General features: G+C 69.3%; 103 protein-coding genes and 2 pseudogenes (2 of these 105 running past the window's edge). 53 read left to right on the top strand and 52 right to left on the bottom strand.

Features of this window, described 5'->3' with window-relative positions; genetic code table 11:
* The 3 genes in view from G5T42_RS06275 to G5T42_RS06265 are tightly spaced (at most 32 nt apart) and all read right to left on the bottom strand, a layout consistent with a single transcriptional unit that may run on beyond the window.
* Positions 1 to 615, bottom strand: partial view of an alcohol dehydrogenase catalytic domain-containing protein gene (locus G5T42_RS06275; RefSeq protein WP_165126897.1) — the 5' portion only. It extends 453 nt beyond the left edge of the window; 615 of the gene's 1068 nt are visible here — the first part of the coding sequence; it begins with the start codon at positions 613 to 615; its stop codon lies off the left edge, out of view.
* Between the two features lie 32 nt (positions 616 to 647).
* Positions 648 to 1613: a transketolase C-terminal domain-containing protein gene (locus G5T42_RS06270; RefSeq protein WP_165126895.1), complete on the bottom strand. Its 966-nt coding sequence runs from the start codon at positions 1611 to 1613 to the stop codon at positions 648 to 650.
* Complete coding sequence (locus G5T42_RS06265; protein ID WP_165126893.1) at positions 1613 to 2518, bottom strand: transketolase; 906 nt, start codon at positions 2516 to 2518, stop codon at positions 1613 to 1615. Before G5T42_RS06265 ends, G5T42_RS06270 begins: the two co-directional genes overlap by 1 nt.
* 241 nt (positions 2519 to 2759) lie before the next feature.
* Here G5T42_RS06265 and G5T42_RS06260 point away from each other — a divergent pair, with 241 nt between their 5' ends.
* The 6 genes from G5T42_RS06260 (at position 2760) to G5T42_RS06235 (ending at position 9156) form a co-directional block, all read left to right on the top strand.
* The gene (locus G5T42_RS06260) at positions 2760 to 4310 is read left to right on the top strand and encodes an aldehyde dehydrogenase family protein (protein WP_165126891.1); all 1551 of its coding nucleotides are present in this window, start codon (positions 2760 to 2762) and stop codon (positions 4308 to 4310) included.
* 82 nt (positions 4311 to 4392) lie between these two features.
* Entirely contained in the window at positions 4393 to 4923 is a 531-nt protein-coding gene (locus G5T42_RS06255) for a MarR family winged helix-turn-helix transcriptional regulator (protein WP_165126889.1), read from the top strand.
* Between the two features lie 323 nt (positions 4924 to 5246).
* Entirely contained in the window at positions 5247 to 6053 is an 807-nt protein-coding gene (locus G5T42_RS06250) for a methylenetetrahydrofolate reductase (protein WP_241246055.1), read from the top strand.
* A 14-nt stretch (positions 6054 to 6067) separates the two neighbouring features.
* Complete coding sequence (gene purU / locus G5T42_RS06245) at positions 6068 to 6952, top strand: formyltetrahydrofolate deformylase (protein WP_165126885.1); 885 nt, start codon at positions 6068 to 6070, stop codon at positions 6950 to 6952.
* A gap of 57 nt (positions 6953 to 7009) precedes the next feature.
* On the top strand, positions 7010 to 8419 hold the full coding sequence (locus G5T42_RS06240) for an aminomethyl transferase family protein (RefSeq protein WP_165126883.1): 1410 nt from the start codon (positions 7010 to 7012) through the stop codon (positions 8417 to 8419).
* A 155-nt stretch (positions 8420 to 8574) separates the two neighbouring features.
* Positions 8575 to 9156 (top strand): PadR family transcriptional regulator, encoded by a 582-nt coding sequence (locus G5T42_RS06235; protein WP_165126881.1) that lies wholly within the window; start codon positions 8575 to 8577, stop codon positions 9154 to 9156.
* Here the strand turns inward: G5T42_RS06235 and G5T42_RS06230 are convergent.
* Positions 9153 to 10073 carry a serine hydrolase gene (locus G5T42_RS06230; RefSeq protein ID WP_241245983.1) on the bottom strand — a complete coding sequence of 307 codons (921 nt, stop codon included), beginning with the start codon at positions 10071 to 10073 and terminating at the stop codon, positions 9153 to 9155. The two genes, G5T42_RS06235 and G5T42_RS06230, sit on opposite strands and share 4 nt — an antisense overlap.
* Before the next feature lie 152 nt (positions 10074 to 10225).
* Complete coding sequence (locus G5T42_RS06225) at positions 10226 to 12190, bottom strand: M13-type metalloendopeptidase (RefSeq protein WP_165126877.1); 1965 nt, start codon at positions 12188 to 12190, stop codon at positions 10226 to 10228.
* Positions 12191 to 12233: 43 nt separating this feature from the next.
* On the opposite strand from G5T42_RS06225, the gene G5T42_RS06220 reads away from it, so the two are divergent.
* The gene (locus G5T42_RS06220; RefSeq protein WP_165126875.1) at positions 12234 to 13553 is read left to right on the top strand and encodes an MATE family efflux transporter; all 1320 of its coding nucleotides are present in this window, start codon (positions 12234 to 12236) and stop codon (positions 13551 to 13553) included.
* 27 nt (positions 13554 to 13580) lie between these two features.
* Here G5T42_RS06220 and G5T42_RS06215 read toward each other — a convergent pair whose 3' ends face one another.
* Positions 13581 to 14216, bottom strand: a complete 636-nt coding sequence (locus G5T42_RS06215) for an RNA methyltransferase (protein WP_165126873.1) — start codon at positions 14214 to 14216, stop codon at positions 13581 to 13583.
* Positions 14217 to 14356: 140 nt separating this feature from the next.
* Here G5T42_RS06215 and G5T42_RS06210 point away from each other — a divergent pair, with 140 nt between their 5' ends.
* Together G5T42_RS06210 and G5T42_RS06205 are read left to right on the top strand one after the other, a co-directional pair.
* Positions 14357 to 15667 carry an Nramp family divalent metal transporter gene (locus tag G5T42_RS06210; RefSeq protein WP_165130109.1) on the top strand — a complete coding sequence of 437 codons (1311 nt, stop codon included), beginning with the start codon at positions 14357 to 14359 and terminating at the stop codon, positions 15665 to 15667.
* A gap of 49 nt (positions 15668 to 15716) precedes the next feature.
* Positions 15717 to 16352: a metal-dependent transcriptional regulator gene (locus G5T42_RS06205; protein ID WP_165126871.1), complete on the top strand. Its 636-nt coding sequence runs from the start codon at positions 15717 to 15719 to the stop codon at positions 16350 to 16352.
* Between the two features lie 48 nt (positions 16353 to 16400).
* On the opposite strand, the gene G5T42_RS06200 is transcribed toward G5T42_RS06205, so the two are convergent.
* Entirely contained in the window at positions 16401 to 17345 is a 945-nt protein-coding gene (locus G5T42_RS06200) for an SDR family NAD(P)-dependent oxidoreductase (protein WP_165126869.1), read from the bottom strand.
* Between the two features lie 43 nt (positions 17346 to 17388).
* On the opposite strand from G5T42_RS06200, the gene G5T42_RS06195 reads away from it, so the two are divergent.
* From G5T42_RS06195 to G5T42_RS17875, 3 genes are all read left to right on the top strand, one after another.
* Positions 17389 to 18198, top strand: coding sequence for an HAD-IIA family hydrolase (locus tag G5T42_RS06195; protein ID WP_165126867.1), 810 nt, complete (start codon positions 17389 to 17391; stop codon positions 18196 to 18198).
* A 151-nt stretch (positions 18199 to 18349) separates the two neighbouring features.
* Positions 18350 to 18925 (top strand): YdeI/OmpD-associated family protein, encoded by a 576-nt coding sequence (locus G5T42_RS06190; RefSeq protein WP_165126865.1) that lies wholly within the window; start codon positions 18350 to 18352, stop codon positions 18923 to 18925.
* Entirely contained in the window at positions 18925 to 19047 is a 123-nt protein-coding gene (locus G5T42_RS17875) for a hypothetical protein (RefSeq protein ID WP_277601774.1), read from the top strand. The genes G5T42_RS06190 and G5T42_RS17875 overlap by 1 nt, the downstream gene beginning before the upstream one ends.
* Positions 19048 to 19126: 79 nt before the next feature.
* Here the strand turns inward: G5T42_RS17875 and pyrE are convergent, their stop codons facing one another.
* A complete protein-coding gene (gene pyrE, locus G5T42_RS06185; RefSeq protein WP_165126863.1) occupies positions 19127 to 19705 on the bottom strand; it encodes an orotate phosphoribosyltransferase in 579 nt (192 codons plus the stop codon).
* 141 nt (positions 19706 to 19846) lie between these two features.
* Between pyrE and G5T42_RS06180 the strand changes: the two genes are divergently transcribed.
* Both G5T42_RS06180 and pntB read left to right on the top strand, forming a co-directional pair.
* On the top strand, positions 19847 to 21403 hold the full coding sequence (locus G5T42_RS06180; RefSeq protein ID WP_165126861.1) for a Re/Si-specific NAD(P)(+) transhydrogenase subunit alpha: 1557 nt from the start codon (positions 19847 to 19849) through the stop codon (positions 21401 to 21403).
* Positions 21400 to 22842: a Re/Si-specific NAD(P)(+) transhydrogenase subunit beta gene (gene pntB / locus G5T42_RS06175; protein WP_241245982.1), complete on the top strand. Its 1443-nt coding sequence runs from the start codon at positions 21400 to 21402 to the stop codon at positions 22840 to 22842. The genes G5T42_RS06180 and pntB overlap by 4 nt, the downstream gene beginning before the upstream one ends.
* A 73-nt stretch (positions 22843 to 22915) precedes the next feature.
* On the opposite strand, the gene G5T42_RS06170 is transcribed toward pntB, so the two are convergent.
* The 8 genes and pseudogenes from G5T42_RS06170 to G5T42_RS06140 all read right to left on the bottom strand — a co-directional run bounded on the left by G5T42_RS06170 (position 22916) and on the right by G5T42_RS06140 (position 30834).
* On the bottom strand, positions 22916 to 24184 hold the full coding sequence (locus G5T42_RS06170; RefSeq protein ID WP_165126859.1) for an ABC transporter permease: 1269 nt from the start codon (positions 24182 to 24184) through the stop codon (positions 22916 to 22918).
* Positions 24181 to 24969 (bottom strand): ATP-binding cassette domain-containing protein, encoded by a 789-nt coding sequence (locus tag G5T42_RS06165; protein WP_165126857.1) that lies wholly within the window; start codon positions 24967 to 24969, stop codon positions 24181 to 24183. Before G5T42_RS06165 ends, G5T42_RS06170 begins: the two co-directional genes overlap by 4 nt.
* Before the next feature lie 74 nt (positions 24970 to 25043).
* Positions 25044 to 25985 (bottom strand): substrate-binding domain-containing protein, encoded by a 942-nt coding sequence (locus G5T42_RS06160; protein ID WP_241245981.1) that lies wholly within the window; start codon positions 25983 to 25985, stop codon positions 25044 to 25046.
* Between the two features lie 421 nt (positions 25986 to 26406).
* A complete protein-coding gene (locus G5T42_RS06155) occupies positions 26407 to 27603 on the bottom strand; it encodes a sugar ABC transporter permease (protein WP_241246054.1) in 1197 nt (398 codons plus the stop codon).
* A 59-nt stretch (positions 27604 to 27662) separates the two neighbouring features.
* On the bottom strand, positions 27663 to 28547 hold the full coding sequence (locus tag G5T42_RS06150; protein ID WP_165126852.1) for an ATP-binding cassette domain-containing protein: 885 nt from the start codon (positions 28545 to 28547) through the stop codon (positions 27663 to 27665).
* Positions 28548 to 28551: 4 nt separating this feature from the next.
* A complete protein-coding gene (locus G5T42_RS17615; protein WP_241245980.1) occupies positions 28552 to 28719 on the bottom strand; it encodes a hypothetical protein in 168 nt (55 codons plus the stop codon).
* 64 nt (positions 28720 to 28783) lie between these two features.
* A pseudogene (locus G5T42_RS06145) lies at positions 28784 to 29632 on the bottom strand (substrate-binding domain-containing protein); the annotation flags it as partial.
* Between the two features lie 14 nt (positions 29633 to 29646).
* Positions 29647 to 30834: an ROK family transcriptional regulator gene (locus tag G5T42_RS06140; protein WP_241245979.1), complete on the bottom strand. Its 1188-nt coding sequence runs from the start codon at positions 30832 to 30834 to the stop codon at positions 29647 to 29649.
* A 143-nt stretch (positions 30835 to 30977) separates the two neighbouring features.
* Here G5T42_RS06140 and G5T42_RS06135 point away from each other — a divergent pair, with 143 nt between their 5' ends.
* Positions 30978 to 31820, top strand: coding sequence for an exodeoxyribonuclease III (locus tag G5T42_RS06135; protein WP_165126847.1), 843 nt, complete (start codon positions 30978 to 30980; stop codon positions 31818 to 31820).
* Positions 31821 to 32084: 264 nt separating this feature from the next.
* Here the strand turns inward: G5T42_RS06135 and G5T42_RS06130 are convergent, their stop codons facing one another.
* Positions 32085 to 33251 (bottom strand): IS30 family transposase, encoded by a 1167-nt coding sequence (locus tag G5T42_RS06130; protein ID WP_241245978.1) that lies wholly within the window; start codon positions 33249 to 33251, stop codon positions 32085 to 32087.
* 175 nt (positions 33252 to 33426) lie between these two features.
* Between G5T42_RS06130 and G5T42_RS06125 the strand changes: the two genes are divergently transcribed.
* The 3 genes from G5T42_RS06125 (at position 33427) to G5T42_RS06115 (ending at position 35884) form a co-directional block, all read left to right on the top strand.
* Entirely contained in the window at positions 33427 to 34209 is a 783-nt protein-coding gene (locus G5T42_RS06125; RefSeq protein ID WP_165126844.1) for a class I SAM-dependent methyltransferase, read from the top strand.
* Positions 34210 to 34432: 223 nt separating this feature from the next.
* On the top strand, positions 34433 to 35089 hold the full coding sequence (locus G5T42_RS06120; RefSeq protein WP_165126841.1) for a hypothetical protein: 657 nt from the start codon (positions 34433 to 34435) through the stop codon (positions 35087 to 35089).
* Between the two features lie 183 nt (positions 35090 to 35272).
* Positions 35273 to 35884 (top strand): class I SAM-dependent methyltransferase, encoded by a 612-nt coding sequence (locus tag G5T42_RS06115; protein WP_165126838.1) that lies wholly within the window; start codon positions 35273 to 35275, stop codon positions 35882 to 35884.
* 70 nt (positions 35885 to 35954) lie between these two features.
* On the opposite strand, the gene G5T42_RS06110 is transcribed toward G5T42_RS06115, so the two are convergent.
* Entirely contained in the window at positions 35955 to 36623 is a 669-nt protein-coding gene (locus tag G5T42_RS06110; RefSeq protein WP_165126835.1) for a DUF4166 domain-containing protein, read from the bottom strand.
* Positions 36620 to 37249: an SRPBCC family protein gene (locus tag G5T42_RS06105; RefSeq protein WP_165126832.1), complete on the bottom strand. Its 630-nt coding sequence runs from the start codon at positions 37247 to 37249 to the stop codon at positions 36620 to 36622. The genes G5T42_RS06110 and G5T42_RS06105 overlap by 4 nt, the downstream gene beginning before the upstream one ends.
* Before the next feature lie 244 nt (positions 37250 to 37493).
* On the opposite strand from G5T42_RS06105, the gene G5T42_RS06100 reads away from it, so the two are divergent.
* Positions 37494 to 38078 carry a hypothetical protein gene (locus G5T42_RS06100; protein WP_165126829.1) on the top strand — a complete coding sequence of 195 codons (585 nt, stop codon included), beginning with the start codon at positions 37494 to 37496 and terminating at the stop codon, positions 38076 to 38078.
* Positions 38079 to 38179: 101 nt separating this feature from the next.
* Here the strand turns inward: G5T42_RS06100 and G5T42_RS06095 are convergent, their stop codons facing one another.
* Positions 38180 to 39370: a PIN domain-containing protein gene (locus G5T42_RS06095; RefSeq protein WP_165126827.1), complete on the bottom strand. Its 1191-nt coding sequence runs from the start codon at positions 39368 to 39370 to the stop codon at positions 38180 to 38182.
* 140 nt (positions 39371 to 39510) lie between these two features.
* On the opposite strand from G5T42_RS06095, the gene G5T42_RS06090 reads away from it, so the two are divergent.
* Positions 39511 to 40353 (top strand): hypothetical protein, encoded by an 843-nt coding sequence (locus G5T42_RS06090; RefSeq protein WP_165126824.1) that lies wholly within the window; start codon positions 39511 to 39513, stop codon positions 40351 to 40353.
* Here the strand turns inward: G5T42_RS06090 and G5T42_RS06085 are convergent.
* Together G5T42_RS06085 and G5T42_RS06080 are read right to left on the bottom strand one after the other, a co-directional pair.
* Positions 40331 to 40483 carry a hypothetical protein gene (locus tag G5T42_RS06085; protein ID WP_165126821.1) on the bottom strand — a complete coding sequence of 51 codons (153 nt, stop codon included), beginning with the start codon at positions 40481 to 40483 and terminating at the stop codon, positions 40331 to 40333. The two genes, G5T42_RS06090 and G5T42_RS06085, sit on opposite strands and share 23 nt — an antisense overlap.
* A 1474-nt stretch (positions 40484 to 41957) precedes the next feature.
* Positions 41958 to 45911: a helix-turn-helix domain-containing protein gene (locus G5T42_RS06080; RefSeq protein WP_165126818.1), complete on the bottom strand. Its 3954-nt coding sequence runs from the start codon at positions 45909 to 45911 to the stop codon at positions 41958 to 41960.
* A gap of 218 nt (positions 45912 to 46129) precedes the next feature.
* On the opposite strand from G5T42_RS06080, the gene G5T42_RS06075 reads away from it, so the two are divergent.
* On the top strand, positions 46130 to 48871 hold the full coding sequence (locus tag G5T42_RS06075) for a hypothetical protein (RefSeq protein ID WP_165126816.1): 2742 nt from the start codon (positions 46130 to 46132) through the stop codon (positions 48869 to 48871).
* A 293-nt stretch (positions 48872 to 49164) separates the two neighbouring features.
* Here G5T42_RS06075 and G5T42_RS06070 read toward each other — a convergent pair whose 3' ends face one another.
* From G5T42_RS06070 to G5T42_RS06060, 3 genes are read right to left on the bottom strand one after another with little or no spacing between them, the layout of a single operon-like run.
* Positions 49165 to 49803, bottom strand: a complete 639-nt coding sequence (locus G5T42_RS06070) for a dihydrofolate reductase family protein (RefSeq protein WP_165126814.1) — start codon at positions 49801 to 49803, stop codon at positions 49165 to 49167.
* Between the two features lie 21 nt (positions 49804 to 49824).
* Positions 49825 to 50529: a helix-turn-helix domain-containing protein gene (locus tag G5T42_RS06065; RefSeq protein WP_165126812.1), complete on the bottom strand. Its 705-nt coding sequence runs from the start codon at positions 50527 to 50529 to the stop codon at positions 49825 to 49827.
* Positions 50530 to 50531: 2 nt separating this feature from the next.
* Positions 50532 to 50972 carry a glyoxalase gene (locus tag G5T42_RS06060; RefSeq protein WP_165126810.1) on the bottom strand — a complete coding sequence of 147 codons (441 nt, stop codon included), beginning with the start codon at positions 50970 to 50972 and terminating at the stop codon, positions 50532 to 50534.
* 185 nt (positions 50973 to 51157) lie between these two features.
* On the opposite strand from G5T42_RS06060, the gene G5T42_RS06055 reads away from it, so the two are divergent.
* The 4 genes from G5T42_RS06055 to G5T42_RS06040 all read left to right on the top strand — a co-directional run bounded on the left by G5T42_RS06055 (position 51158) and on the right by G5T42_RS06040 (position 55325).
* On the top strand, positions 51158 to 52426 hold the full coding sequence (locus tag G5T42_RS06055) for a sensor histidine kinase (protein WP_165126808.1): 1269 nt from the start codon (positions 51158 to 51160) through the stop codon (positions 52424 to 52426).
* Entirely contained in the window at positions 52423 to 53121 is a 699-nt protein-coding gene (locus G5T42_RS06050) for a response regulator transcription factor (protein WP_277601773.1), read from the top strand. Before G5T42_RS06055 ends, G5T42_RS06050 begins: the two co-directional genes overlap by 4 nt.
* A gap of 216 nt (positions 53122 to 53337) precedes the next feature.
* A complete protein-coding gene (locus tag G5T42_RS06045; protein WP_165126806.1) occupies positions 53338 to 54222 on the top strand; it encodes an ATP-binding cassette domain-containing protein in 885 nt (294 codons plus the stop codon).
* Positions 54219 to 55325, top strand: a complete 1107-nt coding sequence (locus G5T42_RS06040) for an ABC transporter permease (protein ID WP_165126804.1) — start codon at positions 54219 to 54221, stop codon at positions 55323 to 55325. Before G5T42_RS06045 ends, G5T42_RS06040 begins: the two co-directional genes overlap by 4 nt.
* Positions 55326 to 55329: 4 nt before the next feature.
* On the opposite strand, the gene G5T42_RS06035 is transcribed toward G5T42_RS06040, so the two are convergent.
* Complete coding sequence (locus tag G5T42_RS06035) at positions 55330 to 57198, bottom strand: glycoside hydrolase family 15 protein (RefSeq protein ID WP_277601772.1); 1869 nt, start codon at positions 57196 to 57198, stop codon at positions 55330 to 55332.
* Between the two features lie 40 nt (positions 57199 to 57238).
* Here G5T42_RS06035 and G5T42_RS06030 point away from each other — a divergent pair, with 40 nt between their 5' ends.
* Positions 57239 to 58702 (top strand): glucose-6-phosphate dehydrogenase, encoded by a 1464-nt coding sequence (locus G5T42_RS06030; RefSeq protein WP_165126800.1) that lies wholly within the window; start codon positions 57239 to 57241, stop codon positions 58700 to 58702.
* A gap of 41 nt (positions 58703 to 58743) precedes the next feature.
* Here the strand turns inward: G5T42_RS06030 and G5T42_RS06025 are convergent, their stop codons facing one another.
* Positions 58744 to 59313 (bottom strand): winged helix-turn-helix domain-containing protein, encoded by a 570-nt coding sequence (locus tag G5T42_RS06025; RefSeq protein WP_241245977.1) that lies wholly within the window; start codon positions 59311 to 59313, stop codon positions 58744 to 58746.
* Positions 59314 to 59364: 51 nt separating this feature from the next.
* The gene (locus G5T42_RS06020) at positions 59365 to 59775 is read right to left on the bottom strand and encodes a VOC family protein (RefSeq protein ID WP_165126798.1); all 411 of its coding nucleotides are present in this window, start codon (positions 59773 to 59775) and stop codon (positions 59365 to 59367) included.
* Positions 59776 to 59900: 125 nt separating this feature from the next.
* On the opposite strand from G5T42_RS06020, the gene G5T42_RS06015 reads away from it, so the two are divergent.
* The 4 genes from G5T42_RS06015 to G5T42_RS06000 all read left to right on the top strand — a co-directional run bounded on the left by G5T42_RS06015 (position 59901) and on the right by G5T42_RS06000 (position 64593).
* Positions 59901 to 61352 (top strand): MFS transporter, encoded by a 1452-nt coding sequence (locus tag G5T42_RS06015; protein WP_165126796.1) that lies wholly within the window; start codon positions 59901 to 59903, stop codon positions 61350 to 61352.
* A gap of 106 nt (positions 61353 to 61458) precedes the next feature.
* The gene (locus G5T42_RS06010) at positions 61459 to 62568 is read left to right on the top strand and encodes a type III polyketide synthase (RefSeq protein ID WP_165126794.1); all 1110 of its coding nucleotides are present in this window, start codon (positions 61459 to 61461) and stop codon (positions 62566 to 62568) included.
* A complete protein-coding gene (locus G5T42_RS06005; protein ID WP_165126792.1) occupies positions 62565 to 63464 on the top strand; it encodes a methyltransferase domain-containing protein in 900 nt (299 codons plus the stop codon). The genes G5T42_RS06010 and G5T42_RS06005 overlap by 4 nt, the downstream gene beginning before the upstream one ends.
* The gene (locus tag G5T42_RS06000) at positions 63457 to 64593 is read left to right on the top strand and encodes an NAD(P)/FAD-dependent oxidoreductase (protein ID WP_165126790.1); all 1137 of its coding nucleotides are present in this window, start codon (positions 63457 to 63459) and stop codon (positions 64591 to 64593) included. The genes G5T42_RS06005 and G5T42_RS06000 overlap by 8 nt, the downstream gene beginning before the upstream one ends.
* 148 nt (positions 64594 to 64741) lie before the next feature.
* On the opposite strand, the gene G5T42_RS17610 is transcribed toward G5T42_RS06000, so the two are convergent.
* The 3 genes and pseudogenes from G5T42_RS17610 to G5T42_RS05990 form a co-directional block, all read right to left on the bottom strand.
* Positions 64742 to 65080 (bottom strand): hypothetical protein, encoded by a 339-nt coding sequence (locus G5T42_RS17610; RefSeq protein WP_241246095.1) that lies wholly within the window; start codon positions 65078 to 65080, stop codon positions 64742 to 64744.
* Positions 65081 to 65201: 121 nt separating this feature from the next.
* Positions 65202 to 65474, bottom strand: a pseudogene (locus tag G5T42_RS17605) (UbiA family prenyltransferase); the annotation flags it as partial.
* A 107-nt stretch (positions 65475 to 65581) separates the two neighbouring features.
* On the bottom strand, positions 65582 to 66046 hold the full coding sequence (locus G5T42_RS05990; protein ID WP_165126788.1) for a hypothetical protein: 465 nt from the start codon (positions 66044 to 66046) through the stop codon (positions 65582 to 65584).
* A gap of 125 nt (positions 66047 to 66171) precedes the next feature.
* Between G5T42_RS05990 and G5T42_RS05985 the strand changes: the two genes are divergently transcribed.
* Positions 66172 to 66753: a nitroreductase family protein gene (locus tag G5T42_RS05985; protein ID WP_165126786.1), complete on the top strand. Its 582-nt coding sequence runs from the start codon at positions 66172 to 66174 to the stop codon at positions 66751 to 66753.
* A 77-nt stretch (positions 66754 to 66830) separates the two neighbouring features.
* On the opposite strand, the gene G5T42_RS05980 is transcribed toward G5T42_RS05985, so the two are convergent.
* From G5T42_RS05980 to G5T42_RS05960, 5 genes are all read right to left on the bottom strand, one after another.
* Entirely contained in the window at positions 66831 to 69038 is a 2208-nt protein-coding gene (locus G5T42_RS05980) for an AAA family ATPase (protein WP_165126783.1), read from the bottom strand.
* A gap of 133 nt (positions 69039 to 69171) precedes the next feature.
* The gene (locus G5T42_RS05975; protein WP_165130103.1) at positions 69172 to 70170 is read right to left on the bottom strand and encodes a helix-turn-helix domain-containing protein; all 999 of its coding nucleotides are present in this window, start codon (positions 70168 to 70170) and stop codon (positions 69172 to 69174) included.
* 256 nt (positions 70171 to 70426) lie between these two features.
* On the bottom strand, positions 70427 to 71626 hold the full coding sequence (locus G5T42_RS05970) for a glycosyltransferase (RefSeq protein ID WP_165126780.1): 1200 nt from the start codon (positions 71624 to 71626) through the stop codon (positions 70427 to 70429).
* A gap of 7 nt (positions 71627 to 71633) precedes the next feature.
* Positions 71634 to 72854: a glycosyltransferase gene (locus G5T42_RS05965; protein WP_165126777.1), complete on the bottom strand. Its 1221-nt coding sequence runs from the start codon at positions 72852 to 72854 to the stop codon at positions 71634 to 71636.
* A gap of 111 nt (positions 72855 to 72965) precedes the next feature.
* Positions 72966 to 74147 (bottom strand): AI-2E family transporter, encoded by a 1182-nt coding sequence (locus G5T42_RS05960; protein ID WP_241245976.1) that lies wholly within the window; start codon positions 74145 to 74147, stop codon positions 72966 to 72968.
* A gap of 152 nt (positions 74148 to 74299) precedes the next feature.
* Between G5T42_RS05960 and cls the strand changes: the two genes are divergently transcribed.
* Both cls and G5T42_RS05950 read left to right on the top strand, forming a co-directional pair.
* Entirely contained in the window at positions 74300 to 75763 is a 1464-nt protein-coding gene (gene cls, locus G5T42_RS05955; RefSeq protein ID WP_165126774.1) for a cardiolipin synthase, read from the top strand.
* A 40-nt stretch (positions 75764 to 75803) separates the two neighbouring features.
* Positions 75804 to 76403 (top strand): hypothetical protein, encoded by a 600-nt coding sequence (locus tag G5T42_RS05950; RefSeq protein WP_165126771.1) that lies wholly within the window; start codon positions 75804 to 75806, stop codon positions 76401 to 76403.
* Between the two features lie 129 nt (positions 76404 to 76532).
* Here G5T42_RS05950 and G5T42_RS05945 read toward each other — a convergent pair whose 3' ends face one another.
* The 4 genes from G5T42_RS05945 to G5T42_RS05930 form a co-directional block, all read right to left on the bottom strand.
* The gene (locus tag G5T42_RS05945) at positions 76533 to 77639 is read right to left on the bottom strand and encodes an AI-2E family transporter (protein WP_241245975.1); all 1107 of its coding nucleotides are present in this window, start codon (positions 77637 to 77639) and stop codon (positions 76533 to 76535) included.
* A 74-nt stretch (positions 77640 to 77713) separates the two neighbouring features.
* Positions 77714 to 78991: an ion channel protein gene (locus tag G5T42_RS05940; RefSeq protein ID WP_165126768.1), complete on the bottom strand. Its 1278-nt coding sequence runs from the start codon at positions 78989 to 78991 to the stop codon at positions 77714 to 77716.
* Between the two features lie 50 nt (positions 78992 to 79041).
* Positions 79042 to 80046, bottom strand: coding sequence for a hypothetical protein (locus tag G5T42_RS05935; protein WP_165126765.1), 1005 nt, complete (start codon positions 80044 to 80046; stop codon positions 79042 to 79044).
* Between the two features lie 17 nt (positions 80047 to 80063).
* Complete coding sequence (locus G5T42_RS05930; RefSeq protein WP_165126762.1) at positions 80064 to 80801, bottom strand: potassium channel family protein; 738 nt, start codon at positions 80799 to 80801, stop codon at positions 80064 to 80066.
* 318 nt (positions 80802 to 81119) lie between these two features.
* Between G5T42_RS05930 and G5T42_RS05925 the strand changes: the two genes are divergently transcribed.
* Positions 81120 to 82331, top strand: coding sequence for a DUF2252 domain-containing protein (locus tag G5T42_RS05925; RefSeq protein ID WP_241245974.1), 1212 nt, complete (start codon positions 81120 to 81122; stop codon positions 82329 to 82331).
* A 16-nt stretch (positions 82332 to 82347) separates the two neighbouring features.
* On the opposite strand, the gene G5T42_RS05920 is transcribed toward G5T42_RS05925, so the two are convergent.
* The 6 genes from G5T42_RS05920 to G5T42_RS05895 form a co-directional block, all read right to left on the bottom strand.
* Positions 82348 to 82767, bottom strand: a complete 420-nt coding sequence (locus tag G5T42_RS05920) for a hypothetical protein (protein ID WP_165126759.1) — start codon at positions 82765 to 82767, stop codon at positions 82348 to 82350.
* Positions 82768 to 82799: 32 nt separating this feature from the next.
* Positions 82800 to 83297, bottom strand: coding sequence for a MerR family transcriptional regulator (locus G5T42_RS05915; protein WP_165126756.1), 498 nt, complete (start codon positions 83295 to 83297; stop codon positions 82800 to 82802).
* A 58-nt stretch (positions 83298 to 83355) separates the two neighbouring features.
* Positions 83356 to 84363, bottom strand: coding sequence for a DnaJ C-terminal domain-containing protein (locus tag G5T42_RS05910; protein ID WP_165126753.1), 1008 nt, complete (start codon positions 84361 to 84363; stop codon positions 83356 to 83358).
* Positions 84364 to 84371: 8 nt separating this feature from the next.
* Positions 84372 to 85007, bottom strand: a complete 636-nt coding sequence (locus tag G5T42_RS05905) for a nucleotide exchange factor GrpE (RefSeq protein ID WP_165126750.1) — start codon at positions 85005 to 85007, stop codon at positions 84372 to 84374.
* A gap of 2 nt (positions 85008 to 85009) precedes the next feature.
* On the bottom strand, positions 85010 to 86878 hold the full coding sequence (gene dnaK, locus G5T42_RS05900; protein WP_165126747.1) for a molecular chaperone DnaK: 1869 nt from the start codon (positions 86876 to 86878) through the stop codon (positions 85010 to 85012).
* Positions 86879 to 87056: 178 nt separating this feature from the next.
* The gene (locus G5T42_RS05895; protein WP_165126744.1) at positions 87057 to 88745 is read right to left on the bottom strand and encodes a LamG domain-containing protein; all 1689 of its coding nucleotides are present in this window, start codon (positions 88743 to 88745) and stop codon (positions 87057 to 87059) included.
* A gap of 147 nt (positions 88746 to 88892) precedes the next feature.
* Between G5T42_RS05895 and G5T42_RS05890 the strand changes: the two genes are divergently transcribed.
* The 3 genes from G5T42_RS05890 (at position 88893) to G5T42_RS05880 (ending at position 90951) form a co-directional block, all read left to right on the top strand.
* Entirely contained in the window at positions 88893 to 89450 is a 558-nt protein-coding gene (locus G5T42_RS05890) for a GNAT family protein (protein ID WP_165126741.1), read from the top strand.
* A 91-nt stretch (positions 89451 to 89541) separates the two neighbouring features.
* On the top strand, positions 89542 to 90360 hold the full coding sequence (locus G5T42_RS05885; RefSeq protein WP_165126738.1) for an LLM class flavin-dependent oxidoreductase: 819 nt from the start codon (positions 89542 to 89544) through the stop codon (positions 90358 to 90360).
* 75 nt (positions 90361 to 90435) lie between these two features.
* Positions 90436 to 90951, top strand: coding sequence for an HPP family protein (locus tag G5T42_RS05880; RefSeq protein ID WP_165126735.1), 516 nt, complete (start codon positions 90436 to 90438; stop codon positions 90949 to 90951).
* Between the two features lie 83 nt (positions 90952 to 91034).
* Here the strand turns inward: G5T42_RS05880 and G5T42_RS05875 are convergent, their stop codons facing one another.
* Positions 91035 to 94190 (bottom strand): M14 family metallopeptidase, encoded by a 3156-nt coding sequence (locus tag G5T42_RS05875; protein ID WP_165126732.1) that lies wholly within the window; start codon positions 94188 to 94190, stop codon positions 91035 to 91037.
* Positions 94191 to 94455: 265 nt separating this feature from the next.
* On the opposite strand from G5T42_RS05875, the gene G5T42_RS05870 reads away from it, so the two are divergent.
* The gene (locus G5T42_RS05870) at positions 94456 to 95895 is read left to right on the top strand and encodes an MFS transporter (RefSeq protein WP_165126729.1); all 1440 of its coding nucleotides are present in this window, start codon (positions 94456 to 94458) and stop codon (positions 95893 to 95895) included.
* 6 nt (positions 95896 to 95901) lie between these two features.
* Here the strand turns inward: G5T42_RS05870 and G5T42_RS05865 are convergent, their stop codons facing one another.
* Positions 95902 to 96474: a MarR family winged helix-turn-helix transcriptional regulator gene (locus G5T42_RS05865; protein WP_241245973.1), complete on the bottom strand. Its 573-nt coding sequence runs from the start codon at positions 96472 to 96474 to the stop codon at positions 95902 to 95904.
* Between the two features lie 117 nt (positions 96475 to 96591).
* On the opposite strand from G5T42_RS05865, the gene G5T42_RS17450 reads away from it, so the two are divergent.
* The 14 genes from G5T42_RS17450 to G5T42_RS05795 all read left to right on the top strand — a co-directional run bounded on the left by G5T42_RS17450 (position 96592) and on the right by G5T42_RS05795 (position 110790).
* A complete protein-coding gene (locus G5T42_RS17450; protein WP_206535717.1) occupies positions 96592 to 97653 on the top strand; it encodes a hypothetical protein in 1062 nt (353 codons plus the stop codon).
* A gap of 146 nt (positions 97654 to 97799) precedes the next feature.
* Positions 97800 to 98495: a CbiX/SirB N-terminal domain-containing protein gene (locus G5T42_RS05855; RefSeq protein WP_165126726.1), complete on the top strand. Its 696-nt coding sequence runs from the start codon at positions 97800 to 97802 to the stop codon at positions 98493 to 98495.
* A gap of 216 nt (positions 98496 to 98711) precedes the next feature.
* Positions 98712 to 100451, top strand: a complete 1740-nt coding sequence (locus G5T42_RS05850; protein WP_206535716.1) for a nitrite/sulfite reductase — start codon at positions 98712 to 98714, stop codon at positions 100449 to 100451.
* Entirely contained in the window at positions 100448 to 101191 is a 744-nt protein-coding gene (locus G5T42_RS05845) for a phosphoadenylyl-sulfate reductase (protein ID WP_165126723.1), read from the top strand. Before G5T42_RS05850 ends, G5T42_RS05845 begins: the two co-directional genes overlap by 4 nt.
* Positions 101188 to 102102, top strand: a complete 915-nt coding sequence (gene cysD / locus G5T42_RS05840) for a sulfate adenylyltransferase subunit CysD (RefSeq protein ID WP_241245972.1) — start codon at positions 101188 to 101190, stop codon at positions 102100 to 102102. The genes G5T42_RS05845 and cysD overlap by 4 nt, the downstream gene beginning before the upstream one ends.
* Positions 102102 to 103415 carry a GTP-binding protein gene (locus tag G5T42_RS05835; protein WP_165126717.1) on the top strand — a complete coding sequence of 438 codons (1314 nt, stop codon included), beginning with the start codon at positions 102102 to 102104 and terminating at the stop codon, positions 103413 to 103415. Before cysD ends, G5T42_RS05835 begins: the two co-directional genes overlap by 1 nt.
* A 57-nt stretch (positions 103416 to 103472) precedes the next feature.
* Positions 103473 to 104558 carry an ABC transporter substrate-binding protein gene (locus G5T42_RS05830; protein WP_165126713.1) on the top strand — a complete coding sequence of 362 codons (1086 nt, stop codon included), beginning with the start codon at positions 103473 to 103475 and terminating at the stop codon, positions 104556 to 104558.
* 134 nt (positions 104559 to 104692) lie between these two features.
* Complete coding sequence (locus G5T42_RS05825) at positions 104693 to 105418, top strand: ABC transporter ATP-binding protein (protein WP_241246051.1); 726 nt, start codon at positions 104693 to 104695, stop codon at positions 105416 to 105418.
* Entirely contained in the window at positions 105408 to 106334 is a 927-nt protein-coding gene (locus G5T42_RS05820; RefSeq protein ID WP_165126710.1) for an ABC transporter permease, read from the top strand. Before G5T42_RS05825 ends, G5T42_RS05820 begins: the two co-directional genes overlap by 11 nt.
* Positions 106331 to 107137, top strand: coding sequence for a uroporphyrinogen-III C-methyltransferase (gene cobA, locus G5T42_RS05815; RefSeq protein WP_165126707.1), 807 nt, complete (start codon positions 106331 to 106333; stop codon positions 107135 to 107137). The genes G5T42_RS05820 and cobA overlap by 4 nt, the downstream gene beginning before the upstream one ends.
* 81 nt (positions 107138 to 107218) lie before the next feature.
* Positions 107219 to 108595, top strand: a complete 1377-nt coding sequence (locus G5T42_RS05810) for an FAD-dependent oxidoreductase (RefSeq protein WP_165126704.1) — start codon at positions 107219 to 107221, stop codon at positions 108593 to 108595.
* A complete protein-coding gene (gene fdxA, locus G5T42_RS05805; protein WP_165126701.1) occupies positions 108592 to 108918 on the top strand; it encodes a ferredoxin in 327 nt (108 codons plus the stop codon). The genes G5T42_RS05810 and fdxA overlap by 4 nt, the downstream gene beginning before the upstream one ends.
* Positions 108915 to 109871 (top strand): NAD(P)/FAD-dependent oxidoreductase, encoded by a 957-nt coding sequence (locus G5T42_RS05800; RefSeq protein ID WP_165126698.1) that lies wholly within the window; start codon positions 108915 to 108917, stop codon positions 109869 to 109871. The genes fdxA and G5T42_RS05800 overlap by 4 nt, the downstream gene beginning before the upstream one ends.
* A gap of 376 nt (positions 109872 to 110247) precedes the next feature.
* A complete protein-coding gene (locus G5T42_RS05795) occupies positions 110248 to 110790 on the top strand; it encodes a MarR family transcriptional regulator (protein WP_165126695.1) in 543 nt (180 codons plus the stop codon).
* A gap of 106 nt (positions 110791 to 110896) precedes the next feature.
* Here G5T42_RS05795 and G5T42_RS05790 read toward each other — a convergent pair whose 3' ends face one another.
* The 4 genes from G5T42_RS05790 to G5T42_RS05775 all read right to left on the bottom strand — a co-directional run bounded on the left by G5T42_RS05790 (position 110897) and on the right by G5T42_RS05775 (position 114981).
* Positions 110897 to 111697: an ABC transporter permease gene (locus G5T42_RS05790; RefSeq protein WP_165126692.1), complete on the bottom strand. Its 801-nt coding sequence runs from the start codon at positions 111695 to 111697 to the stop codon at positions 110897 to 110899.
* Positions 111698 to 111706: 9 nt separating this feature from the next.
* A complete protein-coding gene (locus G5T42_RS05785) occupies positions 111707 to 112630 on the bottom strand; it encodes an ABC transporter permease (protein WP_165126689.1) in 924 nt (307 codons plus the stop codon).
* 67 nt (positions 112631 to 112697) lie between these two features.
* Entirely contained in the window at positions 112698 to 113879 is a 1182-nt protein-coding gene (locus G5T42_RS05780) for an ABC transporter substrate-binding protein (RefSeq protein ID WP_165126686.1), read from the bottom strand.
* A gap of 64 nt (positions 113880 to 113943) precedes the next feature.
* The gene (locus G5T42_RS05775; protein WP_165126683.1) at positions 113944 to 114981 is read right to left on the bottom strand and encodes an ABC transporter ATP-binding protein; all 1038 of its coding nucleotides are present in this window, start codon (positions 114979 to 114981) and stop codon (positions 113944 to 113946) included.
* A 135-nt stretch (positions 114982 to 115116) separates the two neighbouring features.
* Here G5T42_RS05775 and G5T42_RS05770 point away from each other — a divergent pair, with 135 nt between their 5' ends.
* On the top strand, positions 115117 to 115343 hold the start of the coding sequence (locus tag G5T42_RS05770; protein WP_165126680.1) for a GntR family transcriptional regulator. It continues 565 nt past the right edge of the window; only the first 227 of its 792 coding nucleotides appear in the window; the start codon lies at positions 115117 to 115119; the stop codon falls past the right edge of the window.

Raw genomic sequence — 115343 nt, 5'->3', positions numbered from 1 at the left:
CTCGGCGATCGGCTCGATGAGGGTGAGGGAGGTTGCCCCGTGCATCTTGAGCACCTGCAGGGCGAGCTGGCCGATCGGGCCGCCACCGCAGATCGCGACCCGGTCGCCGACCTTGATGCCCGTCTTGTCGGTGATGCGGACGGCGACCGACGTCGGCTCGAGGATGCACCCCTCGAGGAGGGAGACGTCGTCGGGCAGCTTGTAGACCTGTGACTCGTGCCACGTGACGGTCTCGGCCATGCCGGGTCGGTTGTAGTCCTGGATGTGCTCGCAGAACTGCTGCTTGCCCTCCTGGCACGGGCGGCACGTGCCGCAGAACCGCAGGAAGTTCCCCGCGACCCGGTCGCCCACCTGCAGTCCGTTCTTATGGGCACGCTCGCCCAGCGCCTCGATCACCCCTGAGAGCTCGTGCCCGAGCCCGATCGGCACCTCGGTGCCGAAGAACCCCTCGGCGAGGTGGGGGTCGGATCCGCAGATCGCGGAGTATGCGACGCGGATGCGGACGTCCTCGGGGCCGAGCGGCTGCTCGGGGAAGTCCACGACGGCGATCCGCCCGCGCGTGCTCTCGTCCGGGTCGCGCAGACTGCCGATCTTCGTGACGGCTACCGTTCTCATTCGTCTCTCCGTTGAGCGATGGGTTCGTGGGGCTAGACCTGCGTGGCGATGGCGTGCCGGAGCGCCGCGACGGTCGCCGCCAGCCCGTAGCCGTGCTTGTCGCGCAGCTCTTCGTCGTCGCCGAATCCCGCATAGACCTGCGGGATGCCGAGCCGCTCGAAGGACGTCAGACGGATACCGCGATCGGCCACGACGTCCGCGATCCGCGTCGCCAGTCCCCCGTAGGCGAGATGGTCCTCGAGCACGACGAAGCGCCCGCCCGTCTCCGCCGCCGACCGGACGATGATCTCCTCGTCGATGGGCTTAAGGGTGAACATGTCCACGACGCGGACGGAGCGGCCGTCCTTCGCGAGCTCGTCCGCCGCGTCGATCGCCTGGGCCACCGTCGTGCCGTGCGTGAAGATCGTGACGTCGGTGCCTTCGCGGGCGACGATGCCCTTGCCGATCTGCACGTCGTGCTGGCCGGGCTCGTAGAGCACCTTGTCCTTCTTGCCCACGGCGAGTCGGATGTAGATCGGCCCCTGCATCGTCATGGACTGCCGGATGACCTCCCCCACCATCAGCGGGTCGCCGATAGAGGTGACGGTCATGTTCGTCAGCGCGCACATGAGAGCGAGGTCTTCGACGGCGTAGTGCGTCGATCCGCCGTTCCCGACCAGTCCGCCGTGCGTGCCGATGATCTTGACGGGGAGGTTGGGGTAGCAGACGTCGGTGCGCACCTGCTCGAGCGCCCGCATGCTCAGGAACGGAAGCATCCCCGACACCACCGGGATGTTGCCGTCATAGGCGAGACCCGCCGCGATCCCGACCGAGACCTGCTCCGCCAGCCCGACGTCGAGGAAGCGCTCCGGGAACTTGTCGCGGAACTCGACGAGGGTCGCGCCGATGTCCGGCGTGATGACCCACAGGTTGTCGTATTCGTCGCCGAGTTCGGCCAGCGTCGTTCCGATGACGGAACGCGCCGACAGCATCTCTCCGAACGTGAACGTGACAGGCATCAGTCGTTCTCCTTCTCCGTGCCCGCACCGGGACGGGATGCCTCGGCCCGGGATGCGTCGAGCGCGGCCATCGCGCGCTCCAGGTCGGCGGCCCCCAGCGATCCGGCGTGCCAGGCGAGGTTGTGCTCCATGAAGTCGACGCCTTTGCCCTTGACCGTGTCGCAGATGACGACGGTCGGCAGATTGCTGTCCGTCGCGGGGAGCCCGTCGATCGCGGCGACCAGCTGACCCATGTCGTGCCCGTCGACCTCTACGACGTTCCACCCGAACGCACGCCATTTGTCGGGATACGGCTCGAACACCACCCGCTCCTCCGCGAAGCTCGTCATCAGCTGCCGGTTGCGGTCGATGAAGGCGACCAGGTTGCCCAGCTCGTTGCTGCGCGCGGCCATCGCCGCCTCCCACACCGAGCCCTCGCCGGTCTCTCCGTCACCCAGCAGAGTGACCACGCGGTGGTCGTCGCCGCGATGACGAGCGCTCAGCGCCATGCCCACCGCGAGCGGCAGCCCGTGGCCGAGCGAGCCGGTCGAGCACTCGACGCCCGGCAGCTGCACCTTGCACGGGTGCATCCCGTACGCGCTGTCGAGCTGTCCGTACGTGTCGACGATGCCCTCGTACGAGAAGAACCCCCGGATCGCCATCGCGATGTACATGCACACCGCGGCGTGCCCCTTCGAGAGCACGAACCGGTCCCGCTCGGGATTTGCGAGGTCGGTCGGATCCACCCGCAGGCCGTACTCGAACAGCGCGGTCAGGATGTCTGCGCACGAGAGGTCTCCGCCGATGTGCACGGCGCCTTCGTAGGTGCCGCACAGGTGCAGCAGCTTCGAGCGCAGCTCGTAGGCGAGCTCTTCGAGCTCTTCGACGCTGTGCCGCTCGCCGATGTCGAGGGTCTGCGTACTCATCTCATGCCTCCTCATTGAATGACACGGATGCCGGCTCCGACGCTTCACAGCGCGTCCCGCCGGCTTTCGTTTCCCGTCGTCTCCGCTGCTCTGCGGATCGATGCGAGCGACCGTAGCACGATCTTCTTTACAGGTAAACAGGAATGTACCTAAACTTGTTTATCTCGGCGGATAGGGATCAGTGCAAAGTGACCCGACTGCATCCGAGTCCGCAATGACGACACACAGAGAGGTGGTCGAGATGACTGATGTGGAGAACGCGGTGGTGAGCACGAATGCCGCGGATGGCCGGTCGGACACGGTGGTGGGTTCGCCGGTGGGTTCGGGGGTGCGGACGGGGTTGTTCATCGGTGGGGAGGAGCGGTTCACGCCGGAGGTGCTGCGGATCGCGGACCCGGGTAAGCCGGGCGTGGTGGTCGGTGAGGCGGCGTCGGCGTCGCCGGGTGATGTGTCGGACGCGGTGGCGGCGGCACGCTCGGCGTTCCCGGCGTGGGCGGCGTTGTCGGCGCAGGAGCGGGCCGGGATGATGGCGGACGCGATCGCGGGGATCGCGGAGGAGCGGGACGCGGATGCGGCGATCTTGTCGCAGGAGAACGGGAAGATCCGGTTCGAGTCCTGGGTGGATGCGCTGGTGTTCGAGATCCGGTGGGACCTGGCGCTGATGCTCGCCGACCAGGTCGACACCGGGCACACCCTGCCGGTGGTGCCCGGCGCGATCCCGGTGTCCACCGAGGTGTCGTATCAGCCGCTCGGGGTGGTCACGGTGATCGTGCCGTTCAACTGGCCGATCGCGATCCTCGGCGCGGCCCTCCCGCATGCGCTGCTGGCGGGGAACACCGCGATCGTCAAGCCGCCGCCGTCGGCGCCGCTGGCGACCACCCGGGTGGTGCAGCGGGTCGCCGCCAAGCTCCCGCCGGGGGTGCTGAACGTCGTGACCGGCCGGGACGAGAACATGGCCGCGCTGATCACCGATGTCGACAAGGTGTGCTTCACCGGGTCGGTGAACGGGGGCAAGCGGATCATGCAGATGGCGTCGCAGACCCTGACCCGGGTGACCCTGGAGCTCGGCGGGAACGACGCCGCGGTGATCCTGGACGACGCGATCCTGGACGACACCCACCTGGACCGGCTCTACGCGGCGATCTACGACACCACCGGGCAGATCTGCATGAACGCCAAACGCGTCTTCGTGCACCGCTCCCGCCTCGACGAGGTCGTCGAAGGGCTCGCCGCCCGGCTCGAGAAGGCGGTGATCGGGTACGGGCTGGACGAGGCGACCACGATGGGGCCGCTGCACCAAGCCGCGCAGAAAGCGTTCGTCGAGGACATCATCCAGGAAGCGAAGGATGCCGGCGCGGACGTCCGCGAATACGGCACCCTCCCCCAAGGCGACCTCGCCGGCGGGAACTTCCTGCGCCCCGCGATCATCGTCGACCCCGACCCGGGCCTGCGGGTCGTCACCCAGGAACAGTTCGGACCGGTCATCCCGATCCTCCCCTTCGATTCGGAAGACGACGCCGTCCGGCTCGCGAACGACACCTGGGGCGGCCTGTGCGGCTCGGTCTGGACCGCGTCGCCGGAATCCGCCACCCGGGTCGGGTCGCAGCTGGTCTGCGGCTACGTCTGGGTCAACGACCACGGCGCCACCCGCCTCGACCTGCGCGCCCCCTTCGGCGGCATGAAACAATCCGGCATCGGCCGCGAACAAGGCATCGAAGGCATCCGCGCCTTCCAAGACACCCGCGCCATCGCCACCATCGACCCCACCGCCCTCGCCCAGATGGCCCACTAGGGGCCGACCCAGCGGGATCCGGCCGTCATCGGCGGTCGGATCCCGCTCTGTCTGTCACACTCGTTGACACGGAAGGAGCGCTATGGCCAGCGGTGATGCACCGGTCAGCGTGCGCGGGGCCTTGGACGATCTCGTCACGGAGCCTCTGTCGCACATCATCGACCCCGAGAACTTCACCCCCCGCCTCTTGGCACTCCTCTCCAACGCCCTCGTGTGGCGAGAATCGCACGAGCTGCGTCGGCGCTTCGGGCTCGGCACGAACGACTGGCGCGTCATCTCGGCGCTCGCGATCCGCCCGGGCTCATCCGCGACCGAGGTCTCGGAGTTCATCGGCGTCAACAAGGCGGTCGTCTCCAAGAGCGTGTACACCCTCGTGGCGCGCACGCTCATCGTGCTCGTCGACGGGCCCCGCGGGTCGCGCCCGATGTATCTGACCGAGGCCGGCGCCCAGATGCACGAGGAGATGCTGCCCATCTCGGTGAGCGGGCAGGACATCATCCTCGAGGGCATCGAGCCCGCCGACGTGAACCGTCTCAACGCACTCCTGCGGCAGATGATCGAGCGGGTCCGCGACGCCCAGGGCGACGGCACCGCCGCCGACCTCGGCGACTAACCGCCCCCACCCACTGCGGCGCGTCGCACCCAGCGGGTGCCGTCACGACGGCCCCGGCATCCCGTTGCCGGTAACCGCACGCGACCGTAGCCGCGGCATCCGTCCAATGGAAGCCCCCTGCGCGACGCGCGCGCGGGCGCGCAGGATGGCGGGGAACCCTATCCGAATCACTATTGCCAGTACCTATGTCGATAGGTATTGTTTTACTCACCCCGCGGTGCAGAGACGCCCGCAAGAGGAAAGGACCTCGATCAGTGGCACGTACGACTCCCGCCCCGAACCGGCAGGCGGCACGCGAACTGGTCCGCGACTTCTCGCTCGAGATGACCGGCAAAGACGTCCCCGGCCTCGAAGAGGCCAAGCACGCGATCCCGCTCGGCACAAAGATCAACGTCACGTTCCTCGGCAACGAGGACCTCGAGATGCGGGTCGCCGCGGCGAAGGCCGTCAAAGACCTCGGGTTCGTCCCCGTCCCCCACATCTCCGCACGCCGCCTGTCGAGCCAGGACCAGCTCGAGGAGTTCCTCGGCCGGCTGCAGGAGGTCGGCGCGACGGAGCACGTCTTCTCGGTCGGCGGCGACCCGACCACCCCCGAGGGCCCGTACGAGGACTCGCTGTCGGTGATCCGGTCAGGACTTCTCTCGAAGTACGGCGTGCGCGAGGTGAGCATCGCGGGCTACCCCGAGGGCCACCCCGACATCAAGAGCGACGTGCTCTGGCGCCACCTCGAGGACAAGTCCGCCGCTCTGAAGGAGCAGGGGCTGGATGCCGTCATCCTGACGCAGTTCGCCTTCGACACCGATCCCGTCGTCGAGTGGATCAAGAGCGTCCGCGAGCGCGGCATCGGCAGCGAGATCCGGATCGGCACGCCTGGGCCGGCCGGCATCAAGCGACTACTCGGCTTCGCGCGCCGCTTCGGCGTCGGCGCCAACGCCATGATCGTGAAGAAGTACGGCTTCTCTCTCACGAACCTCCTGGGCACGGCCGGCCCCGACCAGTTCGTCACCGACCTGTCCAGCCTCCTGGCGCAGGAGCCCTCCGCGGGAAGTGTCAAACTGCACTTCTACACGTTCGGCGGGCTGCTCGCGACCTCGGAATGGGCGCGCGAATTCAGCGCCGCCCAGTCCTAGGAGGCGACCACCCGATGACCCTGCACAACGACACCTATCTCGATCAGGCGTGCCTCATCGTGCACGGGCCCGACCAGCCCGGGCTCGTCGCGGCCGTCACGGCGCTCGTGACGCGCAACAAGGGCAACATCGTCTCGCTCGACCAGTACTCCGACAATCCGCAGGGCGGCAACTTCTTCCAGCGGGTCGTCTTCCACCGCCCCGACCTGCAGGTGACCCTTCCCGAGATCGAGGCCGACATCGAGAAGACCCTCGAGCCGTACGGGATGGAGTGGCGGCTGACCGATCAGTCGATCCCGAAGCGCATGGCGATCCTCGCCTCGACGAGCGACCACTGCCTGCTCGAGCTGCTGTGGCGTCACCGCCGGGGCGAGCTGCCCGTGACGATCCCGATGGTCATCTCGAACCACACCAACACGGCCGAGGACGTGCGGTCGTTCGGCATCCCGTTCTTCCACGTCCCCTCGCAGGGACCCGACAAGTCCGCCGCGGAGGCGCGGATCCTCGAACTGCTCAAGGGCAACGTCGACTTCGTCGTCCTCGCCCGCTACATGCAGATCATCTCGGAGGAGTTCCTCGACGAGGTGGGCGTGCCGGTCATCAACATCCACCACTCGTTCCTGCCGGCCTTCATCGGCGCGGCCCCGTATCGCAAGGCGCACGAGCGCGGCGTCAAGCTGATCGGCGCGACGAGCCACTACGTCACGAAGGATCTCGACGAGGGCCCGATCATCGAGCAGGACGTCGCACGCGTCAACCACGCCATGTCGGCCGCCGACCTCCAGGCCCGGGGCGCCTACGTCGAGCGTGCCGTGCTCTCCCGCGCCGTGCAGTGGCACGCCCAGGACCGTGTCATCCGGCACGGCAACCACACGATCGTCTTCACCGACAGACCCTGACCGAATACCCCGGATCCCTCACCCCGAGGCATCCCGAACGAACAGAGAGGTTCACCCGTGGCCCGCAATCTGCAAGAGCTGCTCGACGAGAAGGGAAGCGCGGTCGAGCTGCTGCGCAACTCCCAGATCGGCTCGTACATCTACCCCGTCGTGCCCGCCGACTTCCAGAACTGGATCAAGGAGCAGAAGGCGTGGCGCGACACGGCCGTGCTGTACGACCAGTCGCACCACATGGACAACGTGTTCCTCAAGGGCTCCGACGCCATCAACCTCATCCGTGACACGGCCATCAACTCGGTCGAGGTCTTCCCGGTGAACCGCGCAAAGCAGTACGTCCCGACGACCGCGTCGGGCCACGTCATCGGCGACGGCATCCTCTTCCACGAGGCCGAGGACGAGTTCGTCTACGTGGGACGCGCTCCGGCATCCAATTGGCTCATGTACCACGGCGAGACCGGCGGCTATAAGAACCTCGACGTGCAGGTCGACCGCCGCTCGCCCTCGCGCCCCTACGGCGACGCGGTGAGCCGCAGGTACTACCGCTTCCAGATCCAGGGCCCGAACGCGTGGCAGGTCATCGAGAAGCTCAACAACGGACCGCTCGAGCAGCTGAAGTTCTTCGCCATGTCGACGATGCAGATCGAGGGCGCTCAGGTCCGGACGCTGCGTCACGGCATGGCCGGCGCCCCGGGGCTCGAGATCTGGGGTCCCTACGCCGACCACCACCGCGTTCGCGACGCGATCGTCGAGGCCGGCGCCGAGTTCGGCCTCGTCCCCGTCGGGTCGCGCGCGTACCCCTCGAACACGCTCGAGTCGGGCTGGATCCCGTCGCCGCTTCCCGCGATCTACACGGGCGCCGAGGAGCGCGGCTACCGCGAGTGGCTCCCGGCCGACAGCTACGAGGCCACCGGAACGCTCGCCGGCTCGTTCGTCAGCGACAACATCGAGGACTACTACCTCACCCCGTGGGAGCTCGGCTACGGCTCGTTCGTCAAGTTCGACCACGACTTCATCGGCCGCGACGCCCTCGAGAAGATCGACAAGGAGACGCAGCGCAAGAAGGTCACCCTCGCGTGGAACGCCGAGGACGTCACCAAGATCTTCGCGTCGCTCTTCGACACCGAGAACGAGAGCTACAAGTTCTTCGACCTGCCGCTCGCGAACTATGGCTCCGCGAACTACGACTCCGTGACGGATGCCGATGGCAGCGTCGTCGGCTACTCGATGTTCACGGGGTACAGCGCCAACGAGAAGCGCGCGCTGTCGCTCGCGACGGTCAACCCCGGCGTGCCCGAGGGCGCCGAGGTCACGGTCGTGTGGGGCGAGCCGAACGGCGGCAGCAAGAAGGCCTCGGTCGAACCGCACCGTCAGCTCCAGGTGCGCGCCGTCGTGAGCCCCGTGCCGTACTCGACCGTCGCCCGCCAGACCTACCAGGGCGGCTGGCGCACGCAGTACCAGAACGCCTGACCGCACCCCGGTCGTGAAGCGGAGGTCGCCAAGCGACCGCAGACGAAACGCCCCGGACCCACGCTCGAGCGTCGGTCGGGGGCGTTTCCTCTCGCTTCGCCCGCTCGACGACCGGAGGCTCGGGTACCGCTAGCCTCGAACGCGAGAGGAGTCCCATGAGTCTGCGCTACGCCCTGCTCGCCATCCTGCGGGTCGGCCCCCTGTCGGGCTACGACCTGCAGAAGCAGTTCCACCAGTCCGTGGGACACGTGTGGCACGCCCCCGACTCCCAGATCTATCCGGAGCTGCGCAAGATGGAGGCCGACGGCCTCGTCGAGGCCGAGGAGCAGACCCGGGGAGAGCGGGGCACCCGACGGCTCTATCACGTGACGGATGCCGGCAACGAGGCGTTCCTCGCCTGGATGGCCTCGCCCCTCGACTACCAGCGGGTCCGCGACCCCGCACATCTGCGTGCCGCCTACCTAGAGGCGGCCTCGCCCGAGGACGCCCGCCGGTTCCTCGAGGCGCACATCGCCGAGTGGGAGGGCGAGCTCGAGCAGTGGGAGGGCGAGCTCACCCACATCGAGGCGCTTTCCAACCCCATGCTCGTCCGGCGCCTGCAGGTGACCCCCGTCGAGGAGCGCGAGCGCACGATCGCCTACAAGCGCTTCGCGTACGAAGGCCTCGTCGATCGCGCACGCGGCGAGATCGAGTGGGCCCGGCGCGGACTGTCGCTCGTCGACCGGCTGTACCCCTAGAAGACGTACTCCATCAGGTCGACGCCCAGCGTGCGGAAGGCGTCATGGACGCGCAGCCGGTGCATGATCGACAGGTCGTCGAAGCACACGATCAGCGCGTACGACACCCCGGCCCGAGGGCCGGCGATGACCCCCGCCTCGACACGGATGCCGGCATCCCGGCCCGTCTTGTTGATGAAGAGCAGGCCGTGCTCGTCGTTCTCGTGGGCGAACGGGTCGAGCCCGGTGGCCGAGGCCACGAGCGAGAGGTCGTGGTTCAGGCTCAGCCATTCGGCGACCTGAGCGCTCACGCCGGGCGACACCGCCTGCGCGTTCACGAGCGCGGCGAACACCTCGGCCAGCTCGCGCGCCGAGCCGAGCGCGACGTGCGGCGCGTCATCCGGTCCTCGTTCGTCGCGGAAGCGGTCGAGCAGCGCCGCCCGTGAGAGCCCGAGGTCTTCGATGCGCGCGCGCACGGCCTCGAGCCCGACGCGTGCGATCAGGGCGTTGGCGGCGGTCGCGTCGCCCGTCGCCGCCGTCAGGACCGCGAGGTCGGCCAGCGGGAAGGCCGGCGCCTTCAGGTGCTGCCAGACGCCGCCGACGGCGACCGGCCCGACCGACGAACGATCGACGATCTCGAGAGGGTCCAGGGTGCCGGCCTCGAAGGCCGACGCCACCTCGATGAGCAGCGGCACGACGCCGAGCCCTGCGACGGGAAGGGTGACGAAGTCGTCGCCCGAGAGCACCGACGTGCCACGGTCGAGGTCGTTGACCCGTACGGAGATGCGCGCGCCGAAGGCGGCGAGCTCGTCGAGCGACTTCAGAGTCGATGTGAACGACCGGCGTCCGATGGCTGCCCTCTTCGGCAGTCTCCGATTGCTTCTTCTCGACCCCCGCAGCGAGTCAATGGCCCTTTCGGGCTCTGGGGGCGTGCCCACGAGGGCGTTTCCTTTCGGGGTGTTCGGGAAAACGGAAAGGGGGCGCCGCAAGGCGCTCGTGCTGTACATGGCCGTGCTGTTCTGTTGTGTTCGCTGGAAGTGCTTGCGTGCGCCGCTGACCGACCGGGTACCCGGTCAGCGGCGTGCTGGTGTCACCAGATCGTGACGCGTTCGTCCTCCGGCAGCCAGAGGGCGTCCGCGTCGGTCACACCGAAAGCATCGTAGAACGCGTCGATGTTCCGGACGATCTGATTGCACCGGAATTCGTTGGGCGAGTGCGGATCGATCGTGAGAAGGCGGATGGTCTCGGCATCCCGGCCCTTCTGCTGCCAGATCTGCGCCCAGCTCAGAAGCAGGCGCTGGATGCCGGTGAACCCGTCGATCTCGGGCGCTTCCGCGCCGCCGCGCGAGAGCTCGTACGCCTTGATCGCGATGCCGAGCCCGCCGAGGTCGCCGATGTTCTCGCCGATCGTGAGGGCGCCGTTCACCTTGTGCTCGTCCGAGAGCCCCTGCGGGACGAGCGCGCTGTACTGATCGATGAGGTTCTTCGTGCGCTCCTCGAACGCCGAGCGATCCTCGTCGGTCCACCAGTCGCGGAGCGATCCGTCGCCGTCGAAGCGGCTGCCCTGGTCGTCGAAGCCGTGCCCGATCTCGTGGCCGATGACGGCTCCGATGCCGCCGTAGTTGGCCGCGGCATCCCGGTCCACCTCGAAGAAGGGGTACTGCAGGATCGCGGCGGGGAACACGATCTCGTTCATGAGCGGGTTGTAGTACGCGTTGACCGTCTGCGGCGTCATGTACCACTCGTCGCGGTCGATCGGCTTGCCGACCTTGTCGAGCTGGCGGTCGTGCTCGAGCACGTGCGACCGCCCGACGTTGCCGACGAGGTCGGCAGGGTCGATCTCGAGTCCCGAGTAGTCCTTCCACTTGACCGGATATCCGATCTTCGGAGTGAAGGCGTCGAGCTTGGCGAGCGCGCGCTCGCGCGTCTCGGGGCTCATCCACTCGAGGTTCGAGATGCTCTGCCGGTACGCCTCGATGAGGTTCGCGACGAGCTCGTCCATCGCCTCCTTGGCGGCCGGCGGGAAGTGCCGCTCGACGTAGACCTTGCCGATCGCCTCGCCCATGGCGGCCTCGGCGAGACCGACACCCCGCTTCCAGCGGTCGCGGATGACCGGGACGCCCGTGAGCTGCGTGCCGTAGAACGAGAAGTTCTCGTCGACGAACTCGTCGGAGAGGAACGCGGCCCCGGCGTGCACGACCGAGAAGCGCAGCCACGCCTTCCAGTCCTCGAGGCGCTCCTCGGTCAGGAGCGACCCGAGACCCTCCAGGAAGCTCGGCTGGTAGACGACGACCTCCGCGAAGGCATCGGGATGCCCCGGCGCGACGCCGTCGAGCCAGGGCTGCAGGTCGACGCCGACGAGGTCCTGCACCTCGGCCCACGTCTTCAGGTTGTACGTCGCGACCGCGTCGCGGCTGCGGACGTTGTCCCAGTGGTGCTCGGCGAGCTCGGTCTCGAGCGTCGTGATGCGGTCGGCGGTCGCCGACGGCTCGTCGATGCCGGCGAGCTGGAGCATCCGCTCGACGTGCTCGCGGAACGCGATGCGCGTCTCGGCGAAGTTGTCGAGGCGGTAGTACGACTCGTCGGGCAGCGAGAGCCCGCCCTGCACGAGGAACGGCAGGTAGCGCGTGGGGTTGCCCGGGTCAGGCTCGACGTAGAGCGTCATCATGCCGCCCACGCCGTCGCGCTCGAACTCGCCGACCGTCCGCAGCAGCTCGGGGATCGACGAGACGGCGTCGACGCGCGCCAGCCGGTCGGCGAGCGGCTGCGCCCCGAGCTCGGCGATCTTCCCCGTGTCCATGAAGCTCGTGTACAGGTCGCCGATCTTGCGGGCTTCGGTGCCCTCGTCGGCCTGCTGCGACTCCTCGACGATCGCCCGGACGTCCTTCTCGGCCTGCTCGGCGATGAGGTGGAACGAGCCCCAGCGGGCCTTGTCCTCGGGAATCTCGGTGCGGTCGAGCCACGCGCCGTTGACGTGGCGGAAGAGGTCGTCCTGGGGGCGGATCTCAGGGCTCAGCTCAGTGAGCACGAGACCGGATCGGGGGCTCTCGGTCATTGGACCAGGATATGCGGTCGGCTTCGGGTTCTAGGCTCGTGGGATGGCCGCCGACACGCTGAATCGCGACATCCTGCGGCTCGCCGTGCCGGCTCTCGGGGCGCTCGTCGCCGAACCGCTCTTCCTGATCGTCGACGCGGCCCTGGTCGGCCACCTCGGCGTCGTGCCGCTCGCGGGCCTCGGGATCGCCTCGGCGGTGCTGCAGACGATCGTCGGGCTCATGGTCTTCCTCGCCTATTCGACGACCCCCGCCGTCGCGCGGCGCTTCGGCGCGGGCGACCCGACGAAGGCGGTGTCGGTCGGCATCGACGGCATGTGGCTCGCGCTCGGCCTGGGCGCGGGCCTCGCGCTGGCCGGCTTCGTCGCCACGCCGTTCCTGGTCGGGCTCTTCGGTGCGGCGCCCGAGGTCGCCGCGCAGGCCGAGGCCTACCTCGGCATCTCGATGTGGGGGCTTCCCGCCATGCTCGTCGTGTTCGCGGCGACGGGACTCCTCCGCGGCATGCAGGACACCGTGACGCCCCTGTGGATCGCAGGCCTCGGCTTCGCCGCCAACGCCCTGCTCAATTGGGCGTTCATCTACGGCCTCGGCTGGGGCATCTCGGGCTCGGCCGCCGGCACCGTCGTCGCGCAGTGGGGCATGGTCGCCGCCTATGTCGTGGTCGTCGGGCGTCTCGCGCGACGGCACGAGGCATCCGTCCGCCCCCAGCGCGAGGGCGTGCGGGGCTCGGCGCGGCTGGGAGGCTGGCTGTTCCTCCGCACGGTGTCGCTGCGGGTGGCGCTCCTCGCGACGGTCGTCGTCGCGACGGGCCTCGGCACCGCCGAGCTCGCCGGGTGGCAGGTCGCCTTCACGATCTTCTCGACCGCGGCCTTCGCGCTCGACGCGCTCGCGATCGCCGCGCAGGCGCTCATCGGCAAGGGGCTCGGAGCCGAAGACCCGGGGCTCGTGCACCGCGTGCTGGGGCGCACCGTGGCGTGGGGAGCCTGGTTCGGAGTGCTCGTGGGCGCTGTGATCGGCGTGCTGTCGGGTGTCATCGGCCTGCTCTTCACCGGCGACGCGGCCATCGCGGCGCTCATCCAGCCCGCCCTCATCGTGCTCGCCGTCGCGCAGCCCGTCTGCGGCATCGTGTTCGTGCTCGACGGAGTGCTCATCGGCGCGGGCGACGGCCGGTACCTCGCGATCGCGGGGCTCCTCAACCTCGTGCCCTTCGTGCCGGTCCTCGCCGTGCTCGCGTGGCTGCATCCCTCCGGCGCGGCCGGTCTCGCGTGGCTCTCGGTCGCGTTCTTCGGCGTCTACATGCTCGCTCGGCTCGCGACCCTCGGCTGGCGCGTGCGCGGCGCCGCGTGGATGACGGCCGGCGCCTGACCCGCGAGCACGCCCGACGCCCGGGGCTCAGGCCCAGCGGCGGCACCACTCGTACATCACGACGGCCGCAGCGGCGCTGGCGTTGATCGAACGCGTCGAGCCGTACTGCGTGATCTCGATGGTGCCGGATGCCTCGGCCAGCGCCTCGGGCGAGAGCCCGGGCCCTTCCTGACCGAACAGCAGCACGCAGCGCTCGGGCATCTCGGCGCGGTCGAGCGGCTGCGAGTCGCCCACGTTGTCGATCGCGAGGATCGGGAGGGACGCGGCATCCGCCCACTCGGCGAAAGCCGCGACATCCTCGTGATGTCGCACATGCTGGTAGCGGTCGGTCACCATCGCCCCCCGGCGGTTCCAGCGGCGCTTGCCGATGATGTGCACCTCGGCGGCGAGGAACGCGTTGGCGCTGCGCACGATCGAGCCGATGTTCATGTCGTGCTGCCAGTTCTCGATCGCGACATGGAACGGATGCCGCTTGCCGTCGAGATCCGCGACGATGGCGTCCATCGACCAGTACCGGTACTCGTCGACCACATTGCGAGTGTCGCCGTGAGCCAGCAGCTCGGGGTCGTACCGGGGGTCGTCCGGCCAGGCATCCGGTCCCCCAGGCCACGGCCCCACCCCGTACGGCAGCTGCGGCTCTGCGGACTCGGGCGCGTCGGTCACGCGCTCAGGCTAGCCGCCCCGACCATCCATCCCCCGGTCGTCGAGCGAGCGAAGCGAGACGAAACGTGCCGAACCCCGCGCAACCACGACACCCCATCCCCCAGGATCTGCGGTAAGTTTTCGGCATGCCGAAAACTGCGATGGAGCAGCAGCCCGTCAGCGCATCCGCGCGACGCGGCGGACTGCCCCGCGTCGCCTGGCTGATAGGACCCGCCCTCGTCGCGGGGGTCGCCTACCTCGACCCGGGCAACGTCGCGAGCAACATGACGGCCGGGGCCGTCTACGGCTACCTGCTCGTGTGGGTCGTCGTGCTGGGCAACGTCATGGCGTGGCTCATCCAGTACCTCTCGGCGAAGCTCGGCATCGTGACGGGCAAGAGCCTCCCCGAGACGCTCGGCGCCCGCATCGGCAACAAGTGGGGCCGCCGCGCCTACTGGCTCCAGGCCGAGCTCGTCGCGATGGCGACCGACATCGCCGAGGTCATCGGCGGCGCGGTCGCCCTCAACCTGCTCTTCGACATCCCGCTCCTCTGGGGCGGAGTCATCACGGGGACCGTCTCGATCGTCCTCCTCCTCGTGCAGTCGCGGCGCGGTCCGAAGACGTTCGAGTTCGTCGTGATCGGCCTCCTCGTCGTCATCGCGGTCGGCTTCACCTTCGGCGTGCTCGTCGCGCCCCCCGACCCGGCCGGCGTCGTCGCCGGGCTCGTGCCGCGGTTCGAGGACTCCGGATCGGTGCTGCTCGCGGCATCCATCCTCGGCGCGACGATCATGCCCCACGCGATCTACGCGCACAGCGCGCTCGCGCGCGACCGCTTCGCCCCTGCGGCTGCACCGCTCGGAGCGGCCGACCGCACCGACCCGTCCCTCCGGCCCGACCTCGCCGAGCTGCGCGGGATCCCGACCAGCCGACTGCTGCGCGCGACGCGGTGGGACGTCTCGATCGCGATGATCATCGCGGGCACGGTGAACCTCTGCATCCTGCTGCTGGCGGCCGCGAACCTCGCGGGCGTCCCCGGCACCGACTCGCTGGAAGGCGCGTACGCGGCCCTCTACGCGGGGCTCGGCCCGGCCGTCGCGACCCTGTTCGCCGTGGGCCTGCTCGCAAGCGGCCTCGCCTCGACCTCGGTGGGGGCGTATGCGGGAGCCGAGATCATGCACGGACTGCTGCACATCCGTGTGCCGCTGCTGGCACGGCGGCTCGTGACCCTCGTGCCGGCGCTCATCATCCTCGCCGTCGGGTTCGACCCCACGCTCGCCCTCGTGCTCAGCCAGGTGGTGCTCTCGTTCGGCATTCCGTTCGCGCTGATCCCGCTCGTCGCGCTGACGGCGAAGCGCGACGTGCTCGGCCGGTTCCGCAGCCATCCGGCGACGACGGCGGCGGGGATCGCGGCATCCGTCTTCCTCATCGCGCTCAACGCGACGCTCCTCTGGCTCGTCTTCACCGGCGCCTGAGCCCTGCCGCCCACCGGCGGCGACCCGACGGCCCGGGTAGCCTTTCCCCGTGCCGTCCCCCGCCGTCGACGATTACCTCAAGACGATCTACCACCACACCGAGTGGCAGGCCGACCGCATCACGCCGTCGCAGCTGGCGGCCGAGCTCGGCCTCGCTCCCTCGAGCGTCACCGAGATGGTGCAGAAGCTCGCGGCTCAGGGACTCGTGACCCACCGCCCGTACGGACCCATCGCCCTGAGCGCGGCGGGCGAGCGCCGCGCCGCCGCCATCATCCGCCGGCACCGGCTCATCGAGACCTGGCTCGTGCGCGAGTTCGGCTACGGGTGGGACGAGGTGCACGACGAGGCAGAGGTGCTCGAGCACTCCATCAGCGACCGCCTGCTCGAGGGCATCGACGAGCGGCTCGGGCGTCCGACCCATGATCCCCACGGCGACGCGATCCCGGATGCCTCGGGCCACGTGCACCGCGAGCCGTTCATCCTCCTCGGCGCGGCGGCGGCCGGGCACTCCGGCCGCATCCTGCGCGTGAGCGATCGCGACCCCGAGCTCCTGCGCTCGATCGAGACCGCAGGTGTCGCCGTCGGCGCCCAGGCGACGGTGCGGGATGCCGCGACCCTCCGCATCGATGGTGCCGACGTCGCGCTGCCCGCCGGAGCCGCATCGGCGGTGTGGCTCAGCGCCTGACGGACGGGTCCGGGGCGCACGCTCCTCCGGCGGCTGCCGAGGCATCCGTCACATCCGCGCTGCCTTGGCGAACGGCCAGCGCACGCGCGTCGAGTCCTCCGCGAGCTGCCAGATGCGCTCTGCGATGTCGGAGCTCCGCACGATGCGCGAGGGCTTCGCGACGACGGGCGCACCGCGGGTGCCCCGGCGCGGTCCGACGAAGGAGCCGCCCTCGATCTCGCGGTCGACGAGGGCCCGCACGAGGGGCCAGGCGCCGTGCTCCTTCGACTGCGCGAAGCCGGCCTGCAGGTTGTCGACGAACCTCGTCATGCGCGACGGCTCGTTGACGCCCCGGATCCCCGCCGTCCGACCGCTCGTGGAGTACCCGGGATGCGCCACGAGGCTCGCGACGTCGACGTCCGCCGCCCGCAGGCGCCGATCGGCCTCGAAGCCGAGGACGCTCGTCGCCACCTTGGACTGCACATACGCCCGCCACGGGGTGTAGGTGTCGACGAGCTGCGGGTCGACGGGATCGAACGGGCTGATCGTCGTGGACATGCTGCCGAGCCACACCATGCGACCGGATGCCGCGGCCAGCGTCGTGAGCAGCTCGCCGGCGAGCGCGTAATGGCCGAGGGCGTTGGTCGCCAGCACGAGCTCGTTGCCGTCCTGCGTCTGCTCCCGCTCCTTGGGCGGGTGCACGATGCCGGCGTTGAGGAGCAGGCCGTCGAGACCCCCGCGCCAGCGGACGGTCGCGGCCGCCGCGCGCACCGAGCCGAGGTTGCTCGTGTCGATGAGGAGGCTCTCGACCGAGGCATCCGGCACCCGGCGCAGAAGCGCCTTCCGCGCGGCCGAGAGGCGGTTCGGGTGCCGACCCGTCATGAAGACGTGGGCCCCCGCCGCCGTGAGCTGCTCGGTCGAGAAATAGCCGAGGCCCGCGTTGGAACCGGTCACGAGGTACGTGCGTCCATGCAGGTCGGGAAGGTGCTGGGGATCCCAGTCGGGTCGGGCCACGGCTTCGAGATTACGACGCGGGGCCGCCGGATAGGCTGGGCCCATGCGGACACGCGCCGACATCGAGTGCTGGCTCACCGACATGGACGGCGTCCTCGTCCACGAGAACCGTCCGATCCCGGGGGCGAGCGAGCTCCTCGCCCAGTGGCGCGACAGCGGGACGCCCTTCCTGGTGCTGACGAACAACCCGATCTTCACGCCCCGCGACTTGAGTGCCCGGCTGCGCCGCTCGGGGCTCGACGTGCCCGAAGAGAGCATCTGGACCTCGGCGCTCGCGACGGCGGACTTCCTGCGGTCGCAGCTGCCGGGCGGCACCGCCTTCGTGATCGGTGAGGCGGGTCTCACGACGGCGCTCCATGAGGCCGGGTACATCATCACCGAGTCCCAGCCCGACTACGTCGTCGTGGGCGAGACGCGGCAGTACTCGTTCGAGGCCATCACGAAGGCGATCCGCTTCATCAACGCGGGCGCCCGCTTCATCGTGACGAATCCGGATGCCACGGGCCCGACTCCGACGGGCGTCGTGCCCGCGACGGGGTCGTTCGCGGCGCTCATCACGAAGGCGACGGGCAAGGAGCCCTACGTCGTCGGCAAGCCGAACCCGATGATGTTCCGCTCGGCGCTCAACCGCATCGGCGCGCACTCCGAGACGACCGGCATGATCGGCGACCGCATGGACACCGACGTCGTCGCCGGCATCGAGGCGGGCCTGCACACGATCCTCGTGCTGACCGGCATCAGCAACCCGGCCGAGATCGAGCGCTACCCCTTCCGGCCCGACGAGGTGCTCGACTCGGTGGCCGACCTCGTGCTGCCCGACCCCGTCGAGACCGAGCTGCCCGAGCTGCTCTAGCCGCGGCATCCTGTCCCCCGTGACCGGCGCTTCTCCCGGTTTGGGGCGGAATCCGTCGCGTCGGCGTGGCGTGTCGCGGCGTGTCACGACCGGAATCCGCCCCAAAACCCGGGGACGACGGGATGTCGCGGGCTCGCGGTAGGGTCGCGGCATGGGTGCGCTCGACGACGGCGAGAGGGTCGTGGCGACGGATGCCTCGGCCTGGCGCGCGTGGCTCGAAGCCAACCACGCGACGTCGAGAGGCGTCTGGCTCGTGCGGCCGCGTCCGGGCTCCGGTCTCGTGCTGATCGAGTACGAGGACGCCATCATGCAGGCGCTGTGCTTCGGCTGGATCGACGGGCCCGTGCGCACGTTCGACGAGCAGACGAGCGGTCTGTGGTTCGCGCCGCGGCGGGCATCGAGCGGCTGGGCCGCGACGAACAAGGCGCGGCTCGAGATCCTCGAGCGCGAGGGACTCATGGCGCCCCCCGGCATCAGAGCGGTCGAGGTCGCGAAGGCGAACGGGTCGTGGACGATCCTCGACAACGCCGAGGCGATGCGCGAGCCCGACGACCTCGCTGCAGCGCTCGACGCCGACCCCGTCGCGCGCGAGAAGTGGGACGCCTTCCCGCCGTCGAGCCGCAAGTTCGGCATCGCCGGAGTGGATGCCGCGCGCCGGGCCGACACGCGCGCTGCGCGCATCGCGAAGATCGTGGCGGACGCCGCCGAGGGGAAGAGGCCGAACTGATGGATGTCGAGCAGGCGCTGCTCTACGGGGTGACGATCATCGCCCTCGCCGGCACCCTGATCGTCTTCGTCGTGCAGCTGGTCCGCATGAACCGCCGCGACAAGGACGGCGACGGGGACTGACGACCCCGCACGTCCGGGCCGTTTCGTCTGCGGGCGCTGCGCGCCCTCCGCTCAACGACCGGAGACCCCCGACCCCCGGCTACTGCGGGTCGAGCCCGAGGTCGTCGAGGTCGATCGCGGCGAGCCACTGGAGACCCTCGGCCTCGACGGCGGCCTGGGCGCCGGTCTTGCGGTCGACGATCACGGCCACCGCGACCGGATCGGCGCCCTCGCGGCGCAGCGCCTCGACCGCCTTGAGCGCCGACTGGCCCGTGGTCGAGGTGTCTTCGACGACGACGACGCGCTTGCCCGCGACATCCGCCCCCTCCACCTGCCGGCCGCGACCGTGATCCTTCGGCTCTTTGCGCACGACGAAGGCGTCGAGGGGGGTCGTCGTCCGCGCGGACTCGTGCATGACGGCGTTCGCGATGGGGTCGGCACCGAGCGTGAGACCTCCCACGGCGACGATGCCCTCGACATCGCGGATGAGGTCGAGCATGATCCGCCCGATCGCCGGTGCGGCGCGGTGGTCGAGCGTGAGCTTGCGCATGTCGACGTAGTACGTCGCCTTCTTGCCGCTCGAAAGGGTGAAGTCGCCGTGGAACACCGCCTCGGCCTTGATGAGGGCGATGAGGTTCTGGCGGTCGAGCTCGAGGTCGGCTGTCGAGGCGGCGGTCATACGCCGAGCGTATCGAAACAGCTTCGTGAGCGTTCGGACGGTCCAGGATGCCGTGACGCCTCCTAGAGTCGGAGGAAGTGCGCCCTCGCAGCCCGGCTTCCGCCGCTGCGGCGGCTTTCGGATGCGAGCACAGGAGCCTGGATGACCCGGATCGGCATCGTCGCTGAACAGCCCGGCGAGAATCGCGTCGCCGCCACCCCCATCACGGTGGGCAAGCTGCGCGGGCTCGGCTACGAGGTCGTCGTCGAGAGCGGTGCGGGCGAGGCATCCGCGTTCCCCGACTCCGCCTTCGAAGAGGCCGGCGCCGCGATCGTCGACCGTGCGACGGCATGGTCGGCGCCGATCGTGCTGAAGGTGGACCCGCCCCTGCCCGACGAGGTCGCGCTGCTCGCCGACGGGGCGACGCTCATCGGGCTTCTGAGCCCGGCGCTCCGCCCCGAGGTGCGCGAGTCGCTCGAGACCCGCGGCATCACGGCGCTCGCCCTCGATGCCGTGCCCCGCATCTCCCGTGCGCAGTCGATGGACGTCCTCAGCTCGATGGCGAACATCTCGGGCTACCGCGCCGTGGTCGAGGCCGCCCACGAGTTCGGCCGGTTCTTCACGGGACAGGTCACGGCTGCCGGCAAGGTGCCGCCGGCGAAGGTGCTCGTCGCCGGCGCGGGCGTCGCGGGGCTCGCGGCGATCGGCGCCGCGTCGAGTCTCGGCGCGATCGTGCGGGCGACCGACCCGCGCCCGGAGGTCGCCGACCAGGTGCGCTCGATCGGCGGACAGTACCTCCCGGTCGAGGTCGACGAGCAGATGCGGTCGAACGACGGATACGCGAAGGCCACGAGCGAGGCGTACGACCGGGCGGCCGCCGACCTCTACTCGGCACAGGCGCGCGACGTCGACATCATCATCACGACGGCGCTGATACCCGGTCGCCCCGCGCCGCGCCTTCTCACGGGAGCGGATGTCGCGGCCATGCGCCCCGGAAGCGTCATCGTCGACATGGCCGCCGCCCAGGGCGGCAACGTCGAGGGCTCCGTCGCCGGCGAGCGCGTCGTGACCGACAACGGCGTCGTGATCCTCGGGTACACCGATCTGGCCGGGCGCCTGCCGACGCAGGCCTCTCAGCTCTACGGCACGAACCTCCTGAACCTCGTCAAGCTCCTGACGCCCGGCAAGGACGGCCGGCTCGTCCTCGACTTCGACGACGTCGTGCAGCGCTCGATCACCGTCGTCCGCGACGGGGAGTCCACGTGGCCGCCGCCGCCCGTGGCGGTGTCCGCGGCCCCCCAGCCGCACGCGACGGCCGCGGCATCCGTCGTCGCCACCCCCGCGCCGACGCCCCGGAGAGCGATGTCGGCGGCTGCGCGAACGGGGCTCATCGCGCTCGGCATCGGCGCGCTCTTCCTCGTCGCCGCCGTCGCACCCGACCCACTCCCCCAGCACTTCACGGTCCTCATGCTGTCGGTCGTCGTGGGGTTCTACGTGATCGGGCACGTGCACCACGCGCTGCACACGCCCCTCATGAGCGTCACCAACGCCATCTCGGGCATCATCGTCGTCGGCGCGATGCTGCAGCTGGCTTCACCCTTCCTCCTCGTCCAGGTGCTCGCGGCGATCGCGGTGCTCCTGGCGAGCATCAACATCTTCGGCGGCTTCTCGGTCACGCGGCGAATGCTCGCGATGTTCCAGAAGGGCGGCAGCCGGTGATCGCGCTCGCCGGCACGGCCGCCTATGCGCCGGCTCCGTCGGTCGCGGAATCGGTCGCGAGCGCTGCGTACATCGTCGCGGCTCTTCTGTTCATCCTCGCCCTGGCGGGACTCAGCAAGCACGACACCGCGCGCCGCGGGGTCGTCTACGGGATCGCGGGCATGACGATCGCGCTCCTCGCGACGGCATGGATCACCGTGCAGGACCTGTGGGGACAGCCGCAGGCGTCCACGGGGCTGCTCCTCCTCGTCGTCGCGGTGCTCGCCGGCGGCGGGATCGGCCTGTGGCGAGCGCGCCGCGTCGAGATGACCGGGATGCCGGAGCTCATCGCCCTGTTCCACAGCTTCGTCGGTCTCGCCGCCGTGCTCGTCGGCTGGAACGGCGCCGCCTCGACCGCCGAAGTCCCGCCCGACCTGGTCGGCGTCCACAACGCCGAGGTCTTCATCGGCGTCTTCATCGGCGCGGTGACCTTCACGGGGTCGATCGTCGCGTTCCTCAAGCTGTCGGGGCGGATGTCGTCGAAGCCCCTCATGCTCCCCGGCAAGAACATGCTCAACGTCGGGGCGCTCGTCCTCTTCGTCGCGCTCACGGTCTGGTACGTCATCACGCCCGAGCTGTGGCTCCTCGTCGCCGTGACGCTGCTCGCCCTCGCGCTCGGGTGGCATCTCGTCGCATCGATCGGCGGGGGCGACATGCCCGTCGTCGTGTCGATGCTCAACAGCTACTCGGGCTGGGCGGCGGCCGCCGCGGGATTCCTGCTCGACAACGACCTGCTCATCGTGACGGGTGCCCTCGTCGGCTCGTCGGGTGCCTACCTCAGCTACATCATGTGCAAGGCGATGAACCGGTCGTTCCTGTCAGTCATCGCGGGCGGCTTCGGCATCGAGGCCACGCGCTCGTCGGACGAGGAGGACGGCGAGTACCGAGAGATCGATGCGGAGTCGGTGGCCGAGCTCCTCGGCTCCGCCTCGAGCGTCGTCATCACGCCGGGGTACGGCATGGCCGTCGCCCAGGCGCAGTACCCCGTCGCAGAGCTCGCGTCGCGACTGCGCGAGCGCGGCGTCGACGTGCGGTTCGGCATCCATCCCGTCGCCGGCCGCCTGCCCGGACACATGAACGTGCTCCTGGCTGAGGCCAAGGTGCCGTACGACATCGTGCTCGAGATGGACGAGATCAACGACGACTTCGCCGATACGTCGGTCGTGCTCGTCATCGGTGCGAACGACACCGTCAATCCGGCCGCCGCCGAGGATCCGGCCTCTCCCATCGCCGGCATGCCGGTGCTGCGGGTGTGGAACGCCGAGAACGTCGTCGTCTTCAAGCGCTCGATGGCGTCGGGATACGCGGGCGTGCAGAACCCGCTGTTCTTCCGCGACAACGCCCAGATGCTCTTCGGCGACGCGAAGGACCGTGTCGAAGACATCCTCCGCGCGCTCTGACGCGGAGATCGCCCGGCGCAAAGAAGGGGAGCCCGGCCGTCCGGCCGGGCTCCCGTGCTGACGGTCGGGCCCGTCAGGTGCGCACGCCGTTGCCGCGCAGGCGCGACAGGGCGTCGACGGTCGCGGCGAGGATCAGCACCGCGCCGGTGACCATGAGGTTGATGCCGGCGCCGAGATTCAGCAGACCCAGGCCGTTGGTGATGACCGCGATGACGAGCGCGCCGATCGCGGCGTGCATGAGGCGTCCCTTCCCGCCGAAGAGGCTGACGCCGCCGACGACGGCCGCCGCGACACCGCTCAGCACGATGTCGCGTCCCACTGTCGCGTCGACCGAACCGACGCGCGAGACGCTGAACAGCGCCGACACGACGGCGAGGCTCGAGCAGATCACGAACGCCCACCACTTGATCCAGCGGACCTTCACGCCCGAACGACGCGCGGCCTCGGCGTTGCCGCCGATCGCGTAGACGTAGCGGCCGAACTTGGTGCGGTCGAGCAGGAACGTGCCGAGCCACAGGATGACGAGCACGATCGGCACGATGATCGGCACCCCCTCGACCGCGATGATCGACTGGCCACGGTTCTGGTTGAGGATGTAGACCACGATGCCGCCGATGATGGCGATGGCCGCGAGCTTCACCCAGACGAGCGTGATCGTGCGGTTGGGAACCCCGGCGCGGCGGCGGCGCGCGCGATCCCAGAACGACATGGCCGCCGAGACGAGGAGGATGATGACGAGCATCGTCCACCCGGCCCACGGCGGAAGGTTGCCGTTCTGCAGAGCGATGAGCTCCGGCACCTCCAGCCGGAAGAGCCCGCCCGACCCGATGATGAGCAGTGCGAGGCCCTGGTAGCCGAGGAACAGGCCCAGCGTCACGACGAAGGATGGAATCCCCACCCTCGCGACGAAGAAGCCGATCAGGGCGCCCGTCGCGATGCCGAAGACGAAGCCGATGATCAGCGCGATGGGCCACGGAATGCCGAACTGCGCGTTGAGCACGACGAACAGCGCCATCGCGACACCGCCCGTGACACCCGCGGACAGGTCGATCTCGCCGAGCAGGAGGACGAAGACGAGCGCCATCGCCAGCATGACGAGCGTCGCCGCCTGATTGAGGAGGTTCGCGAAGTTCCGCTCGGTGAGGAAGAACGGGCTCAGCGAAGCGAAGAGGAGCGTCAGGACGACGAGTCCGCCGATCGCGGGGAGGGCGCCCATGTCGCCCGACCGGACGCGCTGCCACCAGGCGCGCAGCTGGTCGCCCAGCCCACCCTCGACCCCGCTTCCGATGAGGTCGCCGGCGACCGGGTCGGGACCGGCCTCGGTCGTGGTGCTCGCGGTCATGCCGCACCCCCGTTGGTGTCGATGTTCGTCGTGCCGATGAGCTCGACGCCCATCGTCTTCGTGCCGGTGATGTAGCCGACCACGTCGTCGCGGTTGGTGTCCTTCGTGTCGATCTGCGCGACCATCTGCCCGAGGTAGAGCACGGCGATGTCGTCGGCGACGGCGAAGACGTCGGCCAGGTTGTGGCTGATGAGGACCACGGCGACGTTCTGCTCGGCCAGGCGCTCCACGAGGTGGAGGACCTGCTCGGTCTGGGCGACGCCGAGCGCGGCCGTCGGCTCGTCGAGGATCACGACGCGAGCCTTCTTGAGCACCGCGCGGGCGATCGCGACGGTCTGCCGCTGGCCGCCTGACAGGCTCGACACCTTCTGGCGCACGGACTTGACCGTGCGGACGGACAGCGACCGCAGGGTGTCGGACGCCTCCTTCTCCATGCGTCCCTCGTCGAAGGTGCCGACGGACAGCTCCTCGCGGCCGAGGAACATGTTCTGGACGATGTCGAGGTTGTCGCACAGCGCGAGGTCCTGGTAGACGACCTCGATGCCGAGGGCCGCCGCCTCGCGCGGCGTGTGCAGCGGGCGGTGCTCGCCGTCGACGAGGACCTCTCCCTCGTCGTAGGGCTGCACACCGGCGAGGCCCTTGATGAGCGTCGACTTTCCCGCTCCGTTGTCACCGACGAGGGCGGTGACCTTCCCCGGGTAGACCTTGAGGTCCACGCCCTTGAGCACACTCACGGGGCCGAATGACTTCTTCACGCCCCGAAGTTCGATGATGGGTTCTGACATGCTCGCTTCCTTGCGGTGTGATCAGACGGATAAGGGGCGCCACGACGCTGTCGTGGCGCCCCTCGGTGCCGAAGTTACTCCGTCACGCCGTACTCGTCGCACTTGGCCTTGACATCGGCCGTGCAGACCTCGCTGTACTTCGCGTCGCCCGCTGCGATGACGTCCTTGACCTTGTCGGGCCCGACGAGGATCGGGGTGACCTGGATGTAGGGCGTGCCATCGTCGAGCTTGGCCTGCGCGTCGACCTTCTCGCCCTTCAGGAGCGCGACTGCCGTCTCGACGGCCGCGGTCGCCTCGTCCTTGACGGGCTTGTAGACCGTGGCGGTCTGCCAGCCGAGCAGGATGTTCTGCAGGCCCGCGACGTTCGCGTCCTGACCCGACACGGCCACGCCGGTCAGGTTGTTGTCCTGCAGCACCTTGATGACACCGGCGGCGTTGGTGTCGTTCGCGACCCACACGCCGTCGACCTTGCCGCCCAGGCCGGTGAGGGCCTGCTCGAAGTTGGTCTGCGACTTGGCCTGGTCCCAGACCCCCGGGGGCTCGGCCGCGGGCTTGATGCCGGCCTCTTCCATGACCTTGACGGCGCCGTCGTGGAACATCTTGGCGTTGCCGTCGGTCGGGTCGCCGCCCATGTAGACGACGGTCGCGGTCGCCGGGTCCTTGCCGGCGGCCTTGAGCCCGTCGAGGACCGTCTGACCCTCGAGCTCGCCGACCTTGGTGTTGTCGAACGACACGTAGTAGTCGGCGCCAGTGAACGGACGGTCGTAGGCGATGACGGGGATGCCCTCGCCCTTGGCCTTGGCGGCGACGCCCTCGGCGGCACCCTGGTAGTCGACGAGCAGCATCACGCCGCAGCCCTTCGTGAGCTGCTGGTCGGCGATCGTCGCGTACTTGTTGACGTCACCCTGGGCGTTCTGGATGTCGGCCTCGAAGCCGGCGTCCTTCAGGCCCTCTTCGAGGTACTTGTGGTCGAAGTTCTCCCAGCGGGGCGACGAGGCCGCGTCGGGGAGGATCACGCAGGCGCGGCCACCGGCGGCGTCGCCGCCACCGCTTGCGTCACCGGTCGGGGTCCCTCCGCCGGAGCTGGAACACCCCGCCAGAAGGGCCACAGCCGCACCACCGAGTGCAACCGTGGCGAGAAGTGATGACTTCCTCATCATTCGCCTTTCGTCGTTGAATTTGCGAGCGCGCCATCGCGGGCTTTCGCGCTTGATGCGATCATCCGCGAGTGCGGTTCTTGTCGTCAAGTTGTGAACGTAACGCTTTGGCAACGGCGATTCAAGAATGCGTCGCTGACAGTTTCCCCAGCGTCCGGAATAGGCTTTCCGGGCGTTATGCTCCGCGAATGGGCTTACACCGCAACAGATTGCACAGAGGGTGGATGCCTGTTCCCTCAACGCCTTCGCCAAGTGAAGGCACCGAATCGAATCGACGAAGTCACGCCCGGCCGGTGGCTGCCCGGGTCCGGCGCGAGATCGAGTCGACGATCACGGCCAGGACGAGGACGACTCCCGTCACCATGAACCGGACGGACGAGTCGAGGTTCAGCAGCGTGAGCCCCGACGAGATCGACTGGATCACGATGATGCCGAGGAGCGCCGAGAACGCAGTCCCGCGGCCGCCGAAGAGGCTCGCGCCGCCGATGACGGCGGCGGCGATCGCATTGAGGTTGACGTCGCCGCCGCCCGAGCTCTGGTTCGCGGCGCCGAGCCGCGAAGCGGCGAGGATGCCGCCGACCGCGGCCAGGGCCGAGCAGAGCGCGAACACGCTCAGGTAGATGCGGTCCACACGGATGCCGGCGCGCCGCGCGGCCTCGACCGAGCCGCCGACGGCGTACACCGACCGCCCCCACCGGGTGCGGGTGAGCACGAGGTTGATGACGACAACGAGACCGACGAAGAACAAGAACATGAGGCCCACGCCGCGCCACAGGTTGAGGTACCAGGCCGAGACCAGGAGGAAGACGAGGAGCGCGACGGAGCGCACGGCGATCTCGGCGTAGCTCTGGCTGACGAGGTTGGCCGCCGCCCGGCGCCGGGCACGCGAGACGAGCGACCATGCGTATGCCGCGACGGCCACCACCGCGAGGGCGTACGAGGCCCACGGGGGCAGGAACATCTGCTGCGCGAACTGCACGAGCCACGAGTCGGTCGGCAGATTGATCGACCCGGCGGACCCGAGCACCCACAGCTGCAGCCCGAGGAAGCCGAGGAGCCCCGCGAGCGTGATGACGAAGCTCGGCAGGCCGAACTTCGTGAACAGATAGCCGTACAGCAGGCCCGCCAGCACCCCCGCCACGATCGCGGCGCCGACCGCGAGCAGCGGATTCCACTGCAGTTCGACGAACGTCACCGCGAGGATCGCGGCGGCGAGCCCCGACACCGATCCGACACTCAGGTCGATCTCGCCGATCAGCAGCACGAGCACGATGCCGAGGGCGATCGTCCCCGTCGCGGCGCACTGCATCGTCAGGTTCACGAGGTTGCGGCTCGAGAGGAAGACGGGGTTGAGAAGCTGGAACACCGTCCAGATGACGATGAGCCCGACGATGACGGGGAGTGATCCGAGATCGCCACCGCGCACGCGCTCGACCAGGGCCAGGCCGGCCCGGCGGACGGCGCCGGCGCTCAGCATCCGCTCTTCATCCGACCCCGGGTCGCCCAGCAGGGGCGCGCGGTCGTCCTTCGTGCCGCTCATCGCTCACTCCCGCCGGAGGCGCCGAGCCGGCCGCGCTTGCCACCGGGCGGCAGCCGGATGATCTTCCCGTCGCCCGCGTCCCGCGGCGCGGACGGCTCGGTCGGTTCGATGACCTCCTGCCGGGCGACGCCCGCTCCCGTGATCGCCGCGACGAGCGTCTCGCTCGTGACGTCGACCGCATTGAACACGCCGTTGTTGCGGCCCAGCCGGAGCACCACCACGCGGTCGGCGACGGCCAGCACATCGGCCATGTTGTGGCTGATGAGGATCACGCCGTGCCCGCGCTCGCGCAGACGCTCGATGAGGTTGAGCACCTCGGCGGTCTGCGCGACGCCGAGCGCCGCCGTCGGCTCGTCGAGGATCACGACGCGCGGATCGCCGATGAGGGATCGAGCGATCGCGACCGTCTGGCGCTGTCCGCCCGAGAGCGAGGCGACGGGGATCCGCACCGAGGGCACCTTGGCCGAGAGCTCGCGCAGCAGCGTCCACGTGCGCTGCTCCATCTCGACCTCGTCCAGTCCCCCGCTCGTCGTGAGCTCGCGGCCGAGCCAGAGGTTCGCGACGACGTCGAGGTTGTCGCAGAGCGCGAGGTCCTGGAAGATCGTCTCGATCCCGAGGGCCTGCGAGTCGGCGGGGCTGGCGATCTCGACCTCTTCGCCGTCGAACTCGATCGATCCGGCGTCCGGCGGATGCACGCCGGCGAGGATCTTGACAAGGGTCGACTTGCCCGCGCCGTTGTCGCCGATGAGCGCGACGACCTCGCCCTCGTTGACCCAGAAGTCGACGTCGGTGAGCGCCTTGACGGCGCCGAAGTGCTTGCCGATGCGACGCATCGTGAGCACACGATTGCGGCGGGGCGGAGAGCTGACCGGGTTCGACATCCGCCTACAGGATGCCAGCCGCGCGGCACGCATCGGCGTAGTCGGCGGTGCAGATGTCGTCGACGGTCCAGAAACCGTCGGCGACGACGGTCTGCAGGATGTTGTCCTTCGTCACGGCGACGGGATCGAGCAACGTCGTCGGAACGCCGTCCACCTCCATCGGCGCCGTCACCGTCCCCCCCGCGCAGCAGCGTCACCGCGACCTCCGCGGCGAGCTCCGCCTGCGGCTTGATCGCCTTGTAGACGGTCATGTACTGGTCGCCCGTGACGATCCGCTGCAGCGCCGAGAGCTCGGCATCCTGACCCGTCACGATCGGGAGCGGTTCGACTGCCGCGGCTCGCAGGGCCGAGATGGCACCGCCCGCGGTGCCGTCGTTCGCGGCGTAGACCCCCGCGATGTCGTCGCCGTATTGCGCGATCTGCCCCGCGACCCACTCCTGCGCCTTGTCGGGACTCCAGTCCGGCGTGTCGTATTCGGCGAGGATCCGCAGCCCGCTCTCGTCGAGCACGGTTGCAGCGCCGTCGCGGAAGAGCGCCGCATTGCTGTCGGTGGGCGAGCCGTTGACCATCAGGATGCCGCTGCCCCCGTCGCCGCGGGCGTCGAGGGCGTCGACGAGCGCGGTCGCCTGCAGCACCCCCACCTTCTCGTTGTCGAACGAGACGTAGTACGCGAGATCCCCGCCGGCGATGAGGCGGTCGTACGAGACGACCGGCACATCCTGCGCCGTCGCCTCCTCGACGATGCTGACGGCGGCCTTCGCGTCGACGGGGTCGAGCACGAGCACCTGCGCACCGGCTGCGAGAGCGGACTCGGCCTGCTGCTGCTGCTTGGCCGCATCCTGGTCGGCGTTCGAGTAGAGCACGCGGAAGTCGCCGAGCTCGGCGACGCGGTCCTCGAAGAAGGGGCGGTCGAAGGTCTCGTACCGTGCGGTCTTCGCCTCGGGAAGCAGCAGCGCGATGGTGCCGTCCGTCCCGGTCCCTTGGCCCGTGCAGCCGGTCAGGGCCGCGGCGGCCAGGGCCAGCGCGACGGCGAGCGCGCCGCCGCGCAGGGACACGGTCGAAGATCGTCGCCGGGTACGCGGCATCCGTCTGGTCGGGATCATGCCGAGACGGGGATCACTTCCGCGTCGACGGTCACGTGGTCGAGCGCGATCGCGATCGCGCCGCGCGTCTCGGCCCACTCGCCGAACGACGCCCCGACGATCTCGGGGAGACCGTCTGCGGACGCGAGCGCTGTGCGCTCGAGCGAGTGCCGCATGGGCGCCATCAGGATCTCACCGGCCTGTGCGAGTTCCCCGCCCACCACGATGAGCTCGGGGTCGAACAGGTTGCAGAGGCTCGCTGCCGCGATGCCGATGTGCCGGCCGGCGTCGGCGATGACGCGGCGGGAGCTCCCGTCGCCGTCCTCGGCAGCCTGCAGCAGGTCGCTGATGCGCTGCATGCCGGCGCTCGGCGGGAAGAGCGAGAGGAGTGCCGGCCCGCCGGCATAGGTTTCGAGGCATCCGCGGTTGCTGCACCGGCAGATGGGCCCGTTCTCGTCGATCGTCACGTGCCCGATCTGCCCCGCCTTGCCGTTGACGCCGCGGAAGAGATCACCGTTCACGATGAGGCCCGCGCTGATCGTGTGGCCGACCCGGATGAAGACGGATGACGAGGCCGCCCGTCCGCTGCCCTCGCGCGCCTCGGCGAGGCCCCCGAGATTCGCCTCGCTGTCGACGTAGACGGGGCGCCCGATGCGCTCCATGAGGCTCGCGGCCACGTCGACGCCCTCCCAGCCGCGGAGGAGGCCGGGCGTCGACACCATGCCGGTGCGCGGGTCGATCGATGCGGGGAGTGCGAGGCCGACGGCCAGAAGGTCGCCGACCGTGCTGCCGAGCGACTCCATCAGCTCGCTCAGGAGGATCGCGAGGCGGTCGAGTTGCGCGTCGTGACGGTGGTCGAGCGGAAGCGGGAGCGAGGTCTGGCTCACGACCGTGCGCGTGACGTCGGCGATTGCAATGTGCAGCTGGCGCGATGTGTAGTGGACCCCGGCGACGAGCCCGAGCTGGCGCGCGAGCGAGACGAGGGTCGCGCGTCGGCCGCTGCGCGAAGTGAAGGATGTGTGCAGGAGGCCCGCTGCCGTGAGCTCCTTGACGATGTTCGACACGGTGGCGGGCGAAAGGCCCGTGCTGCCGGCGAGTTCGACCTGAGTCAGGCGTCCGTGGCGCTTGAGCGACTCGACGAGGCGCGCGCGGTTCGCCTCGCGGAGCGAGCTCTGCGAGCCGGGAGGAGACGTGCGGCGCACCACAACCACACTGTACCCGACCTGCTTTTCGCCTGGTCGGGCCGCGAGACGCCCGCGGCCTGCCCCGGAAAGGCCGGGTCGCGGCATCCGTCGACCCGGCCTTTCCCGTCTCCTCGCCGTCGGCGGGCCGTCCTAGGCTTGACGCCATGCGTCTGGCCACCTGGAACGTCAACTCCATCCGTGCTCGCGTCGACCGCATCGTCGACTTCGCGGTGCGCGAGAGCATCGACGTTCTCGCGATGCAGGAGATCAAGTGCAAGGCCGAGCAGTTCCCGTTCGAGGCGTTCCACGACGCGGGGTACCACGTCGAGGCGCACGGGTTCTCGCAGTGGAACGGCGTCGCGATCGCGAGCCGTGAGCCGCTGGCCGATGTCGAGCACGCGTTCCCCGCCATGCCGGGCTTCGACAAGGGGCGCTTCGGGCCCGACATCCCGCCCGAGGCGCGCGCGATCGGTGCGACAGTCGGCGGGGTGCGCGTCTGGAGCCTGTACGTCCCCAACGGGCGGGCCCTGGGCGACCCGCACTACGACTACAAGCTCGAGTGGCTCGCGGCGCTCGAGGAGTACACGCGCGCCAGCCTCGCGGCGAACCCCGAGCTGGCACTCGCGCTCGTCGGCGACTTCAACATCGCGCCGACGGATGCCGACAACGGCGACCCCGCGGTCGTCGTCGGCTTCTCGACCCACGTCTCGCATCCCGAGCGCGCCGCATTCGCGGCTCTCGAGGCCGCCGGGCTCTCGGACGCCGTGCGCCCGTTCGTGCCGACGGGCTTCACGTACTGGGACTACAAGCGCCTGCGCTTCCCCCGCAACGAGGGGATGCGCATCGACTTCATCCTCGGCTCGCCGGCCTTCACGAACGCCGTCGCAGGCGCCTCGATCCACCGCGAGGAGCGCAAGGGGGAGGCGCCGAGCGACCATGTGCCCGTGGTCGTCGACCTGGACTTCGCGGACGACGAGGACGACGCCGACCGGCCGATGATCTTCTGACGCCGACGGGTCCGTCTCGCGTCGTCGCACCTCGGCGGTCTGCGTCGAGCGGGCCGCCGCCGAACCCGCACCAGCCCCGCCCTGCCCCCCGACGCCGGATCGCCCCGTGGTGCCCGGTGTTTGCGTAGCCGCGCAGCGGCGTATTCGAAACCCGCCGAGCCCTCCGAAAGCGCCGACGCCCGACGCTCCTGCGGGCACGAGTGCGGGGCTGCGGAGTGCAGCTCCGGATGGAGCGTGCGTATACGGAACGGCGGATTCAAGCGGTCATCGCAACAGGACCGATCTGATGATCTCATTCGGGGTTTGGAACTCAAGTCGCTTTCGGGGTCGGTCGTTGAGCTCTCGGGCGACGGCGTCGAGCTCACCTTCGGTGAACACGTCCAGGTCGGCGCCCTTCGGGAAGTATTGGCGGAGCAGTCCGTTGGTGTTCTCGTTGATGCCGCGCTGCCAGGGCGAGTGCGGGTCGCAGAAGAACACGTCGATGCCGGTGTCGATGCGGACCTGTTCCCAGTCGCGCATTTCCGGCCCCTGATCCCACGTCAAGGTGCGGCGTAGCTGCACGGGAAGCTGTTGGATCTTGTGGGTGAGCGCTGGAGCGACCTGATCTGGCTTGTAACCGTCCGGGAGCGGGACGAGCATCGTGAAGTTGGAGGAACGCTCCACGAGGGTCCCGATCGCGGACAGGTTCCTCGTCCCAATGATCAGGTCACCCTCCCAGTGGCCGGGCACTGCACGGTCGTCGGCTTCGGCTGGTCGTTGCACGATGTTGACCATGTTCGGGATGCGGTTCTTGCGCTGCCCCACCTTCCGGCTGGGATGGCGCAGTCCCCGCCCGGTGCGCAGATACCGGGTGAGCTCCTGTTTCAACGCGCCCCGGGACTGCACGTAGAGCGATTGGTAGATCGTCTCCGTGCTCACCTGCATCTCCGGGTCGTCGGGGAACTCTCGCCGCAACCGACCGCAGATCTGCTCTGGTGATCGGCGTCTGGCCAAGTCCGCTTCCACCCTGGCACGCAGCCGCAGGTTGGTCGCCAGCTTCGCCGGCTTCGGCCTGCTCGCCCGCGCGAACGCCGACATCTGCGCCCATGACGCCCGATACCGGCCTCGCCCGGTGTTCCGGGTCAGCTCACGAGACACCGTCGACGGCGCCCGACCGATCCGCCGCGCGATCGACCGCACCGATTCGCCGGCGGCGACCCCGCACGCGATCTCTTCCCGCTCGAGAAACGATAGATACCGGCCTTGCAGGTTCCGACCACGCCGCGGCCGGACGCCGCCGGTCGCGACGAGCATCCGCTTCGCCGTCGTGCGGTTCACGCCGATCTGCGCGCCGACCTCGCTCGCGAACTGCCCAGCCTGAAAGCCGTCCCACGCCTGCTGCACCAGATCCAGCCGGAACCTCAACGCCAACTCCGCCACAACACTCTCCATTCAGTAAGTGTTGCGACCACCGCAAGAACCCAAGGAACCGCCAACGGGCATGTGCGCGGGCGGGCTTATCGTGCGCGGGGCGCACAGGGCAACGGGAGTCGGCGGCGATTGCGTATGGAGCCCGGCCAGGGACCGCTTGCGTGCTTGCCTGTGGGCTGCCTTAGGTTGGTTATTCGTGGCGAAGGATTGGGCGGGCACGGCCGCCGGGTATGAGGCTTCGTTTGCGCGGTTGTGTCGCGGTGCCCTGCCTTTCCTGGTCGAACGGATGGCCGCGACGTCTGGCGCGCGAGGGCTGGATGCTGGCACCGGTACCGGCTCCGCGGCCGCGGTGATGGCGGCCGCCGGTCTGCAGGTCATCGGCGTGGATCAGGACCCCGGGATGGTCGAGCTAGCCTCAGAGCTTCACCCCGAGGTCGCCTTTCGAACGGATGCGCTTCCGCGCCTGTCATTCGCAGATGGTGCGTTCGATGTGACGGTCGCGAACTTCGTGATCAACCATGTCCCTGATCCGCGCGCGGCGGTCAAGGAGCTAGCCCGGGTGACCCGCCCGGGCGGCATGGTGTTGGCAACAATATGGCCAGCAGCTCCGGTAAGTCCGATGAATGAACTTTGGAACGGCGTTGTGCGCGAATCCGGGGCGGTGGCACCTTCAGGCCAGCGGCTCCGTGCTGCGGATGACTTCGAGCGGAGCGTAGAAGGGCTGACGCAGCTGATGGCCGAGGCGGGCATGAAGTCTGTCGCGGCTGACCTGGTTGGGTGGGACTTCGTGATCAACGCGGATGAGCTGTGGACCGCGGTCGAAAGCGGGATCGCGAGCATCGGAGCGACGTACAAGGCCCAGGACCACGCCGGCCGAAAAGCCATGCGTGCGGCATACGAACGGATCACAGCGCACCGCCCGTTGACGCTTCCGTCCCTCGCCGTGCTCGGATCCGGACTCGTGCCCGCGGGCGCTTAGCCATCCGCAATTGGGAGCGCTACTGCTGCTACGCGGACGCACACAGGACGACCGACTAGCGAACGACGGTGGACTCGTTCGGGGTGGCGTCGCCCTCGGTTGTCGCGTCTTGACAGGGGCCGACGTCGTGAAGGGAGCCGGTGGCGGCTGGATGTGTTCGCAGGTGCGGGGGTCATGGGATTTGGGCATCCGCTGTCATGGCACGATCTACAAGGAGGTCATGGTGACGAGGATCGGCGTACGAGCGGCGCTGTTGGCTCCGCTCGGGGTGCTGTTCCTGTTGCTGGCGGCGCGGCTGTACCACATCGTTCCCGAGCTGACGATGGACAATATGGATGAGCTCCTCGCGAACCGGTCGTACACGCGCCTGTCCCGTGCGTTCGCCTTTCCATTAGGGATTGGGCTCGGGTTGATACTCGCGTCGGTGATCCTCATCTGGCGTAGGGTTCGAATCGCGCTGATCAAAGCAGCCCATCCGTCAGCGATTGTCCTGGAAGTGACGATCTCCAAGGAGGCTAAGAAGGAACTCGCGCTTTCCGCGCCTGCTCTTGCTTCGGCATGGTCGCATGTGTTGGTGATCCGCGAGAATTCGATCTCGTTGTGGTCTGGGCTCCCTCCACAGCACAAGGAGTTCATCGAAGCCGCCCAGATCCGCACGCTCGAGTACGTCAACGTGTCGCCCCGCGGCCGAGCACGAGCGGACCGGATTGTTCTGGAATGGACGGACGTCTTGGAGTGGAGAAGCGATGATGTCACCCGTCGACTGGAACTCACTCCCATCGGCGGCCTGCTCGGCAACTCCGCACCCGCCAGCGCACTGACCGCCCACGCCGTCGAGAGCGCACAGAAGCTACTCGCGCTCCGCCCCATCGGCCGGTAAACCCCGGCATCGGGCGAGCCGTACAAGCGCGGGGTAGCGTGAACAAGACCGGGTGAGCAGAACCCCTCTCGCTTCTCGCTGCGCTCAGGGTGGACGGAACCCACGGCCCCGAAATGCGCGCGTTGGCGGACCGGCGGGCGCGCGCGTGGAAGCCGGTCCGGATACCCTTCTAGGCTTTCGATCATGTCTTTGGACGTCCAGGCTGCGTACTCGAATCGGGCGGCTGAGTATGTGCGAGCGCTGGGCTCGACGGCGGCTGCCCACCCGTCCGACGTGGAGTTGATCACGTCGTGGGCGGCTCACGTCAACGGCCCCATCCTGGACGCCGGGTGCGGCCCGGGGCACTGGTCCGCCTATCTCACCGAAGAGGGCCACGTCGTCCGCGGCATCGACGAGGTACCGGAGTTCATCGAGCACGCACGCGACGCCTACCCGGGAGTGCCTTTCGAACTCGGCAACATTAACCGACTGCCGTTTGAAAGCGGCAGCGTAGGCGGAATCCTCGCTTGGTACTCACTCATCCATCACGAGCCGAGCACCGTCGGCGCAACGCTGGAGGAGTTCGCTCGGGTCGTTCAGGGGGGTGGCGCGCTGTTGGTGGGATTCTTCATCGGACCCTTGGTCGAGCCGTTCGATCACACGGTTGTCACCGCCTACCGCTGGGCGCCGGAAGCGTTGGCGAACGAGTTAGAGGTCGCGGGGTTTGACGTCGTCGAGACCCACACCAGAACGGGACGCGAGCCCAAGCCCCGACCTCATGGAGCGATCCTCGCCAGACGCCCGCCCGCAGGGTGAGGTGCGAGCTCGACCGCACATGGTGCGAGCGCGGCTGGCCCGCACCGGGACCGGGTAGCGAGCGCCTGAGTCATGTTCTGGCTTCGTGGCGGTGAGGCTTTAGTCGGGCTGGTGCGTCGGTCGCGACTATCCATTCGGCCTGGAACGCGCCGCGGTATCCGAAGAGGAACCCGAAGCGGCGGTTGCGGACCTCAAGGTCGATGTGGAAGGACTGGTCGCTGTCGTCGAAGTACTCGTGGAGGCGGGCGCGACCGCTGAACAGCATGGGGAAGCGGAAGCCGATGGGTCCTTCGTAGAAGCGTTGCGAGTCCGAGGTGAGAAGGAGCCCTCCACGGTCGTCGACGCGAAGGTCGAGGTCGACGGCGAGGTGCTGGTGCGTGCCGAGGTAGTCGACGATCCGGCCGTCGTCGAGGATCATGGTCGCGTCAAACCGGCGGTGCTTCGCTCCGATGGTGTACTCGCGCACGAACGTGACTGTCTCTCGACCGAGCGGATCGCGGTAGGGGAAGTTCTCGATGACGAACGGCACGTCGGTGCCGGTGTCGGGAACAAGGATGTTGCGCAAGCGGCCGATCTGGAGGAACGGGATGGTCCACCACGGCCCGCGCCGGATGCTCGTCATCACTCCGCGCCCGACGCATGCTTCACCGGAGTCCAGCCCCACACTGAACCGTCGTCGCATCATGGGGTGCAGCCGATCGAATTCAGCCCCGAGCGCCACCTCGAAGATCGATGTCACCGGATCACCTCCGGGTCCGGCAGGGCCGCCAGGGACGGTGGCGCGTCGGCGAGATGGTCGTCGCGCCGCGATCTGCCCCGTGGTGCTCGCAGACAACGGGAGGCACGTGGGCGGTCCGACCGCCACCACCAGAACACGCTCCATAGCGGCCATCGTTCGGGCGGGACACCGGTCTCCAACCAGATCCGCAGCCGGTCGAAGCTCCATGCCGTCGCCCACCCGAGAAGCGGGCGCACGACCACGTCCAGCACACCCCACCCCGGGTTGTAGTCGTAGCCCGTGACGAAGAGCGTGACCTCCCGCCCATCGGCGACGTACCTCCAGTAGCCCCGACCCGCGGCGATCGGAGACAAGCGATCCTCCGTCTGGAACCGCAACGCCGACGTCCGTGCCCCGTCGAGACCAGTCTTCTCGCCCAGGCTGACCCCGCTTCCCCGCACGGTGTGGAACGGGACACGCCGTTCATAGGTGAATGTCGAGGCGCCGGCCACGGTCACCCCGACGGGCGAGATTCTCGAGAACCGCACATCCCAGCGCACGTGCTGGGCGGGGTCCTGGGTGGCATCCCACACCGCATCCACGTCGGCACGGATCGAAGTCTCGACATAGATAGCCCGACTTCGCACAGAACGAACCTACGGCACCCCACTGGTCGGACCGCGTCATCGACCCGGCTCGACCCGCTCCCCGCCCGCAACCGGCTTCTCAATCGAGTGCCGCAACCCATGTACCGGACGGCCCCTCCACGCGCAAAGCCCGCAGATCGACCGACTCTCGAGCGCGTGCGTCGCGGACCGGAGGCGCTTCCAACGCCGAACCCGACCCTGGGTCGATCCAGGTTGAGCCTCGCCGCTCGGGCAGACTGAGCGCGTGGACGAGCCAACCTGGATCGAGCGAGACGTGCCCACGGAGCTGCGCCTCGCGCTCGGTGATCTCGTGCTCGTCGCCGCCGACGTCGAGCACCATGCTTACGCCATCGCGCGCATCTACGGGATCGCGAACCCTCAACTTCAGTCCGCCAAGCGCGCGATCGGGCTACTGGAGGCGCGCGTGGGCGATCTCGGCGTGCCGCCTTGGTCTGACGTCGAGCGCGGAAAGCTGCTCGCGTGGTGCCATGCTGCAAGGCTGTTGCTGCAACAACGCGACCTCATCATCCACGCGAACCTCAGCCTCGGTTACTCCGAGGACCCGGATGTCCAATGGCGCGTACTGCGCTGGTCCTTGCGGGACGCCTCGCCGATCGACAGCGAGGCGCAGCATGTCGAGCGCCTGGTGAGGCTGCTGCTGAAGGTCCGGCGCGCCGGCCTGATCCACCATCACAACCTCTCCTATCCAGCGCCGTCCGGGCGTGGGCGAATGCTTCCGCACTACGTGACGTTCGGGCGGAGCTTCGTGCCCGATACTGCCATTCCGGACGAGTGGCGCAGGTGGGCGCGACGAGCGGGCGCTGAGTAGTCGATGTGAGCGCCCGCAGCAGGACCCGCTTGCGCACGCGCAACTGCCAGCCCTCGTTGGCGACTTGCTGATCAACCAGCGCGGCTTCTCCGTCACCTAGATCAGGGAACGAATCGATCCGAGGGGCTCTCGGCACTCACCAGCCTTATGGCAGAGACAGAACGAATCTCGCTGCGCTCGGAGTATGCACTCCCCTCAACCTCTAGCGTCCACTGCTGCACATCCTTCACAACGGTGAAATCGCCAACCTCCTCGTCCAGGATTTCGACCGTCTCGAAGCGGATGCGACACTTCGCATTCGCGGTGAAGGTGAGCCACAGGTCTCGGGATCGCCGCTCCATACGCACTGTCAGTTCTTCGACATGCATATCAAGGACCTTCGCGACTTCCGCGCTGTCATAGTTCGCGCGACGAGCGAGTGTCGACGAAAAGTCGACTGGCCAGCCACCGGCGAGGAGAGACTCGCGTATCGCGCGCTCTAGTTGAGTCATCTGCAGATAGTCGAGCGCCTGTTCCTCGTCGAAGAACTGACCTGGAACAACGAAGTCGGTGACGTGCGTCACGAAGTCGACCTCCCACTCAACGCCGAGCTCCTCAACTTCCCGGAGAAGCTCCTCGTGACGAAGCGGGCCAAACGCCTTCTTATCGGCGCTCAACAGAACGGCAATGGGATCTTCAGGCTCTAGCTCCTCCAGAAGCTCCAAAAATGAGTGCCAGTGCAGCGCATCCCGGTATCCGTTCCCCTCCGCGTCGAAAGGCGCGCCCCGTCGGATAGCGCGCATCGCCACATCTTCGTGCGGGACGCGCGGATACTGGATGATGTAGGCGCCCATTTGAGTTAACCGCTCCCTGAGCGCACGATCGTATCCGTCCGCAAAACGATCCGACGCCGCAACCGCATCCTCAAGGAGCACCCGTGCACTCGGGGGCCACCTACGGAGCTGCTTCCTCAATTCCCGCTGCCTCGTTCGCGCCGAGTCCCGATAGCGAGCAACGGCCTCCTGGACCGCCAGCTCCGGTACGTAAAGGTCGAGAATCTCGGAGACCGCGGCGTCTGCCACTGCGTCCCATTCCCTGCCGGTGAGCAGCGGGTTGCTCACGATCGCGTTCGCGTCGACGAATAGGAACACGAAGTCGGCCTCCCCTGCACATCGGGTGATGGCCCACGCTACTCGCTGCGTTTCCGCTTGCGTACTGAAGACGACCGCTGAGCGGACGCCCTCCACGACCGAGATCGGCGCGAGCCACTCTGCAAATAGGTGGAGTCCAGCCGAGGCCTTCGTCGGAGCCATGACAGGCGAACGCCCGCGCCAATCGCACGCCGCCTTTTGGGTGCCTTCGAGGTGTCGGTCCCGGGGGCGCAGCTCGTTCGGACACGGCACCGCCGCCGTCAGCGCGTCGGCTGGCGCCCGATGGAGGAGGAGGAGATAATGTGGGGATTTACGCCGTGCGGGCTCATCGAACGTATATCGCTGGGGGGATCTGCCGGATGCCGGTCATAACGACTCGTGGAACAGACCGTGAAGTCGGCAAGGAACCCGTCGAGCTGCATGCTTATGCGAACACGAGGCCGAAGTTGCCGGCGGAAGAAGCGGTGGCGTACATCAATGCGGCGATTGACTTGATAGCGCTCGGCTGCCTTGCCGCAACCGGACTGTTGACCTTTGAGCCAAGGCCTACGAACCCGGGGGCCGATCGCCAGGTTCGCGTGGATACGGGTGCCGATCATTACTTCGACGTGACGCCTCCGTTCGCAGCTCTGTCGACGGCCAGAGAGGAACTTCTTGTAATTCGATCCGTGAGCTACTCCAATCCCCTCGACATCGTGGCGTCGGCGAAGGTTGGCAAGGATGCAGCGAGCTCAATCATCGCCTTCCTTGACTACTTCAACGTCGCGAAGGCGCGGAAACGGTTGGCTTCCGAGGAGGCTTCCAAGGCTGAACTTGAGCGCATCGTAAGCGACGTAACCCTCGAGGCAACCGTGCAGGAGAAGTACATTCTCTTGGAGCGGCTGATACTCGAGAACGAGGCACAGCAGTTGCAGAACGCCATCGCCCGGGAGGAGTTGGAGCAACGCCGACTGGAAAATGAGGAACGGCGAATGCAGCTCGCGCAGCGAATCACTTCGGCCCAGAACCTCGCCCGCCAGCGAGGCTATGGGGTGCCCCTGTGGAGCAATGACGAGGCACTGGAGTTCGCTGACAACGTTCGGCTTACGGCTTCAGTCGAACTCGCTGACAGCATTCACCTCACTACGCGGCTCGGAACAGATTGAGACCTTTGAGATCCCCCAGGAACCAGTACCACGGTGAGCGGTTGCGAGTCCGAGCGAACCCGCCAGCGAGGATCGCCACCGTCACCCACATGGCCGAGACCATCGACGTGAGCGTCGCGACTTCCTGCATGATCTGACTCTAATGGGCCCGGACCGCTCGCCGTTGGCGACCGCTCAGGGACCGGCATCCGCACGCTCGCCGTCCGGCACGCGGGCCGGAGGTCGAGGTTCGAGCGCCGTAGCTCACCCCTACCTGGGCGGCGCACCGGAGGACAGATTGGGTCGCGGACAGCGTCTTGATACGAACAGTGGTAGTCACCCCGGCTAAGCATTGCCAAAGGCCACCTAGCACCGGCTCAGTGAAGCTCTGGGGTCGCGTATCGTGCCGCTGTGACACGCGCCTGGAAGGTCCGACTTTTGGAATCCGGAATCGTCATTGGCTGGATTGCCGGAGGGGCTTGTGGAGCCGCGACCTACTTCAATGCGTGGTACTTGCTCCCGGCCGTCTTCTTCTCTGGCATCGCACTTCTGGCGATGTGGCGCAGGAATCGACTAGACGCCGCGCCCTGCTGACTCGCCCTAGCGTGATCCTCGAAGACCGACGCGCACGAAAAGCACGCGCAGCCACCCACCCCGCCTGAACGTTTGAGGACCCGCGCGAGGGCAGTTGTCGACCGCTGGCGCGCCTAGCGCCAAGTCTTGGCCTGAAGGCCCTCACCTAGGGCGCGCGGCTATTGAACCGGAGAATCGCGTCCCCTACGATCCGGAATAAGGGGAGTCAACCCCCACCGCCTTCGTTAGAACAGACCTGCAGTTCGGGAGGCAAAAGTGAGATCCGCCCTACGTCCGCTCTTGGCCCTGGCGATTGGTGGCGTACTGGCGCTCACCTACGCCGCGCCCGCGTCCGCCTCGGTTTCGATCCTCAGCATCGACGAATCGTTGCAGAGTGGCTACTTCGCAAGAGTGTTCGTCACATATGTCTGCGATCCCGGCGACAACCTGACTGTCACGGTGGGCGTCCAGCAGAAACATGCAGGAGGGGGATGCTCCAAGGGGGCCAGAGTGCACGGGCGAACCCGCCACTATCGGCATCGACGTGCGGGGGGCAGGACTGCCAACCTCCCAGCAGGTTTCCTTCAACAGCGGCCCTGCGACAATAACCGTCACGATGATCAGCTGGCACATCGATCCCGACGGCAACCCAGTGACGACAGGCTCTGACACCCTGACCGAGGAGCAACGGCTCGAACGCGATGGGCCACGCGCCCCGCACTCCGAACCCTAGCTCTGCAACCGCAACGTTGCACGGGCGATGGGTTTCGACGGTTAACGCCCTTCAGTGTGCGCTCAAGGACCGCGCTGCGGGCCGCGATATCGATCAGGTGGCCCCCTCAACGAGGACGCTTCATCTATTCGACAGGGATCTCGAGTCGATAGCCAATCTGATGCGGGCTACAGATCGTGCCGTTCCCTCCAACTGCATCCCAACGGACGGGCACTCGGGCCGGCGGAATGCGGACGCACCGCCATAGTCGCGACCGCTGCGTGCATGCGGCGCGGACCGATTCTGACAGTCGACGCAGAATCGCCCTTCTTCTTACTACTCAGGCCCCGTCCGCGTCCCATTTCGCTTCAGCGTCCGCACGCTGAGCCTGTCGCTCGTATCCACGTGCGACCGCCTTGAGGGCGCGGTGCACTCGGCGCCAGTCCTCACGCTCGTCCGCGCGGGCCCTAAATCGGTGGGCAAGTTCCCGCTCCTGATCCCCACCCTCGTAGATGCCCTTGGTCCAGGAGCCTCGAGCGCCCATCACTCCGCCGACGAAACCGTTCTCCATCTCGTGAGTGCCGACGATCTCGAGCACCTCGCACACCGCGACCGCGGGCCATCCCTCAGCAGCTTCGCTTGCACCGTATGCGAGCATAGCCCCCAGCATCTCGTCGCCCACCTTTGCCCGATCGCGCTCTGCCAGCAGAGAACGACACTCGATGACCCACTGCGTCAATTCCTCAGCGTCAGGGATCCAAGTTGTACCGTCCGTACCCGGTAGCTGCTTCCAATCGCGAAGCACACGCCATGCGAGAGCAGATGCTGCCGGATCTCTCGAGTCATCCTTCGGCTTGCTCGCCGGTCGCGTCGCAAGACAAACCAGCTCTACGAACTCTGCTGGGTTCGAACGGAGTACCCGATAGAGCGCGGCGGGGTAGTGCGTCGTTCGGTCAAGCAGTGGAGAGAAGAGAAACTCGTACCGCGCCATCACGCCGTCCGAGGCCCCCTTGTTGGCGAGGTAGTCGAGCGCGGTTCCAATCCTGTGCGATGCCCCCCTCATTTCCTCCGCCGAGTTGCCACTCAAGATCTCATCGAGTGCCGCGGTCGCATCGTCGGGCCCCATCACGACCGGGCCGCCCTTCTCCTCATGGATGAGGGCAAAGTCGAACAGCTGGAGTGCACTGACCGGGCGGTGACGGTCGAGCAGCTCTTTGAAGGCCCGAGACCGTTCCCCTTCACCGATCACCCATGGACTCACGTTGGACCAGTAGGCATCGACCAAGCTCTTTTCGATGCGCTCCAGCAGATCCCATGTCGCTGTGTTCGCTTCCATGGTTAGCGCCAATGCCAGGCGATCCGTCGGTGCTTCGTGCAGCTCGCGCAGTCTGGCCTCGATCCACGCCAATCCACCTTCAGTGAGCGATCGACGCGCGAAGTAGGACTGAGCGGCCTGTCGCCGGGCCTGCCTTTCACCGAGCAGCCAGTCGAGCGCCCAGCCATCAATCTCAGCGGTAGACAGCTCCACGAGCAGAGCGCCGATGATGTGGGGGTTGCCGACCTTGTCGATCAACCTTTCCAATTCATCGCGCCCTACCTGCACGATCTCAGCCACCGCGGCCCTTTGCATCGCGGGCACGTCGAGCGTCGCTGCCGAGTCGTCACCGTTAAGGCCCAACCGACCCCGGTCCCATCCGAACAAGGCAGCATATTCCGATGCCTTGCCGGGATCAGGCAGCGCCGCCAGTACGTGCCGCAGCTTGTCCAGCTTTTCGTTCGAGAGTGCCCAGTGAGCGTCGGCGAATTCCTCATGACGCAGGATCTCAGCGTTAAGCGCATCCCACAGCCTCCGCGCCGACAACGTTGACATATCCGTAGCTGCTGCCGCAGCGAGCATCGCGTCGGTCGCAATGTCGTAATCACGAGGGTGGAGATCGTCCAGCAAGGGAACGACATCAACCCAACGGTCTACGTCCGTCCCCGCCAAATCGACAATCATCTGAGTCACCTCACCGACAAAGGCTCCCCACTCTGCGACGGAGACGTCTTGCGTTTCCGGGCCCCAATCTCGATAAGTCGGGCTGCTTGGGCTCATCGAGAACGAGTTCGAGTTCGGCAGCAGCTGGAGCAGGAGACGCCAGCCAAGGTCGGGCCGCCGATCGACTAGTCGATGAAGCACCAACATCTTTGACGACATTCCGGCAGCCGTGTACTGGACCCACGGCAGGAGAAGGTTCTCGAGGCTTCGGAACGCGGTGTTACCGGAGTTTTCTCGCCCGTGGTCGTAATCGGTCAACCGAGCCAGGACGTTCATCGCGCTCGGGAAGTGTTCTCGTGAACGCGCGAGCACTTCAAGCGCCCATAGAAGGTAAACATGCGGCGAAGTCTGAGACAGCACATCCGTCTGCTCATCGGCGGGCGGAAAGAGGCTCTTGAGGCTTGGAGCCTCGTCTCCCAGGTCGTCCAACAGCGTATCCAAGAACAACTCGGGCGCGGCTTCCGCGAGAGTGGGTAGCACGTGTGCGATGCGCTTCCAGCCTTCGGTCCCGAGCCCCGAAGCCCGCGACAATATCCGACCGACTACACGCTCAGCCCAATCCACCCCCGCGCGGCCCGCGACCTCGCCTCCAATCAGTGCCATTAGCGCGACCCCTCCCGCGAGGCCCTCTTCGATCTCGCGCGAGTGAGGCCGCTTCTCCCCGCGCAACTGCGCGGCAAAACGTGCAGCCGCGTCCGGAATATCCAGCGGGTTGTGCTCGAACAATGCTCCTTCGACCACCTCCGCCCACCGCTCGAGGTCGGAGCTCGTCAGGGCAGGGAACAGAGAGAGCGACGCTTCGACCGGTGCTGCCACTCGCCAGGCATCTCCCGCGCGCACGAATACGGGATCATCACCGCTGGAGAGCGACACAATCACCGACTCAAGCTCGTCCCAGTTGGCACGAACCAAGCGTTCGAGCAAAGCACGGTCGCCGTCGTCCGCCGTCCATTGCACCGCAAGCGCTAGGCGCGAAGCAGCCGCTAGATCATCTCGGTGCGAATCGGGAACCGCGGACTGAGCCCGGGAGTCCAACGCCAGGGACCGGAAGAATGCCTTCGGACTTCTGCGGTAGAGCGCGGCCATCCTCTCCGCTTCGCGTGATGCAATACCCGATTCCTGGAGGACCCGTGACGTCTCGCTGCGCCCAGGGACCGCGACTTCGACGAGGTCGGCGCCGGGCTTGACGGCCATCCCTTTGTGCGCAAGAAGGATGACCGGGTGCCCCCCACTGGCAGCCAACGCGAGGGGCGGCTCCGGGAACGTCGGGATAAGAAGATGCGGCACATTGCTTTCTGAAAGCCGCGCCCAAGCCGCGGCGCTCTTCACGAGGATGGCCGACGGCCGATCCTCAAGGGCATGCAGCGCCACGTACGTGACAGCGAGAGCTTCCTCGATCGAACGACCCTGAACAGTGAGCATTCGTCGCGAGTCAGTCGAGCCAAGGAGTGCCGCGATACGCTCGCGCACGAACTCCTGACTTGTGGCGAATAGCTGCTCGGGCAACTCCACCCGCATCGACAGCCGGAACTCATCCCACCATCGTTCGATCGTCTGCACATCTCGCGGGTAGCGACCAAGAAGCTCCGAGAGCCAGATGTGAGCTGACGGGGTCTTCTGAAGCCATCCCTCAAGGTCATCGGCATCCAGCGCCGACACACTCGAGAACTCACCTTCCGCGGACTTGCCCTCAGCCCACGCAGTCTTGCCAGGCCAACGCCTCGTCGTCACGAACACAAAATTCGTCACGATGCGTTCATCCCTGGGCAGGGCGAGGCGATTCTTATAGTCGCTTTCTGCCTTACCCGCGGCATTCTGGTCAGTACCGAGTTCGAAGCGCAGCCGACCCGCAGGAAGGTAGCTGGCGTGCATGCCGTCAGACATCGCGAGTCCATCCCAGCCACGAAGCGCGACGCCGTCGCCAGCTCGCACGGAAAGCTGGGTGATGCCTGGTGTCGCATCGAGAAGGCGGCGCAGCATTTCGGGCGCCTTCTCCTGAGCGACTCTGCCGCCCCACGCATTCAGGTCGTTCGCTGTCACCCGCTCAGGCTCGACGTCGCGGACTCGAACGTTGGGCGTGATCTCTTCGCCCCGGGCCGCAGCAAAGGCATCGATGTCCTCGGCCCGAAACTTGATCCGGTTTGAGCCGGGGATGCTGGCTACCGGCAGTCGGCCATCCCTCGCCATGTTCCGCACCGTGTTCACGTGAAGCCCCAGTCGCTTCGCCGCTTCGCCGACTCCAATGAACTCGTCCATACCTACATTCTACACAAGAGGAGGTGGCGAATGTAGGTTTTGTAGAAGTGGATTGACATGGCAGATCGCGTGGGTGGATTGCCGCTCGCGGGCGATGCGGTGCAAGGGAATCCTCTTGCGTGCGCTTCGGCTCCATAGCGCTAGTGAGCCCCGTCGGCATCGGCGGCCGCCGGCCATCACAATGGGACCTCAGTGCCACATCTGAGGGAAGGACCCACATGGGCGACTACGACCTGAGCAGAATGGGCTGGCAGCAGTTCGAGCACATGCTGCAGGCCTTAGCGAAGGCAGAACTCGGCAACGGAGTGCGCCCGTTTGGCGCTGGTCGTGACGGTCAGCGGGACGCCACGTTCAATGGCAAGGTGAACTTCCCACGCGGTGCCGGCCTCAAGTGGAACGGCTACGGCGTCATCCAGATGAAGTACAAGCACAAAGTCGCGTCGACGACCGAGGGCTGGCAGTGGTTCCTCGAAGAAGCACGCAAAGAGGTGCGCGGCTGGCTCGCTAAGAAGCGTGTGGGCGACAGGACCCCGAAGTACCTGCTCTTCGCGACCAATGTCGTGCTCAGCGGTACGAAAAGCACCGGCGGCAGAGACCAGTTCGACCGCTACATGGAGTCAGCTGCTACTGAACTGGAGCTCGAAGGCTGGTACGTCTGGGACTACGACGAGATCCGCACGATGCTCGACCAGCACACCGCGATCCGCCAGCGGTACTTCGAGCTGATCGTCACTGGTGACTTTCTGCTCAAGCTCGACGAGTTCTTCTCCGCCGCAACTGCCTTGGAGATTCAGCATCTCGCAGGACACGCGGTGTCCGAACTCGTCAACCGCCAGTGGGTACGCACCGGCGATTCTGGCTACAACGACTCATCGAAAGTGCGCCTCGCCGACATCGCAATCGACCTTCCATGCGACGTTGAGTGGGCAGAAGGCGACCCGGCTGATCGTAATCGTACGATGACCGCGGAGAGCGTGATCCGGATTGGCGACGACAATCTGTCAAACGGCATCGGCGGTGGAGCGAGAGCTGCAGTGGTCGTTGGTGGCCCCGGTCAGGGCAAGAGCACCATCTCGCAGGTCATCGCGCACGGTTACCGAGTCGCGTTTCTCGCCGACACGGACGTGAGCCGCTACGGCGCGACCGCCGTTCGAGCTTACGAAGATCTCGCCGCGAGACTGAAGGAAGCCGGGATTCCCACCCCTGAGCGCCGCCGCTGGCCCTTCGTCGTAGAGCTCGCCAAAGCCGGGACCTCCATTGCGACCACGAAAGGACCGTTCTCGCTGCTCAGCTACATCGCCGGGTCGATCATCGTCGCTGGGCGCTCGGCCGAGCCTGCGGCGCTATTGGAGTGGATGCGAACCTGGCCGGTCTGTCTCGTGCTGGACGGCCTTGACGAAATCCCGAATGCTCGAGATCGCACGAGGCTCATGGATGCGGTCAGGACGCTGGTAAGCGACCTCAACGCTGCAGGCGTGGACCTGTTCGTCGTCGCAACCACGAGACCGCAGGGATACCGAGGAGAGTTCCGCGAAGCTATTCCCTGCACCCAACTGGACTTGCTGGAGTTCACGGAGGCGGAGGCTCTTAACTACTCTGACGCGCTCACTCGCCTGCGTTCCGCCGACGACCCTGACTTGGCCCAGCAGGTCTCTGAGCGCCTGATCGAGGCTGTCCACGAGCGGGTCACGCAAAGACTGATGACGACGCCGTTGCAGGTCACCATAATGACTGCGCTGGCAGAGGAAGCAGTTGACCTTCCGTCGGACAGGTTCGAGCTCTTCGATCGCTACTACCGGGTCATCTACGACCGAGAACTAGCGAAGAGCGAGGCGTTCTCGGAGCTGAAGTCCCTTCGTCCGCACGTCGATCATCTTCACGAACAGGCGGGCCTGAAGTTGCAAGCTAGGTCTGAGAAAGCCGGCAACTCCGACGCAGCGCTCACGAAGAACGAGATCGCCCGCATCCTCCGCCGTCGGCTCAACAAGACCGCAGGGTACGACGAGGGCGAGTCCGACTCGCTTGCAGATACCCTCATGAAGCTTTCCACCGAGCGGCTCGTGATGCTCGTTTCGCGGAAGGCACCCGGGTACCAGTTCGAAGTCCGCTCTCTTCAGGAGTACATGGCCGCTCGCGCGCTCACGGAGGGCGACGAACAAACCGTCCTCGACAATCTGCTCGCCCTCGTACCCTCCAGCCACTGGCGGAACACCTGGCTACTCGCGGCCGGTCGAGTGTTCAAACGACAAGAGCATGTGATCTACAAGCTCATCGACCTGGTCGCCACATACGACTCAAAGAGTGCGGATACCCCAATCGCCCTGATCGGTGCCGGCCTCGCGGGCGATCTCTACGTCGACAATTTGGCCATCGAGTTCCCTGGGGTTAGACGACGCCTGCTTGAGAGCGCAGTGTCCCAGTTCGCCGACACCACGTTGTCCGTGCCCCGCAGCCTCTCGGAACTATTGAACATGGCGCTAAGGCAGCCGACCAAAGAAGTCGCGATCGTGCTTGAAGCGCTACACGAGCTCAGTCGAGAAAATTCGTCATGTCTCGCGACGCTGGTACTGAGCGAGAACAAGAGCGGCATGAGCGACCTCGCGAAGCAGGCTCGCACGACTCTCACGGAGGGACGCACTTACGTCAAGCCAGCGCTGCGCAGCGGCCAGAGCGGCGTCGACGCTCTGGCAACCGAACTTGGGCAGGTCGTCGAGCAGATTCCCGAAGGCATCCTTCTCCTCGAGGCACTCAGGAGCGCCGACCCCCGGATGCTGGTGGAGTCCCAGCTCGTGGTCTCGGTAGATCTCTGGACCGCCCTCGAACGCGAGCCTGCGCGGCGCGCGCTGGCGAGGGCGGTGGGGCGGGCCGTCAAGAAGGACCCTGCCGCCGCAACTCTCGGACGGCTTCTCCTCAGGCACTATGCCTCAAGAGTCCCGCAGGGACAGCGGTTCCTCGCATAGGCATCAGAGGCCGACCGGCTCGCGGAGCCTCTCGCACGGATCCCCGATATCCCGGCCGACGTCCAATGCGAGTTACGAGTTCTGCGGCGCGCCGTGTCCATCAACTGACACGATGGGACCGTACGCGGCGCTTACCTGCACAGCAATGCCCGCGCCCGTCCGCTATTCGTGCGGTGCGGGTATGAGGATCCGTTCCGTACCCGTCAGCGACCCGCGGCACTGTCGTGACCGAGCCCGATATGCCGGCCGCGGGCGTCTGCCGCAGAGCATCGCGAGCCGCCGACAGGCGCCACCTACCGCGTCAGATCCCCGGTCGTCGGCTTCCCCGCCGGGGCGTAGCGCAGCGAGACGGCACCCGAGTCGCCCGTCACCGCGGGCGCGACGAGGCGCAGCGCAGTCGGCGCGACACCGTCGGGGAAGACCTTCTTGCCCTGGCCGAGCACGACCGGGTACACCCACAGCACGAGCTCGTCGAAAACCTGCGCGTCGATGAGCGTGTGGGCGAGGTCGACGCTGCCGATGACGTGGATCTCGCGGTGCCGGTCGCGCAGGGCGTCGACTTCGGCCAGCACGTCGTCGCCGAGCTGGGTCGTTCCCGCCCAGTCCGTCGAGAGTTCGTCGCGCGACGCGACGTACTTCGACACGGCGTTGAGCTTCTCGGCGATCGGATTGTCCTCGCCGTCACGGTAGTTCGGCCAGTACGCGGCGAAGATGTCGTACGTGCGCCGGCCGAGCAGCAGCGCGTCCATGTTCGAGATGCCCGCCATGATCTCGCGCCCGATGACCTCGTCGCGGAAGGGCGCCTGCCACCCGCCGAAGGGGAATCCGCCCGACGTGTCCTCGTCAGGACCGCCCGGCGCCTGCGCGACGCCGTCGAGGGTCGTGAAGAGGTCGATGAAGATCCGGCCGCGGCCGTTCGTCTCGTTCGTCATGGGTTCATCCTCGTCTCGGGTTCAGGCCGCCGCCAGGGCGTCGTCGATGTGGAAGGTGGCCGCGAACCGATCGAGCAGCGTGGCATCGCCGGCGACGACCGCGAGGACCTCCTGGTCGATCGCCTCGCCCGGCGTGAGCTCCCCCGAGATGAGACGACGGATGCCGGGGCCCGCCGCGAAGACGAGTCCGGTCTCTCCTCCCGGGGCCCTGCGCGCGAGCGGATCGACGGGCCGCCCCGCCGGTGCGACCTGGGTGACGTAGAGGTCGCCGCCCTCGACCTGGACGCGCAGCACGATGTCGCCGACATGCAGCTCGTAGATCGCGGGAGGGAGGGATGCCGCGGCATCCGTCCGGAAAGACGTCCGAAGCGCCATGGTCAGCGAGTCCGCCGTCACGACGTCGTCCGGACCGGGATCGCCCATCGCCCGGAAGCCCCAGCGACCGAGGGCCAGCACGATGGGCTCCAGCATCCGTCCGTAGTCGGTCAGCTCGTAGACGAGGCCGCAGTGCAGGAGCGGAACTCGGCGCACGACGCCGCTCTCCTGCAGCTCTTTGAGCCGCGTGGAGAGGATGTTCGTCGGGATCTTGGGCAGCCCCTGCTTCAGATCGGTGTAACGGCGAGGGCCGACGAGCAGATCGCGGACGATGAGCACGGCCCACCGCTCGCCGATCAGCTCGACGGCCGACGTCACTCCGCAGTACTGCCCGTAGCTGCGGGAGGCCACGACTACGCCCTGGCCTGCTCCGCCATGTAGGCCTCGGGTCCCTTGGCGGCCGCCTCCGGGTCCATCCACATGAACTGGATGCCGTTGCCGTCGGGGTCGATGAGGTCGCGGGCGTACATGAAGCCGTAGTCCTGCGGGTCGCCTGGGGCCGTGCCGCCGGCGGCGACGCCCGCCTCGATGATCTTGTCGACATCGTCGCGCGAGTCGCGGCTGATCGACAAGAGCACCTGCGAGTGCGTCCGCGGGTCGGCGATCTCCTTGTCGGTGAAGGTCGAGAAGTAGGCCTTCGTGAGCACCATGAAGTAGATGTCGTCGCTCCACACGATGCACGCCGCATTGTCGTCGGTGAAGTTGGGATTGAGATCGCAGCCGAGGGCCGTGTAGTACGCCTTCGCGCGGTCGAGGTCATCCGTCGGGAGGTTGACGAAGATGTTCGTGGGCATTTCCTGCTCCTTGCCGGTGGGCTTCCTTGCCGTCCACCCTCTGTTGGGTTGGTTCTCACCGCGGTTGGTGAGCTTGTCGAACCATAGTTGCAAAAAGCAAGTTCGCTTGTCAATAGCAAGTAAATCCGTGTTTCCTCCCTCGCACGGGGGATGTCGAGGCACCCGCTCCCCCGTAGCGTGGAGGGATGTCCGCTCCCCCGCCCACGGGACCGCTGCGCCGTCCGGCGCCCACTCCGCGCGACCACCGGAACGACCTCTGGCTGGCTGCCGGCCTGCTCCTCTGCGCCGTCCTCAGCGCCGCACTCGGCATCGTGGCCGGGGTCTACGGCACCGACACGGCGAAGGGGCTCGGCTCCGCGCTCCTCTACTCATTCGCACTGACGGCGCCCCTCGCGCTGCGCCGCCGCTACCCCGAGTTCGTCGCCGTCGCCGTCGCCGTCGTCTTCTTCGTCGGCGTGACCCTGCGGATCCCCGAGATCTACGTCGGCAACATCGCCGTCTTCATCGCCATGTACACGGTCGGCGCGTGGGTCGACGACCGCCGCCGTGCGATGTACGTGCGCATCGGCATCATCATCGGGATGTTCGTGTGGCTGCTGGTCACGACCTTCCAGTCGGCGACAGCGCCGACCGACGAGGGTCTCTCCCGCGAGGGGCTGTTCTCGCCCTTCGTCGCGTTCATGCTGATCCAGTTCCTCGTCAATGCCGCGTTCTTCGGCGGGGCGTACTACATGGGCGACCGGGCGTACGCCTCGGCGATCGAGCGCGCGACACTCCAGGAGCGCACGCACGAGCTCGAGCGCGAGCGCGAGGTGACCGCGGCGCAGGCCGTCGCGCTGGACCGCGTGCGCATCGCGCGCGAGCTGCACGACGTGGTCGCGCACCACGTCTCGGCGATGGGCGTGCAGGCCGGTGCGGCGCGCGCCGTCATGGACCGGGATCCAGACGCCGCGCGTGACGCGCTGCTCGGGGTCGAGGCATCCGCCCGCTCCGCCCTCACCGAGCTGCGGCAACTGCTCGAGACGCTGCGCACGTCGACGGCCGAAGCGCCGAGCGGCTCGATCCTGCGCCTCGACGGCCTCGACGAACTCGTCGCGCATGCCAACGCCAACGGCCTGCCGACGACCCTCACGATCGTCGGCGAGCCCCGGCCGCTCCCCGACCTCGTGCAGGTGAACGCCTACCGCGTCGCGCAGGAAGCGCTCACGAACGCCCGCCGGCATGCGGGGAAGGATGCCTCGGCCGACGTGCGCCTCCGCTATGGCGAGGACGCCATCGAGCTCGAGGTCACCGACACGGGACGCGGCTCGACCCCGCACCGCCCGGGCCTCGGCATCGTCGGCATGCGCGAGCGCGCCGCCGCCTCGGGCGGCTCCATCGAGATCGGGCCTCGCGAGCGCGGCGGATTCCTCGTGCGACTGCACGTGCCCCTGGCCGAGCGGGTGCGGTCGTGAGCGCCGGCTATCCCGTGCCGGCCATCCGTGTGCTGCTCGTCGACGATCACGCCGTCATGCGGGCCGGCTTCCGCATGATCCTCGAGGTGGCGGGCGACATCGTCGTCGTCGGCGAGGCGTCGACGGGGACCGAGGCGGTGGCCGCGGCATCCGCTCTGCAGCCGGATGTCGTCTGCATGGACGTGCAGATGCCCGACATGGACGGTCTCGAGGCGACGCGGCGCATCGTCGCCGACGAACGCATCGACACCGCCGTGGTCATCGTGACGACGTTCGACCGCGACGACTATCTCTTCGACGCGCTCGGCGCCGGTGCGAGCGGATTCCTGCTCAAGAACGCCGGCCCGGAAGAGCTCGTGAACGCCGTTCGGGTCGCCGCCGCCGGCGACGCTCTCCTCGCACCGGAGGTGACGCGCCGCGTGATCGCGCGGTTCGCGCAGTCCGCTCCGGTCGCCGCGGGGGTCGCCCGGTCGCCGCGCGAGCCCGACCCCGAGCGCATCACGGTCGACCTGACCGACCGCGAGGCCGAGGTGCTTCAGCTCGTCGCCCAGGCATTGAGCAACGCCGAGATCGCCGCCCACCTGCACATCGGCGAGGCGACGGTGAAGACGCACGTCTCGAACGTCCTCGCGAAGCTCGGGGCGCGGGACCGCGTCGCGGCGGTCGTGTACGCGCACCGCCACGGGCTCGCCTGACGGACGCGGGGGCGACGGATGCTCCGGCCGGGCCTTTCGTCGAAGCTCGGCAGAGCCCACCTCCGGCGGGGCAAGGCCATGGAGTGGGCCGTCAGGATCGGAACCTCCGACCGCCGAGGGGGCCGGATCTCCACCCCGAGGGGGAGGCCCCGGCGCCCGCTCATCCGTACCGTGAGTCGAGAGGGCGGCACACCGCCCGACGACGAGGAGGAGCCGATGCTGCAGCTGACCGGGATCACGAAGAGCTACGGAGGGAGGCTCGTGCTCGACGACGTCGCATTCGCCGTTCAGCCCGGACGCCTGACCGGCTTCGTCGGCGGGAACGGCGCGGGCAAGACGACGACGATGCGGATCGTCCTCGGCGTGCTTGCGAAGGACGGCGGGTCGGTGACCCTCGACGGCGTCGAGGTGACGACGGCCGACCGGCGCCGCTTCGGCTACATGCCCGAAGAGCGGGGGCTCTACCCGAAGATGAAGGTGCACGAGCACATCACCTACCTCGCGCGCCTGCACGGCTTTCCGAAGACGGATGCCGCGGCCCGCGCGCAGGCTCTGCTCGAGCAGCTCGGACTCGGCGAGCGACTGAACGACAACGTCGAGACGCTGTCGCTCGGCAATCAGCAGCGCGCCCAGATCGCGGGCGCCCTCGTGCACGACCCCGAGGTGCTCATCCTCGACGAGCCGTTCTCGGGACTCGACCCGCTCGCTGTCGACGTCGTCGCGGGAGTGCTGCAGGAGCGGGCGGCTGCCGGGGCATCCGTCCTCTTCTCGTCGCATCAGCTCGACGTCGTCGAGCGGCTCTGCGACGACCTCGTGATCATCGCGGGCGGAACGATCCGCGCGGCAGGGGCACGCGACGAGCTGCGGGCGCAGCACTCGAGCCGCCGCTTCGAGCTCGTGTCGGCGGGCGACGCCGGCTGGCTCCGGTCGGAGCCGGGCGTCGAGGTGCGGGACTTCGCCGGCGGGTACGCCGTGTTCGACGTCGACAGCGACGAGACGGCGCAGCGCGTGCTGCGCCGGGCGGTGGCGCAGGGGGATGTCGCGAGCTTCGCGCCGCAGCATCCGTCCCTCGCCCAGATCTTCAAGGAGGTCATCCAGTGAGCACCCCGACCACCCGCCCGTCCGCCGGCCTGAGCGCCGCGCAGGGCATCTGGCTCGTCGCCGAGCGCGAGATCGGCTCGAAGCTGCGCAGCAAGGCCTTCGTCATCTCGACCGCGATCCTCTTCATCGGCGCCCTCGCCCTGGTCATCTGGGGAGGCTTCGCGGCGGCGAACAACACCGGCACGCCCGTCGCCGTGACGCCCGACGCCCAGCAGTACGTCGCCGATGTGCAGGGCCTCGACGTCACCGACGTCGCCGACCGCTCCGCCGCCGAGGCCGCCGTCCGGAGCGGCGACGTGGATGCCGCCGTCGTGGGCGACGCGTCGTCGCCTCTCGGCTACGCCGTCGTCGCCGACTCCAGCGCCCCGACGCAGCTGCTTCTCCAGCTCGCCGAGCTGCCGCCCGTCCAGCTGCTCGACCCCGAGCAGGGCAATGCTGCGCTCGGCTACATCGCTGCGATCGGCTTCGGCATCGTGTTCCTCCTCGCCGCGTCGCTCTTCGGCGGCACGATCGCGCAGAGCGTCGTCGAAGAGAAGCAGACGCGCGTCGTCGAGCTGCTCATCTCGGCCATCCCGGTGCGCGTCCTCCTCGCGGGCAAGGTCATCGGGAACACGATCCTCGCAATGGCGCAGATCCTCGTGCTCGCCGCGATCGCCGTCGTCGGGCTGACGATCACGGGGCAGACCGCGCTCCTGCAGGGACTCGGCGGCCCGATCGCGTGGTTCGCGGTGTTCTTCCTCTTCGGCTTCATCCTGCTCGCGTCGCTCTTTGCGGCGGCAGCCTCGATGGTGTCGCGTCAGGAGGACATCGGCTCGACCACGACGCCGCTCACGATGCTCATCATGGCGCCGTACTTCCTCGTGATCTTCTTCAACGACAACCCGACCGTGCTCGCGATCATGTCGTACGTGCCGTTCTCGGCGCCCGTCGGCATGCCCATGCGCCTCTTCCTCGGACAGGCGCAGTGGTGGGAGCCGCTGCTCTCGCTCGCGATCCTCATCGCGACCTGCGTGGGCGCGATCCTCGTGGGCGCGCGGATCTACGAGAACTCCCTGCTCCGGATGGGCGGACGGGTCTCGCTCAAAGAGGCGCTCGCCCGCTGACGGGTCAGGGTGCCGCGTCGCCGGCGTCCGAGCCGCGGGTGCCGTCGCCGCCGTTGTACCGACGGCGGTCGGCGGCCCGGCCACGACGTCCGAGGAGGGCGTCGGCGGCGCGCACGAGGCCCAGGTGCGAGAGCGCCTGCGGAGTGTTGCCGACGTGCCGCCGGCCCTCCACGTCGTACTCCTCCGAGAGCAGGCCGACGTCGTTCGTGAGGTCGATGAGCCGGTCCATGAGCTCGGCGGCGTCGTCGCGCCTGCCGCTCGTCGCGTACTGCTCGACGAGCCAGAACGAGCAGGCGAGGAACGGATGCTCGCCACCCGGGATGCCGTCGACCCCCGTCGTCGTGCGGTAGCGGTGGAGCAGGCCGTCGTGCATGAGGTCGCGCTCCATCGCGGCGACGGTGCGCAGCATCCGGGGGTCGTCGGGCCTGCAGAAGCCGACCTCGGGAAGGAGCAGGAGCGACGCATCGACCTCGGTCGAGCCGTACGCCTGCACGAAGTGGCCCACGCTCTCGTCATAGCCGTGCCGGTCGATCTCGGCCTTCATGCGATCCCGGAGGCGCTCCCAGCGCTCCGGGTGTCCATCGAGGCCCGCCTCGCGCACGGCCCGAACGCCCCGGTCGAACGCGGCCCAGATCATGACGCGGGAGTGGGTGAAGTGCCGTGGCTCCCCGCGGATCTCCCAGATGCCGTTGTCGGGGCGATCGAGGTTGGCCTCGACGAACTTCAGCAGCGAACGCTGCAGCGGCCAGGAGAAGCGCGTCTCGTCGACGCCGGCCATCCGGGCGGCCTCGAGGGCCACCATGACCTCGCCGATGACGTCGGCCTGGTACTGGTCGACGGCGCCGTTGCCCGTGCGGACGGGCGCCGCGCCGTCGTACCCCGGAAGGCTCTCGATCACGTGCTCCGCGAGGTCGCGCTCCCCCGCCACCCCGTACATGATCTGCACGTCGGCCGGGTCCCCCGCGACGGCGCGGACGAGCCAGTTGCGCCACTCCTCGGCCGCCCGCAGGAATCCGTGGTCGAGGAGCACCTCGAGCGTGAGCGAGGCATCCCGCAGCCAGACGTAGCGGTAGTCCCAGTTGCGGACGCCACCGAAGTCCTCGGGCAGCGACGTCGACGCCGCCGCCACGATGCCGCCCGTCGGCGCATACGTCAGAGCACGCAGCACGAGGAGGGATCGGATCACGGCCTCGCGGTGCGGACCGTCGTAGTCGATGCGGCCCGCCCACTCCGCCCACCACGCGCTCGTCCGGGCGATCGCCTCGTCGACGTCGATGGGGCGCGGCACCGGGTGGTGCGAGCGGAACCACGTGAGCTGCAGGTCGACCGTCTCGCCGGCGGCGACGTCGAAGCGCGCGGTGTGCGAGTGATTCGAGGGATGCAGCCGCGGCCCGCGCACGACGATGGCGTCGGGTCCCGCGGTCGCGACGAGAGCCGGCTCGGCGGCGGTGCCGACCTGTCGCACCCACGGGAGCGCCCGCGCGTAGCCGAAACGGATGCGCAGCTCCTCCGAGAACGAGACGGAGCCGGAGATGCCCCGCACGCGGCGGACGACGTCGGCGCGGTGACCTCCGTAGGGCATGAGGTCGACGACCTCGGCGACGCCCGAGGAGGTCTCCCAGCGCGTGACGAGCGAGAAGCAGTCGCCGTCGTACGAGCGGGTCGCCCGTGCCGTCTTGTCGTGCGGGCGCACCTGCCAGCGGCCATGGTCGTCGGTGCCGAGAAGCGCTCCGAACATCGAGGCCGAGTCGTAGCGCGGGAGGCACAGCCAGTCGATCGACCCCTCGCGGGAGACGAGCGCCGCGGAGTGGCAGTCGCTCAGCAGCGCATAGTCCTCGATCGGCATCGCCATCGTCCGATTCTCCCAGCGCAAGCCCCCCGAAGGCCGATTCTCAGAGGGTTACAGTGACGCCATGAACGCGTCCCAGACGAGCGACCCGGTGGAATCGATCGACACGACCCTGTGCATCCTCGGGGCCTCGGGCGATCTGACGTCCCGACTTCTCCTCCCCGCACTCGCGCAGCTGCTGACCGAGGAGCCCCACCGCAAGGTGCGTCTCATCGGAGCGGGCATGGACGACTGGGACGACGAGAGGTGGCGCGGCATCGTCGAGAAGGCGTTCGCCTCGGCCAAGGCCGATGGGGAGACGGTCAAGGACGTGCGGGAGCACACCACCTATCGCCGCACGGACATCACGGACTCGGAGGACTTCGCCGGCCTGCTGAAGGAGTGCGAGGGGCGCATCGCGCTGTACTTCGCCGTTCCGCCCGCGATCGCCGAGAAGGGGTGCCGGGCCCTCGAGAAGGTCGACCTCCCGGACGGGCTCATCCTGGCGCTCGAGAAGCCGTTCGGAAGCGATGAGGCGACCGCTCGGCGGCTGAACGAGCAGCTGACGACGCTGGTCCCCGAGGAGCAGGTGTACCGGATCGACCACTTCATGGGCCGGTCGACCGTGCTCAACGTGCTCGGCCTGCGCTTCGCCAACCGGGTGTTCGAGCCGGTCTGGTCGAACGACCACATCGAGAACGTCACCGTCCGCTACGACGAGACGCTCGGGCTCGAAGGGCGCGCGGGTTACTACGACACCGCGGGCGCGATGATCGACATGATCCAGAGCCACCTGCTGCAGGTGCTGGCGGTCGTCGCGATGGACCCGCCGGCGACCCTCGACGCCGTAGACTTCCGCGACGCGAAGGCGGCGGCGCTGCGCGCCACGAAGGTGTGGGAAGGGGATGCCGCGGCCCACTCGCGACGCGCGCGCTACACCGCCGGCTCGATCGGCGAGCGGCAGCTGCCGGACTACGTCGACGAGCCGGGTGTGGACCCCTCCCATGAGACCGAGACGCTCGCCGAGGTGACCTTCGAGGTCGACACCTCGCGGTGGGCCGGCGTCCCGTTCACCCTCCGGTCGGGCAAGGGTCTCGGCGCCAAGGTCAGCGAGATCGTGATGCGCTTCAAGGACGTCTCGCACCTGCCGACCGGGTTCGAGGGATCGACCGCGCCCTCGGTTCTCCGCCTCTCGCTCGGACCCGACCGGATGTCGCTCGAGCTGAACCTCAACGGCCCCGGCGACCCGTTCCACCTCGACCGCGCCGCCCTGGAGTCGGAGTTCGGCGAAGGCGAGCGCCGGGCGTACAGCGAAGTTCTCGAGGGAATCCTCGACGGCGACCCGACGCTGTCGGTCCGCGGCGACACCGCCGAGCAGTGCTGGCGCATCGTTCAGCCCGTCCTCGACGCCTGGCGGAGCGGCGCCGTTCCCCTCGAGGAGTACCCCGCGGGCTCGGCAGGACCCGAGGACTGGCCGGCGTTGGGAACCGGGAGCTTCGAAGCGCCGTTGGTGCCCGCCGCCGACCCTGAGGCCGCCGCTCAGTCCTGATCCCGGCTCAGCCCTGACCGCGGCTCAGTCCTGATCCCGGCTCACCCCGGCGCGCTCGCTGAGCTCTGCGCGCTCGCCGAGCCCGGACCCGGCGGATTGTCGTCGGGATGGAAGGCCGTGAAGAGCGAGTAGGTGTCGCCGTCCGGATCGGGACCGCGGTCCTTGAACTCGTTGACGAGGTCCATGAGGCGCTGCTGGAGCTCCTCCTTGTGCTCCTCGTTGAGCTTGAGGCCGAGCCATGTCGTGTCGAGGTCCCCGTCCGCGAGGCCTTCGATCTGCTGGAGGAAGGTCTCGACGAGCGTGTAGGAGCCGCCGGGCATCGACGTGCGCCACGACAGGCCCGTGGCCCGGTAGGGCACCTCGCGGGAGCCCTGGGCGCCGGCGCGCTCGGGCTCGGCGGCGAGGTAGCCCGTGTTCACGAGCGTGCGCACGTGGTGCAGCATCGTGCCGGGGTTGACGTGCAGAAGGTCGGCGAGCTCCTTGTTGGTGCGCGACTCGAAGGCGCACAGGCGCAGGATGCGCAGGCGCAGCGGAGAGCTCAGCGCGCGCATGCGCGCCTCCGCCTCGGGATCCCCCGGGCGGAGTTCGATGCGGTCTTCGGCAGCGCCCACGGTCCGACTCTAGCGACTGATCGATGTTTCCCGATCAGTCGCGGGGGCGCTTCATCCGCCCATCATCTGCGCCATCATCTCGCCGACGGCGATCACGTTGCCCGCCGGGTCGCGGAACCACGCGATGTCGGGGCCCCCCTCAAACCCCCGCGAGATCCCCTTCTCGTCGGTGCCGTAGTCGGGGTCGGTGTAGATCTTCGTCACGACGCCGCGTGAGTTGAGATCGTCGACCGCGGCATCGACGTCGTCGACGCTGAAGTTCAGGATCGTGAACACGGCGGGCTCGTGGTCGGGCTTCGGATAGACGAAGACCGCGCCGCCTTGCGGAAGGGCGATCGTGAAGCCGCCGCCCATCTCCTCGTAGACGGTGAGGTCGAGTCCGAGCGTGTCGCGATAGAACGCGACGGCGGCGTCCAGGTCAGGGACGGCGAAGCTCGAGAACGGTCGATTCGGTGTGAACATGGCATCTCCCCATCGGTCGGGCCCCCGTCTCACGATCCTCCAGACCGGGGCGCGTGTCCAGAGGGCCAGCCGCCCGTGCGGTCCACCGATTGACAACCCTCAATCGGTGGCGCACACTGATTGACATGTCCCAATCACCCGAGGGAGTCGACGCCGACGTCGAGCCCCAGGTTCTCGCCGAGGCGCGGGCCGAGGCATCCTTCCCCACCTCGCGCGGATCTGCCGACGACGCCGTCGAAGCCGACCAGGACCTCGCCCCGCGCGGCGCCGCCGCTGTCGCGCCCAAGGGGTCGCTGTGGCGGGACAGCAACTTCCTCACGATGTGGAGCGGGCAGGCTCTCAGCCAGTTCGGCGCGCAGATCACCGAGCTCGCGATCCCCGTGCTCGCTGTGCTGCTGCTGCACGCGACCGAGTGGGAGGTGGGCGTCCTGACGGCCGCCAACGTCGCGGCCTTCCTCGTCGTGGGACTGCCGGCGGGCGCCTGGATCGACCGCATGCGCAAGCGTCACGTCATGATCTGGGCCGACCTCGTCCGGGCCGTCGCGCTCGGGATGCTGCCGCTCCTCGCCTTCCTGGGCGTGCTGCAGATGTGGCACGTCTACGTCGTCGCGCTCATCATGGGCGTCGCGACAGTGTTCTTCGACGTGTCGAACCAGAGCATCATCCCGTCGCTCGTGCGCCGCGACCAGATCGCCGAGGCGAACGGCAAGCTGCAGTCCACGGAGCAGCTCGCCGGAATGGCCGGCCCCGCCTTCGGCGGGTGGCTCGTCGGGGTCATCGCGGCGCCCTTCGCGATCCTCATCACCGTCGGCACGTACCTCGCGTCGTTCGTCGCGCTGCTGTTCACGAAGGACCACGAGGTCCTCCGCCGGGCGCACGAGCATGAGCCGCTCGTCAAGGAGATCGGCGAAGGCCTCAAGTGGGTGTTCGGCAACCCGCTCCTGCGCCGGATCGTCGGCACGACCGGCATGGCCAACTTCTTCGGCATGGCCTCGACGACGCTGCTGCCGATCTTCGCGCTCCGCGAGCTCGGCATCAGCCCCGCCGCGTTCGGCCTCGTCTTCACGCTCGCCTCCGTCGGCGGGCTGCTCGGCGCCATCGCGACGCCGCACATCGTCAAGCGCATCGGCGAGGCCCGCGCCATCCCCGTCTCCTCGCTCCTCTTCGGCTTCGCGCCGCTCCTCGTGCCGCTCGTCGCCCTGTTCCCGACGCTCGCGCTGCCGATGCTCGTCGTCGCCTTCTTCATCGGCAGCTTCACGGTGCTGCTGTACAACATCACCCAGGTGACCTTCCGCCAGCGGATCACCCCGACGCGCCTCCTCGGCCGTATGAACGCCTCGATCCGCTTCGTCGTGTGGGGTGTCATGCCGATCGGCGCGCTGCTGTTCGGTGCCCTCGGCGAGTGGATCGGCGTCGTGCCGACGCTGTGGATCGGCGGGATCGGCGAGATTTTCGCGACCCTCTTCGTCGTGACCGGCCCCTTCTGGCGCATGGGCGAACTGCCCGATGCCGACGACGAGGACCGGGCCGCGACCGAGGCGTCTCACGAGGCACAGGGCAGGCCGACTGAGGCGTGACCGCGGGTCGACGGGCGGCGCACCCTCCTGACGCCGCCCGTTCGGCTCGTGGCGCGGACTGCGCCATTCCGCCCCGCCGGGTGCGCGGTCGTGCCTAAGGTTGACCATGACCGCGAGCATCCTGTCGATCGGCACAGCCGTACCCCCCGCTCGCGTCTCGCAGGAGGCGGCGCGCGATGTCTTCCAGTCGCAGCCCGGTCTGAGCCGCGTCGCACAGCGCCTCATCCACGCCGCCTTCGACGCGTCGGCGATCGAGCACCGCAACACCGTGCTCGCCGACCTCGTGGCCGTCGCGTCGGGCGTGCCCGCGGTCGTCGAGAGCGGGATGCCGCTGGCCGGCGAGGACGGCACGATCCGCGCACCCTCGACCGGCGTGCGCAACGACGCCTACATCCGGCTCGCGCCGCCCCTGTTCGCCGAGGCATCCGCCCGCGCGCTGGCCGGCGCCGGAGTCGCGCCCGAGGCGGTCACGCACGTCGTGACGGTATCGTGCACCGGCATGTTCGCGCCGGGCCCTGACTTCCGGCTGGTGAAAGACCTGGGCCTCTCGGCTGCGGTCGAGCGGTACCACATCGGCTTCATGGGCTGCGCGGCGGCGCTGCCGGGCCTGCGCGCGGCATCCCGCATCTGCGATTCCCAGCCCGACGCCGTCGTGCTCGTCGCGGCCGCCGAGCTGTGCACCCTGCACATCCGCTCCTCGGAGGATCCGCAGCAGATCGTCGCGGCATCCGTCTTCGCCGACGGAGCGGCGGCAGCCGTCGTGTCGGCCCGCTCATTCGGCGACGGACCGAGACTCCAGCTCGAGCGCTTCGGGACCGTGCTGACGAGCGAGGGCGAGTCCGAGATGGTGTGGACCATCGGCGACGAGGGCTTCGACATGGTCCTCACCGCCGAGGTGCCGCGGATCATCGGCCGCGAGATCCGCGGCGCCGTCGGCTCGTTCCTCGGTGACGTGGAGCCCGATGTGTGGGCCGTGCACCCGGGCGGGCGGAGCGTGCTCGACCGCGTCGAGTCGGGGCTCGCCCTCGACCCCGAGGCGCTCGCCGCGTCGCGCGACGTGCTGCGCCGGCAGGGGAACATGTCGAGCGCGACGATCCTGTTCATCCTGCGCGACCTGCTCGGCGACGACGACCTCGGCGACGCGCAGATCGCCGCCCTCGCCTTCGGCCCGGGTCTGACGGTCGAGTCGGCGCTCCTGCGCAGGACCACGGCGTGACGCTCCGAGCCCGCGACACCGTCGTCGTCGAGCTCATGGACGACCCCGACTGCGACCCCGCGCGCCTCGCCGCCACCTTGCGCCGCTTCGACGTCGTCAACCGCCTCTGGAGCGGATGGAGCCGGCTGTACCGATCGAGACTCGGGCCCTTCCTCGGCTCGCTCGATCGGCCCGCGCGCGTGCTCGATCTCGGGTCGGGCGGAGGCGACCTCGTGGCGCGCCTCTCCCGGCTCGCCGAGCGGGACGGCCTCGACGTTCGATGGATCGGCGCCGACCCCGACCCGCGGGCGCTCGACGTCGCGCGCGAGCGCGCCTCTTCGCGCATCGAGTTCCGGGCGACGGATGCCTCGTCCCTTGGCGCCGCGGGCGAGCGGTTCGACGCCGTGCTGTCGAACAACGTGCTCCACCACCTCGGCGCCGACGAGCTCGCCGCATTCGCGGCCGACTCGCGGGCGCTGAGCGACGGCATCGTGCTGCACTCCGACATCCGCCGCAGCCGCGCCGCGTACGGGCTCTACGCCATCGCCGTCACGCCGTTCGCGCCGGGCACGTTCCTGCGCACAGACGGACTCCGGTCGATCCGCCGGAGCTACCACGCCGACGAGCTCGCAGGTTCGCTCGGCGCGCCGTGGCGGGTGACGGATGCCTCGCCCTTCCGCATCGTCGCGGAGGCCCGGGCCGGGGGTGGGGCGGCGTCCGATGGCGAGGTGCGGGTCGAGGGCGCGTCGGCCGACGCCGTCGCGCGGAGCAAGGCCGCGTCCGATGCACAGGCGCGGGGCGAGGGCCGGGCGGCGTCCGACGCTGACGCGCGGGTCGGGGGCCCGGCGGCGTCCGATGCCAAGGCACTGCCCGAGGGCGCGGCCGCGTCGACTGCGCAGGCGCGTGCCGATGGCTGAGCGGGGCGGCGGGCCTCAGGTCATCGTCGTCGGCGCGGGGCCGGTCGGCACGCTCCTCGCCGCCGAGCTCGCCCGCCGCGACGTCGAGGTGGCGCTGCTCGAGCAGCGCACCGTGCCGGGCGAGGGGTCGCGGGCAATTGGCGTGCATTCTCCGGTGCTGGCCGCGCTCGAGGCATCCGGGATCACCGAGCGGCTCCTCGCCTCGGCGGTGCGCGTGACGCGCGGCGAGGCGCGGTCAGACGGGCGGACGCTCGGCGTCGTGCGGTTCGATCGGCTGAACCGGCGCTTCCCGTTCGTCGCGGCGCTGCCGCAGGCAGCCACCGAGCAGGCGCTGGCCGCCGGCGCGCCGCCCGCCCGCCGCGGTACGGCAGTCAAGCACCTCCTGCCCGAGGCGCGCCGGGTGCGCGTGCAGGTCGACGACGGCGAGCTGTCAGCGCCGCTCGTCGTGGTCGCGGGCGGATGGCGTGCGCGCCCGCTGGTGTACCGGCGGGGCGCGCTGGGCGTGCGCGCGTACGCCGACCGGTACCTCATGACGGATGTCGCGGCCCCCGCCGAGGCCGACCTGGCCGTCATCGACATCGACCGCTCCGGCGTGCTCGAGTCGTTCCCGCTTCCGGGTGGGAGGCGCCGGTTCGTCGCGTGGGATCCCGCGCCGCGAGAAGTGTCGAGCGAAGCGCGCCGGGATCGGCTGCGGCGAGCGCTCGACCAGCGCGGGCAGGACGCGGCGCTCGTCACGACCGCGACCCCCTTCGAGGTCCGCCGCGTCGTGGCCCCCGCACTTCGGCGCGATCGCCTCTTCGTCATCGGCGACACGGCCCACGAGGTGAGCCCCATCGGCGGGCAGGGCATGAACCTCGGACTGCTGGATGCCGCGACCCTCGCGCCGCTCCTCGCCGCCTGGGCCCACTCCGGCACGGCCCCCGACGCCGAGCTCGCACGCTGGGAGAGGCGCCGCATCGCCTCCGCGCGCACGGCCGCCGCGATCGCGACGCTCAACACCTCGCTGGGCCGCGGGCTCGGGCCCGCCGCCCACGCCGTGCGCGGCGCCGGGCTGCGCGTGGCGCTCCTGCCGCCCGGCGCCCGCCTCCTCGCCCACGCCTACTCGATGGGCTTCGACCGCGACGCCTGAGCGCCGCCCGCCCCGCCCCCCTTTCCAGGGCGGCGAAAGCGTACGATCTCGCCGAAACCACACGTTATGCCCGCACATTTCGGGTGCTTTCGACGAGAACGTACGTACTTGCCGCCGGCCGGTCTCGCCGCCGGCGGCCGGCCGGGCCTCAAGCCGCGACCGCGCCGCCCGTCGCGACGAGCTGCGCGGCGAGGAGGAGCGCCGCGAGCATGACGAGGCGGAACAGCAGCCTCGTCGGGGGCCGGACGAGAGCCAGCACGGCGGTCGCGACCGCGACGAGCACCACGGCGGCGAAGAACGCCCAGCCGATCGGCGCGACGGCGCCGAGGTCGGCGCCCGACGACCCGACGAGCACCGCGACCGCGCCCACGACGATGCCGGCCGCCGCGACGACGGCCGAGGCGCGGGCTCCGAGCCGGTGAGGCAGGCCGCGGACCCCGGTGCGCCGGTCGTCGTCGAGGTCGGGAAGGACGTTCGTCAGATGCACGGCCGCGCCGAGCGCGGCGCCCGCGATCCACCCCCCACGGCGCGGCCACTCCGGGGTCTGGCGCGGCCAGCGTCGCGAGGGACGGGAAGATCCCGAAGCTCACGAGGAACGGGACGATCGAGAACGGCGTCGACTTCAGAGCGGCGTTGTACGACCACGCCGAGGCGAGGAAGACGGCGTGGGCCGCCAGCATCCCGAACCCGAGGGGAGCCGAGAGCACGAGTGCGAGCGCCACGGTCGTGATCGCGGCCGCCCAGGCGGCGCGCTCGCTGACGTCGCCCCGCGCGATCGGCTTGTCGGTGCGCCCGACGGCGCGGTCGCGGGGAGCGTCGACGGCGTCGTTCGAGAGGCCGATCGAGAGCTGGCCGAAGAAGACGGCGATGGTCAGGAGCACGAGCCGCCACGGGTCGAGCCCCACGGCTATCCCGAGCGCGAGGGCGAGACCCGTGACGACGAGCGTGGGTCCCGGATGCGTCGAACCCCAGAGCGCGCGGACGATCCTCACGATGCGGCGACCCGGCGGCCGCGGACGATGCCGATGATCGCGGTCACGAGCTGCGCGAGATAGGCGATGCCGGTCACCTCGGCGGCGCCGATGAAGATCGCCTGCGACACCTCGTACGAAGCGCCGGTCCAGGTCGTGAACGCGGAGTCGAGGTGCCCGCTGTCGCCGGAGTCGGGGGCCGTGAGCGCGCCGACGACGAGTCCCGCCCACAGCACGAAGCTCGAGATGTCGTACAGCAGCCGCGTAGAGCGCCGGCGGCGGCCCTCGGTGTCGAAGAGCGTCAGCAGCGGCGGCACGAGCAGGATCAGGATGACGAAGATCCCGTAGACGATCCCCACGAGGGCGAGCCACCCGAGCTCAGCGCCGACGAGGCTGCGGCCGAGGAAGAAGAACACGGGCAGCAGCACCGCCGCCACCCACTGGGCGACGAAGACGAAACGGCCGGAGCCTGCCATCCGCATGATCCGACCGTAGCCCACCCGCTCCCGCTGGCCGGGACGTGCGGGAATGGTTCCGGGATTCATGCTGTTGCATAGATCCGGGCCGAAGGCGTCCCCGCAGAACCGCTCAACCCAAGGAGACGCCCATGTCCACTCTCATCGACCGCACCGCCGAGACGGACGCCCCGATCCTCGACATCCTCGCCGAGCGCTGGAGCACCCGCATCTTCGACCGCGACGCCGTCATCGACGAGGCCGCCCTCGCGAGCGCCCTCGAGGCCGCGCGCTGGACCCCCACCGCCGCCAACACCCAGGCGTGGCGCGTCATCGTCGCCCGCCGCGGTTCGCAGTCGCACGCGAAGGTGCTCGCGTCGCTCGCAGGCTTCAACAGCGCGTGGGCCGGCGACGCCGCGGCTCTCGTGGTCTTCATCGCCGAGACGGAGCGCGACGGCAAGCCGATGCGCTGGGCCGAGTACGACGCCGGCCAGGTCGCCGCCCACTTCACGGTCCAGGCGCACGCCGCGGGCCTCTCGACGCACCAGATGGGCGGCTTCGACCACGCGGCGATCGCGGCCGGCTTCGGTCTCGCCGAGGGCTTCGTGCCGGTGACCGTCATGGCCGTCGGCGAGCTCGGCGACATCCGCACCGCCTCCGACGAGCTGCAGGCGCGCGAGAACGCCCCCCGCGTGCGCCGTCCTGTCGCCGAGTCGGTGCTCGTGAACGACTGACGCAAACCACGAAGAACGGATGCCCCGTCCCGCACCTGCGGGACGGGGCATCCGTCGCTCGGGCTCGCGTGCCGACGTCAGTCGTCGAGGAGCTCGGCCTCGATCACGTCCTCATCCTCGGAGGGTCCTTCGGCGGCGGCCGGCCCGTCGCTCGTGAGGACGAGCTGCGTGCCGTCGGCCGCGACATCCACCCGCACGACATCGCCGTCGCGGACGCCGCCCGACAGCAGGCCCATGGCGAGGCGGTCCTGGATCTCCGACTGGATGAGCCGGCGCAGCGGGCGCGCGCCGAACACGGGGTCGTAGCCGCGCTCGGCGAGCCACGTGCGCGCCTCGGGTGTCACGGCGAGCGTCAGGCGGCGGTCGTGAAGGCGCCGCTGCAGCGCGTCGACGGTGAGCTCGACGATCTGCGCGAGGTCATCTTCGGTGAGCGCCTGGAACACCACGATGTCGTCGAGCCGGTTCACGAACTCCGGCTTGAACGCCTGCCGCACGAGGGCCTGCACCTGCTCGCGCTTCTGCTCGAACGGGATCGTCGGGTCGATGAGGATCGGCGAGCCGAGGTTCGAGGTGAGGATCAGGATGACGTTCTTGAAGTCGACGGTGCGACCCTGGCCGTCGGTGAGGCGCCCGTCGTCCATGACCTGCAGCAGCACGTCGAAGACCTCGGGATGTGCCTTCTCGACCTCGTCGAGCAGGACGACGCTGTACGGGCGACGACGCACGGCTTCGGTCAGCTGACCGCCCTGCTCGTAGCCGATGTACCCGGGAGGAGCTCCGACGAGTCGCGAGACGGAGTGCTTCTCGCCGTACTCCGACATGTCGATGCGCACCATGGCGTGCTCGTCGTCGAAGAGGAACTCGGCGAGCGCCTTCGCGAGCTCGGTCTTTCCGACACCGGTCGGGCCGAGGAAGAGGAACGAGCCCGTCGGACGGTTCGGGTCGCTGATCCCCGCGCGGGAGCGGCGCACCGCGTCGGACACCGCCTTGACGGCCTCCTTCTGGCCGATGAGGCGCTTGCCCAGCTCGGCCTCGAGGTGCAGCAGCTTCTCGGTCTCGCCCTGCATGAGGCGTCCGACGGGGATGCCCGTCCACGCTGCGATGACGGCGGCGATGTCCTCCTCGGTGACCTGGTCGTTGACCATGCGGTCGCCGGCCGGCTCGTCGCGCTCGGCCGTCATGAGCTCGCGCTCGAGCGCCGGGATCTCGGCGTAGAGCAGGCGCGACGCCTTCTCGAGGTTCCCCTCGCGCTGCGCGCGCTCGGCCTCCATGCGCGCGGCATCGAGCTTCGTCTTGAGGTCGCCGACGCGGTTGAGCGACGCACGCTCGCGCTCCCACCGCGCCTGAAGCTCGTCGAGCTGCGCCTTCTCCTGACTCAGCTGCTCGCGCAGCGCCGCGAGACGCTCCTTCGAGGCCTCATCCTTCTCCTTCTTGAGGGCGAGCTCTTCGAGCTTCAGCCGGTCGACGTGACGGCGCAGCTCGTCGATCTCGAGCGGCGCCGAGTCGATCTCCATGCGCAGGCGCGATGCCGCCTCGTCGATGAGGTCGATCGCCTTGTCGGGCAGCTGGCGCGCCGGGATGTAGCGGTGCGAGAGGGATGCCGCGGCGACGAGCGCGCCGTCGGCGATCGCGACCTTGTGGTGCGCCTCGTAGCGCTCCTTGAGGCCGCGGAGGATCGCGACGGTGTCTTCGACGCTCGGCTCGCCGACGTAGACCTGCTGGAAGCGGCGCTCGAGCGCGGCATCCTTCTCGATGAACTCGCGGTACTCGTTGAGCGTCGTCGCGCCGATCATGCGCAGCTCGCCGCGCGCGAGCATGGGCTTGAGCATGTTCGAGGCCGCGACCGAGCCCTCGCCGCCGCCCGCGCCCATCAAGACGTGCAGCTCGTCGATGAACGTGATGATCCGCCCGTTGGACTCGGTGATCTCCTTGAGGACGTTCTTGAGGCGCTCTTCGAACTGCCCTCGGTACATCGCGCCAGCGACGAGCGCCGAGATGTCGAGGGTGACGAGCTCCTTGTCCTTGAGCGAGTCGGCGACGTCGCCCGCGACGATGCGCTGCGCGAGGCCCTCGACGACGGCCGTCTTGCCGACGCCGGGTTCCCCGATCAGCACGGGGTTGTTCTTCGTACGGCGGGTCAGCACCTGGCTGACGCGCCGGATCTCGCTGTCGCGCCCGATGACGGGGTCGAGCTTGCCCTGCCGGGCCCGGTCGGTGAGATTGATCCCGAACTGCTCGAGGGCGCTCTGCGAGTCCTCCTGTCCGGGCATCTGCGTGGCGTTCATCTGTCTCCTGGAAGCTTTGCGACTAAAACTTGAGTCGTTCTGGCTCAAGTTTAGCAGGCGAAGGATGCCGCGGCAATGCGCGGCCGATCACCCCCGGCGCTTCGCCACGCCGTCCGTAGCCAAGGGGAGCGCGTCAGGCGACGAGCACCTCGGCATCCTTCTGCGCAGCCCGGGCAGCGGGAGCCGTGCAGCAGAAGCGCGCGCGGTAGGCCGTCGGGGTGATGCCGAGCACGCGCGCGAAGTTCTGCCGCAGCACAGCGGCCGAGCCGAACCCGCTCTCGTACGCGATGCGGTCGAGGCCCAGGTCGGTCTTCTCGAGGAGGCGCTGGGCGTGGATGATCCGCTGGCGGGCGAGCCACGCCGCCGGCGTGGCTCCGAAATCGGCCTTGAAGCGCCGTGCGAACGTGCGCGGCGACATGTGCGCCTTCGCGGCGAGCTGGTCGACGGTGAGCTCGAGGCGGATGTTCTCGAGCATCCAGTCGGTCACCGGCGCGAGCGAGAGGCTCTGCACCTCCGGCAGCGGCCGGTCGATGAACTGCGCCTGCCCCCCGTCGCGCTGCGGCGGCACGACCATGCGGCGCGCGATCTTGTTGGCCATCTCGGCGCCCAGCTCCTGGCGCAGGAGATGCAGGCAGGCGTCGAGGCCCGCGGCGGTGCCGGCACTCGTGATGAGGTGGCCGTCCTGGACGTAGAGCACGTCGGGGTCGACGTCGATCGACGGATACATCGCCTTCATCGTCGCGGCGTACTTCCAGTGGGTCGTGGCACGGCGCCCGTCGAGGATGCCCGAGGCCGCCATGACGAACGACCCGCTGCACACGCTCAGCACCCACGCGCCGCGGGCGGCGGCGCGCCGCACCACGTCGAGGACCCGCTCGTCGACGCTCCCCCACGACCGGCGCGGGATCGGCGTCACGACGACGAGGTCCGCCTCGTCCGCGAACGTGAGGTCGTGCTCGACGTTGATAGAGAAGCCGATGTTGGCGCTGACAGGCCCGGGTTCGGGCGTGACGATGCGGAAGTCGAAGTTCGGGATGCCGTCATCCGAGCGGTCGAGCCCGAACGCCTCGCACGCGAGGCCGAATTCGAAGGGCGCGAACCCGTCTTGGACGATGACGGCGACGGTCTTCATGGGCATCTCCCGGTCGTAGCGAGCCGATGCATCGAGGCCGCCCTCACGGTGGCAGTTTTCGCACGATGCCTGTCCATCCTGCCACTCGTGGCAGTTCCGGCGCAAGCGTAGCGTTTCTGCCATGTTGATGGTGATTCTTCTCGCAGCCCTTTCCGTGGTCGCCTTCGCCTCGACGATCGCCGCCCTCCCCAGGGACGGCTACCGCCGGACGCCGACCGACCGCACCCGCCTTCCCTAGCCACGCCGCCGCCCCGCGTCAGCGGGCGCGCACCCGGTCGTAGACCTCGACCATGGCTGCCGTCCTCGAGGACTGGCGGAACCGCTCGCGGATCGACGCATCGGGCACCGGCGCCGTCCCGGCCTCGACGTCGGCGGCGGCCCGCCGCAGCGCGTCCGCGAGCGCGGGGGTCGAGGCATCCCGCACCCGCCAGAAGCCCGAGCCCAGCTCGGCCGCGATGTCGGGGTCGCTCACGATCGAGGGCGTCCCGAGCGATGCGGCCTCGAACACGGTCATCCCCTGCGTCTCGAAGCCGATCGAGGTCTGAACGACCGCATCGGCGGCTCGGATGCGGCGCAGGGTCTCGGCGTAGGTCTGCCTGCCGGCGAAGACGACGGATGCCGCGGGCCGCCGCTTCTCGACGAGCCGGCGCGCCGCGCCGAGCTGTCCGCCGCCGCCGATGATCTCGATGTCGGCGCGGACGCCGGACTCGGCGAGCGCCTCGAGGAAGGGAAGCAGCCGCTTCTCGGGGCTCATGCGTCCGAGCCAGACGAACCTCGGCGGTCCGGGAGTGCGACCGTTCGACGGCTCGGCCAGCGCGGCGTCGAGCACCTCGTCATCGATCCCGTTCCAGATGACGTCGACCCGGCCCGAGGCTGGCACGACGCCGTGCTGCTCGAGGCGCCCGGCGAAATGGCTCGACGGCGCGGTGACGGCCGCGCTGCGGGCCGCGAAGCGGCGCAGATAGGCCCAGCCGTCGACGCCCGCCCCGCCCCCGCCCAGGGCGCGGCGCTCCCACGCGTTGAGCACGCGGAGGACGAGCTTCGGCATGGGAGCCGTCGCCTCGATGCCGACGTCGACGCGGTTGTGCATCGTGTGGACGACGGGAAGCCGGTGCCGAGCAGCGAACCGGTGGCCGATGTACGCACCCCAGAAGTCGGCCTGGACGTGCACGACGTCGACCGCCGGACGGCCGCGGAGCGCGGCATCCACCCATCTGTCGGTCCGGGAGCCGGGCCAGGTGAAGGAGTACTCGCGATCGGGCGTGAGGGGGATGGACGGCAGGTCGACGTAGGCGGGGTCGGGCCGGACGGCCTTCCCGCGCGGCCCGTGCATCGCGGGTGCCACGATCGTGACGGTGTGCCCGGCACGCTCGAGGAACCGCCGCTGCAGACGCATCGAGACCTGGGCCCCGCCGAGCGACTCGACGTGCTGGTCGCCGAACATCACGACGTGCACGGCGGGCCTACTCGGGCAGCGGTTCGTCGCGGTAGAGCGCCTCGAAGGTGTCGAGCGTCCGGTGGATGTCGTGCACCTTGACGCCGTCGAGCGATGCCTGCTGCATGCGCAGGCGATCCTCTGGCGATGCGGTCAGCACATCCGTGAGTCGCGCGGCGAGCTGATCGACGTCGCCCGGCTCAAAGAGATAGCCGTTCTCGCCGTCGTGCACGAGGTGGGGAAGAGCGACGGCATCGGCCGCCACGACCGGCAGCCCCGAGGCCATGGCCTCCATCGTCGCGATCGACTGCAGCTCGGCGATCGACGCGATCGCGAAGACGCTGGCGCGCGAGTAGAGGGAGCGGAGCTCCTCCTCGGACGTGTGGCCGTGGAATGTGACGCGGCTCTCGAGGCCGAGCTGGTGCGTCAGGTGCTCGAGGTTGCGGCGCTGGTCGCCGCCGCCGACGACGTCGAAGTGCACATCGAGCGCCGGGTCGAGCTTCGCGATGGCGCGCAGCACGTCGTCGATCCGCTTCTCGGTCGTGAGGCGGCCGACGAAGAGGATGCGATTCGCGTCGCGCGGGGTCAGGTCGGGTGTGTAGTTCGACCGATCGATGCCGCAGCTGATCGCGATGACGTCGCGGATCTTGATCGTGTGCTCGAGGAACTCGGCCGCCTTGCGCGTCGGCGTCGTCACCGCGCGGGTCATGTCGAACGTGCGCTTGGCGTCGTCCCACGCGAGCTTGACGGCGCGGCGGGTCACGGCCTTCGGCAGGATCGTGAAGTCCAGGACGTTCTCGGCCATCACGTGGTTCGTCGCGACGACCGGGATGCCTCGCTGCCGGGCGATGCGGGTGAGCCCGCGGCCGATGACGATGTGCGACTGGATGTGCACGACGTCCGGCTGCACCTCGCTGAGCACGCGGCGGGCGTAGTACTTGGAGCGGAAGGGCATGACGAAGCGCAGCCAGTCGTGCGGGTACCAGCGCCACGACGGCAGGCGGTGGATCGTCATCTCCTCGCCCTCGATGACCTCGCGGAACGTGCCGTGCTGGCGGTGCGTCTTGCTGGGCGCGGCGACGTGCACGTCGTGGCCTCGTGCGACGAGGCCGGCCGCCAGACGCTCGGCGAACCGCGCGGCGCCGTTGACGTCGGGGAAGAAGGTGTCCGCTCCGATGAGGATGGTGAGTCGCTCGGGGCGCGCGCCGGTGTCGACGGCGGAACTGTCGGGAGTCGCGGGGGGAGTCACGGGAATCGGTGGCTGCCTATCTCTGCGGCGCGCCGGGAAGGGGGCCCAGGCGCCCGACCACTCTACCCGAGCGCCCTTCCGGGCCGCGGAGACCGCGCCGGGGCGGCCCGCTCAGGTCTTGAGGTCCTGCTTGGGAACGACGACCTCACGGATGATGAGCAGGATCGACGCCGTCACCGGCAGGGCTACCAGCACGCCGAGGACGCCCATGAGGGTGCCGCCGACCATCGCGGCGATGAGCACGAGCGCGGCGGGGATCGAGATCGCACGGTTCATGACACGCGGGCTCACGACGTAGGACTCGATCTGGATGTAGACGAGGTAGGCGATGAAGAAGATGAGCGCCTGCTGCGGACTCGAGAAGAGCGCGATGACCGACGCCAGGATCCAGAAGATGACCGAGCCGAACAGCGGGATGAGCGTGATGACGAAGGCCACCACCGCCATGAGGGCCGGAAACGGCAGTCCGATGACGATGTGCAGCACGAACACGACGATCGCGTTCAGCGAGGAGAGCGTGACCGAGCCGATGAGGGCGCTTCCGACGGAGCCGGTGATGCGCTCCGTCATGTCGCTCAGCTTCGGCCGGGACCGCGCCGGCGCGAGCGAGTAGAGCGCGTTCTTCATGGCCGAGAGCGAGGCGAGGAAGTACAGCGTCAGCGCCACGACGATGAACCCGCCCGAGATCGCGGCGACGATGCCGACCCCGACCGACAGCACCCCTCCCCCGAGCGCGGCGAGGAAGGCCGGGTCGGACAGGGTTGCCGCGAGCTGGTCGATCGCGACGCCGAGGCCGACCTGCCAGTCGGCAGGGAGCGCGAGGAACCAGTCGGCCTGCGGGATCTCGTCGAGCCCCTCCGGGATGGCCCGCACGAACTGCCCGATCTGCGCCAGGACAGGCGGAAGCACGAAGATCAGGAACGCCGCCATGAGCAGCGCGAACGCGCCGAAGACGATGCCGATCCCCGCGCCCCGCTTGACGTTGTGGCGCTCGAGCAGCCGCACGATGGGGTCGAGCCCCAGCGACAGGAAGAGGGCGAGCGCGATGTAGACGAGGATCGTCGAGATCGAGATGAGCGCCGCACCGAGGAGCAGAGCGCCGAGCACGCCGAGGGTCGCCGCGAAGCCCCCCACGAGCGGCCGGTCGATGACGGCGAGGATCTTGCCCCTGATGCCGGTCTCGGGTTCCGCGCGGGGGACGGATGCCTCGGCATCCGGCGTCACCAGGGTCGCCGCCATCGGCTGCTCCGCGGGTGGCAGGGGCGCGCCGATCGAGGCGGACGAGTCGCTCATGGCGCCACTGTAGGCCCCACGACCCGGCGAGCGCGCCTCCCACGAGGCCGGGGGATCACCCGCTCGGGATGACACGGTAGGCACCGTCGCGCGGTACGGTTCAGGACATCGGCGGGGACCGGTCCCGCCCGTGACGTCGGGAGACTCTCGCCATGGAACCCGCCCTGACCGCGAACCTGATCTGGATCGCGGGAGTCCTGGTGAACGCCGCGATCATCGTGGCCGCGCTCCTGATCCTCCCCAAGCGCCGCAAACCCACGGCCGCGATGGCCTGGCTCCTCGCGATCTTCCTGTTCCCGTACTTCGGCATCCTGCTCTTCCTCCTCATCGGCAGCATCAAGCTGCCCAAGCGCCGCGTCGAGGAGCAGGCTCGCATCGATGCGCAGATCCGCGAGCGCGTGGCCCTCGCGAACCTCGAGCCCCCACACGAGGACGAGCCGCGGTGGTTCCAGCGCGTGCTCCAGCAGGCGGAGGCGCTGACCGGCATCCCGGCCCTCCACGGCAATGCGATGACACTCAACGGCGACTACAACGGGTCGATCCTGCAGATGGCGCAGGAGGTCGACAGGGCCGAGCGCTACGTGCACGTCGAGTTCTTCATCATCGGGCTGGATGACACGACGCGCCCCTTCTTCACCGCCATGGAGAACGCCGTGAAGCGAGGAGTCAAGATCCGCGTCCTCGCCGACCACGTCGCGACGCGCAAGGTCAAGAACTCGAAGGAGATGACGGCCGAGCTCGACCGGATCGGGGTCGAGTGGTCGTGGATGCTTCCCGTCGAGCCCTTCAAGGGGAAGTACCAGCGCCCCGACCTGCGCAATCACCGCAAGATCGTCGTGGTCGACGGGACTGTCGCGTTCACCGGGTCGCAGAACCTCATCGACCGCAGCTACGACTCGCCGAAGAACATCAAGCGGGGGCTGCAGTGGCAGGAGCTCGTGACGCGCGTGGAGGGGCCCGCGGCATCCGCTCTCAATGTCGTCTTCCTCTCGGACTGGGCGATCGAGACCGGCCAGCAGCTCGCGGACGAGTACGTCGCCGTCGAGTCGATGCCCGCGAGGGGCGATCTGCTGTGCCAGGTCGTGCCGAGCGGACCCACCTACTCGACCGAGAACAACCTCCGCCTGTTCCTCTCGCTCATCTACGGCGCGACCGAGAAGGTCATCCTCACGAGCCCCTACTTCGTCCCCGACGAGGCCATGGTCTACGCGATCACGTCCGCGTGCGAGCGAGGGGTCGAGGTGCAGCTCTTCGTATCGGAGATCGGCGACCAATGGCTCGTGTGGCACGCGCAGCGGTCGTACTACGAGGTGCTGCTGCAGGCCGGCGTGCGCATCTTCCTGTACCCGGCGCCGTACATCCTGCACTCCAAGCACTTCTCGATCGACGACGACATCGCCGTCATCGGGTCGAGCAACATGGACATCCGCTCGTTCAGCCTGAACGCCGAGGTATCGGTGCTGGTGCGGGGAGCCTCGTTCGTCGCCGGCATGCGCGCGGTCGAGGAGGGCTACCGGCAGGCGGGGCGTGAGCTCACCCTCGAGGAGTGGCAGCGGCAGCCGCGCAGCGCGACGTTCTACGACGGCGTCGCCCGCCTCACGTCGGCTCTGAACTAGCACCCAGGAACGGCCGGTTCCGACCGCCTACCCTGGACGCATGCCCCGACTCCAGGCGGACGCCGACGCGACTCTCTGGGTGCCCGTCACCGATTCCCTCGGCTTCCGCGGGCGCCGCCACCGCAGGACGGCGATCAGGATGCTGCTGACCCAGGCGAACCGCGCGATGGGTCAGAGCGAGCGCCAGGGCAACGGGTTCCTCGCGTGGGGCATGAGCCAGGCCGCGCCATTCCTCATGCGCCGCGCAGCCGGCCGGGTGCTCGTCTGGGTCTGGAAGGCCGACCCCGACCTCCTGGTCGTCATGGCGCAGATCCAGGAGGCGACGGCGCAGCTGCGGGCTGCGCGGGCCATGATGCCGATGGAGTACGACGACACCGAGTCGTTCCGCAACCCGTACCTCGGCGTCGGCGAGAAGCTCGCGATGGCGCTGCCCTCCGACCCTCGGACACCGCCGTTCGCGACCTACACGTGGGACACCGGCACCCACTTCATCACGGTCACGGCCGTGTGCTCGGACCGCGAGCGCTTCGGCATCGTGATGGGGAGCATCGACGATCTCGCGCGCACCGTCCGGGTCGTCGACGACGTCGCGCTGGGCGAGTCGCCGACCGTGCTCGTCATCGAGCCGCCCCGCCCCTAGTGCCGCCGCGCGCGCCGGGTCGCGGCATCCGTCGACGAACTTCGGAGATTCGCACCGATCTCGGATCGTTCCCGCCGATCTCTCCGACGTTCGCGCGATTATCCGATGTTCGTCGTCGCGCGGCGCGGGTCAGTCGGGCTCGGCCTGCGCCTGGTGCATAGGCGCGGCGTCGTGGTCGCCCGAGAGCCAGCGCAGCCACCGCGCGTCCGGGTCGCCTTCGAGCACCAGCGCGCGGACGAGGAGCGTCAACGGGATCGAGAGGATGGCGCCGAGGGGCCCGATGATGAACGTCCAGAAGATGACCGAGAAGAAGCTGAGCGTGAGGCTCAGGCTCACGGCGTCGCTCACGAACTTCGGCTGGATGAGCACCTGCAGGGTCACGTTCACGACGCAGTAGATCGCGATGACGACGAGCATGAGGGGCCACCCGCCCACCACGAGCGCGAGCAGCGCCGGCGGGATCAGGCCCAGGACGAACCCGATGTTCGGCACGAAGTTGGTGACGAAGGCGAGGATCGCCCACACCGCGGGCGCGGGAACGCCGAGGGCCCACAGCGCGAGGCCGTCGATGACCGCGACGATCGCACCGAACGTCGCGTTGACGACGTAGTAGCGGCGCACGCCGGAGTTGTAGGCCTCGAAGCGCCGCACCCTCGGCCGCACTCCGCGCCCGAACGCCGCCTCCGCACGTGAATAGCGGGCGCCGTCCGCCGCCATGAAGATGACGTAGGCCACGACGAAGAAGAACGCCGTGAGCACGCTGAGCACGGTGCCGCCGAGCGAGGTGGCGAACGAGAGGACATTGGCGGGTCGCAGGACGGATGCCGTGGCATCCGCCGCCTGATCGTCGAGGCCGATCGACCGCAGCCACGAGACGACCGACTCCGCGGTCGCCTTCAGCTCGTCCTCGTACGAGACCACGAGCCGCGCGAACTGCACGCCGGCGTACCAGAGGAGCGCCACCATCACGGCGAGGATCAGGTATCCCACGACGATGACGGCCGTCGTCGCGGCCCAGCTCGGCCATCCGCGGCGCTCGAGCGGGAACCGCACGGGGTGGCAGATGATCACGATGACGGCGCCGAGGACGAGCGGCCCGACGAGCTCGCGGGCGAACGACAGACCGGCGAGCGCCACGACAGCCGCGGCGAGACCGAGGAGGGTGCGCAGCGTCGGCGAGAGAACCGGCGCAGCCGGAGCTGGTGCAGTCGGTGGCAGCGGGCGGTGGCGCTTCACGGCGTCAGGCTAGCGTCGCGGCGGCGCGCTCCCGTGCGGGCGCGCGCAGGCGGTGAGATCCGGGATGCCGCGGCTCACGCCGCCTCGCGCGTGTCCTGCTCCTGCCTCGGGTGGACGACCAGCTCGGGCGCCTTCGTGACGAGGAGCCAGACCGGGAAGATGATGAGGCACATGAGGGGCAGCACCGCGATGTCGCCGGTGAGCACGACGCCGACGAAGAGCGCGATCCAGCCGTCCCGGGTCGCGGCCAGGATGATGCCCATGACCCCGCATGCGACGGCGAGCGAGATCGGGATGCCGGGGATGAGGGCGTAGGCGAGCAGGCCGAAGGCCGTGCCGACGAAGACGGCGGGGAAGATGCGTCCGCCGCGGAAGCCGGCACTCGCGGCGATGAGCAGTGCGACGATCTTGACCGCCGTGAAGAGGGCCAGCTCCGGCGCCGAGTAGTCGCCGGGATGCTCGAGCAGGTCGGCCGTCTGGGCGAGGCCCTTGAAGAGGGTGATCGGCCCGCCGATGATGCCCAGCACCCCGAGGATCATGCCGCCGAGCGTCGTGAAGATCAGCGGATTGCGCAGGGCGTGGAAGGCACGGTGCAGGTACGGGAACACGAACGCCGCGGCGATGCCGAGGAGGGCTGAGACCCCCGCGACGAGGACGCCCTGCAGAAGGTAGATCCACTGGTACTCGCCCATCGGCGTCAGCTCGAAGGCGATCGGCTCGCCGCCGACGAGGATCATCGTCACGGCGCCGGCGCCCGCCGATGCGAGGGGTAGGCACAGCTTGTCCCACAGCGTTCCCGGCATCGCGAGCGCGCCGACCGTGCCGGTGAGGACGAGCGCCGCAGCCACCGGCGTCGCGAAGAGCGCTCCGATCGTGCCGGACACGGCCAGCAGCACGAGGAACGCCGGTGGGACCCGACGCGAGAGGCGCCCGAGGAGCGCCACCGCGAGCGCCGAGTTCACGGCGATCGTCGGATTCTCAGGCCCGAGGCTCACTCCTCCCGCGAGCCCGAGGATCGCAACGAGGAGGATGGTCGGCACGGCGCCGAGCTTGGGCGGCGGCCCGCCCAGCTCCGTGGTCGCGGAGTCGGGTCCGCCGTGACCCGGGACGAGCCACACGATCGCCCCGACCGCGGCTCCCGTGAGGGTGAGGACGAGGAAGATCCACCACGGCGTCTCCTCGGTCGCGCCGAAGTAGCCGGGGAGCGTGTCCCACAGGAAGTGCTGGAGGTCCTCCGACACGAGGTCGAGCGCTCGCAGCACGAGCGCCGATCCGACGCCGATCACGAGGGCCGGGACGGCACCGATGAGCAGCGCGCGGACGCTGACCGCGGACGGGATGGTGTCGCTCATGGGCCTCCTTCATGGCCGGGGATCGCGCGCCGGCGGGGGCGCGGCATCCGTCACCTCGTCAGATCGTGCTGAACCGCGGCGGCGTTGCGGAGGAAGAGGATGATCCACGTGAACACGAGCGTCCCGCCCACCAGCTCGACGGCGGTGAGCGTGTAGTAGCCGACGCCGTACAGGACGCCGAGCAGCAGGAGCACGCCGAAGAAGACCCAGCCGAGCAGGACGAACGATCGCGAGATGTCCGGAACCCACACGGGGAGACGGATGACGAGCACGCCGTAGACGACCGCCATCCCGGATGCGAACCCGGTGTGCAGCCAGAAGAAGTCGTCGACCTGAAAGACGCCGACGAGCGCGAGGAACACGCCGATGAGAATGAGGCAGAGTCGGACGCGGGCCGTTCCCGCCGGCCGGCTCGTGGGCACGCCCGCCGTCGCCGCACGGGCGAGGGTGGTCACCATGACGCCCGCGACGACGAGCGTCAGATTGAAGGTGAGCGACGAGATGTCGCGCGTCGCGCCGAGGGAGCTCAAGTGCTCGTGCCACCAGAGGGGATCGGATGCCGTGAGCATGCTCGCGAGCATCCCCTCGATGAGGAACACGGCGAGCAGGATCGCGAGAAGCGTGAGATCCATGTGCGTGGCCGAAAGGAACGCGACGTAGGCGGTGACCGCGGCGACCGCTCCGGACAGGACGATGACCGGGAGCGCGAAGACCTCGGCGCTGAAGAAGGCGTCTTCGAGGATCACGGACGCGAGGGTCCAGGTGAGGACCGCGATGACGCCGTGCGCGAAGGCGAGTGCAGCCAGGTCGACGATGCCGAGGAATCCGCGACGCCCCCTCTTCACGAAGAGGTCGCCGGTCACGAAGGCGACGACGGCGACGGCCCCCGAGCACACGGCGGCGAACTGACCGATCGAGCCCTGGCCCGCGATCGCGGCCGGCTGGAAGCGGAACACGATCATCGCGAGGAGCGCGACGATGACGAAGGCACCCGCGCCGAGGATCAGCGAGAGGGATTCGATCCGGCGCTCCCGGCGCGGGGGCCGTGTCGGCACGGCGCTCGGCGCGGCCGTCATTCCTTCGTGCCGTCCCTCGCGTCGGCCAGCTCCTTGCGGAGCTCACCGACCTGCTGCAGGAGGCCGCGCACCTGTGCCCGCGTCGCAGGCTCGTCGTCGTCGCGCCCGCGCGCCGCCTTCTCGATGACCCAGGAAGACACCGTCGCCGTGACGGTGCCGACGATCGCGATGCCGCCTGCCATGAGGCCCACCGCCCACATGCGTCCGAGCGGCGTGACCGGATAGTAGTCGCCGTATCCGACGGTCGCGACCGTGACGAAGGCCCACCAGATCGCGTCGCCGAACGACACGATGTTCGCACCCCGAGAACCGCGTTCCGCCTCGAGCACGGCGAGCGCGCACAGGTAGATGACGAGCATCGATGCGCCCGCGCCGTAGATCGCGATACGGCTGCGCAGGAGGGTGCCGGCGGTCTGCTGCCCGAACGTGAACGAGGTCATGACCCGCAGGAGGCGCAGCATCCGGAGCATGGGAATGGCGACGATCGCGAGGTCGAGCAGGTGGGCGCGGAACCACGGCGCGCGCGGCCGGGCGAGCATGAGCCGCACGAGGTAGTCGACCACGAACGTGAGGTACGTCGCACCGATGACGACCCAGAGCCCGATCGCGCCCGGGCCGGTGACGTCGCCGATCACCTTCCAGGAGTAGGCGGTCAGCCACAGGAGCGAGGCGACGATCAGGGGCCAGTGAGTGAGCTGCGCCCAACGCTCCGACGTCATCCGTTCCCGCGCCATGGCTGAACTCTAGAGCCGGCCGTGCGGTGCCTCGCGGCGCATCGCCGCGAGACCTCACCCGCGTTGCGTGACGACCCGACCCGGCGCGCCCGCGCGGTGGCAGGATGTGCCGCATGACCGAGGCACACATCTCCAGCCTGCCGTGGACGCGTCCCTCGACCGTCGCCGAACGGATGGCGGCGGGGAAGAGCGCTCGCGAACGCGCGCCGCGCAGCGGCCTCGCGCATCTGACGGCGACGGACCGCGACCCGCTCGCGATCCTCGAGGAGCAGAACGCGGACCGCCTGCAGGAGCTCGTCCCCCCTGCGCATCGAGCGCATGTCGGCGAGCCCCTTCGCCTTCTATCGAGGCACGGCGGCCATCCAGGCCGCCGACCTCGCCCGCGACGAGAACAGCGGCATCCATGTGGCGTCCTGCGGCGACGCGCACGTGTCGAACTTCGGCTTCTTCGCCTCGCCGCAGCGCACGCTCATGTTCGACCTCAACGACTTCGACGAGGCGGCCTGGGCGCCGTGGGAGTGGGACGTCAAGCGGCTCGTCACGAGCATCGTGATCGCGGGTCAGGCCACGTCGCGCGACGATGCGGTGGTCGAGGATGCCGCGCTCGCCGCCGTGCGGACGTACGCCCGGTCGATGGCGACGCATTCCGGCCGCAGCACCGTGCGGCGCTTCTTCGAGCACTTCGACGCGGAGGCGGGCATCACGGCGATGGACCCGGAGTCGCGGGCGACGATGCGCGCCGCCATCAAGGCGGCGGAGAAGCGCACAGGAGACCGCGCGGCGCGCAAGCTCACGACCGTCGACGAGGACGGACGGCTCATGTTCATCGAGCGGCCGCCCACGATGACGCATACGACGCCGGAGATCGAAGGACGCCTGCACGAGAACATGCGCCGCTACTCGGAGTCAGCGATGGTAGACGTGCGGCTCGTGCTCGCGCAGTACACGCTGTCCGACATTGCCCTGCGGGTCGTGGGCGTCGGGAGCGTGGGGACGCTCTGCACGCTGATCCTGCTGCAGGACGGCGATGCGAACGCCCTCATCCTCCAGGGCAAGCAGGCCTCGAGGAGCGTGCTCGAGCAGTACGGACGTGTCGTCCAGCCCCAGCCCGTCGTAGACCACATCGCGGCGAACGGCGAGGGCGGCCGGGTCGTCGCGCTCCAGCGCATCCTGCAGGCCGTGTCCGACCCCTTCCTCGGACATCTTCAGGCGTACGCGGGCGACTTCTACGTGCGCCAGTTCAACGACATGAAGGGCGGCGTCGACATGGATCAGCTGGAAGACCCGGTCTTCCGCGAATACGCCGACATCTGCGCCTCCGTCCTCGCGCGCGCTCACGCCCAGTCGCCGAACGCCGCCGAGGTGGCGGGCTACATCGGCAACGGACGGATCGTCGGCGAGGCGCTGCTGGAGTGGGGCTACGACTACGCCGAGCTCTCGCGGGCGGACTATCAGGCGTTCGTCGCCGCCCACACACGGCCGGACGCGGCAGCCGACGCGGCGCGCGCCGCGGTCCGGGCGGTGAGCTGACGCCCGCGAGCCGTCGTCAGGAACCGTCGACGGGCGGGTGCTCTGCGAGCCACTCCTTCGCCAGCCTCTTCGGGGCCTTGAGGAGCCACGCGTCGGTCACGACCTCGCGGAGGAGGTCCACGTCGATCACCTGCAGCCGCACGAGGACCGCCGGATAGCCCTCGAAGTGCGGGATCGTGAAGAACTGCTCGGGGAACGATTCCAGGAGCGCCGCCTTGCCGTCGAGCCCGTCCGTGCGGACTCCGACGACGGGGCCGTCGGGCCACTCCCGGCCCAGCTCTCGGAGCTTCGCGAGATCGGCCTTGCTCGGACCGCGCTCCCAGACGAACAGGCCGTCCTTCGTGCGCCAGCCCGCTCCCCCGCGGTGGCCGTCCACCGCTTCGTGCGTCTCGGGCAGGCTGAGCGCGATGGCTCGCACGTCGTCGAGGGTGGCCATGCGGCCAGTGTGCCGGGCCCCGGCGGGCGGGGCTAGGGCTGCTCGTCGGCGGGGGGTGCGGCATCCGTCGTCTCATCGTCGTCCGCGGACGCCGATGCGATGCTCTGCCGGGGGCTCCAGAGCACGACCTCGGTCGCGCGGCGCACGCGCGTGCCGTGGCGCAGCGTGACGACGGCGCCGGTGGCTCCCGCCGCGAAGACCCGCGCACCGGGGCGGCGGTCGAGCTCCGTGCGCACGCGCTCTTCGAGGTCGCGGACGCGGTGATGCAGCTCGCGGACGCGGTTCTCGAGCTCGAGGATGCGGGCGATCGCGGGCAGCCCCATGCCGTCGGCCGACATGCGCGCGACTTCGCGCAGCTGCTGCACGTGGCGCAGCGAGTAGCGCCGGGAGCCGCCCTGCGTGCGCGCGGGCACGACGAGTCCCAGCCGGTCGTACTGGCGGAGGGTCTGCGGATGCATGCCGGAGAGATCCGCGGCGACCGCGATCGCGAAGATCGGGGCCTCCTCGTCTAGGTCGTGCTCTTCGGCCATCCGCCTCACCTCTCCTCCATGCTCCTACGGCGTCGGTCGTCGACCGAGATGGTCCCTCTCAGCCGCGCGCCTTGGCCATGAGCTCGGCGCGCGGATTCTCCTTGGGCTCGGCCGCCCGGAATCGCTCGAGCGCCTCGCGGGCGGCGTCGTCGAGGTGCGACGGCACGGCCACCTGCACCTCGGCGAGGAGGTCGCCGGTGCCCTTCGCCGTCTCGACGCCGCGTCCCTTGACGCGCAGGACCCGGCCTGAAGGCGTGCCGGGGGCGACCCGCAGCTTGACGGGGTCGCCGCCGAGCGTCGGCACCTCGATCGTCGCGCCGAAGACGGCCTCGGTGTAGGTCACGGGGACCGTGAGGCGCAGATTGAGCCCTTCCCGCGTGAACACGGGGTGGGGCCGGACGGTCACCGACACGACGATGTCTCCTGCCTCGCCGCCGTCGGGCGACGGCCGGCCGCGCCCGCGGAGGCGGATCTTCTGCCCGTCCGCGACACCCGCCGGGATCTTGACCTTGAAGGGCTTGCCGTCCTCGCCCTGGAGCGTGATGGTCTCGCCTTTCGTCGCCGTGACGAAGTCGATCGTCGTGCGCGCCGTGACGTCGGTTCCGCGCGTCGGACCGCCGTACCCGCGGAAGCCGCCCGACGGCTGGCCGAACCGGCCCGAGCCGAAGCGGCCGCCCGTGGTCTCTTCGAACATCGAGAAGATGTCGTCGTAGTCGCCGTTCGACGTCTGGAAGCGCACGTTCCCGGGCCGGCCGCCCTGGCCGAACATCGAGAAGACGTCCTCGAACCCGCCCGCGCCCTGGCCGCCCGCCGTGAAGCGCGCGCCACCGGCGCCCATCGCACGGATCTGGTCGTACTCCTTGCGCTGCTCGGGATCGGACAGCACCGAGTAGGCCTCGCTGATCTCCTTGAACTTCGCCTCGGCCGCGGCATCCCCCTGATTGGAGTCGGGGTGGTACGTGCGCGCGAGCTTGCGGTACGTCTTCTTGAGGTCAGCCTCGCTGACGTCCTTCGACACGCCGAGGACCTTGTAGAAGTCCTTGTCGAACCAGTCCTGGCTGGCCATAGATGCTCCTACTCAGCGGGTACGGCGACGACGACCTTCGCAGGACGCAGCTCGACCGAGCCCAGACGGTAGCCGACCTCGACGACCTCGAGCACCGTCGGCTGCTCGACGCCCGGGGTGGGCGCCTGGAAGATCGCCTCGTGATGCTGCGGGTCGAACACCTCGCCCGCCTCGCCGTAGGCGGTGACGCCGAGGCGCTCGGCCACGGCCCGCACCTTCTCGCCGATCTGCGCGAAGGGCGTGCCCTCTTCGAGGTCGCCGTGCTTGGCGGCCCGGTCGAGGTCGTCGAGCACGGGGAGGAGGCCCTTCGCCGCCTCACCCTTCGCGCGGGCGATCTCGACCTCGCGCTGCTCCTCGGTGCGACGACGGTAGTTGGCGTATTCGGCCTGGAGGCGCTTGAGGTCGAGGAGCAGCGCCGACTCGAGGTCGGCGAGCTTCGCGTCCTCCGCGGCCGCGTCGGCGTTCTGCTCCGTGCCGAGGATGTCGTCGATCGTCAGCTCCTCGTCGCCGGTCGCGCCGGCGGCATCCGTCCCGTCCTGCGGAGCGGGGCCGGAGGCCTGAGCCTCCGACCCCTCCTCGCCGGGAACCTCGTCGCCCGGGCCGGTCCCTGAGCCTGCCGAAGGGTCGAAGTCCTTGTCTGCCATGGTTACTTCTTCTCGTCCTCGTCGTCCACGACCTCGGCGTCGACGACGTCCTCATCCGGGTTGGAGGAGGGCTGCTCGTCCGACGGGCCGTCGGGGGCGGCGTCGGGAGCCGACTGCGATGCCTGCGACGACGCATAGATCGCCTCGCCGAGCTTGCCCTGGCTCTGGTTGAGCTTGTCGAACGCCGTCTTCACCGCGTCGTCGTCGTCACCGGCGAGCGCCGCCTTGAGGGCGTCGACATCGGCCTGGACCGACTCCTTGACGTCGGTCGGCAGCTTGTCGTCGTTGTCCTTGATGAGCTTGTCGATCGAGTACGAGAGCGTCTCGGCCTGGTTGCGCACCTCGGCCGCCTCACGACGCTTCTTGTCCTCGGCGGCGTGCTCCTCGGCCTCGCGCACCATGCGCTCGATGTCGTCCTTGGGCAGCGACGAGCCGCCCGTGATCGTCATCGACTGCTCCTTGCCGGTGCCCTTGTCCTTCGCGGAGACGTGCACGATGCCGTTCGCGTCGATGTCGAAGGTGACTTCGATCTGCGGGATGCCGCGGGGAGCCGGCGCGATGCCGGTCAGCTCGAACGTGCCCAGCGGCTTGTTGTCGCGCGTGAAGTCGCGCTCGCCCTGGAAGACCTGGATGGCGACCGACGGCTGGTTGTCGTCGGCGGTCGTGAAGGTCTCGCTGCGCTTGGTCGGGATGGCGGTGTTGCGCTCGATGAGCTTCGTCATGATGCCGCCCTTGGTCTCGATGCCGAGGCTCAGGGGCGTGACGTCGATGAGGAGGACGTCCTTGCGCTCGCCCTTCAGGACACCGGCCTGCAGGGCCGCGCCGACCGCGACGACCTCATCCGGGTTGACGCCCTTGTTCGGCTCCTTGCCGGTCTCGCGCTTGACGAGCTCCGACACGGAGGGCATGCGGGTCGATCCGCCGACGAGCACGACGTGGTCGATGTCGGCGACCTTGATGCCGGCCTCGCGGATGACGTCCTCGAAGGGCTTCTTGGTGCGGTCGAGAAGGTCCTTCGTGAGGTCCTCGAACTTGGCGCGCGTGAGCGTCTCGGAGAGCGACACGGGGCCGTTCTCGGTCAGCGACAGGTAGGGGAGGTTGATGCTCGTCGAGGTCGACGACGAGAGCTCCTTCTTCGCCTGCTCGGAGGCCTCCTTGAGGCGCTGCAGGGCGATCTTGTCGCCGGAGACGTCGACGCCGGTCTGGTCCTTGAACTGCTTGATGAGGTAGTCGACGACCCGCTGGTCCCAGTCGTCGCCGCCGAGGCGGTTGTCACCGGCCGTGGCGCGCACCTGGATGGTGGAGAAGTCGTCGTCCTTGCCCACCTCGAGGAGCGAGACGTCGAAGGTTCCGCCGCCGAGGTCGAAAACGAGGATGAGCTCGTCCTCCTTGCCCTTGTCGAGGCCGTACGCGAGGGCGGCGGCCGTGGGCTCGTTGATGATGCGGAGGACGTTGAGGCCCGCGATCTCGCCGGCCTCCTTCGTGGCCTGCCGCTCGGCGTCGTTGAAGTACGCGGGGACCGTGATGACGGCATCCGTCACGGTGTCGCCCAGGTACTGCTCGGCGTCGCGCTTGAGCTTCTGGAGGATGCGGGCCGAGATCTCCTGCGGCGTCCACTTCTTGCCGTCGACGCTGAACGTCCAGTCGGTGCCCATGTGGCGCTTGACCGACGAGACGGTGCGATCGACGTTGGTGACGGCCTGGCGCTTGGCGGTCTCACCGACGAGCACCTCGCCGTCCTTCGTGAAGGCGACGACCGACGGGGTCGTGCGGAACCCCTCGGCGTTCGCGATGACCTTGGGCTCGCCGCCCTCGAGGACGCTCACGACCGAGTTGGTCGTACCGAGGTCGATTCCAACAGCACGTGCCATGTGTTTCTCTCTCTTTCTCTCGGGGCGGACGGATGCCTCGCCCCGGCGTTGATGGGAAGTCTGCTCGCGGTCGAACCGAGGTTGAGCCGCGATGACTCAACCATACCCGTGGGTCCGTGGCGCGTCAAATGAACTTGAGCCGACTCATATCAACTTTCCAGTCTCGCGCTCCGAGGGATCAGCCGAGCATCACCTTCTCGGCGTCGTACAGCGCCTTCACGTCGGCGGCCGCGAGCGCACCGTCCCAGACGCGCAGCTTGGCGATCACGCCCTTGTGCAGATTGAGGGGCGCGCCGCCTCGCAGACCGGCGCCGACGAGGAAGTCGGTCGGCACGGCGTTCACGCCGTCGGGATAGGAGTACGGGTTCTTCGCGTACGTCGCTCCCTGGTTGTCGGTGAACGACGGATAGGGCTGGGCCGCGCCGTCGAGATACGCGACGATCGACGAGCCGTCGTAGGTGCCGACGTGGAACTGCCACGCGCCGCGGGTGATGGTGCGTGGGTCGGCGGCGACGTCCCGCGAGCTGGGATAGCCCGGCGTCGCCCCGCCGGTGGCCGACACGTGCATGCAGACGCGGTCGTCGCCCCCGTAGGTGGGCAGGTCGTTGAAGAGGCCGTAGGAGCGCTCGTTTCCCGCCGCGACCTCCTGCCAGCATCCGGCGATCATGGCGTTGTTGGTGTCGGCGCTGTACACCCACGCGGCGATCGTGACAGCGCCCGTCGTGGCGCCGATGTTGAGCGGCCCGATCTGCGCGCGCGCGACCCGCAGGTAGTCCTTCGCGCCGTCGAACTGCACGCCGCCCCCGAAGGGGGTCGCCACCTTCTTGGCGGCCGACCCCGTGCCCTGGGCGAGGGGCGCGACTCCGGCGACCGACGACGCGAAGGGCGCCGCCGCCTCGGAGAACGACCAGCTCGCGACCAGTCGCGGACCCGTCGGAGCCGCGATCTCGCCCATCCAGCGCTCGAGCGTCGTCTGGTTGTCGGTGTCGGCGAACGAGGGTGTGTCGTGGCCGTTGAGATGCGTCCGGAACGACGCCTCGACGGCGTACGGGCCGGCGGTGGCGAGGAGCGCCTTCGCGTGGATCGGCGGCGGAGTCGTGGCATCCGAGGAGTCCGGTGTCGAGTACACGACGCGGACGCGGCGGCCCGCCCAGTCCGCACCCTGGTGCCGCGCGGGATTGTTCGCCCGGATGAGCGAGAGACTGTTGCCGAAGGCAGCGCCCACGCTGTAGCGGGCCTGCGCGGTGCCCTCGAGGTACATCCGCTCGATGTCGTAGACGCCGTTGACGATGTAAGACCCGTAGGCGTGCGGGATGAGGCCCGCCGCGAGCACTTCGGCGCCCATCGCACCGCCGTGCGACGTGCCCCGGAAGAAGTTGCGGTCGATCCCGTAGAGGCCCGAGAGGTAGTTCCACCCGTTCACCTGGTGCTGCTTGGCCGTCGGGTGGGTGTACAGGGTGCCGCCGAGGTTCTGGCAGATCACGATCATGCCCGAGTCGACGCCCCGCTCCCCCATGGTCCGGAAACCGCCGGTCAGCGCGTCCTCGCTGCTCTGCGCCCCGTGGTACAGCCACAGCACCGGCACCTGCTGCGACCCCGGCACGATGCCCTGGGGGATGAACAGTCGAGCACCGTCGCCGCCGACGCTCACGCGGATGTGGTCGAACACCGTGCCGCGGTACCGGGTCACGAGGTCGGTCTGGCGCCCCAGCTCGCCGGGGAGCCGGGGACTGGGGGCGGCCTGTGCCGACGAGGCAGGCCCGGCGACGAGCCCCCCGAACGCGAGAGCGGCGGCTGAGGTGCCGAGGACGAGAGCGTCACGGCGGGTGATGTCGGCGGCGAGCGCACGCCGGGGAGTACCGGTCATGGGTGGAGCACCTTTCGGCAGGCGATCAGAAGGTGATGCGAAAAGGTGGTGCCGGTCGACGCCCCAAGAGCCGACGTTGCGGCGAGTCTACGTTCGAGCGGACGCGGGCGACAGGCTTTCGGGGCTCTCATGCAGCATGATGGCGACATGGGTCTTCCCTGGGACTTTCATGCCATCGGCGGCGACGGCGTCTCGATCGACCTGCTCTGCGATGACGACTTCGAGGCGCTCTACGAGCTGCAGTCCGATCCCGACGTCTGCCGCTACATGCTCTACGAGCCCCGGTCGCGCGAGCGCGTGGCGGAAGTGCTCGCTCGGGATGCCGCGGCCACCCGCCTCGAGAAGGTCGGCGACTACGTCCAGCCCGCGATCCGGGATGCCTCGGGTGCTCTCGTGGGCACGCTTTACTTCCACCTCACCAGCGTCGACGACCGCACGGCCGAGATCGGCTGGGCGCTCCTGGCCCGCGAACAGGGCAAGGGCTACGCGCGCACGGCGGCCGCCCTCCTGCTCGACGCGGCGTTCGGCGAGATCGGCCTGCACCGCGTGTATGCCGAGCTCGACCCGAGGAACGAGGCATCCGTCGCCCTCTGCCTGCGGCTCGGCATGCGGCACGAGGCTCACTTCGTCGAGCACATGTGGTCCAAGGGAGAGTGGACCGACACGGGCCAGTACGCCGTGCTCGAGCGCGAGTGGCGGCGCTGAGCCCGACCCGGTGCACGTACTCCGCGCGGAGTAGGCGCCAAGTCTCCGATCGATGGATGCCTCCACCGGGCAGCGGCACCATCATGGGCGGATGAGCCGGTCGCCGCGTCCCCTCCGCTTCGGCGCTGTCGTGTCGGTCCGCGGCGCCGCGCGCGAGTGGGCCGACGAGGCGCGGCGGCTCGAGGCATCCGGCTATTCGACGCTCCTCGTTCCCGACACGCTGTGGACGCCGTCTCCCTTCCCCGTGCTCGCGGCGGCCGCCGGCGGCACGACCACCCTGCGGCTGGGGACGTGGGTGCTCTCGGCGCCGCTTCGTCGGCCGGCGGAGGTGGTGCGCGAGACGCGGACCCTCCAGACCCTGTCGGTCGGGCGGTTCGAGCTGGGAATCGGGGCCGGTCGTCCGGGTGGCGAGAAGGATGCCGAGGCCTTGGGAGTGGCGTGGGGATCGCCCAGAGAGCGGGTGGACCGCGTCGAAGAGACCATCGACGCGGTAGCGGGTCAGGTCGAGCCGGTGCCGAGGATCGTCATCGCCGGCCGGGGCGACCGGATGCTGCGGCTCGCCGGACGCGCGGCGGGAACCCTGGCGCTTCCGACGGCGCCCGAGATCGGGGCCGCCGAGCTCGCGGACGTCGTCCGTCACGTGCGCGAGCTCGGGGGCGACGACCTGGAGCTGGCTATGCAGGTCACGGGCGTCGGAGATGAGCTGCCGGGGTGGCTCCGGCACCGGCTGGGCCTCACGCCGGACGGGCTGCGCGCGAGCGGAGCCGTCATGATGCTCACCGGCGACCTCGATCGCGACGCGGACACCGTTCAGCGGCTCCGAGACGAAGCGGGCGTTTCCTATCTCACCGTCCCGGGTGAGCTGGCCTCGCGCCTGTCGCCGCTCGTCGAGCGGCTCGCGGGCACCTGACCGACCGGTTGCACCTCCGGCTGCCGTTTGTAAAGGCCATCGCCTTCGCGACGGCCGCGGTCCGACACTCGACGCGTGAATCGCTCCGTCATCCGCCTGCGCGAGACCCGCGCCGGCCAGGCCGGGTACGGGGCCGTCCTCGGCCTCGTCGTCCTCGCCCTCAGTGGCGCTGTCGGGCTGGCGCTCAAGCAGCCCTGGCTCTTCCCGAGCCTCGGGCCCACGGTCATGCTCTTCTTCGAGTCGCCCGAACAGCCGTCGTCCCGCCCACAGAACGCCCTCGTCGGGCACGGCGTGGGCCTTGTCGCCGGTGTCGCGTGCTTCTATGCCCTCGGGCTGCAGGGAACCCCGCCCGCACCCGACGGGGGTCTGACTCCCGCCTACGTCGCCGCCGGCGCGCTCTCGGTGGCGATCACGACGCTGGTGCTCACCCTGCTGAAACTGCCGCACCCGCCTGCGGGGGCGACGACGCTCATCGTGAGCCTGGGCATCTTCGTGCAGCCCGTGCAGCTCCTGTCGATGGCGGGTGCGATCGTCCTCGTGACGGTCTCGGGCTTCGGGGTCAACAAGCTGATCATCGGCCGCCCGGCCTGAGCGGCGGCTCGCCCGAGTCAGTCCCACGCCGGAGGCGGCGGCCGTTCGCCGGCCGCCGCCCCCGGGTCAGTGTGCGCAGCGGGTCACATGCCGAAGTGGTCGAGGATGCGTGCGACGACAGCCGTCCGCTCCTCGTCGGTCGACAGCTGCTCGAGGCCGAAGCCGAAGAGCAGCGTGTCGGGCGTGGCCGTGACGCTGTAGGCGGCGGGCTGCGTCCGCTCCCAGTCGGAGGAGTTGCCGGGGCTCGAGTCGGGAGCTCCGATCGCCGACCATGCTCCCAGGCCGGTCTCGAAGCCCTCCGCCTCGATCTCGTCGCCCGCGATGGTGAAGCTGATGTCATCCACCATGACGCCCCGTTCTCCCGTGGCGGGATCGGTGACGTAGCTGATGACGAGCTGGACCTCCTGCCCCTCGTAGGCACTGAGATCGAACGAGACGGGGATCCAGCCGTCCGATGCTCCGGTGAAGGAGTTCCATTCACCGGTAGAGCCGGTCGTCAGGCATCCGCCGTCCTGAATCGTCAGATAGTGCTCGAGCTGCGGGTGCTCCTCGATGTAGAACCCTGCCTCGCACTCGGCCGGTGGTGCGGACTGCGTGCCGCCGTTGAGATCGGGCAGCGTCGTCCAGTCCTCCGTGCCGACGGGACGCACCTCGACGATCACATTGTCGTACTCCTCCTCGGTCGCGAAGGAGAACTGCGCATCGAACGTCGCCGTCTCGCCCGCGGCCAGATCGGGAACGGCGATCGTGCGCGCAAGACGCTGGTAGCCGTCGTCGATGTGGCTCGCGGATGCCACCCACGCCCCTTCGGCGGGCGTGTACTCGACCGGCGGATCGGTGTAGTCGGCAGCCGCCCAGCTCTCGAACTGCGGGAACTCGTCGACCGGCAGCACTTCGCTGGTCGGAGTGAAGGCGCCCGCCTCATCGATCGGGTTGCCGACCGTGGCCGGGCCGCCGAACGTCGCCTCGAGGCCCGTGAGCGGGTCGGCGATCCCCGAGATGCCGCTCGCCGTGACCGGATCACGGTCGTATGCGCCCATCCAGTACTGCGTGAAGTCGTCCGCCAGGATCAGGCAGTCGCTGGTCGGGTCGACTGTGACCACGCACTGCTGGTCGGGAGCGCCGTCCAGGCCGTAGTAGATGCCGCCGAGCGACCCTCCGAGGAGGCCGTAGTAGGCGGTGGTCTCACCGGCGAGCGCGACCTTGCCGCCTTCGTTGAGGAAGTCGCGCATCGAGATCGTCAGGTACTGCTGGCGCTCGGCGACCGAGAGGTCGGGATACCGTCCGCTCCCGTACTCGGTCAGCACGTCCTCCTCGTCCTGCGTCAGCCGGTTGTCGCCGAGATACCAGATCACGGCGTCGTAGTGACCCAGCACGCCGAGGTCGTGCGGAACGCCCTGTGCATCGACATCCCACACGTCCGGCGTCACGCCGTTCGCCTCGAGCGCGGCGATGTGCTCGTCGAGGTAGGTGAGTCCGGCGGCGTGAGGGGGCTCGTCGGCGTTCTGAGCGCCCGTGTAGTCCTCGTTGGCGACGATGAGCACGGAGTCGCCGGTGTCCTGCGCGACCTCGTACGTGAAGTGCTCGCTCTCGACCTTGCCGGGCTTCTGCCCCTTCGGGAGGTCTGCCGCGGTCGTCTGCCCGCCGAACCAGACCTCGACGCTGTCGCCCGCTTTCGTCCCGGTCACGACCCCCCGGTATTCGGCGTAGTAGTCCGTGTTCTCGAAGCCGTAGCGCTCGCCGCCCGACCACTCCTCGACCTTCGCCTTCTTCGTGGGTCCGCCGTTGACGGAGTAGTACATCGTCTTCGCCTTGAGGGCGCGCTTCGCCCACACGGCGACCGTCTGGGGGTCGCCGTACGACACCGAGAAGGAGTCGACGCGGAAGTCCTCGGCATCCCGTCCTACGACCGAAACGGGGTCGTCCGGATCGGGAGCCGACTCGGCGACCGCGAGCGCGAACGGGATGTTCTTCTCGAACTCGGCCTGGATGAGCGCCTCGTCGTCGGGGAAGTCGAAGCCCAGGGCCACGCAGTCGTCCTCGGCGACCCATTCGTCGTCCGGGACGGAGTCGGCGGCGTCCTCGCAGGTCGACATCTCGGGGGTGAAGCCGAGCGTCCCGTACTTCTCCTGCATGTGCGTGTCCAGGTCGCCGTTCGTCGTGTACAGCTCGGCCGACAGGTCGGGATCGTAGCCCGGCACCGCCGGAGTGGCGTCGTCGCCGGCCATCGCCTCGTAGATCACGTCGTCGGGCGACGGTGTGGCGACCTGCCACCCGATCCCGTAGAGCAGCAGCTCGGCGGCGGAGTGGTAGTTGATCATGAACTGCGGCGTGACGTCGGCGAAGAGGTGGTCGAGCGCCTGGGTCTCGGGCTCGGAGCCCGGGCTCGGCCCACGGTAGGTGTCGCTCGCGGGATTGGGCGAGGATCCCTCGTTGTCGTACCCCCACCGGGTCGCCGAGTTGCGGTTCAGGTCGACGCCGTCGACGCCCGTGATCTGACCGTCGCCATCGTTGTCGCGCAGGTTCTTGCGCCAGAGGCGGTTGCCCTCCTGGAAGGTGAAGTCGTAGCCGTCGGGGTTGGCGACGGGCACGAACCACAGCTCCGTCGAGTCGATGATCTTCGTGACCCGCGGGTCCTTCCCGTACGACGACAGGTAGTAGTCGAGGAGGCGGCGGACCATCTCGGGTGTGATCCACTCGCGGGCGTGCTGCGCCGCGACGTAGACCGTCGTGGGGCGCTTCCCGTCCTTCTTCTGCTTCGCGATGTCACCGGTGACCCGGACCGCGCCGATGTCCTGACCCTGCCAGGTCTGACCGAGCACGCGGAACTGCGCGATGCCGGGATGCGCGGCGGCCTGATCCATGAGTTCGTCGCGGATGCCGCCGTCTCCGCCGTAGGTGCGGTAGACGCCTTCGGGCGTCGCCGCGAGCAGGCGGCGCTGCGCGGCGGGCGCTTTGGTCTCGAGCGCGGTTCCCTCCTTCTCGAGCGCGGCGGCCTGCGCCTCGTTGAGGATGACCTGGACCTCGACCTCGCCGGCTTCGACTCCCGGCGTGACCACCATCTCCCGTCGGTCGACGAGAGCCGCGATGTCGCTCAAGGCGTCCTGGCTCACGCTTCCCGTGTAGACGGCCGTCCCCACCCCGTCATCGTCGGTCGGTGGGCTGGCGCTTGCCGAGGTGGCGGCCGCTCCCGAGAGGACGAGCGCGGCGACGGTGACGACGGCGAAGCGACGGAACATGGAAACTCCCTTGGTTCGGCATGCTCGGCGCTCATCCTGGCCTCGCTCAAAGGGTCGGTCAAGAGCATGCCTGGGACGGCATGGCCTCACCGTGTCGCGGTCGGCCGTCGTCGCCCCGCGACACGGCGCGCCTCCCTAGGACGCTCACCCGGCGCGGAGGAGGTCGCCGAACGTCCAGTCCCAGTAGCCTGGCGACGCACCGCGAAGAGGCGGCGCATCGCGCGGCGGAACCCGCCGTTCACCGAAGGGCCCTAACGTGACCGACATGAGCTCCTCCGCACGCGACGGAAAGCCGGACCCGAGCAGGGCGACACCGCCCGCCGCGGCGAACAGCGGAGCGATCGCCGCCGTGGGCGTCATGTTCCAGGACACGACGGATGAGACGCCGATCCCCCGCAAGCAGGTCTTCTCATGGGCGATGTGGGACTGGGCGACGCAGCCGTTCAATTCGGTGCTCCTCACCTTCGTCTTCGCGTCGCTCTACCTCGTCTCGGTCAACTTCCTGCCCGACGACGTCGCCAAGCTCGCCGAGGACGACCCTGCGCGCGAGCAGGCGCTCGCCGGCCTCTCGAGCGGCTACGGGCTGGCGACGACGATCGCCGGCATCCTCATCCTTCTGCTCGCCCCGGTGCTGGGCCAGACGGCCGACCGCTCCGGCAGCCGCAAGCGGTGGCTTCTCGTCTTCACGATCCTCCTCGCGCTCCTGCAGTTCGCGCTGTTCTTCGCGCAGGCCGACCCCGCCTTCTTCTGGTACGGCGCGCTGGTGCTCTCGGTCGGCGCGGTCGTGTCCGAGATCGCCGGAGTCAACTACAACTCGATGCTCGTGCAGGTGTCGACGCCGAAGACGATCGGCAAGGTGAGCGGCCTGGGCTGGGGCCTCGGCTACATCGGCGGCATCGTCGCGCTCACGATCGTCATCGTCCTGACGTTCGTCGACTGGTTCGGCATGGACACGTCGGACGGACTGGCGTACCGCCTGATCGCCGTCGGGTGCGGCGTGTGGACCCTCCTCTTCGCACTCCCCCTGTTCCTCAACGTGCCCGAGGCGCCCAAGCCGGTGGGCGTCGAGCGGGTTGGGTTCTTCGCCGCGTACGGCGTGCTCGTGCAGGACATCATCGCCCTCTATCGCACCCACCGCCCCACGTTCTGGTTCCTCCTCGCGAGCGCCGTCTACCGCGACGGGCTCGCCGGGGTCTTCGCGTTCGGCGGCGTGCTGGCGGCGGTCGCTTTCCACTTCACCGACAACGAGGTGCTCATCTTCGCGATCGCGGCGAACGTCGTGGCAGGCGCCTCGACGATCATCGCCGGCCGGTTCGACGACCGATTCGGCGCCCGCGCCGTCATCATCACGGCGCTCACGGGACTCGTGGTCATCGCGCTCGTCGTGTTCTTCGGGCATGCGGCGGGCAAGACCGTCTTCTGGATCGGCGGCCTCATCCTCTCGGCATTCGTCGGTCCCGCGCAGGCGGCGAGCAGATCGCTGCTGGCCCGCGTGACGCCCGAGGGGATGCAGGGAGAGATCTTCGGCCTCTACGCCACGACGGGCCGCGTCGCGAGCTTCATGTCACCCGCGCTGTGGACCCTCTTCATCGCGATCTTCGGCGCGACGTACTGGGGGATCCTCGGCATCGCCATCGTGCTCGCCGTCGGGCTCGGACTGCTCCTGCTCGTCAAGTTCCCCCCGCGGCATCCCGTCGAGGCCTGACCGGCTTCAGCCGCGCGGCCAGGCGTCGGCGAGCTTCGTCAGCAGGCGGGCGAGCTCCGCGCGCTCGGCATCCGTGAACTGCACGAGCGCGGAGTCGACGGCCTCCCGGCGCTCACCACGGAAGCCCCGCACGAGCGACCTCCCCTCATCCGTCAGCGCGATGCGCGTGCGGCGCGCGTCGGCAGGGTCCGCCTCGCGCCGCACGAGACCCAGTTCGGCGGCCTGCTGCACGAGCCGAGAGGCGCGCGGCTGATCGACGCCGATCGCCTCGCCCACCTCGCTCACAGAGAGAGGGGTGGATGCCGCGGCCAGCGCCTCGAGGAGCCGGAGGCGGGCAGGTCCGCCGAAGCGCCCGGCCGCCGCCCACGGCGGTCCCCCGTGCCCGCCGCCGGGCACACCCGGCACGCCGGGGCCGAAGCGGGGACCGCCGTGGTGGCCGCCCATGGGCCCGTGGCCCCAGGGGCCGTCGTGGTGGTGGGGGCCGTCCCACGGAGGACGAGGCATCCGTCGCCCGCGCAGCCGAGCGAGCGCAGCGGCGATGGCGTCTGCGGGGTCGGTCGCGCCGTTCGACGAAGTCATACTCCGAATTTACATGCCGGTTGACATGCTTCCCACATTCATGTCACACTACATGTACATGCCATATGACATGCATCGCCTGGACGGCTCAGTTCCCGTCCATAGAGAGGACTTCCCATGAGTGACAACGATTTCGACAACACGGGGGACGAGAACCCCGACACCGCTGCGGCCGACGAGCAGACGCCCGAGGCCGACCGCATCCCCACCGACCGCCGACCGCTGGGCTTCTGGCTCCGCGCGGTCGACGCGCTGATCTCGCGCGAGTTCGAGTCCGCATTCGCGGACGAGGGCGTCACGCGACGCGACTGGATGCTGCTCAACGCCCTCGCGGGCGACATCGACCCGGCTCTCGCCGAGCGCCTCGCGCGCCGGTCCAAGCGTCTGCGCGGCCTGGAGAAGCGGGGCTGGGCCGATGAGAAGGGCGACGGCACCTGGGTGCTGACCGACGAGGGCCGCGCCGCGCAGGAGCGCCTCGCCGCGATCGTCGACGGCGTGCGCCAGCGCGTCGCCGGCGCCGTGTCGCCCGAGGACTTCGCCACCACCCTCGCCTCGCTCGAGGCGATCGCCCGCGAGCTCGGCTGGGACGAGAACGCCGCGCCCCGCGGGTTCGGCCGCTTCTTCGGCCGGGGGTTCCGCGAGGGCGACGAGCCTGACTTCGGCCCTGGCTTCCGTCGCGGCTTCGGCCCGGGGTTCCGCCCCGGGTTCGGTCCGGGGTTCCGTCCGGGCTTCGGCCCCGGATTCCCGCCGGGCTTCGGTCGGGGCTTCCGCCCCGGCCCCGGCTTCGACCCGCGCCGGGCGTGGGCCGAGGGCTGGAGTGACGAAGACGGATACCGCGACCCGCGCGCCGGACACCACCACCACGGCGACCACGGCCACCACGGCGAGCACGGCCACCACCAGGGCGAGCACCACGGTCACCACGAGCAGGGCCACCACGGCGAGCACCACCGTCACCACGGCCATGGCTTCGCCGGAGACGACCGCGGCTACGGCTGGGATCGGCCCTGGGGCCCGGGCTGGGGCCTCGACCCCCGCGAGTCCCGCGGACACGACCGCCACGGCGAGCACCGCGGCCGCAACAAGGGCGATCGCGGCCAAGACCGCCGGGCATCCGAGCAGGCGTACGAGCGCGGCTTCGACGCCGGCTATGCCCGCGGAGCGGCCGAGCGGGACTGACCGTCCGCACGAGATCACGGCGACACGCCGGGGTGAGGCATCCCTCCCCCGGCGTGTCGCCGTCTCACCGTGCGGACGGCCGCGCAGCGCGAGCCGGGTTCGACCCGCACACAAAGCCGGCGCCCGACCACAGGCACAATGGACGGATGCCGCAGCCAGCCCTCCTCGCGATCTCGCACGGCACCGCCTCACCCGCCGGGCAGGCCGCCGTCGCGGCGCTCGTCGACGCCGTCGCCCGGCGGCTTCCCGACGTCACGGTGCGCCTCGGGCACGTCGACGTGCAGCAGCCGGATGTCGCGGCATCCCTCGCATCGCTTCCCGACGATCAGCCCGTCGTGATCGTGCCGCTTCTCCTGTCGGCGGGCTACCACGTGCGGATCGACCTGAAGGAGCAGTCGTCCCACCGGTCGGACGTCATCATCGCCGACGCCCTCGGCCCCGACGCAAGGCTTGTGGATGTGCTCGTCGCACGCCTCGCCCCGCTCGAGCCCGTCGCTGACGACCGGATCGTCCTGGCCGTCGCGGGGTCCAGCGACGAGCGGGCCAACGACGACTGCCGCGCAACGGCGGCCATGCTCGCCGAGCGCCTGGGCCGGCCGGTCGACGTCGGATTTCTCGCCGCCACCGAGCCGCGGCTCGGCGCAGCCGTCGGTCGCACGCGGGCCGCGGCATCCGGTCGGGTCGTCGTCGCGAACTATCTGCTCGCACCCGGCTACTTCCACGACCTCGCCGTGAGGCTCGCCGGCGGGGCGCCGGTCGCGCGGCCGCTGCTCGACGACGACGAGCCCGCGGCATCCCTCGTCGAACTCGTCGCGGACCGCTACCGCGCCGCCGTCCGCTGAACCGGCGGGACTTCGTCCCACGGGCAGGGGAACGCCGTCCCGATTGATGCACCGAGTCCGAAAAGGGATGTCGCCGCAACCTCTGTGACGCCGGATTACGCACGGTGACGCCCCTTGACGGCGGCCTAGGACCGGGCCAGCGGCGCTTCTACTCTCACGGAAGTGGACTGGCTAGAGTCCGCACCCGGGGACGCCCGGGATCTCCCGGAGGCCACCGTGACCATCAGCGACACCGACACCGCGCGCAGTCATCCCGCGCGGCCCGAGGGCGCCCGCGCGCGGCCGCCTCGCCCGTCCTCCAAGCCCAACGGGCAGTGGAAGATCGACGGCAAGGCGCCCCTGAACGGCAACGAGGAGTGGAAGCAGGTCGACGACGGCCTGAGCGTCCGCGAGCGCATCGAAACCACGTACTCCAAGGGCGGCTTCGCGTCGATCGATCCGACCGACCTGCACGGGCGCTTCCGCGTCTGGGGGCTTTACACCCAGCGCAAGCCCGGCATCGATGGCGGCCGCACCGCGACCCTGACTCCCGAAGAGCTCGAGGACGAGTACTTCATGCTCCGCGTCCGGATCGACGGCGGACAGCTCACGACCGAGCAGCTGCGGGTCATCGCGGGCATCTCGACGGAGTTCGGCCGTGACACCGCCGACCTGACCGACCGCCAGAACATCCAGCTGCACTGGATCCGCGTCGAGGACATCCCCGAGATCTGGCGTCGCCTGGAGTCCGTGGGCCTGCAGACGACAGAGGCCTGCGGCGACGTCCCCCGCGTCATCCTCGGCTCGCCGGTCGCCGGCATCGCCGCGGACGAGCTCATCGACCCCACGCCGCAGATCGACGAGATCTCGTCGACCTTCATCGGCGACCCGACGCTCGCGAACCTCCCCCGCAAGTTCAAGTCGGCCATCACCGGCCACCCGAGCCAGGACGTCGTGCACGAGATCAACGACGTCGCCTTCGTCGCCGTCGAGCACCCCGAGCTCGGCATCGGCTACGACCTGTGGGTCGGCGGCGGGCTCTCAACGACTCCCGCTCTCGCGGAGCGGCTCGGCGCGTTCGTGAGCCCGGATCGGGTGGCGGATGCCTGGCACGGCGTCGCGCAGATCTTCCGCGACTACGGCTACCGGCGGCTGCGCAACAAGGCGCGGCTCAAGTTCCTGCTCGCCGAGTGGGGCGCCGAGAAGTTCCGCCAGGTGCTGCAGGACGAGTACCTCGGCTACGCGCTGCCCGACGGGCCGGCAGCCCCGAAGCCCCGGACGCAGGGCGACCACGTCGGCGTCCACCGCCAGAAGGACGGCCGCTTCTACGTCGGGGCCACGCCCATCGTCGGCCGTGTCTCGGGCCCGAACCTGGCGAAGCTCGCCGATCTCATCGAGGCGCACGGCTCAACGCGCCTGCGCACCACGCCGCATCAGAAGATCGTCGTGCTCGACATCCCCGAGGACCGGGTCGAGTCGCTCGTCGCGGGCCTCGACGAGCTCGGTCTCCAGGCGCGTCCCAGCCTCATCCGCCGAGGCACGATCGCGTGCACGGGCATCGAGTTCTGCAAGCTCGCGATCGTCGAGACGAAGGCGTACGCGACGGCCGCGGTGCTCGACCTCGAGGAGCGGCTGAAGCAGTTCGACCTCCCCCATCCGATCGCCCTCCACGTCAACGGCTGCCCCAACTCGTGCGCGCGCATCCAGACCGCCGACATCGGGCTGAAGGGCCAGCTCGTCACGATCGACGGCGAGCAGGTGCCGGGCTACCAGGTGCACCTCGGCGGCGGACTCGTCTCGAAGGACCGCGACGAGGCGGGCCTCGGCCGCACCGTCCGTGGTCTCAAGGTCGCCGCGGACGGCATCGCGGACTACGTCGAGCGGGTCGTCACGCGCTTCCTCGCGGAGCGGGATGCCGCAGCCGACGAGACCTTCGCCGAATGGGCCCACCGCGCCGACGAGGAGGCACTCCAGTGACCGTGTCGCTCGCACCCCGCACCGCGGTCAAGCGCTCGCGCGAGGAGCTCAAGGCCCTCGCCGAGCGGGGGAACGAAGAGCTCGGAAGCCTCACCGATCACGAGGCATCCCCCGAAGAGGTCGTCGCCTGGGTCGCGCGTCATTTCGGGACGGATGCCGCGGCCGTCGCCTGCTCGATGGCCGACGCCGCCCTGCCGCACCTCGTCGCCGAGCAGCTGCCGGGCGTCGACGTGCTGTTCCTCGACACCGGGTACCACTTCGCCGAGACGCGGTTCACGCGCGACGAGGTCGGCCGCGTGCTCGACGTGCGGATCGTCGACGTGCTCCCCGAGCAGACGGTGGCCGAGCAGGACGCCGAATTCGGCGCGAAGCTCTTCGAGCGCGACCCCGGCCTGTGCTGCGCGCGCCGCAAGGTCGGTCCGCTGCAGGACGCGCTCGGCGGCTACGAGGTGTGGTTCACCGGCGTCCGCCGCGACGAGGCGCCGACCCGCACGCACACCCCGCTCGTGACGTGGGACGAGCGCAACGGGCTCGTGAAGGTGAACCCCGTCGCCGCGTGGACCTTCGACGACCTGCTCGACTACGCCGGCGCGCACAAGGTCCCCGTCAACCTTCTCGTCTCGAACGGCTACCCCTCGATCGGCTGCGAGCCGTGCACGAAGCCCGTCGCGCCGGGCGAAGACCCCCGGTCCGGCCGCTGGGCCGGCCTCTCGAAGACGGAATGCGGGCTCCACGTATGACCGACACGATCGCGCCCGCGCGCCTCGGCACCCTCGACCTGCTCGAGGCCGAGGCCATCCACATCATCCGCGAGGTCGTCGCGGAGTTCGAGCGACCCGTGCTGCTCTTCTCCGGCGGCAAGGACTCCGTCGTCGTCCTGCACCTCGCCACGAAGGCCTTCTGGCCCGGCAGGGTGCCGTTCCCGGTGCTGCACGTCGACACGGGCCACAACTTCCCCGAGGTCATCGCGTTCCGCGACGAGACCGTCGAGCGCCTCGGCGTGCGGCTCGAAGTCGCTCGCGTGCAGGACTACATCGACGACGGCCGCCTCCAGGAGCGCCCCGACGGCACGCGCAACCCGCTGCAGACACTCCCCCTCCTCGACGCCATCGCGGCGGGGAGGCACGACGCCGTCTTCGGCGGCGCCCGTCGCGACGAGGACAAGGCGCGGGCCAAGGAGCGCATCATCTCGCTGCGTGACGAGTTCGGCCAGTGGGACCCGCGGAACCAGCGCCCCGAGCTCTGGAGCCTGTACAACGGCCGCCACACCGCGGGTCAGCACGTGCGCGCGTTCCCGATCTCGAACTGGACCGAGCTCGACGTCTGGCGCTACATCGAGCGCGAGGGCATCCCTCTTCCGCCGCTGTACTTCGCGCACGAGCGCGAGGTCTACTCCCGCGACGGCATGTGGCGCGCGGTCGGCGAGGTCTCCCCTCCCCGCGCCGACGAGCGGACCGAGCTGCGCACCGTGCGCTACCGCACGGTCGGTGACATGAGCTGCACCGGAGCGGTCGAATCGGATGCCGCGGACGTGGCATCCATCGTCTCGGAGGTCGCGCGCACCACCCTCACCGAGCGCGGTGCGACGCGTGCGGACGACCGGCTCAGCGAGGCCGCCATGGAGGACCGCAAGAAGGACGGGTACTTCTGATGACCACGGCACTGGAGACCGGGACGCTGTTCCGGTTCGCGACCGCGGGCTCGGTCGACGACGGCAAGTCGACGCTCGTCGGCCGCCTCCTGCACGACTCCAAGGCGATCCTCGCCGACCAGCTGGAGCAGGTCGCGCGCACGTCGGCGGAGCGCGGCTTCGCGCACGGCGCATTCGACTTCGCGCTGCTCACCGACGGCCTGCGTGCCGAGCGCGAGCAGGGCATCACGATCGACGTCGCCTACCGCTACTTCTCGACCGGGGCGCGCAGCTTCATCCTCGCCGACTGCCCCGGACACGTGCAGTACACCCGGAACATGGTCACGGGCGCGACGACGGCCGACGCCGTGGTGGTGCTCATCGACGGCCGCAAGGGCGTGCTCGAGCAGACCCGCCGGCACCTCGCGGTCGTCGCGCTGCTGCGCGTGCCGCATGTCATCGTGGCGGTCAACAAGATCGACCTGCTCGACTTCGCGGAGGGCGCGTTCACACCCGTCGCCGACGAGGTGCGCGCCGTCACCGCAGAGCTCGGCATCGACGACGTGCACGTCATCCCGGTGTCGGCCCTCGAGGGCGACAACATCGTCGAGCGCTCCGAGCGCACGCCCTGGTACGACGGGCCCGCGCTCCTCGAGCTGCTCGAGCGCCTGCCGTCGTCGGACGAGCTCGAGACCGAGTTCGAGCCCTTCCGGCTCCCCGTGCAGACCGTGCTCCGCCCCCAGGGCGGGCTCTCGCCCGAGCTCGCCGCCGACCCCGCCCTCGCCGAACGCTACCGCGATTACCGCGCCTTCGCGGGCCGCGTGTCGTCGGGCGAGGTCCGGGTCGGCGACGCCGTCACCGTCTTCCCGAGCGGGATCGACACCGTCGTGACCGGCATCCAGGTCGCGGGCGTCGACGTCGACGAGGCGCAGGCGCCGCAGTCCGTCGCCCTGCAGCTCGCCGACGACGTCGATGCGGCCCGTGGCGCCGTGATCGCGGCATCCGGAACCCTTCCCGGGCCGACACGCGAGATCGCCGCCGAGCTCTTCCAACTCGACGCCCGTGCCCTGCGCGCCGGCACCCGGGTGCTCGTCAAGCACGGCACGACGACGGTGCAGGCGCTCGTGTCGTCGATCGACGCCCGCCGGGACCTCGACTCGCTCGCGCACGAGCCGGCCGAATCGCTCGAGACGAACGACATCGGGCAAGCGACGCTCCGACTTGCCGCGGACCTGCCCCTCGAGCCCTACAGCGAGAACCGCGCGAGCGGCTCGTTCCTCGTCATCCATCCGTCCGACGGCGCGACTCTCGCCGCCGGCATCGTGCGGGACTGACCGCGCACGACCCCGCAACACCGATCATCCGAACCGCCGAAAAAGGAGGCGAAAACCGTGAACAGAATCCGCACCGCGACGACGATCACCACCCTGGGACTTGTTGCGATCATGATGGCCGGTTGCGCTTCCGGCGCGAGCTCGGCCGCCGAGGGGACTCCGGCCGCCGACGGCCCCTCGGTGAACGAGCTTCGGCTCGGCTACTTCTCGAACGTGACGCACGCACCGGCGCTCGTCGGCCTCGAGGAGGGCATCCTCCAGAAGGACCTCGGCGACGTGAAGCTCACGACCCAGGTGTTCAACGCAGGCCCCGCGGCGATCGAGGCTCTCACCGCAGGAGCGATCGATGCGACGTACATCGGTCCCAACCCGTCGATCAACACCTTCATCCAGTCCGGCGGCGAGTCGGCGCGCGTCATCGCGGGCGCTGCGACCGGCGGTGCTGCCCTGGTCGTGGCCGACGGCATCGACAGCGCGAAGGACCTGAAGGGCAAGACGCTCGCCTCGCCGCAGCTGGGCAACACGCAGGACGTCGCCCTGCGCACGTGGCTCGCCGACGAGGGCTACAAGACCGACACGGCAGGCGGCGGCGACGTCTCGATCACGCCCACCGAGAACGCCCAGACGCTGACGCTCTTCCAGCAGGGCACGATCCAGGGCGCGTGGCTGCCCGAGCCGTGGGTCTCGCGCCTGGTGGTGGATGCCGGAGCGCACGTCCTGCAGGATGAGGCCGACCTGTGGCCCGACGGCGAGTTCCCCACGACGGTGCTCCTCGTGAGCGCCGACTTCCTCGAGGAGCACCCCGACGTCGTGGAGGACCTGCTGCAGGGTCACGTCGACTCGGTGCAGTGGATCGCCGACCACCCCGACGAGGTGGCCGACGCCGTCAACGCGCAGCTCACGGCCGACACCGGCAAGGCGCTCTCGGACGACGTCATCGACCGCGCGCTCGAGCACGTGTCGTTCTCGGTCGACCCGCACGCCGACACGTTCCAGACGCTCGTCGAGAACGGCCTCGCGGCCGGTACGCAGAAGGACGGCTCGATCGACGGCCTGTTCGACCTGCGTCTGCTCAACGGCATCCTCGACAAGGCGGGCGCCGAGCCCGTCTCGGCCGCGGGCCTCGGCGAGGACACTCCGTGACGATCCGCTCGACGCCTGCTCCCGGTGCCGCCCGCGCGGCGGCGCCGGGGACGGGCGTGCCCGCGAGCGAGTTCGCTCCGAGCTTCGACGGCGTCGCGCCGGTTCCCGCGCCGGCGCCGGCTGCGGCACCCGCCGTGCGGATCGAGCACGTCTCGAAGCGGTTCGGGAGCGGCCCCGTCGTACTGGAGGACGTCACGCTCGACATCGCCCCGGGCGAGTTCGTGTGCCTGCTCGGTGCCTCGGGCTGCGGCAAGTCGACGCTCCTCAACCTCATCGCGGGTCTCGAGCAGCCGACGCTGGGCGAGATCCGCACGCCCGCCGAGGGATCGGCGGTCATGTTCCAGGAGTCGGCGCTCATGCCGTGGCTCACGGCCCGGCGGAACGTCGAGCTGGCCCTTCGCCTGCGCGGCGTGCCCCGCGGCGACCGCCGCGAGAAGGCGCTCGCCCTCCTCGACACCGTGAACCTCGCGGATGCCGCGGAGAAGCGCCCGCACGAGCTGTCCGGGGGCATGCGGCAGCGCGTCGCCCTCGCCCGCGCGCTCGCGCAGGACCGCCCGGTCCTCCTCATGGACGAGCCCTTCGCCGCCCTCGACGCCATCACGCGCGACCTCCTCCACGAAGAGCTCGAGCGGGTGTGGCGCGCCACCGGCCGCACCATCGTCTTCGTCACGCACAACGTGCGCGAGGCGGCGCGCCTCGGGCAGCGCGTCGTGCTCCTCAGCAGCCGCCCCGGCCGCGTCGTCGAGGAGTGGCGTATCGCCAAGACCACCGGCCGCCGCATCGAGTCCCCCGAGGTCGCCGCCCTCTCGGTCGAGATCACCGAGCAGCTGCGCAAGGAGATCCGCCGCAATGCCGCTTGAGACCCCCACCCTTCCGACCCGCGCCGGGAGCGCGGCATCCGTCGCTCCCGGAGACGAGCTGCGCAGCCTCGCCGCGGGCCTGGACCGCCTGCAGACCGCGACCGGTGCCGAGCAGAGCCGCTGGCGCCGCGTGGCCGCGAGCGTCGTGCCGCCCGTCGTCTTCGTCCTGCTGCTGATCGTCGCGTGGCAGCTCTACGTCGTGATCGCCCAGCCGCGTCCCGACGTCGTGCCGAGCCCCCTCGACGTGTGGAACGCCATGAGCACCGCGTGGGAGTCGGGTCGCCTGCAGCTCGCGGTCACGACGAGCCTCGAGCGCGGCATCGTCGGATTCCTCATCGCGATCGTCGTCGGCACGCCCATCGGCCTGCTCCTCGCCGAGGTGCGCCCCATCCGCCGCGCCGTGGGCCCGATCATCTCCGGTCTCCAGGTGCTTCCCTCCGTGGCGTGGGTGCCGGCCGCCATCATCTGGTTCGGGCTCTCGGACGCGACGGTGTACTTCGTCATCCTGATGGGCGCCATCCCTTCGATCGTCAACGGCCTCATCGCGGGCGTCGAGCAGGTGCCGCCCCAGCTGCGGCGCGTCGGAACGGTGCTCGGCGCCTCGCGCTGGCAGCTGGCGACCGCGGTCGTCCTGCCCGCCGCCCTGCCCGGATACGTCGCCGGGCTGAAGCAGGGGTGGGCCTTCTCCTGGCGCTCGCTCATGGCCGCCGAGATCATCGCCGTCGGCGGCACGATCGGCTTCGGTCTGGGCTCGATGCTGCAGCAGTCGCGCGAGCTCGCCGACCTCGCCGGGGTGCTCGCGACCATCATCCTCATCCTCGCGATCGGCATCCTCATCGAGCTCGTCTTCTTCGGGCCCGTCGAGCGACGGATGCTCAAGCGCCGCGGACTGCTCGTGACGGGAGGAGCGCGATGAGCCTTCTTCAGACACACGACGGCGCCGGCAAGGTGTGGCTCGTCGGCGCGGGACCGGGGGATGCCGGACTCCTGACCGTACGCGGACTGCGGGCGCTCGAGCGCGCCGACGTCATCGTCGCCGACCGGCTCGGCGCCCGCGCCGTGCTCGACGGCCTCGCCGCCGACGGTGTGGAGCTGCGTGCCGAGGTCGTCGACGTCGGGAAGCTCCCCGGCCATCACGCCGTGCCGCAGGACGCGATCAACGCCCTCCTCGTCCAGCTCGCCCGCGAGGGCAAGAACGTCGTGCGACTCAAGGGCGGCGATCCCTATATCTTCGGCCGCGGCGGCGAGGAGCTGGCGTTCTGCCGGGACGCCGGCATCGAGGTCGAGGTCGTCTCCGGCGTGACGAGCGCCATCTCGGTCCCGGCCATCGCCGGGATCCCGCTCACGCACCGGGGACTCGCGACGGCGTTCACCGTCGTGACCGGCCACGACCAGATCCGCGAGCTCGGCGGCGCCCGCGACCACACCGTCGTCCTCCTCATGGGCGTCGGGACGCTCGCGCACGCCGCCATGACCCTCGCGCGCGGCGAGCGCGGCGCCGACTGCCCCGTCGCCATCGTCGAGGACGGATTCGGCCCGGGGCAGCGCGTCACAGTGGGCACCCTCGCGACGATCGCCGCCCAGGCCGCCGAGCGCGGCGTACGCTCGCCGGCCGTCGTCGTGGTCGGCGATGTCGTGGCGCTCAGCCCCTACGCGCCGCCGGAGCTCACGGCATCCGTGTCTCCTTCCGAACCGCTCCTCGAGCGACCCCCTCGCTGAGGTGTCACCCCGGTCGCCGCGCCCGCGCGAGCGATCACGACTGACGCCCGCATCCCACCCCGTACCGAAAGGCCATCTCACATGACCTCTCCCCTCTCGCTCCGCGTCGCGATCGTCGGCGCAGGTCCCGCCGGCATCTACGCCGGCAACATCCTCACGAACGCGGTTCAGGATGCCGGGGGCACCGTGTCCATCGACCTGTTCGAGTCGCTCCCCTCGCCGTACGGCCTGATCCGCTACGGCGTGGCCCCCGACCACCCGCGCATCAAGGGCATCGTCAATTCGCTGCACGAGATGCTGGATGCCGGCACGACCCGGTTCATCGGCAACGTCGAGGTGGGCCGCGACATCGACCTCGACGAGCTGCACGAGCGCTACGACGCCGTGATCCTCGCGACGGGCGCGATCCGCGACGCCGCGCTCGACATCCCGGGCATCGACCTCCCAGGCTCCTACGGCGCGGCCGACTTCGTCGCCTGGTACGACGGACACCCCGACGTGCCGCGCGACTGGCCGCTCGACAAGGCCGAGGTCGCCGTCATCGGCAACGGCAACGTGGCCCTCGACGTCGCGCGGGTGCTCGCGAAGCACGCCGTCGACCTCCGGCCGACCGAGATCGCCGACAACGTGCTGGCGGGCCTCGAGGCATCCGCCGTCACCGACGTGCACGTCTTCGGCCGCCGCGGCCCCGCCGACATCAAGTTCACACCGATCGAGCTGCGTGAGCTCGGCGAGGTGCCCGACGTCGACATCGTCGTGCACGACGAGGACTTCGCCGACGCCGACCCCGCGAAGGCCCCGAACAACCAGCTCAAGGTCATGCTGCGGATCCTGAACTCCTGGCGCGACCGCGAGTCGACAGGCGCGAGCCGCCGACTGCACCTGCACTTCTACCACTCGCCCGTCGAGGTGCTCGGCGACGGCGCGGTCGAGGCCGTGCGTTTCGAACGCACGGTGCCCACCGGCCACGGCGCCGTACGCGGCACGGGCGAATACCGCGAGATCGCCGTCCAGCAGGTCTACCGCGCCGTCGGGTACTACGGCACGCCCGTCGTCGGCGCCCCCTTCGACGAGACGTCGGGTGTCGTCACCAACATCGAGGGTCGCGTCGTCGACGAGTCGGCCGCTCCGATCCGAGGCCTCTACGCGACGGGGTGGATCAAGCGCGGGCCCGTGGGCCTCATCGGCCACACGAAGTCCGATGCGATGGAGACGATCGCGCACCTCGTCGCCGACGCGACGGCGGGGAGACTCGCAGCACCTCGTGTCGAGGGCGACATCCTGGATCTCCTCGCCGAGCGCGAGGTCGCGTACACGACATGGGACGGATGGCTCGCCCTCGACGCGCACGAGCGCTCTCTCGGCGAGGGCCACGTCCACGCGCGCGAGCGAGTCAAGGTCGTGCCGCGCGAAGAGCAGGTCGAGATCTCCCGGGCCGGCGCCCTCACGCTGTCATGACCTACGTCATCGCGCTGCCGTGCGTGGATGTGAAAGACCGCGCCTGCATCGACGAGTGCCCGGTCGACTGCATCTACGAGGGTGAGCGCAGCCTCTACATCCACCCCGACGAGTGCGTGGACTGCGGCGCCTGCGAGCCGGTCTGCCCCGTCGAGGCGATCTACTACGAAGACGACCTGCCCGACGAATGGCAGGACTACTACAAGGCCAACGTCGAGTTCTTCGACGACATCGGCTCACCGGGCGGCGCCGCCAAGGTCGGCGTGATCCACAAGGATCACCCGATCATCGCCGGACTGCCGCCTCAGGGGGGACGGTCATGACTGACGCCACCCCCTCCACCGAGGTCGACGTCGTCATCGTGGGCGGCGGCCCCGCGGGCCTGTCGGCGGCCCTCAACCTCGGACGCGCCCGTGCCTCGGTCGTCGTGATCGACGCGGGCCGCCCCCGCAACGCCGCGACGCTGCGTTCGCACGGCTTCCTGACGCGGGACGGCGTGCCGCCGCTCGAGCTCCGCAAGCTCGCGCGCGCCGAGCTCGCCGCGTACCCCGATGTGCGGGTGCTCGACCGCACCGTCGCGACGGCCCTCCTGACGACGGATGCCTCGAACGGCATGCGCTTCATCGCGGCACTCCAGGGCCGGTCGCCGGGCACTCCACCCGCCGTCGCGGCGCGATCGGTGATCGTCGCGACGGGGCTCCGCGAGACGCTTCCCGACATCCCGGGCCTGCGCGCGTTCTACGGGATGACCCTCTTCAGCTGCGCCGCCTGCGACGCCTGGGAGCTGCAGGATCGGCCGCTCGCCCTCATCGGCGAGACGCCCGACCTCGCCTCGCGCGCACGCCTCATCGCGCGGTGGACCGATCGGCTCACGGTGTTCACGAATGCGGCCGACGTCGTCGACACCGTCGAGGAGGCCGAGCTCGCGGCATCCGGGATCCGCGTCGAGCGCCGCGCGATCGACGATCTCGAGGGTTACCGCGGAACCGTCTCGGCCGTCCGCCTCGTCGACGGCACGACGGTCCCGATCGAGGGAGGCTTCGTCCGGCCGCGGTGGCACCCCGCCCTCGACTTCCTGTCGTCGCTCGACTCCGAGCGCGACGAAGAGGGGCACCTCGTCGTCGACGGTTCCGGCCGTACGTCTGTCGACGGGCTGTACGCGGCGGGGGATGCCGCAGCCCCCGGCCCTCAGCAGCTCATCGTCGCGGCGGGCCAGGGCGCGCGGGCGGCCGCCGTCCTCGTGCACGATCTCGTCGGCGTCCGCACCGCGCACTGATACGGGCTGCATGGCCCCTGGCACAGTGCTCCTGGGGTTGTCAATCCCGAGTGCTGTATATCTCGGATGTTGTGTAATTCACTGTGCGTCACACTCCGTGACGGCTACGCTGAGGGGCACGACATGACGCTGATCGACGATGGTGGGCCCGTTCGCCTCGAGGATCACGACTACTCCGCATTCTGGCACGAGGTCGAGCAGGACTTCTGGGTCGGCAACACGGCAGGCGCGTTCCTGGGGACGATCGAGAGGGTCGGGGCCGGACGGTTCTTCGCCCGCAATGCCACCCGCTCGTACGTCGGCGAGTACCCCACGCTCGCCCTCGCCCAGGCGGCGGTCGTCGACGCAGCGGACCGGAACTCCTCGGGAGGACACCATGCCTCAGAACGTCGTACGCCACGAGGCCGAGCATCTCTACGCGGATCAGCCTCGCACGGCCGAAGGGCGGCAGCTGAGCCAAGCGATCCTGCAGCTGAGACGGTGTGAGCGCATCCAGGCCGAGCGCGCGCAACGCGCCTCCGGGCTGTCGCACCTCGATCTCACCGCGCTGCGCTACCTCGTCCAGGGTCACCGCGACCACCGCGACCTGAGCCCGAAAGACCTCATCGTCATGCTCGACACCTCGAGCGCGACGGTGACGAACGTCGTGGAGCGCCTCGTGCAACGCGGCTTCGTCACCCGGGTGCAGCACCCCCGGGACCGCCGCGCGCACTACCTCGTGCCGACGGGCGAGGCGATCCGCCGCGTCGAGGACTCGCTGATGCCGCACCACTCCGCGATCGTCGCCGCGATCGACGATCTCACCCCTGAAGAGGCCCGCCGCGCGGCAGACGCTCTGCTGAAGATCGCCGACGCGCTCGACGAGCTCGCGGCGTCGGCGACCGCAGCGGAGAGGGCTCAGGCGGCGGACGTCGCCTGACCCGCAGCTGCCGCATCGGAATCGGTCGTCGCCGACCCGCGGTGGCTCGAGGCCGCGGGGGTAGCCCGGCTCGAGGCCGCCGGGGTAGCCCGGCTCGCGGCATCCGTCACCGTCTCGTCTGCTCGGAACCCGAGAGGCGCTGCGCGATGTAGATCGGCACGATCGAGATGACGACCATGACGACGGCGATGACCGAGACGATCGGCGCCTGGTTGGGCCGGAACATGTTGTTCAGGATGAAGATCGGCAGCGTCGTGACCCCCGAGCCGGCCGTGAACGTCGTCACGATGATCTCGTCGAAGCTCAGGGCGAAGGCGAGGAGGCCGCCCGCGAGGAGCGCCGACCGCAGCTGAGGGAACGTCACGAGGCGGAACGTGGTCCAGACGCCGGCGCCGAGATCCGCCGACGCCTCTTCGAGGTTGATGCCCATCCGTCGCAGGCGCGCGATCGTGTTGTTGAACACCGTCACGATGCAGAACGTCGCGTGCGCGATGACGACCGTCCAGATCGACAGGGGGATGCCCATGATCGTGCGGAAGAAGTTGTTCAGCGCGATGCCCGTGATGATGCCGGGCAGGGCGATCGGGAGGATGACGAGGAGGTTCACCGCGCTGCGGCCGAAGAAGTCGAATCGCTGCAGCGCGAGCGAGAGGAGCGTCCCGAGGACGAGAGAGATCGCCGTCGCGACGATCGCGACCTGCACGCTCGTGAGGACGGCCGACATCGCACCCTGGCTCTGGAACGCCTTGACCCACCACTCCAGGGTGAAGCCCGGTGGCGGCCACGTGAGTGACGTGGACGTCGAGAAGGAGTTGACGAGCACGACGAACAGGGGCACGTACACGATCACGAGGATCAGTGCCGTGACGATCCCGAGCGTCACGCGTGCGGACTTTCCGAGGCGCACCGTCGTCTCCTAGAGGTTGTCGAGGGCGCCCGTGCGGCGCACGAGGCCGAGGTAGCCGAAGATGATGACGATCGGGATGAGCGCGATGGCGGCGGCGAGCGGCAGGTTGTTCGCCGCGCCGACGTTCGTGTACACGAGGTTTCCCAGCATCTGGGTCGTCCCGCCGACGATGTTGACCGTGATGTAGTCGCCCAGGGTGAGCGAGAAGCTGAAGATCGTGCCCGCGATGATCGCCGGCATGGCGAGGGGCAGCACGACGTGGCGCACGGTCGGCCAGCTCTTTCCGCCGAGATCCGCGGATGCCTCGAGCAGCGAGTCCGGCACGCGTTCGAGGCCCGCATAGATCGGCAAGATGACGTACGGCAGCCACAGGTACGAGAGCGTGATGATCGTGGCGGTCAGGCCGTAGCCGGGCGTGTGCAGCCCGAGCGGTGCGAGGAGCCATTCGAGGATGCCGTCCTGCGACAGCACGGAACGCCAGGCGTAGGCCTTCACGAGGTAGCTCGCCCAGAGCGGCATGAGCACCGCGATGACGAGCAGCCGCTGTACGCGCGGCGACGCGACCTTCGCCATGTAGAAGGCGATCGGAAGGGCGACGACGACGTCGATGATCGTGACGGCGAGCGCGATGCCCACGGTGCGGAGGGTGACGGTCTGGTACAGCGTGCCCGTGAGGACCGTGACGATGTTGTCGAGGGTCCAGTCGGTGACGATCTCGCCCGTGAACGAGTCGACCGTCCAGAACGCCGTGACAAGCAGCAGCACGAGGGCCACGATGTAGACGACGACGAGCCAGAAGAGCGGCGCGGTCAGGAGCAGCGCCAGCCGCGCGCGCGGATGCCCGCTGAGCCATGCCGACCCGCGGCGGGCGGGCGTCGCGGCCGGCGGCGGCACGGCGCGCCGGGTGTCGGGCGGGGCGATCGTATCGGTCATGCCTCTCCTCGGGAGGGGCCGGGGACGGCGTGCGCGCGCCGCCCCCGGCGGTTCGGGTCGAGCGGGCTCAGCCCTTGATCTCGGCCCAGGCCTGCGTCCAGGTGGCGTAGTCCACGCACTTCACGTCGGTGCGACCGTCGACGCACTTCTCGATCGGCGTCGTCCAATACCAGATCTGCGACGCGTAGTCGGGGTCGCCCGCGTGGTAGGCCTCGCAGTCCTCGCGGTAGTCGCACGCCTCCTGGCTCGACGGCGCCTCGCCGAAGTAGGCGGTCGCCTGAGCGTTGGTCTCGGGGCTTGCGATCCAGTCGAGCCACGCGTACGCGCAGTTCGGGTTCTTCGCCTGCGACGCGATCATCCACGTGTCCGACCACCCGGTCGCGCCCTCCTCGGGAAGCACGACGGCTGTCGGAGCGCTCTCCGCCTCGAGGCTGTTCTGGATGACCTGCCACGTCGTGCCGACGACCGAGTCGCCCGTCTCGAACGCCTGGATCTCCTTCAGGTAGTCCGACCAGTACTCGCCGACGTACTGCCGCTGCTCCTTGAGCAGGTCGACCGCCGCCTGGAACTGCTCCTCGTCGAGGGCGTACGGGTTCGTGATGCCGAGGTCGGGCTGGTGCGCCATGAGGTACAGCGCCGCGTCGGCGATGTAGATGGGCGAGTCGTAGGCCGTGACCTTGCCCGAGTAGGCGCTCGCGCCGTCGAAGACGGCGCTCCACGACGTGGGTGCCGGCGAGACGACGTCCGTGTTGTAGAGCAGCAGGTTGGCGCCGTAGCCGTGCGGCACCCCGTACGACTGTCCGTCCACGGAGTTCCACGGCTGCTCCTTGAGGAAGTCGAACACGCCCTCGTAGCTCGGGATGAGGTCGGTGTTCACCGGGGCGACATCGCCCGCTGCGATGAGACGGAGCGTCGCGTCGCCGGAGGCGGCGACGACGTCGTAGTCGCCGGTCTTCATGAGGTTGACCGCCTCGTCGGAGGTGCCGTAGCTCTTGGAGGTCACGGTGCAGCCGGTCTTCTCCTCGAAGCCCGAGACCCAGTCGACGGCCGGGTCGTTGCTGCCGTCCTCGACGTAGCCGGGCCACGCGAGGATCGAGACCTGACCCTCCATGTCGCCGAGCTCCTCCGCCTCTGCCGACGGTGCCGCGCCGCCGCCGCTCGACGTTCCACAGCCGGCCAGGACGGCGATCGCCCCGACGGCGAGCGCGGCGCCGACGGTCCCCCGCGCCCCGCGTGTCTTGTGCATCATGGTGTGCTTCCTCTCGGGTGCTGTGCTGTGTGTCCGGGGCGATCGCCCGCGGCCTGATGCCGGCTCACTCGCCGGGCGGAAGGAGGGGCACGACGTCGGAGTCGTGCCAGGTGACGTGCACGCGGTCGCCGCGCTCGTCGTCGGCGGAACGCGAGCGGTCGTTGCGCTCGAGCACCGTCACGCGCATCCCGGCATCGAGATCGATGACGCGACGGATGCCGCTGCCGACGTAAATCGACTCGACGACTGTTCCGGGAGCCGACCGCTCGCCAGCCCCCGTCGCGGGCTGCGATGCGAGGGTGAGCTTCTCCGGCCGGATGGAGTGATCGCCCGCGCGGCCCATGAGCGCGAAGGAGTGCTCCGCGTCGAAGAGATTGGACGTGCCGACGAAGTCCGCGACGAACCGCGACGCGGGCTGCTCGTAGAGTTCCCACGGCGTGCCGAGCTGCTCGATGCGGCCGTCATGGAAGACCGCGACGCGGTCGGACAGCGTGAGCGCCTCCTCCTGGTCGTGCGTCACGAAGATGAACGTGATGCCCAGATCGCGCTGGATCTGCTTGAGCTCCACCTGCATCTGCTCGCGGAGCTTGAGGTCGAGCGCGCCGAGCGGCTCGTCGAGGAGGAGCACCTTCGGCTGCACGACCGTCGCGCGGGCGAGGGCCACGCGCTGCCGCTGACCTCCCGACAGCTGCGCAGGCTTCCGCGCGCCGAACTGGCCGAGCCGAACCGCCTCGAGGGCCTTCATCGCGCGGTCGCGCCGCTCCGCACGCTTCACGCCGCGGACGCGCAGGCCGTAGGCGACGTTGTCGAGCACGCTCATGTGCGGGAACAGCGCGTAGTCCTGGAAGACCGTGTTGACGTCGCGGTCGAACGGTGCCTTGCGCGTGACGTCCTGCCCGAAGAGCTCGATCGTGCCGTCGGTCGGCTGCTCGAAGCCCGCGATCAGCCGGAGGACCGTCGTCTTGCCGGAGCCGGACGGTCCGAGCATCGAGAAGAATTCGCCGGCCGCGATCTCGAGGTCGACACGGTCGACGGCCGTGACGGCCCCGAACTCCTTCGTGAGACCCCGGAGCCGGATGGCCGGGTGCTGCTGCTCGCTCATTGACGATCTCCTTCGATGGTCGATCGCATTAAATCATATGGATCCATATGTCATGAAGAGGTCGCCCATGTTACGGTCGTGGCACGGCCCGGAGGACGACCTCTCGGCCCGCCGCCAGCGACCCGGAGAGCTTCGATGCCGCACGCGACCGGACGAGTCGACGCCGCCCACGCCGTCGTCTTCGCCCCGCTCGACGGCGCCGGCCGTGCCGAGCTCGTCGAGCAGCGCCTCACCGACGCGATCGTGAGCGGCGTGCTGCGCGACGGCGAGAAGCTCCCCAGCGAGTCGGAGCTGTCGCGCAGTCTCGGGGTCGCGCTCGTCACCGCGCGCGAAGCGCTCGAGGGCATGCGCGACAAGGGTCT

The organism is Microbacterium sp. 4R-513, assembly GCF_011046485.1.
Taxonomy (GTDB): Bacteria; Actinomycetota; Actinomycetes; order Actinomycetales; family Microbacteriaceae; genus Microbacterium.
Note: the sequence above shows the minus strand (reverse complement) of the source record. Positions and strands in the feature narration are given on the sequence as shown.

Bases quoted from the DNA above. Each gene is read 5' to 3' on its own strand.
- G5T42_RS06270 (WP_165126895.1), bottom strand. From the start codon at position 1,613: ATGCCTGTCACGTTCACGTTCGGAGAGATGCTGTCGGCGCGTTCCGTC.
- G5T42_RS06265 (WP_165126893.1), bottom strand. From the start codon at position 2,518: ATGAGTACGCAGACCCTCGACATCGGCGAGCGGCACAGCGTCGAAGAG.
- G5T42_RS06260 (WP_165126891.1), top strand. From the start codon at position 2,760: ATGACTGATGTGGAGAACGCGGTGGTGAGCACGAATGCCGCGGATGGC.
- G5T42_RS06255 (WP_165126889.1), top strand. From the start codon at position 4,393: ATGGCCAGCGGTGATGCACCGGTCAGCGTGCGCGGGGCCTTGGACGAT.
- G5T42_RS06250 (WP_241246055.1), top strand. From the start codon at position 5,247: ATGACCGGCAAAGACGTCCCCGGCCTCGAAGAGGCCAAGCACGCGATC.
- purU (WP_165126885.1), top strand. From the start codon at position 6,068: ATGACCCTGCACAACGACACCTATCTCGATCAGGCGTGCCTCATCGTG.
- G5T42_RS06235 (WP_165126881.1), top strand. From the start codon at position 8,575: ATGAGTCTGCGCTACGCCCTGCTCGCCATCCTGCGGGTCGGCCCCCTG.
- G5T42_RS06225 (WP_165126877.1), bottom strand. From the start codon at position 12,190: ATGACCGAGAGCCCCCGATCCGGTCTCGTGCTCACTGAGCTGAGCCCT.
- G5T42_RS06220 (WP_165126875.1), top strand. From the start codon at position 12,234: ATGGCCGCCGACACGCTGAATCGCGACATCCTGCGGCTCGCCGTGCCG.
- G5T42_RS06210 (WP_165130109.1), top strand. From the start codon at position 14,357: ATGGAGCAGCAGCCCGTCAGCGCATCCGCGCGACGCGGCGGACTGCCC.
- G5T42_RS06195 (WP_165126867.1), top strand. From the start codon at position 17,389: ATGCGGACACGCGCCGACATCGAGTGCTGGCTCACCGACATGGACGGC.
- G5T42_RS06190 (WP_165126865.1), top strand. From the start codon at position 18,350: ATGGGTGCGCTCGACGACGGCGAGAGGGTCGTGGCGACGGATGCCTCG.
- G5T42_RS17875 (WP_277601774.1), top strand. From the start codon at position 18,925: ATGGATGTCGAGCAGGCGCTGCTCTACGGGGTGACGATCATCGCCCTC.
- pyrE (WP_165126863.1), bottom strand. From the start codon at position 19,705: ATGACCGCCGCCTCGACAGCCGACCTCGAGCTCGACCGCCAGAACCTC.
- G5T42_RS06180 (WP_165126861.1), top strand. From the start codon at position 19,847: ATGACCCGGATCGGCATCGTCGCTGAACAGCCCGGCGAGAATCGCGTC.
- G5T42_RS06170 (WP_165126859.1), bottom strand. From the start codon at position 24,184: ATGACCGCGAGCACCACGACCGAGGCCGGTCCCGACCCGGTCGCCGGC.
- G5T42_RS06165 (WP_165126857.1), bottom strand. From the start codon at position 24,969: ATGTCAGAACCCATCATCGAACTTCGGGGCGTGAAGAAGTCATTCGGC.
- G5T42_RS06155 (WP_241246054.1), bottom strand. From the start codon at position 27,603: ATGCTGAGCGCCGGCGCCGTCCGCCGGGCCGGCCTGGCCCTGGTCGAG.
- G5T42_RS06150 (WP_165126852.1), bottom strand. From the start codon at position 28,547: ATGTCGAACCCGGTCAGCTCTCCGCCCCGCCGCAATCGTGTGCTCACG.
- G5T42_RS06135 (WP_165126847.1), top strand. From the start codon at position 30,978: ATGCGTCTGGCCACCTGGAACGTCAACTCCATCCGTGCTCGCGTCGAC.
- G5T42_RS06130 (WP_241245978.1), bottom strand. From the start codon at position 33,251: ATGGAGAGTGTTGTGGCGGAGTTGGCGTTGAGGTTCCGGCTGGATCTG.
- G5T42_RS06115 (WP_165126838.1), top strand. From the start codon at position 35,273: ATGTCTTTGGACGTCCAGGCTGCGTACTCGAATCGGGCGGCTGAGTAT.
- G5T42_RS06095 (WP_165126827.1), bottom strand. From the start codon at position 39,370: ATGGCTCCGACGAAGGCCTCGGCTGGACTCCACCTATTTGCAGAGTGG.
- G5T42_RS06085 (WP_165126821.1), bottom strand. From the start codon at position 40,483: ATGCAGGAAGTCGCGACGCTCACGTCGATGGTCTCGGCCATGTGGGTG.
- G5T42_RS06080 (WP_165126818.1), bottom strand. From the start codon at position 45,911: ATGGACGAGTTCATTGGAGTCGGCGAAGCGGCGAAGCGACTGGGGCTT.
- G5T42_RS06075 (WP_165126816.1), top strand. From the start codon at position 46,130: ATGGGCGACTACGACCTGAGCAGAATGGGCTGGCAGCAGTTCGAGCAC.
- G5T42_RS06070 (WP_165126814.1), bottom strand. From the start codon at position 49,803: ATGACGAACGAGACGAACGGCCGCGGCCGGATCTTCATCGACCTCTTC.
- G5T42_RS06060 (WP_165126810.1), bottom strand. From the start codon at position 50,972: ATGCCCACGAACATCTTCGTCAACCTCCCGACGGATGACCTCGACCGC.
- G5T42_RS06055 (WP_165126808.1), top strand. From the start codon at position 51,158: ATGTCCGCTCCCCCGCCCACGGGACCGCTGCGCCGTCCGGCGCCCACT.
- G5T42_RS06045 (WP_165126806.1), top strand. From the start codon at position 53,338: ATGCTGCAGCTGACCGGGATCACGAAGAGCTACGGAGGGAGGCTCGTG.
- G5T42_RS06030 (WP_165126800.1), top strand. From the start codon at position 57,239: ATGAACGCGTCCCAGACGAGCGACCCGGTGGAATCGATCGACACGACC.
- G5T42_RS06020 (WP_165126798.1), bottom strand. From the start codon at position 59,775: ATGTTCACACCGAATCGACCGTTCTCGAGCTTCGCCGTCCCTGACCTG.
- G5T42_RS06015 (WP_165126796.1), top strand. From the start codon at position 59,901: ATGTCCCAATCACCCGAGGGAGTCGACGCCGACGTCGAGCCCCAGGTT.
- G5T42_RS06010 (WP_165126794.1), top strand. From the start codon at position 61,459: ATGACCGCGAGCATCCTGTCGATCGGCACAGCCGTACCCCCCGCTCGC.
- G5T42_RS06000 (WP_165126790.1), top strand. From the start codon at position 63,457: ATGGCTGAGCGGGGCGGCGGGCCTCAGGTCATCGTCGTCGGCGCGGGG.
- G5T42_RS05990 (WP_165126788.1), bottom strand. From the start codon at position 66,046: ATGCGGATGGCAGGCTCCGGCCGTTTCGTCTTCGTCGCCCAGTGGGTG.
- G5T42_RS05985 (WP_165126786.1), top strand. From the start codon at position 66,172: ATGTCCACTCTCATCGACCGCACCGCCGAGACGGACGCCCCGATCCTC.
- G5T42_RS05980 (WP_165126783.1), bottom strand. From the start codon at position 69,038: ATGAACGCCACGCAGATGCCCGGACAGGAGGACTCGCAGAGCGCCCTC.
- G5T42_RS05975 (WP_165130103.1), bottom strand. From the start codon at position 70,170: ATGAAGACCGTCGCCGTCATCGTCCAAGACGGGTTCGCGCCCTTCGAA.
- G5T42_RS05960 (WP_241245976.1), bottom strand. From the start codon at position 74,147: ATGAGCGACTCGTCCGCCTCGATCGGCGCGCCCCTGCCACCCGCGGAG.
- cls (WP_165126774.1), top strand. From the start codon at position 74,300: ATGGAACCCGCCCTGACCGCGAACCTGATCTGGATCGCGGGAGTCCTG.
- G5T42_RS05950 (WP_165126771.1), top strand. From the start codon at position 75,804: ATGCCCCGACTCCAGGCGGACGCCGACGCGACTCTCTGGGTGCCCGTC.
- G5T42_RS05940 (WP_165126768.1), bottom strand. From the start codon at position 78,991: ATGAGCGACACCATCCCGTCCGCGGTCAGCGTCCGCGCGCTGCTCATC.
- G5T42_RS05930 (WP_165126762.1), bottom strand. From the start codon at position 80,801: ATGGCGCGGGAACGGATGACGTCGGAGCGTTGGGCGCAGCTCACTCAC.
- G5T42_RS05925 (WP_241245974.1), top strand. From the start codon at position 81,120: ATGTCGGCGAGCCCCTTCGCCTTCTATCGAGGCACGGCGGCCATCCAG.
- G5T42_RS05920 (WP_165126759.1), bottom strand. From the start codon at position 82,767: ATGGCCACCCTCGACGACGTGCGAGCCATCGCGCTCAGCCTGCCCGAG.
- G5T42_RS05915 (WP_165126756.1), bottom strand. From the start codon at position 83,297: ATGGCCGAAGAGCACGACCTAGACGAGGAGGCCCCGATCTTCGCGATC.
- G5T42_RS05910 (WP_165126753.1), bottom strand. From the start codon at position 84,363: ATGGCCAGCCAGGACTGGTTCGACAAGGACTTCTACAAGGTCCTCGGC.
- G5T42_RS05905 (WP_165126750.1), bottom strand. From the start codon at position 85,007: ATGGCAGACAAGGACTTCGACCCTTCGGCAGGCTCAGGGACCGGCCCG.
- dnaK (WP_165126747.1), bottom strand. From the start codon at position 86,878: ATGGCACGTGCTGTTGGAATCGACCTCGGTACGACCAACTCGGTCGTG.
- G5T42_RS05895 (WP_165126744.1), bottom strand. From the start codon at position 88,745: ATGACCGGTACTCCCCGGCGTGCGCTCGCCGCCGACATCACCCGCCGT.
- G5T42_RS05890 (WP_165126741.1), top strand. From the start codon at position 88,893: ATGGGTCTTCCCTGGGACTTTCATGCCATCGGCGGCGACGGCGTCTCG.
- G5T42_RS05885 (WP_165126738.1), top strand. From the start codon at position 89,542: ATGAGCCGGTCGCCGCGTCCCCTCCGCTTCGGCGCTGTCGTGTCGGTC.
- G5T42_RS05875 (WP_165126732.1), bottom strand. From the start codon at position 94,190: ATGTTCCGTCGCTTCGCCGTCGTCACCGTCGCCGCGCTCGTCCTCTCG.
- G5T42_RS05870 (WP_165126729.1), top strand. From the start codon at position 94,456: ATGAGCTCCTCCGCACGCGACGGAAAGCCGGACCCGAGCAGGGCGACA.
- G5T42_RS05865 (WP_241245973.1), bottom strand. From the start codon at position 96,474: ATGACTTCGTCGAACGGCGCGACCGACCCCGCAGACGCCATCGCCGCT.
- G5T42_RS17450 (WP_206535717.1), top strand. From the start codon at position 96,592: ATGAGTGACAACGATTTCGACAACACGGGGGACGAGAACCCCGACACC.
- G5T42_RS05855 (WP_165126726.1), top strand. From the start codon at position 97,800: ATGCCGCAGCCAGCCCTCCTCGCGATCTCGCACGGCACCGCCTCACCC.
- cysD (WP_241245972.1), top strand. From the start codon at position 101,188: ATGACCGACACGATCGCGCCCGCGCGCCTCGGCACCCTCGACCTGCTC.
- G5T42_RS05835 (WP_165126717.1), top strand. From the start codon at position 102,102: ATGACCACGGCACTGGAGACCGGGACGCTGTTCCGGTTCGCGACCGCG.
- G5T42_RS05820 (WP_165126710.1), top strand. From the start codon at position 105,408: ATGCCGCTTGAGACCCCCACCCTTCCGACCCGCGCCGGGAGCGCGGCA.
- cobA (WP_165126707.1), top strand. From the start codon at position 106,331: ATGAGCCTTCTTCAGACACACGACGGCGCCGGCAAGGTGTGGCTCGTC.
- G5T42_RS05810 (WP_165126704.1), top strand. From the start codon at position 107,219: ATGACCTCTCCCCTCTCGCTCCGCGTCGCGATCGTCGGCGCAGGTCCC.
- fdxA (WP_165126701.1), top strand. From the start codon at position 108,592: ATGACCTACGTCATCGCGCTGCCGTGCGTGGATGTGAAAGACCGCGCC.
- G5T42_RS05800 (WP_165126698.1), top strand. From the start codon at position 108,915: ATGACTGACGCCACCCCCTCCACCGAGGTCGACGTCGTCATCGTGGGC.
- G5T42_RS05795 (WP_165126695.1), top strand. From the start codon at position 110,248: ATGCCTCAGAACGTCGTACGCCACGAGGCCGAGCATCTCTACGCGGAT.
- G5T42_RS05785 (WP_165126689.1), bottom strand. From the start codon at position 112,630: ATGACCGATACGATCGCCCCGCCCGACACCCGGCGCGCCGTGCCGCCG.
- G5T42_RS05780 (WP_165126686.1), bottom strand. From the start codon at position 113,879: ATGATGCACAAGACACGCGGGGCGCGGGGGACCGTCGGCGCCGCGCTC.
- G5T42_RS05775 (WP_165126683.1), bottom strand. From the start codon at position 114,981: ATGAGCGAGCAGCAGCACCCGGCCATCCGGCTCCGGGGTCTCACGAAG.